Origin of the sequence: Micromonospora sp. A3M-1-15, assembly GCF_024213425.1 — a bacterium.
GTDB classification, from domain to species: domain Bacteria; phylum Actinomycetota; class Actinomycetes; order Mycobacteriales; family Micromonosporaceae; genus Micromonospora; species Micromonospora chersina.
Window position 1 is genome coordinate 1 of record NZ_JANAVK010000008.1, and the last position, 111,687, is coordinate 111,687.

The 111,687-nt window shown below is 74.1% G+C and carries 105 protein-coding genes, 3 tRNA genes and 1 pseudogene (1 of these 109 only partly in view); 52 read left to right on the forward strand and 57 right to left on the reverse strand.

Annotation, left to right across the window (positions count from 1 at the left end; genetic code table 11):
- Positions 1 to 683: 683 nt before the first annotated feature.
- Positions 684 to 938, reverse strand: coding sequence for an SCO4848 family membrane protein (locus NLX85_RS30235; RefSeq protein WP_091316760.1), 255 nt, complete (start codon positions 936 to 938; stop codon positions 684 to 686).
- 356 nt (positions 939 to 1,294) lie between these two features.
- Positions 1,295 to 1,723 carry a hypothetical protein gene (locus tag NLX85_RS30240; RefSeq protein WP_254340939.1) on the reverse strand — a complete coding sequence of 143 codons (429 nt, stop codon included), beginning with the start codon at positions 1,721 to 1,723 and terminating at the stop codon, positions 1,295 to 1,297.
- A gap of 325 nt (positions 1,724 to 2,048) precedes the next feature.
- On the opposite strand from NLX85_RS30240, the gene NLX85_RS30245 reads away from it, so the two are divergent.
- The 4 genes from NLX85_RS30245 (at position 2,049) to argS (ending at position 5,898) form a co-directional block, all read left to right on the forward strand.
- Positions 2,049 to 2,495 carry a PRC-barrel domain-containing protein gene (locus tag NLX85_RS30245; protein ID WP_254340941.1) on the forward strand — a complete coding sequence of 149 codons (447 nt, stop codon included), beginning with the start codon at positions 2,049 to 2,051 and terminating at the stop codon, positions 2,493 to 2,495.
- 86 nt (positions 2,496 to 2,581) lie between these two features.
- A complete protein-coding gene (locus NLX85_RS30250; RefSeq protein ID WP_254340943.1) occupies positions 2,582 to 2,749 on the forward strand; it encodes a hypothetical protein in 168 nt (55 codons plus the stop codon).
- A gap of 89 nt (positions 2,750 to 2,838) precedes the next feature.
- Positions 2,839 to 3,897, forward strand: coding sequence for a tryptophan--tRNA ligase (gene trpS, locus NLX85_RS30255; RefSeq protein WP_254340945.1), 1,059 nt, complete (start codon positions 2,839 to 2,841; stop codon positions 3,895 to 3,897).
- A 282-nt stretch (positions 3,898 to 4,179) separates the two neighbouring features.
- The gene (gene argS / locus NLX85_RS30260) at positions 4,180 to 5,898 is read left to right on the forward strand and encodes an arginine--tRNA ligase (protein ID WP_254340947.1); all 1,719 of its coding nucleotides are present in this window, start codon (positions 4,180 to 4,182) and stop codon (positions 5,896 to 5,898) included.
- Between the two features lie 73 nt (positions 5,899 to 5,971).
- On the opposite strand, the gene NLX85_RS30265 is transcribed toward argS, so the two are convergent.
- The 4 genes from NLX85_RS30265 to NLX85_RS30280 are packed head-to-tail and all read right to left on the reverse strand — an operon-like array spanning position 5,972 to position 9,124.
- A complete protein-coding gene (locus tag NLX85_RS30265) occupies positions 5,972 to 6,337 on the reverse strand; it encodes a VOC family protein (protein ID WP_254340949.1) in 366 nt (121 codons plus the stop codon).
- Positions 6,334 to 6,663: an XdhC family protein gene (locus tag NLX85_RS30270; RefSeq protein WP_256567784.1), complete on the reverse strand. Its 330-nt coding sequence runs from the start codon at positions 6,661 to 6,663 to the stop codon at positions 6,334 to 6,336. Before NLX85_RS30270 ends, NLX85_RS30265 begins: the two co-directional genes overlap by 4 nt.
- Positions 6,656 to 7,252, reverse strand: a complete 597-nt coding sequence (locus NLX85_RS30275) for an NTP transferase domain-containing protein (RefSeq protein ID WP_254340951.1) — start codon at positions 7,250 to 7,252, stop codon at positions 6,656 to 6,658. The genes NLX85_RS30270 and NLX85_RS30275 overlap by 8 nt, the downstream gene beginning before the upstream one ends.
- Positions 7,253 to 9,124 carry a BTAD domain-containing putative transcriptional regulator gene (locus NLX85_RS30280; protein WP_254340954.1) on the reverse strand — a complete coding sequence of 624 codons (1,872 nt, stop codon included), beginning with the start codon at positions 9,122 to 9,124 and terminating at the stop codon, positions 7,253 to 7,255.
- Positions 9,125 to 9,325: 201 nt separating this feature from the next.
- Here NLX85_RS30280 and NLX85_RS30285 point away from each other — a divergent pair, with 201 nt between their 5' ends.
- Genes NLX85_RS30285 through NLX85_RS30310 form a run of 6 tightly spaced genes read left to right on the forward strand, consistent with a single transcriptional unit; the run spans position 9,326 to position 20,140 of the window.
- Positions 9,326 to 10,312 (forward strand): DUF1702 family protein, encoded by a 987-nt coding sequence (locus NLX85_RS30285; RefSeq protein ID WP_254340956.1) that lies wholly within the window; start codon positions 9,326 to 9,328, stop codon positions 10,310 to 10,312.
- Between the two features lie 55 nt (positions 10,313 to 10,367).
- Complete coding sequence (locus NLX85_RS30290) at positions 10,368 to 12,266, forward strand: CRTAC1 family protein (protein WP_254340958.1); 1,899 nt, start codon at positions 10,368 to 10,370, stop codon at positions 12,264 to 12,266.
- A 29-nt stretch (positions 12,267 to 12,295) separates the two neighbouring features.
- Complete coding sequence (locus tag NLX85_RS30295) at positions 12,296 to 13,285, forward strand: enediyne biosynthesis protein UnbU (RefSeq protein WP_254340960.1); 990 nt, start codon at positions 12,296 to 12,298, stop codon at positions 13,283 to 13,285.
- 33 nt (positions 13,286 to 13,318) lie between these two features.
- Positions 13,319 to 19,045, forward strand: coding sequence for a type I polyketide synthase (locus tag NLX85_RS30300; RefSeq protein ID WP_254340973.1), 5,727 nt, complete (start codon positions 13,319 to 13,321; stop codon positions 19,043 to 19,045).
- Between the two features lie 4 nt (positions 19,046 to 19,049).
- Positions 19,050 to 19,484, forward strand: coding sequence for a thioesterase family protein (locus NLX85_RS30305; RefSeq protein WP_254340976.1), 435 nt, complete (start codon positions 19,050 to 19,052; stop codon positions 19,482 to 19,484).
- On the forward strand, positions 19,481 to 20,140 hold the full coding sequence (locus NLX85_RS30310; RefSeq protein ID WP_254340978.1) for an NADPH-dependent F420 reductase: 660 nt from the start codon (positions 19,481 to 19,483) through the stop codon (positions 20,138 to 20,140). Before NLX85_RS30305 ends, NLX85_RS30310 begins: the two co-directional genes overlap by 4 nt.
- A gap of 5 nt (positions 20,141 to 20,145) precedes the next feature.
- Here the strand turns inward: NLX85_RS30310 and NLX85_RS30315 are convergent, their stop codons facing one another.
- On the reverse strand, positions 20,146 to 20,820 hold the full coding sequence (locus NLX85_RS30315) for a winged helix-turn-helix transcriptional regulator (RefSeq protein ID WP_254340980.1): 675 nt from the start codon (positions 20,818 to 20,820) through the stop codon (positions 20,146 to 20,148).
- 69 nt (positions 20,821 to 20,889) lie between these two features.
- On the opposite strand from NLX85_RS30315, the gene NLX85_RS30320 reads away from it, so the two are divergent.
- A complete protein-coding gene (locus NLX85_RS30320) occupies positions 20,890 to 21,813 on the forward strand; it encodes a hypothetical protein (RefSeq protein WP_254340982.1) in 924 nt (307 codons plus the stop codon).
- On the opposite strand, the gene NLX85_RS30325 is transcribed toward NLX85_RS30320, so the two are convergent.
- Positions 21,777 to 23,666 (reverse strand): BTAD domain-containing putative transcriptional regulator, encoded by a 1,890-nt coding sequence (locus NLX85_RS30325; protein ID WP_254340990.1) that lies wholly within the window; start codon positions 23,664 to 23,666, stop codon positions 21,777 to 21,779. The two genes, NLX85_RS30320 and NLX85_RS30325, sit on opposite strands and share 37 nt — an antisense overlap.
- A 110-nt stretch (positions 23,667 to 23,776) precedes the next feature.
- Here NLX85_RS30325 and NLX85_RS30330 point away from each other — a divergent pair, with 110 nt between their 5' ends.
- Genes NLX85_RS30330 through NLX85_RS30340 form a run of 3 tightly spaced genes read left to right on the forward strand, consistent with a single transcriptional unit; the run spans position 23,777 to position 26,298 of the window.
- The gene (locus tag NLX85_RS30330) at positions 23,777 to 25,138 is read left to right on the forward strand and encodes an AarF/ABC1/UbiB kinase family protein (protein WP_254340992.1); all 1,362 of its coding nucleotides are present in this window, start codon (positions 23,777 to 23,779) and stop codon (positions 25,136 to 25,138) included.
- Positions 25,139 to 25,159: 21 nt separating this feature from the next.
- A complete protein-coding gene (locus NLX85_RS30335; RefSeq protein ID WP_308210868.1) occupies positions 25,160 to 25,726 on the forward strand; it encodes a hypothetical protein in 567 nt (188 codons plus the stop codon).
- Entirely contained in the window at positions 25,723 to 26,298 is a 576-nt protein-coding gene (locus NLX85_RS30340) for a copper resistance CopC family protein (protein WP_254340994.1), read from the forward strand. Before NLX85_RS30335 ends, NLX85_RS30340 begins: the two co-directional genes overlap by 4 nt.
- 29 nt (positions 26,299 to 26,327) lie before the next feature.
- On the opposite strand, the gene NLX85_RS30345 is transcribed toward NLX85_RS30340, so the two are convergent.
- From NLX85_RS30345 to NLX85_RS30355, 3 genes are all read right to left on the reverse strand, one after another.
- Positions 26,328 to 27,440, reverse strand: a complete 1,113-nt coding sequence (locus NLX85_RS30345) for an SRPBCC domain-containing protein (protein WP_254340996.1) — start codon at positions 27,438 to 27,440, stop codon at positions 26,328 to 26,330.
- 117 nt (positions 27,441 to 27,557) lie between these two features.
- Positions 27,558 to 28,190: a DUF6073 family protein gene (locus tag NLX85_RS30350; RefSeq protein WP_091316714.1), complete on the reverse strand. Its 633-nt coding sequence runs from the start codon at positions 28,188 to 28,190 to the stop codon at positions 27,558 to 27,560.
- A gap of 21 nt (positions 28,191 to 28,211) precedes the next feature.
- Complete coding sequence (locus NLX85_RS30355) at positions 28,212 to 29,537, reverse strand: HEAT repeat domain-containing protein (RefSeq protein WP_254340997.1); 1,326 nt, start codon at positions 29,535 to 29,537, stop codon at positions 28,212 to 28,214.
- 146 nt (positions 29,538 to 29,683) lie between these two features.
- Between NLX85_RS30355 and NLX85_RS30360 the strand changes: the two genes are divergently transcribed.
- Genes NLX85_RS30360 through NLX85_RS30370 form a run of 3 tightly spaced genes read left to right on the forward strand, consistent with a single transcriptional unit; the run spans position 29,684 to position 32,924 of the window.
- Complete coding sequence (locus NLX85_RS30360) at positions 29,684 to 31,177, forward strand: KR domain-containing protein (RefSeq protein ID WP_254340999.1); 1,494 nt, start codon at positions 29,684 to 29,686, stop codon at positions 31,175 to 31,177.
- A gap of 38 nt (positions 31,178 to 31,215) precedes the next feature.
- Positions 31,216 to 32,067 (forward strand): SRPBCC domain-containing protein, encoded by an 852-nt coding sequence (locus NLX85_RS30365; protein WP_254341001.1) that lies wholly within the window; start codon positions 31,216 to 31,218, stop codon positions 32,065 to 32,067.
- Between the two features lie 5 nt (positions 32,068 to 32,072).
- Positions 32,073 to 32,924 (forward strand): AraC family transcriptional regulator, encoded by an 852-nt coding sequence (locus NLX85_RS30370; protein ID WP_254341395.1) that lies wholly within the window; start codon positions 32,073 to 32,075, stop codon positions 32,922 to 32,924.
- Positions 32,925 to 32,981: 57 nt separating this feature from the next.
- Here the strand turns inward: NLX85_RS30370 and NLX85_RS30375 are convergent, their stop codons facing one another.
- Positions 32,982 to 34,238: an AarF/ABC1/UbiB kinase family protein gene (locus NLX85_RS30375; RefSeq protein ID WP_254341003.1), complete on the reverse strand. Its 1,257-nt coding sequence runs from the start codon at positions 34,236 to 34,238 to the stop codon at positions 32,982 to 32,984.
- Positions 34,239 to 34,248: 10 nt separating this feature from the next.
- On the reverse strand, positions 34,249 to 35,385 hold the full coding sequence (locus NLX85_RS30380; protein WP_254341005.1) for an FAD-dependent monooxygenase: 1,137 nt from the start codon (positions 35,383 to 35,385) through the stop codon (positions 34,249 to 34,251).
- A gap of 214 nt (positions 35,386 to 35,599) precedes the next feature.
- On the opposite strand from NLX85_RS30380, the gene NLX85_RS30385 reads away from it, so the two are divergent.
- On the forward strand, positions 35,600 to 36,028 hold the full coding sequence (locus NLX85_RS30385) for an ester cyclase (RefSeq protein WP_254341007.1): 429 nt from the start codon (positions 35,600 to 35,602) through the stop codon (positions 36,026 to 36,028).
- Between the two features lie 39 nt (positions 36,029 to 36,067).
- Positions 36,068 to 36,571, forward strand: coding sequence for an ester cyclase (locus tag NLX85_RS30390; RefSeq protein ID WP_254341009.1), 504 nt, complete (start codon positions 36,068 to 36,070; stop codon positions 36,569 to 36,571).
- A 131-nt stretch (positions 36,572 to 36,702) separates the two neighbouring features.
- Here the strand turns inward: NLX85_RS30390 and NLX85_RS30395 are convergent, their stop codons facing one another.
- The 18 genes from NLX85_RS30395 to NLX85_RS30480 all read right to left on the reverse strand — a co-directional run bounded on the left by NLX85_RS30395 (position 36,703) and on the right by NLX85_RS30480 (position 54,525).
- Positions 36,703 to 37,599 (reverse strand): SDR family oxidoreductase, encoded by an 897-nt coding sequence (locus NLX85_RS30395; RefSeq protein WP_254341011.1) that lies wholly within the window; start codon positions 37,597 to 37,599, stop codon positions 36,703 to 36,705.
- Entirely contained in the window at positions 37,596 to 39,044 is a 1,449-nt protein-coding gene (locus NLX85_RS30400) for an alpha/beta fold hydrolase (RefSeq protein ID WP_254341013.1), read from the reverse strand. The genes NLX85_RS30395 and NLX85_RS30400 overlap by 4 nt, the downstream gene beginning before the upstream one ends.
- A gap of 33 nt (positions 39,045 to 39,077) precedes the next feature.
- On the reverse strand, positions 39,078 to 40,190 hold the full coding sequence (locus tag NLX85_RS30405; RefSeq protein WP_254341015.1) for a methyltransferase: 1,113 nt from the start codon (positions 40,188 to 40,190) through the stop codon (positions 39,078 to 39,080).
- Positions 40,191 to 40,244: 54 nt separating this feature from the next.
- Complete coding sequence (locus tag NLX85_RS30410; protein WP_254341023.1) at positions 40,245 to 41,456, reverse strand: cytochrome P450; 1,212 nt, start codon at positions 41,454 to 41,456, stop codon at positions 40,245 to 40,247.
- A gap of 42 nt (positions 41,457 to 41,498) precedes the next feature.
- Positions 41,499 to 42,701, reverse strand: coding sequence for a cytochrome P450 (locus tag NLX85_RS30415; RefSeq protein WP_254341031.1), 1,203 nt, complete (start codon positions 42,699 to 42,701; stop codon positions 41,499 to 41,501).
- A gap of 135 nt (positions 42,702 to 42,836) precedes the next feature.
- Positions 42,837 to 43,277, reverse strand: coding sequence for an SRPBCC domain-containing protein (locus NLX85_RS30420; RefSeq protein WP_091316681.1), 441 nt, complete (start codon positions 43,275 to 43,277; stop codon positions 42,837 to 42,839).
- The gene (locus tag NLX85_RS30425; RefSeq protein WP_254341033.1) at positions 43,274 to 43,618 is read right to left on the reverse strand and encodes a helix-turn-helix transcriptional regulator; all 345 of its coding nucleotides are present in this window, start codon (positions 43,616 to 43,618) and stop codon (positions 43,274 to 43,276) included. Before NLX85_RS30425 ends, NLX85_RS30420 begins: the two co-directional genes overlap by 4 nt.
- Before the next feature lie 3 nt (positions 43,619 to 43,621).
- A complete protein-coding gene (locus tag NLX85_RS30430; protein WP_091316676.1) occupies positions 43,622 to 43,993 on the reverse strand; it encodes a VOC family protein in 372 nt (123 codons plus the stop codon).
- A gap of 142 nt (positions 43,994 to 44,135) precedes the next feature.
- Entirely contained in the window at positions 44,136 to 44,945 is an 810-nt protein-coding gene (locus NLX85_RS30435) for an ABC transporter permease (protein WP_254341035.1), read from the reverse strand.
- On the reverse strand, positions 44,942 to 45,964 hold the full coding sequence (locus NLX85_RS30440) for an ATP-binding cassette domain-containing protein (RefSeq protein ID WP_254341037.1): 1,023 nt from the start codon (positions 45,962 to 45,964) through the stop codon (positions 44,942 to 44,944). The genes NLX85_RS30435 and NLX85_RS30440 overlap by 4 nt, the downstream gene beginning before the upstream one ends.
- A gap of 101 nt (positions 45,965 to 46,065) precedes the next feature.
- Entirely contained in the window at positions 46,066 to 46,437 is a 372-nt protein-coding gene (locus NLX85_RS30445) for a VOC family protein (RefSeq protein ID WP_254341038.1), read from the reverse strand.
- Between the two features lie 26 nt (positions 46,438 to 46,463).
- Positions 46,464 to 48,824 (reverse strand): xanthine dehydrogenase family protein molybdopterin-binding subunit, encoded by a 2,361-nt coding sequence (locus NLX85_RS30450; RefSeq protein ID WP_254341040.1) that lies wholly within the window; start codon positions 48,822 to 48,824, stop codon positions 46,464 to 46,466.
- Positions 48,821 to 49,315: a (2Fe-2S)-binding protein gene (locus tag NLX85_RS30455; protein ID WP_254341042.1), complete on the reverse strand. Its 495-nt coding sequence runs from the start codon at positions 49,313 to 49,315 to the stop codon at positions 48,821 to 48,823. The genes NLX85_RS30450 and NLX85_RS30455 overlap by 4 nt, the downstream gene beginning before the upstream one ends.
- Before the next feature lie 15 nt (positions 49,316 to 49,330).
- On the reverse strand, positions 49,331 to 50,209 hold the full coding sequence (locus NLX85_RS33590) for a xanthine dehydrogenase family protein subunit M (RefSeq protein WP_254341044.1): 879 nt from the start codon (positions 50,207 to 50,209) through the stop codon (positions 49,331 to 49,333).
- A gap of 25 nt (positions 50,210 to 50,234) precedes the next feature.
- The gene (locus tag NLX85_RS30465; protein ID WP_091316658.1) at positions 50,235 to 51,284 is read right to left on the reverse strand and encodes a methyltransferase; all 1,050 of its coding nucleotides are present in this window, start codon (positions 51,282 to 51,284) and stop codon (positions 50,235 to 50,237) included.
- 139 nt (positions 51,285 to 51,423) lie between these two features.
- Positions 51,424 to 52,443, reverse strand: a complete 1,020-nt coding sequence (locus NLX85_RS30470) for an ABC transporter permease subunit (protein WP_254341046.1) — start codon at positions 52,441 to 52,443, stop codon at positions 51,424 to 51,426.
- Complete coding sequence (locus tag NLX85_RS30475; protein WP_254341048.1) at positions 52,440 to 53,357, reverse strand: ABC transporter ATP-binding protein; 918 nt, start codon at positions 53,355 to 53,357, stop codon at positions 52,440 to 52,442. The genes NLX85_RS30470 and NLX85_RS30475 overlap by 4 nt, the downstream gene beginning before the upstream one ends.
- A 172-nt stretch (positions 53,358 to 53,529) precedes the next feature.
- Complete coding sequence (locus tag NLX85_RS30480; protein WP_254341050.1) at positions 53,530 to 54,525, reverse strand: ABC transporter permease subunit; 996 nt, start codon at positions 54,523 to 54,525, stop codon at positions 53,530 to 53,532.
- Between the two features lie 164 nt (positions 54,526 to 54,689).
- Between NLX85_RS30480 and NLX85_RS30485 the strand changes: the two genes are divergently transcribed.
- Positions 54,690 to 55,250: a hypothetical protein gene (locus NLX85_RS30485; RefSeq protein ID WP_254341052.1), complete on the forward strand. Its 561-nt coding sequence runs from the start codon at positions 54,690 to 54,692 to the stop codon at positions 55,248 to 55,250.
- Between the two features lie 73 nt (positions 55,251 to 55,323).
- On the opposite strand, the pseudogene NLX85_RS30490 reads toward NLX85_RS30485, so the two are convergent.
- A pseudogene (locus tag NLX85_RS30490) lies at positions 55,324 to 55,443 on the reverse strand (GNAT family N-acetyltransferase); the annotation flags it as partial.
- Positions 55,444 to 55,605: 162 nt separating this feature from the next.
- Between NLX85_RS30490 and NLX85_RS30495 the strand changes: the two are divergent.
- A complete protein-coding gene (locus NLX85_RS30495) occupies positions 55,606 to 56,169 on the forward strand; it encodes a dihydrofolate reductase family protein (RefSeq protein ID WP_374628660.1) in 564 nt (187 codons plus the stop codon).
- 121 nt (positions 56,170 to 56,290) lie between these two features.
- Here NLX85_RS30495 and NLX85_RS30500 read toward each other — a convergent pair.
- Positions 56,291 to 56,363: transfer RNA gene (locus NLX85_RS30500), tRNA-Arg, on the reverse strand.
- Between the two features lie 35 nt (positions 56,364 to 56,398).
- Positions 56,399 to 56,489 (reverse strand) — tRNA-Ser (locus NLX85_RS30505).
- A gap of 133 nt (positions 56,490 to 56,622) precedes the next feature.
- Between NLX85_RS30505 and NLX85_RS33325 the strand changes: the two genes are divergently transcribed.
- On the forward strand, positions 56,623 to 58,062 hold the full coding sequence (locus tag NLX85_RS33325) for a hypothetical protein (RefSeq protein ID WP_305885075.1): 1,440 nt from the start codon (positions 56,623 to 56,625) through the stop codon (positions 58,060 to 58,062).
- Here NLX85_RS33325 and NLX85_RS30515 read toward each other — a convergent pair.
- Positions 58,023 to 58,796 carry a CPBP family intramembrane glutamic endopeptidase gene (locus NLX85_RS30515; RefSeq protein WP_254341056.1) on the reverse strand — a complete coding sequence of 258 codons (774 nt, stop codon included), beginning with the start codon at positions 58,794 to 58,796 and terminating at the stop codon, positions 58,023 to 58,025. The two genes, NLX85_RS33325 and NLX85_RS30515, sit on opposite strands and share 40 nt — an antisense overlap.
- 145 nt (positions 58,797 to 58,941) lie before the next feature.
- Here NLX85_RS30515 and NLX85_RS30520 point away from each other — a divergent pair, with 145 nt between their 5' ends.
- A complete protein-coding gene (locus tag NLX85_RS30520) occupies positions 58,942 to 60,063 on the forward strand; it encodes a globin domain-containing protein (RefSeq protein ID WP_254341397.1) in 1,122 nt (373 codons plus the stop codon).
- A 118-nt stretch (positions 60,064 to 60,181) separates the two neighbouring features.
- Here the strand turns inward: NLX85_RS30520 and NLX85_RS30525 are convergent, their stop codons facing one another.
- Positions 60,182 to 61,711, reverse strand: a complete 1,530-nt coding sequence (locus NLX85_RS30525) for a peptide deformylase (protein ID WP_254341057.1) — start codon at positions 61,709 to 61,711, stop codon at positions 60,182 to 60,184.
- Between the two features lie 322 nt (positions 61,712 to 62,033).
- Between NLX85_RS30525 and NLX85_RS30530 the strand changes: the two genes are divergently transcribed.
- Positions 62,034 to 62,816 (forward strand): hypothetical protein, encoded by a 783-nt coding sequence (locus NLX85_RS30530; protein ID WP_254341400.1) that lies wholly within the window; start codon positions 62,034 to 62,036, stop codon positions 62,814 to 62,816.
- A 13-nt stretch (positions 62,817 to 62,829) separates the two neighbouring features.
- Here NLX85_RS30530 and NLX85_RS30535 read toward each other — a convergent pair whose 3' ends face one another.
- Complete coding sequence (locus tag NLX85_RS30535) at positions 62,830 to 64,641, reverse strand: hypothetical protein (protein ID WP_254341058.1); 1,812 nt, start codon at positions 64,639 to 64,641, stop codon at positions 62,830 to 62,832.
- Between the two features lie 210 nt (positions 64,642 to 64,851).
- Between NLX85_RS30535 and NLX85_RS30540 the strand changes: the two genes are divergently transcribed.
- Entirely contained in the window at positions 64,852 to 65,562 is a 711-nt protein-coding gene (locus NLX85_RS30540) for a bifunctional 2-polyprenyl-6-hydroxyphenol methylase/3-demethylubiquinol 3-O-methyltransferase UbiG (RefSeq protein WP_254341059.1), read from the forward strand.
- A 39-nt stretch (positions 65,563 to 65,601) separates the two neighbouring features.
- Here NLX85_RS30540 and NLX85_RS30545 read toward each other — a convergent pair whose 3' ends face one another.
- A complete protein-coding gene (locus tag NLX85_RS30545; protein ID WP_254341060.1) occupies positions 65,602 to 66,135 on the reverse strand; it encodes a YbhB/YbcL family Raf kinase inhibitor-like protein in 534 nt (177 codons plus the stop codon).
- Positions 66,136 to 66,261: 126 nt separating this feature from the next.
- On the opposite strand from NLX85_RS30545, the gene NLX85_RS30550 reads away from it, so the two are divergent.
- Both NLX85_RS30550 and NLX85_RS30555 read left to right on the forward strand, forming a co-directional pair.
- The gene (locus tag NLX85_RS30550; RefSeq protein ID WP_254341061.1) at positions 66,262 to 66,711 is read left to right on the forward strand and encodes a hypothetical protein; all 450 of its coding nucleotides are present in this window, start codon (positions 66,262 to 66,264) and stop codon (positions 66,709 to 66,711) included.
- On the forward strand, positions 66,708 to 66,866 hold the full coding sequence (locus NLX85_RS30555; protein WP_254341062.1) for a hypothetical protein: 159 nt from the start codon (positions 66,708 to 66,710) through the stop codon (positions 66,864 to 66,866). The genes NLX85_RS30550 and NLX85_RS30555 overlap by 4 nt, the downstream gene beginning before the upstream one ends.
- Positions 66,867 to 66,885: 19 nt before the next feature.
- Here the strand turns inward: NLX85_RS30555 and NLX85_RS30560 are convergent.
- A tRNA-Ser gene (locus NLX85_RS30560) sits at positions 66,886 to 66,972 on the reverse strand.
- A gap of 96 nt (positions 66,973 to 67,068) precedes the next feature.
- Here NLX85_RS30560 and NLX85_RS30565 point away from each other — a divergent pair.
- Together NLX85_RS30565 and NLX85_RS30570 are read left to right on the forward strand one after the other, a co-directional pair.
- A complete protein-coding gene (locus tag NLX85_RS30565) occupies positions 67,069 to 67,608 on the forward strand; it encodes an AAA family ATPase (protein ID WP_254341063.1) in 540 nt (179 codons plus the stop codon).
- A gap of 9 nt (positions 67,609 to 67,617) precedes the next feature.
- Positions 67,618 to 68,592 (forward strand): NAD(P)H-quinone oxidoreductase, encoded by a 975-nt coding sequence (locus tag NLX85_RS30570; RefSeq protein ID WP_254341065.1) that lies wholly within the window; start codon positions 67,618 to 67,620, stop codon positions 68,590 to 68,592.
- 4 nt (positions 68,593 to 68,596) lie between these two features.
- Here the strand turns inward: NLX85_RS30570 and soxR are convergent, their stop codons facing one another.
- Positions 68,597 to 69,055, reverse strand: a complete 459-nt coding sequence (soxR, locus tag NLX85_RS30575; protein WP_254341066.1) for a redox-sensitive transcriptional activator SoxR — start codon at positions 69,053 to 69,055, stop codon at positions 68,597 to 68,599.
- 46 nt (positions 69,056 to 69,101) lie between these two features.
- Here soxR and NLX85_RS30580 point away from each other — a divergent pair, with 46 nt between their 5' ends.
- Positions 69,102 to 69,794, forward strand: coding sequence for a transketolase (locus NLX85_RS30580; protein ID WP_254341068.1), 693 nt, complete (start codon positions 69,102 to 69,104; stop codon positions 69,792 to 69,794).
- A gap of 8 nt (positions 69,795 to 69,802) precedes the next feature.
- On the forward strand, positions 69,803 to 70,696 hold the full coding sequence (locus NLX85_RS30585; RefSeq protein WP_254341402.1) for a transketolase family protein: 894 nt from the start codon (positions 69,803 to 69,805) through the stop codon (positions 70,694 to 70,696).
- Positions 70,697 to 70,765: 69 nt separating this feature from the next.
- On the opposite strand, the gene NLX85_RS30590 is transcribed toward NLX85_RS30585, so the two are convergent.
- Positions 70,766 to 71,473: a glycosyltransferase family 2 protein gene (locus NLX85_RS30590; protein ID WP_091316602.1), complete on the reverse strand. Its 708-nt coding sequence runs from the start codon at positions 71,471 to 71,473 to the stop codon at positions 70,766 to 70,768.
- Between the two features lie 240 nt (positions 71,474 to 71,713).
- Here NLX85_RS30590 and NLX85_RS30595 point away from each other — a divergent pair, with 240 nt between their 5' ends.
- Positions 71,714 to 73,312: a ricin-type beta-trefoil lectin domain protein gene (locus NLX85_RS30595; RefSeq protein WP_254341070.1), complete on the forward strand. Its 1,599-nt coding sequence runs from the start codon at positions 71,714 to 71,716 to the stop codon at positions 73,310 to 73,312.
- A 49-nt stretch (positions 73,313 to 73,361) separates the two neighbouring features.
- On the opposite strand, the gene NLX85_RS30600 is transcribed toward NLX85_RS30595, so the two are convergent.
- The 6 genes from NLX85_RS30600 to NLX85_RS30625 form a co-directional block, all read right to left on the reverse strand.
- Positions 73,362 to 73,970, reverse strand: a complete 609-nt coding sequence (locus NLX85_RS30600) for a hypothetical protein (protein ID WP_254341072.1) — start codon at positions 73,968 to 73,970, stop codon at positions 73,362 to 73,364.
- Between the two features lie 56 nt (positions 73,971 to 74,026).
- Positions 74,027 to 75,472 carry a sensor histidine kinase KdpD gene (locus NLX85_RS30605; protein ID WP_254341073.1) on the reverse strand — a complete coding sequence of 482 codons (1,446 nt, stop codon included), beginning with the start codon at positions 75,470 to 75,472 and terminating at the stop codon, positions 74,027 to 74,029.
- On the reverse strand, positions 75,465 to 76,157 hold the full coding sequence (locus tag NLX85_RS30610; RefSeq protein WP_254341074.1) for a response regulator transcription factor: 693 nt from the start codon (positions 76,155 to 76,157) through the stop codon (positions 75,465 to 75,467). The genes NLX85_RS30605 and NLX85_RS30610 overlap by 8 nt, the downstream gene beginning before the upstream one ends.
- Positions 76,158 to 76,226: 69 nt before the next feature.
- A complete protein-coding gene (locus tag NLX85_RS30615) occupies positions 76,227 to 76,739 on the reverse strand; it encodes a hypothetical protein (protein WP_254341075.1) in 513 nt (170 codons plus the stop codon).
- Between the two features lie 114 nt (positions 76,740 to 76,853).
- Positions 76,854 to 77,831, reverse strand: a complete 978-nt coding sequence (locus NLX85_RS30620; RefSeq protein WP_254341076.1) for a phosphotransferase — start codon at positions 77,829 to 77,831, stop codon at positions 76,854 to 76,856.
- Positions 77,832 to 77,873: 42 nt separating this feature from the next.
- Positions 77,874 to 79,046 carry an acetyl-CoA C-acyltransferase gene (locus tag NLX85_RS30625; RefSeq protein WP_254341077.1) on the reverse strand — a complete coding sequence of 391 codons (1,173 nt, stop codon included), beginning with the start codon at positions 79,044 to 79,046 and terminating at the stop codon, positions 77,874 to 77,876.
- A gap of 98 nt (positions 79,047 to 79,144) precedes the next feature.
- On the opposite strand from NLX85_RS30625, the gene NLX85_RS30630 reads away from it, so the two are divergent.
- Positions 79,145 to 79,579: a PH domain-containing protein gene (locus NLX85_RS30630; protein ID WP_254341078.1), complete on the forward strand. Its 435-nt coding sequence runs from the start codon at positions 79,145 to 79,147 to the stop codon at positions 79,577 to 79,579.
- 6 nt (positions 79,580 to 79,585) lie between these two features.
- On the opposite strand, the gene NLX85_RS30635 is transcribed toward NLX85_RS30630, so the two are convergent.
- Together NLX85_RS30635 and NLX85_RS30640 are read right to left on the reverse strand one after the other, a co-directional pair.
- On the reverse strand, positions 79,586 to 80,530 hold the full coding sequence (locus NLX85_RS30635) for a rhomboid family intramembrane serine protease (RefSeq protein ID WP_254341080.1): 945 nt from the start codon (positions 80,528 to 80,530) through the stop codon (positions 79,586 to 79,588).
- A 25-nt stretch (positions 80,531 to 80,555) separates the two neighbouring features.
- Entirely contained in the window at positions 80,556 to 81,086 is a 531-nt protein-coding gene (locus NLX85_RS30640) for a peptidylprolyl isomerase (protein WP_107075444.1), read from the reverse strand.
- An 84-nt stretch (positions 81,087 to 81,170) separates the two neighbouring features.
- On the opposite strand from NLX85_RS30640, the gene NLX85_RS30645 reads away from it, so the two are divergent.
- Positions 81,171 to 82,007 (forward strand): hypothetical protein, encoded by an 837-nt coding sequence (locus tag NLX85_RS30645; protein WP_254341081.1) that lies wholly within the window; start codon positions 81,171 to 81,173, stop codon positions 82,005 to 82,007.
- A gap of 70 nt (positions 82,008 to 82,077) precedes the next feature.
- Here NLX85_RS30645 and corA read toward each other — a convergent pair whose 3' ends face one another.
- A complete protein-coding gene (gene corA / locus NLX85_RS30650; protein WP_254341083.1) occupies positions 82,078 to 83,226 on the reverse strand; it encodes a magnesium/cobalt transporter CorA in 1,149 nt (382 codons plus the stop codon).
- 370 nt (positions 83,227 to 83,596) lie between these two features.
- Positions 83,597 to 84,691, reverse strand: coding sequence for a PLP-dependent aminotransferase family protein (locus NLX85_RS30655; RefSeq protein WP_254341084.1), 1,095 nt, complete (start codon positions 84,689 to 84,691; stop codon positions 83,597 to 83,599).
- Between the two features lie 199 nt (positions 84,692 to 84,890).
- On the opposite strand from NLX85_RS30655, the gene NLX85_RS30660 reads away from it, so the two are divergent.
- Entirely contained in the window at positions 84,891 to 85,769 is an 879-nt protein-coding gene (locus NLX85_RS30660; RefSeq protein WP_254341086.1) for a 3'(2'),5'-bisphosphate nucleotidase CysQ, read from the forward strand.
- A gap of 103 nt (positions 85,770 to 85,872) precedes the next feature.
- Positions 85,873 to 87,495, forward strand: a complete 1,623-nt coding sequence (locus NLX85_RS30665; RefSeq protein WP_254341088.1) for a hypothetical protein — start codon at positions 85,873 to 85,875, stop codon at positions 87,493 to 87,495.
- A gap of 58 nt (positions 87,496 to 87,553) precedes the next feature.
- Here the strand turns inward: NLX85_RS30665 and NLX85_RS30670 are convergent, their stop codons facing one another.
- From NLX85_RS30670 to NLX85_RS30685, 4 genes are read right to left on the reverse strand one after another with little or no spacing between them, the layout of a single operon-like run.
- Complete coding sequence (locus tag NLX85_RS30670; protein WP_254341090.1) at positions 87,554 to 88,468, reverse strand: glycosyltransferase family 2 protein; 915 nt, start codon at positions 88,466 to 88,468, stop codon at positions 87,554 to 87,556.
- On the reverse strand, positions 88,465 to 89,442 hold the full coding sequence (locus NLX85_RS30675; protein ID WP_254341092.1) for a sulfotransferase: 978 nt from the start codon (positions 89,440 to 89,442) through the stop codon (positions 88,465 to 88,467). The genes NLX85_RS30670 and NLX85_RS30675 overlap by 4 nt, the downstream gene beginning before the upstream one ends.
- A complete protein-coding gene (locus NLX85_RS30680; RefSeq protein ID WP_254341093.1) occupies positions 89,439 to 90,020 on the reverse strand; it encodes a glycosyltransferase in 582 nt (193 codons plus the stop codon). The genes NLX85_RS30675 and NLX85_RS30680 overlap by 4 nt, the downstream gene beginning before the upstream one ends.
- The gene (locus tag NLX85_RS30685; RefSeq protein ID WP_254341095.1) at positions 90,017 to 90,493 is read right to left on the reverse strand and encodes a UDP-N-acetylglucosamine transferase subunit ALG14; all 477 of its coding nucleotides are present in this window, start codon (positions 90,491 to 90,493) and stop codon (positions 90,017 to 90,019) included. The genes NLX85_RS30680 and NLX85_RS30685 overlap by 4 nt, the downstream gene beginning before the upstream one ends.
- Positions 90,494 to 90,990: 497 nt before the next feature.
- On the opposite strand from NLX85_RS30685, the gene NLX85_RS30690 reads away from it, so the two are divergent.
- From NLX85_RS30690 to NLX85_RS30730, 9 genes are all read left to right on the forward strand, one after another.
- A complete protein-coding gene (locus NLX85_RS30690; protein ID WP_254341097.1) occupies positions 90,991 to 92,802 on the forward strand; it encodes a Wzz/FepE/Etk N-terminal domain-containing protein in 1,812 nt (603 codons plus the stop codon).
- Positions 92,799 to 93,800 carry a DUF3048 domain-containing protein gene (locus NLX85_RS30695; protein ID WP_254341098.1) on the forward strand — a complete coding sequence of 334 codons (1,002 nt, stop codon included), beginning with the start codon at positions 92,799 to 92,801 and terminating at the stop codon, positions 93,798 to 93,800. The genes NLX85_RS30690 and NLX85_RS30695 overlap by 4 nt, the downstream gene beginning before the upstream one ends.
- The gene (locus tag NLX85_RS30700; RefSeq protein ID WP_254341100.1) at positions 93,797 to 95,281 is read left to right on the forward strand and encodes an O-antigen ligase; all 1,485 of its coding nucleotides are present in this window, start codon (positions 93,797 to 93,799) and stop codon (positions 95,279 to 95,281) included. Before NLX85_RS30695 ends, NLX85_RS30700 begins: the two co-directional genes overlap by 4 nt.
- Entirely contained in the window at positions 95,281 to 96,486 is a 1,206-nt protein-coding gene (locus NLX85_RS30705) for a hypothetical protein (RefSeq protein WP_254341104.1), read from the forward strand. Before NLX85_RS30700 ends, NLX85_RS30705 begins: the two co-directional genes overlap by 1 nt.
- A 17-nt stretch (positions 96,487 to 96,503) precedes the next feature.
- Positions 96,504 to 97,367, forward strand: coding sequence for a sulfotransferase (locus tag NLX85_RS30710; protein WP_254341105.1), 864 nt, complete (start codon positions 96,504 to 96,506; stop codon positions 97,365 to 97,367).
- Positions 97,337 to 98,947, forward strand: coding sequence for a lipopolysaccharide biosynthesis protein (locus NLX85_RS30715; RefSeq protein ID WP_254341106.1), 1,611 nt, complete (start codon positions 97,337 to 97,339; stop codon positions 98,945 to 98,947). The genes NLX85_RS30710 and NLX85_RS30715 overlap by 31 nt, the downstream gene beginning before the upstream one ends.
- A 28-nt stretch (positions 98,948 to 98,975) precedes the next feature.
- Entirely contained in the window at positions 98,976 to 99,908 is a 933-nt protein-coding gene (locus tag NLX85_RS30720) for a sulfotransferase (RefSeq protein WP_254341107.1), read from the forward strand.
- A gap of 158 nt (positions 99,909 to 100,066) precedes the next feature.
- Positions 100,067 to 101,113 (forward strand): glycoside hydrolase family 26 protein, encoded by a 1,047-nt coding sequence (locus NLX85_RS30725; RefSeq protein WP_254341108.1) that lies wholly within the window; start codon positions 100,067 to 100,069, stop codon positions 101,111 to 101,113.
- A 187-nt stretch (positions 101,114 to 101,300) separates the two neighbouring features.
- The gene (locus tag NLX85_RS30730; protein WP_254341109.1) at positions 101,301 to 104,375 is read left to right on the forward strand and encodes a malectin domain-containing carbohydrate-binding protein; all 3,075 of its coding nucleotides are present in this window, start codon (positions 101,301 to 101,303) and stop codon (positions 104,373 to 104,375) included.
- A 70-nt stretch (positions 104,376 to 104,445) separates the two neighbouring features.
- On the opposite strand, the gene NLX85_RS30735 is transcribed toward NLX85_RS30730, so the two are convergent.
- A complete protein-coding gene (locus tag NLX85_RS30735; protein WP_148429006.1) occupies positions 104,446 to 104,838 on the reverse strand; it encodes a cyclic nucleotide-binding/CBS domain-containing protein in 393 nt (130 codons plus the stop codon).
- A 112-nt stretch (positions 104,839 to 104,950) separates the two neighbouring features.
- Here NLX85_RS30735 and NLX85_RS30740 point away from each other — a divergent pair, with 112 nt between their 5' ends.
- The 5 genes from NLX85_RS30740 (at position 104,951) to NLX85_RS30760 (ending at position 108,760) form a co-directional block, all read left to right on the forward strand.
- Entirely contained in the window at positions 104,951 to 105,400 is a 450-nt protein-coding gene (locus tag NLX85_RS30740) for an NUDIX hydrolase (RefSeq protein WP_254341110.1), read from the forward strand.
- Complete coding sequence (locus tag NLX85_RS30745) at positions 105,397 to 106,203, forward strand: hypothetical protein (RefSeq protein WP_254341111.1); 807 nt, start codon at positions 105,397 to 105,399, stop codon at positions 106,201 to 106,203. Before NLX85_RS30740 ends, NLX85_RS30745 begins: the two co-directional genes overlap by 4 nt.
- Positions 106,204 to 106,273: 70 nt before the next feature.
- Positions 106,274 to 107,005 (forward strand): sugar phosphate nucleotidyltransferase, encoded by a 732-nt coding sequence (locus NLX85_RS30750; protein WP_254341112.1) that lies wholly within the window; start codon positions 106,274 to 106,276, stop codon positions 107,003 to 107,005.
- Positions 106,993 to 108,060, forward strand: a complete 1,068-nt coding sequence (locus tag NLX85_RS30755) for an iron-containing alcohol dehydrogenase family protein (protein ID WP_254341113.1) — start codon at positions 106,993 to 106,995, stop codon at positions 108,058 to 108,060. The genes NLX85_RS30750 and NLX85_RS30755 overlap by 13 nt, the downstream gene beginning before the upstream one ends.
- Entirely contained in the window at positions 108,035 to 108,760 is a 726-nt protein-coding gene (locus NLX85_RS30760; RefSeq protein ID WP_254341114.1) for a CDP-alcohol phosphatidyltransferase family protein, read from the forward strand. Before NLX85_RS30755 ends, NLX85_RS30760 begins: the two co-directional genes overlap by 26 nt.
- Before the next feature lie 54 nt (positions 108,761 to 108,814).
- Here the strand turns inward: NLX85_RS30760 and NLX85_RS30765 are convergent, their stop codons facing one another.
- Positions 108,815 to 110,077, reverse strand: coding sequence for a glycosyltransferase family 4 protein (locus NLX85_RS30765; RefSeq protein ID WP_254341115.1), 1,263 nt, complete (start codon positions 110,075 to 110,077; stop codon positions 108,815 to 108,817).
- A gap of 24 nt (positions 110,078 to 110,101) precedes the next feature.
- Here NLX85_RS30765 and NLX85_RS30770 point away from each other — a divergent pair, with 24 nt between their 5' ends.
- Positions 110,102 to 110,962, forward strand: coding sequence for an Fpg/Nei family DNA glycosylase (locus NLX85_RS30770; RefSeq protein ID WP_254341116.1), 861 nt, complete (start codon positions 110,102 to 110,104; stop codon positions 110,960 to 110,962).
- Between the two features lie 325 nt (positions 110,963 to 111,287).
- A protein-coding gene (locus NLX85_RS30775; RefSeq protein WP_254341404.1) for a sugar transferase crosses the window boundary here: on the forward strand, positions 111,288 to 111,687 show its 5' end (the start). The gene runs 1,109 nt beyond the window's last position; 400 of the gene's 1,509 nt are visible here — the first part of the coding sequence; its start codon is at positions 111,288 to 111,290; its stop codon lies off the right edge, out of view.

Consider the following 111,687-nt stretch of genomic DNA (forward strand, 5'->3'; position numbering starts at 1 on the left):
TCAAAGAACAACCACACACCATCCGGAAACCCCACACCGTGGAGCCCCCGTCCGGGGCATTTCGTTCATCCCGCACCCGCCGCTCTCGCGCCGGGCACTTTTACTACGTTACCTCACCGTCTCCGCCGTGTCAAACCGTGTGTCCCGGTCTGTCACGCTTCGTACGGGTTGGCGCCCGCGACCTCGCGCAGCGGCGAACCGCTGTGCCTGGTCGTCGGATTTGGCAGGCCGGCCGCTGCGGTCTCCCGCTAGCTCGCCCGGTGCCCTGCCGGTCGTCAACCTTACCCGGTCGGTTCCGCTCCACCAAATCCGCCCTGCGGCGTTTCGGCGAGCCCCGCCCGGCCCGGCTCCGTCGAGGTGCAACCTCGGTGGTTCCGGTGCCGTGCCCGGTCCGTGGCCCCCGGGATCTTCGTCCCGTTTGCCCCGTTCCGCGCTGGCAGAGAGAAAGTTACGCGGATTCGGGTTTGATCGTCAAATCCAGGGGTAGCGTCCCGCGTCACACCATCATCGCAGAGCTATCTTCCCTGTTCAGCGGCTATCCGGCGGCGGAATCCCCACTCGACGGCCCGAAAGTCGCCCGCACGGGAGCGGCACAGCGCTTCGGGTAGTCCCCCCGCATTCCCGGCCAGACCGAGCTCACGGTCCGGACCGCGCCCTCCGCTCCGCGCGGCGGGCGCGGGCGTTCAGGCGGTCGGCCGGCGGCGGGACGCGAGCCAGCCCCGGACACCGAGCACCCCGACCGTCGTGCCGATGGCCAGGGAGGCCGCGATGAGCAGCGCGTGCACCCAGAGGAAGCTGGTGGGACTGCCCTCGCCGACCGTGCCGGCCGACCACGCCCGCGGGTCGTTCCAGATGGCGACCGCGAACCTCGGCCAGATCACCCAGGTCCAGACCCCGACCCCGACCAGGAACAGCGACCAGCCACGCGACAGCACCATGGCTGGCCAGTATGCCAGCGGCCCGTCGGCCCAGGTCAGGAGCGCGTGGGCCGGAGCATGCGGAAGGCCGGCGAGTAGCGCAGCGCCGGGACCCGGCGGGATGCCCGTGCGCCACGCCGACCGGATCTGGGGACCTCGTCGGGGTGGTGTCCACGACCGAAGACCCGGTCGACGCCCGCGCCCGTGAGCACGTACCCGGAGCGGGGCGCCGGCACCAGCTCGTACGCTTGGCGGTTCTCCCCGGTGCCGCGCTGGAGGCACGACAGGCACGCGGAGCCCAGCGAGAGACCGACGACGGCCGTCCCGAAGGCGGACCGGCCCGCGCGCCGCGCGAAACCGGACCGCCGCCCGGCGGGTCAGAAGCAGGTGACCGCCCCGCCGATGGCCGGGTTCGCGCGGTCGTGCTGGTGGACGGTGCCGGCGGGATCGGTCATCGACCCGCCCCAGATCGCGCAACCCGCGCCGAGGTAGCGGTGGACCGGGCCGGCCGCGTAGCGCCGGCTGCCCTCGTCGATGCCGAAGGTGGTCCACTCCGGGTCCAGGTAGACGCGGGTCCCGGTGAGCGTGCCGACGTACGCGGACTTGAGGGTGACCGTGCAGCCGTACCCGGTGAGGGGGTTGCGCAGCAGGTGGACGGTGCCGAGCCGCGCGCCGGTGCCGGTGTCGTGGATCGGGTCCTGGTCGACGGCGACGAAGCCGAGGCCGCAGAGCGCCTCCGGGGTGTACGGGTTGACCACCGCCGCCTGCGCGCCGGTGCCCGCCGCCCCGACGAGGACGGCCCCCACGGCCGCTACGATCCCGAGTCGTCGAATGAGCCGCTGCATCTGCATTCCCTTTCCCTGGTGCCGACGGATGCGGGATCAGAATGGTGTCCGCGCCGGGGCGGACGAATGTGGACGGTGGCCACTCCGGCCCGTTTCCGGGTGTGCCGGACGGCCGGGACACGGCCCGCCACCTGGGCAGAAGCACCGCGACTGATCGGCAAGAACCGATTATGAGGTATCTCGCATAAACGCACCCCGATGAATTCGGAATTGCCTTCGTGTTTCCCGCATTCGACGTTCGGGCACTGTTCGGGTGGCGACACGACGACACCCGGAGGTGGCCACCATGCAGCCGTTCAATCCGTGGACCTGGCGGGACCCGTCCGCCCTCGCCGGCGGCTACGAGCAGACCCGCCCGGACGACGTGCCGCGGCAGCGGTCGGAGAGCGGCGCCGACGACGGCCCCGACGCGCCCGGCCCGGGCACCCCGATCGACCTCACCGGCTACCGGGTGGAGGCGACCGACGGCCGGATCGGCGCCATCGACGGGGCGAGCGACGACGCCGGCGCCGGCTACCTGGTGGTGGACACCGGGCCGTGGATCTTCGGCCGGAAGGTGCTGCTGCCGGTCGGCACGGTGGCCCGGGTCGACCACCTGGAGCGCGTCGTGCACGTGGACCGGACGCGGGAACAGGTCAAGGAGTCACCGGCGTTCGACCCGGACGACTTCGGTCGCACCGAGTACCGCGAGCAGGTCGGCAACTACTACACCGAGAGCTACCGGCGGGGCTGACCAGGGCGGGAGACGCGCGGCGGCCGGTCGGGCCGTCGCGCGTTCCGGTCTGCGCGGGAAGCGGTGGACCGGCTACCGTGTCAGGCATGGTCCGGCCGAGCACCTGCGCCCCGGAGACCCTCGACGGTCTCCCGGCGGCTGCCGCTCCGGTTCTCCCGGTCCGTGTCGACGACGGTCGGGAGCAGATCCTCGACGTCCTCCGTGCCGGTGGGCTGCGGTTCCGCGCCGGCGGGCGATGGCGGCGCTCGCACTGACGAGCCACCTCCACTGATCCGGGCACACCCCGGCTCTCCTCCGCGCGCCCGCGCGTCCTCCACCGACCAGCAATGAGAGGCGTACGACCATGTCCGCAGCACGGATGCTCACCGGTGACCGCCCGACCGGGCGGCTGCACCTCGGCCACTACGTCGGCAGCATCGCCAACCGCGTGAAGCTGCACCAGGGCTACGAGAGCTTCTTCATCATCGCCGACCTGCACATGCTCACCACGCGCAACAGCCGCGAAGACATCGAACAGGTCTCCCACAACGCCCGCGAGATGGTCACCGACATCCTCGCCGCCGGTGTCGAGCCGGACCGGGCCACCTTCTACCTCCAGTCGGCGATCCCCGAGGTCGGCGACCTGAACACCCTGTTCCAGAACCTGGTCACCGTGCCCCGGCTGGAACGGGTCCCGTCGCTCAAGGAGATGAGCCGGGACGCCGGCAAGGAGGAGATGCCGTACGGGCTGCTCGGCTATCCCGTCCTCCAGGCCGCCGACATCCTCTGCGTGAAGGGGCAGGTCGTCCCGGTGGGGAAGGACAACGCCGCGCACGTGGAGGTGACCCGGGAGATCGCCCGGCGCTTCAACCACCTCTACGGCGAGGTCTTCCCCGTGCCGGAAATGATCATGTCGGAGACGCCCACCCTGGTGGGCACCGACGGCGCGGGGAAGATGAGCAAGAGCAAGGGGAACGCCATCGCGCTCTCCGACGACCCGGCCACCGTGCGGCGCAAGGTGCTGGGGATGTACACCGACCCGAACCGGGTCCGGGCCGACGTGCCGGGCACGGTCGAGGGGAACCCGGTCTTCGCGTACCTCGACGTGTTCCATCCCGACCGGGCGACGGTCGAGGAGCTGAAGGCGCGCTACCGGGCCGGGCGGGTCGGCGACGTCGAGGTCAAGGAGGAACTGGCGGGCGCGCTCAACCGGTTCCTCGACCCGGTCCGGGAACGGCGGGCCCGGTTCGAGGGGCAGCGCGGCCTGGTCGACGAGCTCATCGTCGAGGGCACCGAGCGGACCCGGGCCGAGGTGCGCCGCACCCTGGTCGAGGTGCGCCGGGCGATGGGCCTGACCAGCGCGTACACCCAGGTGCGGCGGCGGGCCGAGCGCTACCGCAAGGCCGTCGCCACGCCGGCCTGAGCTGTCGGGTACGCCGGCCGGCCGGCCCGGGTACGGACTTGCGCCGCCCCCGGGCCGGCCGGTTAGGCTGCTCGCATGACCAGCTCGCACGCGTACCCGACGACGTCCCCCGACGTCCTGGTCGGCGCGCTGCGACGCCGGCGGTCCCGCGACCGCCTGCGCTGAGCATTCCTCACTGCGACCGGCGGATCGAGCCGCCGGTCATCGCCGATCGTCCTCGGTCCGCCCGCATCCCCATCCGGTGATCCGCGAGCGGCGGATCCGAGCGAGATCGGCGTACCCATGGATCTGGAGAAACTGCTGACCGACCGGCTGGCGCCGGCGTTCGCCACCGTGGCCGGCGGGCCGGTGGACCCGGTCGTGCGGCGCTCCCAGCGCGCGGACTTCCAGTCCGACGCGGCGCTGGCGCTGGCGCGGCGGCTCGGCCGGCCGCCGCGCGCCATCGCCGGCGAGGTGCTGGAGCGTGCGGAACTGGCCGACCTGTGCAGCGCCACGGAGGTCTCCGGACCGGGCTTCCTCAACCTGACCGTGGCCGACGACGCCCTGGCCGGGCTGGTCTCCGCGCTGGCCGCCGACCCGCGGCTCGGGGTGCCGGAGGCCGTCGCGCCGGAGACCGTGGTGGTCGACTACTCGGCGCCGAACGTGGCGAAGGAGATGCACGTCGGGCACCTGCGGTCGACGGTGATCGGCGACGCGGCGGCCCGGCTGCTGGAGTGGCTGGGGCACCGGGTGCTGCGCGCCAACCACCTGGGCGACTGGGGCACGCCGTTCGGCATGCTGATCGAGCACCTGGTCGACCTGGGCGAGGCCGAGGCGGCGCAGGAGCTGTCCATGGGCGACCTGGACTCGTTCTACAAGGCGGCGCGGGCCAAGTTCGACGCCGACGAGGCGTTCCGCGAGCGGGCCCGGCAGCGGGTGGTGGCGTTGCAGGGCGGCGACGCGACCACGCTGCGCCTCTGGCGGCTGCTGGTGGAGCAGTCCGAGCGCTACTTCCTGACCGTCTACGACCTGCTCGACGTGACCCTCACCGAGCGGGACTTCCACGGCGAGAGCAGCTACAACGACCTGCTCGGCCCGGTCGTCGAGGAGCTGGACCGGCTCGGGCTGCTGCGGTCCAGCGACGGTGCGGCGTGCGTGTTCCCGCCCGGCTCGGTGGGCCGGGACGGTGAGCCGCTGCCGCTGATCGTGCGCAAGTCCGACGGTGGATACGGCTATCCGGCGACCGACCTGGCCGCGATCCGGCACCGGACCGGCACGCTGGGCGCGACCCGGCTGCTCTACGTGGTCGGGCTGCCGCAGCGGCGGCACTTCGAGATGGTCTACGCCGCCGCCGCGCAGGCCGGTTGGCTGGCCCCGCCGGCGCGGGCCGAGCACGTCGGGTTCGGCTCGATCCTCGGGCCCGACGGGCGGATGCTGCGCAGCCGTGCCGGCGGGTCGGTGAAGCTGGTCGGGCTGCTGGAGGAGGCGGTGGCCCGGGCCACCGCACTGGCCCGGGAGCGGAACCCGGAACTGGGCGAGGCCGAGGTGGCCGAGGTGGGCCGCGCGGTCGGCATCGGCGCGGTCAAGTACGCCGACCTCTCCAGCGACCGGCACAAGGACTACGTGCTCGACTGGGAGCGGATGCTGTCGCTGGACGGCAACAGCGCGCCCTACCTCCAGTACGCGCACTCCCGGATCCGGTCGATCTTCCGGCGGGCCGGGGTGGCGGCCCGACCCGAGGCGGGGATCTCGCTGGCCGACCCGGCCGAGCGGGCGCTCGCCTTCGAGCTGGTCGGCTTCGGGGCGGTGGTCGGGGCGGTGGCGGAGAACCTGGAGTTCCACCACCTGACCGGTTACCTGTCCCGGCTCGCCGCCGCGTTCAGCGCGTTCTACGAGCGGTGCCCCGTGCTGCGGGCCGACGAGCCGGTCCGGGAGAGCCGGCTGGTGCTCTGCGACCTGACCGCGCGGGTGCTCCGGCAGGGCCTCCACCTGCTCGGCATCCGCGCCCCGGAGCGGTTGTGATCCGGGGCGGCAACGGCACCCGAGGCCCGGCGGCCGACCGGACGGACGGCGCCGGGCAGCGGGGCCGGGTCGCTCAGCGCGAGACCCAGGTCTGCACCTCGACCAGGTTGCCCTCCGGATCGCGCAGGTAGGCCGAGCGGACGCCCCAGCCGGGACGGTCGGCCGGCGCGGCGACGACCGTGCCGGCGGGGAGGGCCGCGACGGTGGCGTCGACGTCCGGCACCGGGACCACCACGAGCACGCCCCCGTCCCCCCGGCCCACCGGCAGCACCGTCTCGGCCGCCCGGCGGCCCAGCACGGCGAGCACGGTCTCGCCGCCGGAGTCGAAGCTGGCGTACTCGAACTCGGCGACCACCTTCTCCGGCTCGCCGAGCAGGTCGGCGTAGAAGCGGAGGGTGGCCGGGAAGTCGTCGGCGACGATGCGGGGATGCACGCTCATGATCCGGACCCTAGCCGGGCGCGTCCGCGTGGATGCGGCCCGACCGGCGGGACAGCGGGGCGCCGCCACCGCCGCGGGTCACCGCCACGATCTCGGCGACGATGCTGACCGCGGTCTCCTCCGGGGTCTGCCCGCCCAGGCAGCTCGTAGACCGCCGCCTCCACGCAGCCGCCGGAGACACTGCCGACCGCGCTGCCGTCCGGGCCGACCAGCAGCGTGGCGCCCGGCCGGCGCGGGGCGCTGTGCCAGGTGCGGGCCACCGTGGCCATGCCGACCGGCACGCCGGCGCGCCACCAGCGCAGCAGGTCGGGCAGGACCTCACGCATCCGTCGGCCCCGCCGGCACGTCCAGGTCGGCGTCGTCGGCCACGTCGGCACAGTCGACCACCCGAACCTCGTCGCGGTGCGCCCGCAGGTAGCCCCGGGCACCCGTGTCGCCCACCGCCACCGCCGCCACACCGGGCCAGTGCCGGCGGCCCAGCAGCACGGGATGGCCCCGGCGGCCGGCCGGGTAGCCGGCCGTGACCAGGCTGTCGGCGGTGGCGTGCCGGGCCACCCGGCGGACCGCCGCCGCGGTGACGCCGGGCATGTCGACGAGGAGCACCACCGCCGCCGGCGCGTCGGTGCGCGCCAGCGCGGCCAGCCCGGCGCGCAGCGAGGAGCCCATCCCGCCGGCCCACTCCGGGTTGTCCACGAGCACCGCGCCGGACAGGTCGGCGCGCGCCCGCACCTCGGCCGCGGCCGCGCCCAGCACCACCACCGTGGGCGCGCAGCCGCCACCGGCCAGCACCCCGGCCGCCCGTTCCACCAGCAGCCGGCCGTCGGCGTGCCGCACCAGCGCCTTCGGGCCGCCGTACCGGCGGCCGGCGCCGGCCGCGAGCAGCACGCCGGCCGGGCGGGCGGGGGGCGGCGACATTCAGCCCACCCGGGCGGACAGGGCCGGCGCGCTGCCGTACTGGCCCAGCTCGCCGGCGAGCAGCCGGGCGGCGAACTGGTGCACGGTGCGCAGCATCGCGTACGTGGGGCGGCCGGCGTGGTGGCGGACCGTCACCAGGGACTTCGCCACCAGGCCGTCGAGGACCACGCTGGTCCGCAGCCGCCACCAGGGCGCGGCGCCGCAGACCCGGTCCACCTCGTCGAGGCCGAAGAGCCGGGGCAGCGCACCGAGCCGCACGAAGCACCAGCGCTCGGCCGGGGTGAGGCAGTCGAGGCTGCGCTGGAGGGCGGCGGAGAGCGAGGTCTGGTGGGCCGGCCGGCCCCGCCGGTCGGGCCGGCGCAGCGCGGTCAGCGGGTCGTCGAGCCGGCGCAACAGCTCGTCGAGGCTCTCGTCGGCCATCCGGTCGGCGGCCATCTCGACGGCGAGCGGCAGCCGGTCGAGCAGCCCGCAGATCACCGCCACCGTGCCGACCTCCTTCGCGCCCACCTCGAAGCCGGGACGCGCCTGGGCCGCCCGGCGGGCGAAGAGCTGGACGGCCGGCATCCCCCGGACGCCGTCCGGGCCGGTGGTGAGCGCGGGCAGCGGCGGCAGCCGCCACACCGACTCGTACGCCAGGCCGAGCGGCTCCCGCGAGGTGACCAGAGCCGACACCCGGCGGCCCACCTGCACGACGTCGTCGACCAGTCCGGCGCAGCTGTCGGTGAGGTGGTCCACGTTGTCCAGCACCAGCAGCAGGTGGCGGTCGGCCAGCAGCCGGGGCAGGCCGCCGCGCTCCGGCAGGCGGAGCAGCCGGCGGATCTCCCGGGTGACGTCGTCCGGCGTCCGGGCCGCGGCGAGGTCGACGGAGAGGACGCCGTCGGCGTACCCGGTGTGGACCCGGCGGGCGGCGGCCAGGGCCAGCGCGGACTTGCCGCAGCCCGCCGGCCCGGCCACGGTGACCACCCGGTGGTCGGCCAGCAGCCCGGTCAGCCGGGCCAGGTCGGTCTCCCGGCCGATCAGCTCGGTCGCGCCGGGGCGGGGGCCCCGCCAGGGCGGCCGGGGCCGGCTGGCCACGCAGCCGGTCGGCGGGACCGCCGGCCGGGCGGCGGTGGGACCGTCCCGCAGCTCGCGGTGGGCGGCGGTCAGCTCCGGGCCCGGCTCGATGCCCAGCTCGACGGCGAGCCGGGCGCGGATCCCGGCGAACCGGTCCAGGGCCGCCGCCCGCCGGCCCGTGCGGGCCAGCACGGTGAGGTGCCGCGCCTGCACCGCCTCGTGCAGCGGCTCGGCGGCGGCGAGGTGCTCCGCGGTGGCCAGCACCTCGGCCGGCCGGTCCAGTTCGAGGCCGAGGGTGACCAGGTCGAGGCACGCGGTGACCCACTCGCGGCGCAGCGCGGCGACCGCCTCCTCCCCGGGCAGCAGGGCCCGCAGGTCGGTGAGGTCGGGGTCGGTCCACATGGCGACCGCCGCCACCAGCAGCTCGAACGCGGCGAACCGCCGGTCGCGGCGGACCAGCTCCCGGGCGGCCTCGGCGAGCCGGCGGAACCGGGTCAGGTCGACCTGGTCGGCGTAGAGCTGCAACCGGTACGCCCGGGGCGACGACGCGATGACGTTGGTGCGGGCGTGCCGGGGCGAGCCCGGTTCCAGCGCGCGCCGCAGCCGCGCCACGTAGGTGTGCAGGAGGTGGCCGCCGCTCGGCGGGGGGTTGTCGCCCCACAGCGCCAGGGCGAGCGTGCCGACGGGGATGTTCTCGCCCACCTGGAGGGCCAGCAGGGCGAGCAGGGCGCGCTGCTTCGACGGGCCGAGATCCACCGGGGCGGTGCCGTCGTGGACCTGGACCGTGCCGAGCACGGTGACCGACAGCTGACGTTTCACGGGACCGGTGATCCTTCCAGTCGCCTGTCTCCCCCGCAGCGTAGGCACTGCGGCGATCACTTTCCAGACATGGATCGTTGCGGGGCGTGAGCGTCCCACTATATGCGCTTCAAGAATGCTGCATACCGCTCGTGTCAGGCTGCTTCATGTTTGCCGCCCCCGGCGTGGAACTTGCGCCGGGCGCAGACCAAAGGGGAGCACATGACATCGACGCTCACGCGGGACGGGGTGCACCGACCCGGCGGCTGGCGGAGCCGGCTGGCCCTGAGTCCGGACCTGGTGGACTTCGCCAACCGCGGCTTCCGGACCGACCGCCCCGAGACGAGAGCCGTCCTGGAACGCGCCGCCACCGCCTTCCTCGACGGCTACAACCGTGGCCTGGACACGCCGTACGGGCAGCCGACCACACTGGACGGTATCCCTGCTGAGCTGCGCGGATTCGCCGCCGAGGGGTCTGCCATGTCGGCCGTGCTGCTGGACCGGCTGTCCCCACGGCGGCACGGCCGCTTCGCCGCCCAGTTGCGCGGGCACCCGCGCCACGACTACCTGCTGCACGTCGGCGCGGGCTGGGCGCTGGCCAAGCTGGACGCCGTCTCGGTCGGTGCGCTCGGGCGGCTCGGCCGCCTCGGGTCGGAGAATGGCCTGCTCCGCTGGCTGGCGTACGACGGCTATGGCTTTTTCAAGGTCTTTTTCGTCAAGGATCCGACGCTCGCCGGCTGGCGCCGGCACCGGAAGCCCTGCGACCCGACCTGCGCCATCCGCTACCAGGGGCTGGGCCGCTGCCTCTGGTTCCGCGACTGCGGCGACCCGGCCGCCCTGGCCGAGCGGATCAGCGGCCTGCCGGCCTCGCACCGCGGCGACGTGTGGAGCGGCGTCGGCCTCGCCGCCACGTACGCCAACGGGGTTCCCCCGGACGACCACACGCTGCTGCTCGGGCTCGCCGGCAACCACCGGCCGGCCCTCGCCCAGGGCGCCGCGTTCGCGGCGGAGGCCCGCCGGGCGGACGGCACGGCCGGTCCGGCGGTCGACGCCGCCGCCCGGATCCTGACCGGGGTGTCCGCCGACACCGCCGCCGAGTGGACCTGGCAGGCCCGGCAGGGCCTGGACCGGGCCGGTGCCACCCCGGCCGACTACGGCGAGTGGCGCGCCCGCGTGCAGCGGCTCGCCGCCCGGCACGTCGCCGGCTGAGCGGGCGTCCCCCGCCGATCCCGACCCACCGCTGAACCTGCGACAAGGAGCCTCCATGCCCAGTCCCCACCGCGCCCGCAGGATCATCGCCCCGCTGCTGGCCGTCCTCATCGCCACGACACTCGGGCTGGCCTCCCGGCTGCCGGACGCGAGCGCCGCCGACCGGCGGGCGCTCGCCGGGCGGTTCGCCTTCGACGTCGGCGACCTGAACGCCGACCCGGCCGGCGCCCGCACCCAGCGGACCGTGGAAGCCGCCCTGGAACACCTGCGGGCGTGGATCTCCTCCGTGGGCGCCGGGGCGGCGCTGGCCGACCTCGACGGGGACGGCCTGCCCAACGACACCTGCCTCGTCGACCCCCGGGACGACTCGGTGAGCGTCACCCCGACCCCGGACCGGGCCACCCGCTACGCCGCCTTCCCCCTGCGCCCCGCCGGGGTGCCCTACGACGCGCGGATCACCGCGCCGATGGGCTGCGCGACCGCCGACCTCAACGAGGACGGCCGCCTCGACGTGCTGGTCTACTACTGGGGTCGGGCGCCGCTGGCCTGGCTGCAACACGCCGACGTGCCGTTCGGGCCGGCCGCGTTCACCGCCGTCGACGTCACCGACCACCCCACCGAGCTGTGGAACAGCACCACCGCCAACGTGCTCGACCTGGACGGCGACGGCCACCTGGACATCGTGGTCGGCAACTACTTCCCCGACGGGGCGCGGGTGCTCGACGCGGCCGCGAAGGACGACCCGCGGATGCGGATGCAGGACTCCATGTCCTGGGCCCGCAACGGCGGGCGCAACCGGATCCTGCGCTTCACCGGCCTGACCCCCGTCGCCGGCGGCCCGGCCCGCCCCGCGTACGCGGACGCCTCCGCGGCGCTCACCGGCGAGCAGGCCCGCTCCTGGACCCTGGCCATCGGCGGGCAGGACCTGGACGGCGACAACCTGCCCGAGGTGTACGTGGCCAACGACTTCGGCCGCGACTACCTGCTGCACAACGTCTCCCGGCCGGGCCGCATCCGGTTCGCCGAGCTGCCCGGGCGGCGCGACGCCGACATGCCGAAGTCCAAGGTGCTCGGCAACGACTCGTTCAAGAGCATGGGCGTCACCTTCACCGACCTCAACGCCGACCAGCGGCCGGACATCCTGGTCAGCAACATCACCACCCCGTACGCGCTCCAGGAGAGCAACTTCGCGTTCGTCAGCACCGACGCCGCCCCGCTCACCGACCACGCCCCCTACCGGGACGAGAGCCAGCGGCTGGGCCTGGCCCGCACCGGCTGGGCCTGGGACATCAAGGTGGCCGACTTCGACGGCGACGGCACCGACGAGATCGTCCAGGCGCTCGGCTTCCTGCGCGGCACGGTGAACCGCTGGGCCGAGCTCCAGGAGCTGGCCATGGGCAACGACGTGTTCCTCCAGTACCCGTACGCCTGGCCGAACTTCCGCGACGGCGACGACATCGCCGGGCACCAGCGCAACCCGTTCTTCGTCCGGGGTGAGGACGGCCGGTACGTGGACGTCTCCGACCGGCTCGCCTTCCGGCAGCACGCCACCACCCGCGGCCTGGCCGTCGGCGACGTCGACCACGACGGGCGGCCGGACCTGGTGGTGGCCAACCAGTGGGCCCGGTCGCAGTTCCTGCACAACACCGGCCCGGCGCGGGCCCACCTCGGGTTGCAACTGCTGCTCCCGGCGGCCGGCCCCGGCGGGAAGCCCCGGCCCGCGGTCGGCGCGACGGTCCAGGTGCGCAGGGCCGACGGCACCGCGCTGACCGCCCAGCTCTACCCCGCCAACGGTCACACCGGCGGCAACTCCCCGGACCTGCTCTTCGGGCTCGGCGACTCGTCCGGACCGGTCACCGCCACGGTGACCTGGCGCGACGCCGCCGGCCAGCACGCCATGACCAGGTCCCTGAACCCCGGGTGGCACAGCCTCGTGCTCACCCCGACCGCGTAGCCGACCCGTCGAGCCACAGGAGGTCGACCGTGTCCGAACAGGCCACTCCCCGTACGGCGAACCGACCGGACCCACGGATCAAGGCGCTGCGCCGGTTCGCGCTGTCCATCACCGTCTTCAACATCGTCGGGCACCTGCTGCTCGGCTTCGAGCAGGCGTACGTCACGCCGGTCGTGGCGGTGCTCACCGCGTACGCGGTGGACCTGCTGCTGGAGACCGTCGAGGCGCGCGCCACCGGGCGCCCCGAGCGCTACCGGGGCGGACCGGTGGCGCTGCTGAACTTCCTGCTGCCCGCGCACATCGCCGGCCTGGCCTGCGCCATGCTGCTCTACGGCAACCAGAGCCTGGCGCCCACCATGTTCGCCGCCGCGGTCGCGGTGAGCAGCAAGTACGTCATCCGGCTGCGGGTCCGCGGCAGCCTGCGGCACGTGCTCAACCCGAGCAACTTCGGCATCAGCGTCACGCTGATCCTGTTCAGCTGGGTCAGCATCGCCCCGCCGTACCACTTCAGCGAGGACGTGGACGGGCCGGTCGACGTGGTGATCCCGCTGGCCATCCTGGCCGCCGGCACCATGCTCAACGGCAAGCTGACCCGGCGGCTGCCGCTGATCCTGGGCTGGGCCGGCGGCTTCGTCCTCCAGGCCGTGCTGCGTTCGGTGTTCTTCGACGCGCACCTGGCCGCCGCGCTGCTGCCGATGACCGGGATCGCGTTCATCCTCTTCACCAACTACATGATCACCGACCCGGGCACGACGCCGGCCGCCCCGCGTCGGCAGGTGGTGTTCGGCCTGGCCACGGCGGCCGTCTACGGGCTGCTGGTCCTCGCCCACATCACCTTCGGCCTGTTCTTCGCGCTGGTCATCGTCTGCGGGCTGCGCGCCCTGGTGATCCTCGGCGCCAACCTGCGCGACCGGACGAACGGGGTACCCGCGCCGGACGCCGGCCGGCCCGCCGGGACGCCGCCGGCCGACGCCGCCCCCGTCGACGTGGGCCAGGTGCCGGTGCCCGCCGCCCGCTGACCGCGCCCCTTCCGTACGAGCAAGGAGACCGTGATGGTCGACGACGACGTGGTGATCGTGGGCCTGGCCTGCCGCTACCCGGCTGCGGACAACCTGGCCCAGCTGTGGGAGAACGTCCTCAACCGGCGGCAGGCGTTCCGGCCGCTGCCGGCCGGCCGGCTGCCGCTGGCCGAGTACGGCGGCGACGGCCCCGACCGGACCACGGTCCGCCGGGCCGCGGTGCTGGACGGGTGGCGCTTCGACCGGGCCCGCTTCCGGATCCCGGGCAGCACCTTCCGGGCCGTGGACCTGTCCCACTGGCTGGCGCTGGAGACCGCCGCGGACGCCCTGGTCGACGCCGGCCTGCCGGAGGGGGCCGGCACCGACCGGTCCCGGGTCGGCGTGGTCATCGGCAACTCGTTGACCGGCGAGTTCTCCCGGGCCGCCGCCATGCGGATCCGCTGGCCGTACGTGCGCCGGGCGGTCGCCGCCGGCCTGGTCGACGGAGGGCTGGCGACCGACGACGTCGCGGCGCTGCTGGACCGGGTCGAGGAGCGGTTCAAAGCGCCGTTCCCGGTACCCGGCGACGAGACCCTGGCCGGCGCTCTGGCCAACACCATCGCGGGCCGGATCTGCAACCAGTTCGACTTCCACGGCACCGGCTACACGGTGGACGGGGCCTGCGCCTCGTCCCTGCTCGCGGTGATCACCGCGGCGGAGGCGGTGGCCGCCGGCCAGCTGGACGTGGCGCTGGCCGGCGGGGTGGACCTCAGCCTCGACCCGCTGGAGCTGGTCGGCTTCTCCCGGGTCGGCGCGCTGGCCGGGGACGAGATGCGGGTGTACGACGCCCGCCCCACCGGCTTCCTGCCCGGCGAGGGCTGCGGCGTGGTGGTGCTGGCCCGGGCCGGGTACGCGCGGGAGCGGGGGCTGCGCCCGTACGGGCGGCTGCTCGGCTGGGCGTCCTCGTCGGACGGCAGCGGCGGCCTGACCCGGCCGGAGGAGAGCGGGCAGCGGCTGGCACTGCGCCGGGCGTACGACCGGGCCGGCATCGAGCCCGGCGCGGTCCGGCTCGTGGAGGGGCACGGCACCGGCACGGCCGTCGGCGACGAGGCGGAACTGCGGGCGCTGCTCGGCGTACGCGGGCCGGCCGCGTCCCCGGCGGTGCTGGGCAGCATCAAGGCGAACATCGGGCACACCAAGGCGGCGGCCGGGGTGGCCGGGCTGATCAAGGCGGTGCTGGCCGTGCACCGGGAGGTGCTGCCGCCGACCACCGGCTGCCACCGGCCGCACCCCCTGCTCGCCGAGGGTGGCGCCCTGCGGGTCACCGCCGAGGCCCGGCCCTGGCCGGACGGCGAGCGGTACGCGTCGGTCAGCGCGATGGGCTTCGGCGGGATCAACACCCACGTGGTGCTCGGCGGGACGGCTCCGTCGGCGCCCCGGCCGCTCAGCGCGCACGTACGGCGGCTGAGCCGGCCGCACCCCGACCACGAGCTGGTGGTCTGCGGGGCCCCGGACGCGGCGGCGCTCACCGGGCTGCTCACCCGGCTCCGGGCGGCGGCCACCGCGCTGTCCCGCCCCGAGCTGACCGACCTGGCCGCCGGTCTCGCCGCCGACCACCGCGGGGACGCCCCGGCCCGGTTCGCGGCCGCCGTCCGCGACGCCGACGAGCTGGTCGGCGCCCTCGACCGGGCGCTCCGGCACCTGGCCGAGGGCGGCCGGCGCCTGCTCGACCCGGGTCGCGGGCTGTTCCTGGTGGTCGGCGGGGCGCTGCGGGTGGGGCTGCTCTTCCCGGGCCAGGCCGCCCCGGTGCACGCCGACCGGGGCGCGCTGGGCCACCTGCTCGACGACGCGGACGCGGGGACCGGCCGTCATGCGGCGCCGGACGGCGCTCCGGACCGGACGACGGCGGCGGAGCCGGTCGACACGGCGGTGGCCCAGCCGGCCATCATCGCCGACAGCCTGGCCGGGATCCGCTGGCTGGACCGGCTCGGCGCCCGGCCGGTCGGCGCGCTCGGCCACAGCCTCGGCGAGCTGGCCGCGCTGAGCTGGGCCGGCGCGCTGGACGCCGAGCACGCCCTGGCCCTGGCCCGGGCGCGCGGGGAGGCCATGTCCGCCGCGACCGAGGCGCCCTCCGGGATGCTGTCGCTCCGGGCCGGCCTGGCCGCCGCGCGGGAACTGGCCGCCGGGACGGGCGCGGTGGTGGCCGTGGACAACGGCGAGCGGCACGTGGTGGTGGCCGGCGCCCGGCCGGAACTGGACCGGGTCGCCGCGGCCGCGCGGCGCGCCGGGATCGAGGCGACGCCGCTGGCCGTCTCGCACGCCTTCCACTCCCCGCTGATGGCCCCGGTCGCCGACGCGCTGCGCCGGGCCGCCGGGCGGCTCCCGTGGCGGCGGCCGGAGCGGCCGGTGGCGTCCACGGTCACCGGGGCGTGGTGGGCCGACGAGGACCCGGTCGAGGTGCTGGTCCGGCAGCTCACCGGGCCGGTGCGGTTCCGCGAGGCGCTCGGCCTGCTCGACGCCGACCTGCTGGTCGAGGTGGGCCCCGGGCGGATGCTCAGCGCGCTGGCCGAGGCGGCCGGGCGTACCGCGGTCAGCCTGGACGCCGGCGCGGCGAGCGCGGCGGGCGTGGCCGCCGGGTCCGCGGCGCTCTTCGCCGCGGGCGCGGTCGACGACGTGACGCCCTTCTTCGCCGCGCGCTTCACCCGCCCGTTCGACCCGGACCGGGAGCGGGAGTTCCTGGTCAACCCGTGCGAGCGGGAGGTGCCGGCGGTGGCCCTGCCGGCGCCCCGGGCCGCGACGCCGGCCCCGCGCACCGCGGCGGCCGTGCGGGCGAGCGCCGGACTGGTCGCGGCCCGCCCGGCCGCCGGCCGGGGCACCGCCGAGCTGGTGGCCGCCCGGGTGGCCGACCTGGCCGAACTGCCGGCCGCCGAGGTGGGCCCGGGCACCCGCCTCCTCGCCGACCTGCACCTGAACTCGATCCGGGTCGGCCAGCTCGCCGCGGAGATCGCCGGGGAGCTGGGCCGGGCGCTGCCCGCCACGCCGCTGTCCCTGGCCGACGCCACGGTGGGCGAGTTCGCCGCCGCGATCGAGGGGTTGCCCACCGCCGACGAACCCGCCGCCGAGCTGCCCGCCGCCGGCGTGGGCCCCTGGGTCCGGGTGTTCCGCCACCACCTGGTGCCCCGGCCCGCCGGCGCCGCCCCCGCCGGTGAGCCGCCCGGCTGGGAGGTGGTCGGCCCGCTGGCCGGGCACCCGCACGCCGAGGCGGTGCGGACCGCGTTCCGGGTGGACGCCGGGCCGACGGCCGGCCGGCTGCTCGCCCTGCCGCCGGGGCTGGCCGACATCCCGACCGCCGACGTGGTCGCCGCGCTGCGCGCCGCGGCGGCGGACCGGCGGCCGCTGGTGGTGCTGCACCACGGCGGGGTCGGCGCGGCCGTCGGCCGCAGCCTGGCCGTGGAGACCGGGGCGCCGGTGCTGGTGGTGGAGACCCCGCCGGGCCCGGCCGGCGTCCGGCTGGCCGCCGTCGAGGCGTCCCGGCCGTGGTCCGGCTACCAGGAGGTGGTGTACGGCGCGGACGGCGTACGCACCGTGCCGGTGACCCGGCTGCTGGACGGGCAGCCCCGCACCGACCGGCGGATCCCGCTCGGCCCCGGCGAGGTCTGCCTGGTCACCGGGGGCGCGAAGGGGATCGGGGCGGCCTGCGCGGCGGCCCTCGGCGAGGCCACCGGCGCGCGGCTCGTGCTCTTCGGCCGCAGCCCCGCCGACGACCCGGAGGTGGTCGAGGCGGTCGGCCGCACCGGCGCGGTCTACCGGGCGGTCGACCTGGCCGACCCGGCGGCGGTGGCCGCGGCGGTCGCCGCCGTCCGCTCCGAGCACGGTCCGGTGCGCGGGCTGCTGCACGCGGCCGGGCGTAACGAGCCCGCGCCGGTGACCGACCTGACCGCCGAGGAGCTGGACCGCACCCTCGCCCCGAAGGCGTACGGCTTCGAGCACGTGGTGGCCGCGCTGGACCCCGACGAGCTGCGGTTCGCCGTGGCGTTCGGCTCGGTGATCGGCCGCGCCGGGCTCCCCGGCGAGGCGGCGTACGCCACCGCCAACGAGTACCTCTCCCGGCGCTGCGCGGAGCTGGCCGCCGCCGTGCCCCAGGTGCGCTGGCTGAGCATCGAGTGGTCGGTCTGGTCCGGGACCGGGATGGGCGTCCGGCTCGGCGTGCTCGACGGGCTGCTCCGGCGCGGGGTCAGCCCCATCCCGCCGGACGAGGGCACCCGCCTGCTGCTGGAACTGCTCGCCACGCCCGCGCTGCCGCCGGTGGTGCTGGTGGCCGGGCGGCTGCCGGTGAGCGACACCCTGGAGTGGGACGAGTGCGCCGAGGAGCACGGGCGCTTCCTGGAGTCGCGGCTGGTCGGCACGCCCTGCGTCGAGCTGGTCAGCGCGGCCCGGCTCTCCCTCGGCGCCGACCCCTACCTGGACGACCACCGGATCGACGGCGCGGCCGTGCTCCCGGCCGTGCTCGGGCTGGAGGCGATGGCCCAGGCCGCCGCCGCGCTCGGCGCGAAGCAGGTGCCCACGGTGATCCGGGACGTGGCGCTGACCCGTCCGGTGACGGTCGGCGACCGGGAGCCCCGGCCGGTCCGGGTGGCCGCGCTGACCGGCGCCGACGGCACCGTCCGGGCGGCGGTGCGCAGCGCGGAGACCGGCTTCGCCGTGGACCACCTCACCGGCACGTACGGCGGGGCGGTGACCTCGGGCGAGCCGGTGCCGCCGCCCTCCACCGGGCTGCTGGTGCCCGGCGGGCCGCTCTACGGCCCGGCCTTCTTCCACGGCCCCCGGTTCCGGCGGGTGGCCGGCTACCACGGGCTGAGCGCGTACCGGTGCGTGGCCGAGGTGCACGCCGAGGCGGGGACCTGGTTCGGCGGGTTCCACGACCAGCGGCTGCAACTCGGCGACCCGGGAGTGCGGGACGCCTTCCTGCACCTGCTCCAGGCGTGCGTGCCGGACCGGCGGGTGCTGCCCGTCGGGGTGGACCGGATCGACATCCACGCCCGCCCGGAGGGCACCCTGACCGTCCACGCCCGACAGGTCGCCGAGACGGGCGACGAGTTCCGCTTCGACGTCACCGTCATCGACGCGGACGGCTCTCCGGTGGAGCGCTGGACCGGGCTGCGGCTGCGGGCGGTCGGCCCGGTGGAGAACGCCGTGTGGCCGGCCGAGCTGGTCGGGCCGCTGGTGACCCGGCGGCTGCGCCGCTGGCGGCCGGAGCTGCGGGTGGACCTGGCCGCCGCGCCGGCCGGGCGGGGCGACCGGGAACGCAGCCGTGCGCTGGCCGGCTGGCTGCTCGGTGGCGAGGTACGCGCCGACGCCACCGGCCGGCTCCGGCCCGGCGTACCGGCCACGCCGCTGGGGTGGCGCGGGATCAGCGTCAGCCACCTCGACGGGCACCTGCTGACCGCCACGGCGGACCGCCCGGTCGGGGTGGACTGGGAGGTCGTCACCCCCGCCCCGCCGTTGCCCGACGCGGCGGCCCGGGTCGCCGAGGCGCTGGCCCGGCTCACCGGCGAGGACGCGGGCACCGCCGGCACCCGGGTGTGGACCGCGCTGGAGGCGCTGGTGAAGGCGGGCGCCGCGGTCGACGTACCGCTGGTGCTGCGCGACGAGACCGGACCGGACGGCTGGGTGGCGCTGCGCGCCGGCCGGCACGCGGTCTACGGCACGGTCGTGCCGGCGACGCCCGGGCCGGTCGCGGTGAGCCTGGCCGTCGCCGCGGACGCCGACGGGGAGGGGTGAGGAGATGCCCGACAGCTACGTCCACCGGCACGTGGTGACCTTCGACGAGACGAACCTCGTGGGAAACGTCTACTTCGCCCACTACCTGCACTGGCAGGGGCACTGCCGGGAGCACTTCCTGGCCGACCACGCGCCGGGCGTCATGGCCGCGCTGGCCGACGGGCTGGCCCTGGTGACCGTGGACTGCCACGCCGACTTCTACGCCGAGGGCAGCGCCTTCGACGAGGTGGAGGTGCGGATGATGCTGGACCGGCTGGACGGCCACCGCATCGCGATGTCCTTCGACTACGTCCGGGTGGCGCCCGGCCCGCCGACGCTGCTGGCGCAGGGCCGGCAGACGGTGGCCTGCATGCGCCGGGGCGGGCACGGCCTGGAACCGGTCGAGGTGCCGGCCGAGCTGCGCCGGGCGCTGAGCCGGTACGCGGTGGTGGCCCGATGACCGTCGGCATCGTGGGTCGCGGCCGGATGGGCCGGGGGCTGGCCGAGGCGGTCCGGCAGGCCGGGCTCCACCCCCTCCTGGTGCCGGGCCGGGCCGACCCGCGCCGGGTGGCCGACCTGCTCGACCGGGCCGCGCTGGTGGTGCTCGCGGTGCCGTTCCCCGCCGCGGTGGAGTTCCTGCAGGGCCCGGCCGGGCGGCGCGGCCGGGGTCGCACCCTGGTCGACCCCACGAACCCGGTGTTCTGCGAGCCGCCGATGGTGCCGCCCGGCCGCTCCGGCGGCGAACTGCTGGCCGAACTGGCCGCCGACCGGGCGGCCGGTCCGGACCACCCGGGCGAGGGCTGGCGGGTGGCGAAGGCGTTCAACACGGTGCCGGCCGGGGTGCTGGCCCGGTGCCGGGTCAACGGCCTGCCGGTGTCGCTGCCGGTCGCCGCCGACCATCCGGCGGCGCTGCGGGACGTCTTCGCGCTGGCGCGGGCGCTGGGCTTCGCACCGCTGGACGCCGGCGGCATCCGCACGGCCCGGCACCTGGAGGCGCTGACCGGACTGTTGATGGCGGTCAGCGACCGGCAGGGCCTGCACGGCCAGGTGTCCATCCACATCGGAGTGCCGAGCGTCGACCGGACCGTGCGGGAGCCGGCGTGCCGGGCCGGCTGACCGGCTCAGCCGAGCGGGTTGCCGGCCAGGCCGAGCAGCCGCAGGCAGCGCGACATGGCGGCCGGCGGCCCGGAGACCTGCACCGAGCCGGCGAGCACCGCCTCCAGCGGGTCCAGCCGCCGCACCCCGAGCTGGAAGAAGGTCTTCGCGTCGGTCTTCACGTGCAGGGTCGCGTCGGGCGCGGCGGTGGGGTGCAGGACCGCCCGGCCGCCCTCCACCACGACGTGGAACTGCTCGCCGTCGACGTCGAAGCCGTAGACCTCGTCGATCCCGGGGGCGCGGGCGTCGTCGAGCATCGCGTCGGTGGCCAGGATCGCCCAGGCCGGCCGGGTCACCGAGGCGGCCGGCGGCGGCTGGTGGGCGGCGTAGGTCAGGCCGAACCGGGCCAGGCTCAGCACCGGCTCCCGCATCCGCTCACCCAGCTCGGTCAGCGCGTAGCCCGCGGTCCGCCGCTGCGGATCGAGCGGCCGGACCAGCCCCGCTTCGACGAGGAAGCCGAGCCGGTCGGCCAGAAGGTTGGTGCCGATTCCTTGCAAAGCATCGAGGAGTTCGCCGTAGCGACGGGGCCGGATCAGTAGCTCCCGGACGATCAGCAGCGTCCAGCGTTCGCCGAGAACGTCCAGCGCATAGGCCAGTCCGCACTGTTGGTCGTAGGTGCGTCGGTCCTTCAGCAGCCCCATCGCTCGCTCCCTTTCGGGCATCCCATCCCTTCACTATTCCATGGTTCCGGCCCCGGAGAGGACCGCCACATGACCGCCCTCGCCAGCTCCACTCGTACCGAAATCCCCGCCACCCGGCGCCGCCCGGTCGCCGCCGTCGCCGGCATGCTCGGCGGCCTGGTGCTCGCCGTGCTCTGGTCGTTCGAGTTCGTCGACCACGTGATCGGCGACAACGTCGCCAACTCGGTGCTCGGCACCGACGCCAAGCAGACCGCCATCGCCGGCTCCGCCGCCGGGGTGGTCTTCGCCTTCGTCTCCGGGTTCGCCGGAACGTTCACCGCCTGCAACATCGCCGTGTTCGGCGCGCTGCCGGACGTCGCCGAGTGCTCGGCCGCGCCCCGCCGCGGCCGGCTGGCCGCCGCGCTCGCCCCGCTGGGCTGGCTGGCCCTCGGGCTGGTGTCGGTGGCGGCCGTGTACGGCTTCCTGGCCGTCCTGGTCGGCTCCCGGCTGCCGCAGCTCTCCACGGACACGGTCGGCGACGGCCTCCCGGTCCGGCTGGTCCAGGCGTCCGTGGTGTTCGGCGTGATCGGGCTGGCCTTCGCCTGGCTCGGGCTGGCCGCGCTGGGCCTGCTGCCCGACCCGTTCGCCGGCCGGCCGGTGGCCCGGCTCGTGACGCTGGGCGCGCTGGTCGGCGGCTTCCTGGTGGGCCGCCCCTACCCGCTGTTCCACAAGCTGCTGGAGCAGGCCGTGGACAGCCACAACCCGTTCTACGGCGCGCTCGTGCTGGTGCTCCAGTCGCTCGGCAACGTGCTCATCATGGCGGTGCTGGCCCTGCTGCTGGTGCTCGGCACCCGGGGCGCTTTCCAGCGCTGGCTGTCCCGCCCCGGCCGGGCCGCCCTGCTCGTCGGGGTCAGCCTGCTGGCGCTCGGCGCGTTCCTGGTCTTCTACTGGGACGTCCGGCTGCCGGCCATGTTCGGCTACGGCTGGTTCCCGACCATGCCGTGGAACGCCTGATGCTCCCCGGTCCCGCTCTCCGGCACGGTGGCCGCCGCCAGCGCCACCGTGCGGAGCAGCCGGTAGCGCGGGCCGGCCGACCCGGCCCGGGCGTCCAGCAGGGACTCGTCGACGAGCCGGTCGAGCACGGCTCCGAGCTGGGCCGGCGGGACCAGGCCGGCGCAGCGGGCGGCCGCCTCGTCGCGCGAGAAGCACCGGTCGCCGCCGGCCAGCCGGGCCAGGCAGGCCCGGTCGACCGGGCCGAGCGCGGCCAGGCTGCGGTGCAACGCGGCGCGCAGCGACCGGTGGTGCTGCGGATGGCCGCGCCGCTGCGGCCGCAACTCGTCCAGCGGGTCGTCGACCCGGCGCAGCACCCCGTCGAGGCTGTCGGTGTAGAGGCAGGCGGCGGCCAGCTCGACGGCCAGCGGCAGGCCGTCCAGCCCGCGGCAGATCCGCGCCACGGTCACCGCGTCCGCCGGGGAGAGGCGGAAGCCCGGCCGGACCAGCCCGGCCCGGTGGACGAAGAGGCGCACGGCCGGGTTGTCCGGCAGCGCGTCCGGGGCGTCGATCCCGGGCAGCGGCAGGGGCGCCAGCCGGAACACCGCCTCGTGGGCGAGCCCCAGCCGGCGGCGGGAGGTGACCAGCATGGCCGTACGCGGGCAGCGGTGCAGGGCGTGCTCCACCATCTCGCCGGCCCGCGCGCCGAGGTGCTCGACGTCGTTGAGCACCAGCAGCATCCGCTGGTCGGCGACGGCGCGCAGCGGGTCGACGTTCGGCCCCGGCAGCTCCAGCGTCTCGGCCAGCAGCCGCAGCACCTCGCCGCAGTCCCGGGCCTCGGCCGCGTCGACCGTGGCCACGCCGTCGGGGAACGCGGCGGCGACCCGTTCGGCGACCGCCAGCCCGGTGGCCGACTTGCCGCAGCCGGCCGGCCCCACGATGGTGACGGCCCGGTGCGCGACCAGCAGCGTGGCGCAGCGGGCGACGTCGTCCTCCCGGCCGATCAGCGGGCCGATCGCCGGGCCGGGGCCGCGCCAGCCAGGCCGCCGGTCGGGTTCGTCCGCCCCGGCCCGGGACGGCGGTTCGACGCCCGGCCCCGGCTCGTCGCCGGCGTGCAGCAGGGCGGCGTACATCCGGCGCAGCTCCGGGCCGGGCTCGACACCGAGTTCGGCACGGAGCCGGGCCCGGACGCTCAGGTAGTGGTGCACGGCGGCGGCCCGCTGCCCGCTGCGGGTCAGCGCCTCCAGGTAGCGGGCCTGCACCGCCTCCTGGAGCGGCTCGACGGCCGCGAGCTGCTCGGCCACCGGGAGCACCACCGACGCCTGCCCGAGGCGCAACCCCACGGCGACGTGGCGCAGGCCGGCGTCGACCCAGTCGGCGCGCAGCGCGGTGAGGTGCCGGGGGCTGGCCAGCAGGCCACCGAGGTCGGCCAGGGTCGGGTCCTGCCAGAGCCCGAGCGCCGCGCCGAGCAGCTCGAAGGCCTCGTGCGGGGCGCCGGCCGCCTGCCGGCCCCGGGCCCGGGCGAGCAACTGCTGGAAGTGCGACGCGTCGACGCGGTCCGGCGGCACGTCGAGCCGGTAGCCGCCGGGCACCGAGGCGATGACGTTGGTCCGGGCGCGCGGCGCGGTGTCGGGCTCCAGCACCTGGCGCAGCCGCGCCACGTACGTCCGGACGAGCTGGTCGCCGCTGGCCGGGGCGTCGTCGCCCCAGACCGCCTCGGTGAGCGCGCCGAGCGGCACCGGCTGCCCGGGGTGCAGGGCGAGGTAGCCGAGGACCGCGCGCTGCCGGGACGGCCCCAGGGGGATCTCGGTGGTGTCACGGAACGCGGCGACCGGGCCCAGAACCTTTATCCGCACAGTGTCCACGGCAGCGCCCATTGTCGCCTCCCCCCATCAAGAGGCTAGGGGATCCATAGAACGCTGTCCATGACGGTGCGCCACCTTCGGATCACTTAACGCACACCCCATCCCCCCGCAAGGAGGCGTTGATGCTCCCGGAGAACCCCCTCGCCGGCGACCGCCCCGCCGGACTCTCCCGCACCATCCCCCGCCAGTCCCGCCTGGCCCTGGCCACCCGTGGCGCGTTCGTGGCGGCCAGCAGCGCCGCGTACCTGCTGCCCGCGGCGGCCGGCGCGGCGGTGCTGCGACCCCTGCGCGGCCGCACCGCGGCGGCCCGCTTCTTCTACCGCCGGCTGGTCCGGCACCTGCAACGGCTCGGCCCCGCGCCGGTCAAGTTCGGCCAGATCATGGGCACCCGGCGGGACCTCCTGCCGCCCCTGCTCTGCGACGAGCTGGGCCGGCTGCACGACCGGGTCCGGCCGATGTCCGGCCGGCAGGTGCGCCGCGCGCTGCGCGAGGCGTACGGGCCGGACCTGAGCCGGCACTTCACCGAGGTCGAGGCGACGGCGCGGGCCAGCGGCAGCATCGCCGGCGTCTACCGGGCCGTCCGGCCGGACGGCCGGGAGGTGGCGCTGAAGCTGCAACGCCCCGGCATCCGCCGCCGGATGGCGCTCGACCTGGCCCTCATCCACGGCGCGGCTGCGCTGGCGGAGAAGCTGCCGCCGGGCCGCGGGGTGCCGCTGGCCGAGCTGACCGGCTTCGTCTGCGCGGCCGTGCTCGGGCAGCTCGACTTCGCCGGCGAACGGGCCAACCTGGCCGAGCTGCGGCGCAACTTCGCCGAGTCCGACAACGTCTGGATCCCGGCGACCCTCCCGGAGCTGTGCCGGCCGAACTGCCTGGCCATGGAGTTCATCCCGGACCTGGTGGCGCGCCCGGTCGCCGAGATCGACCCGGCCCGCCGGCCCCGGCTGGCGGCCCGCACCGTGAGCGCGGTCTACCAGATGCTCTTCCTGGACGGCTTCGTCCACTGTGACCTGCACCCCGGGAACGTCTACTTCAAGGGACCCCGGGTGGTCGTGCTGGACGCCGGGTTCAGCATCCGGCTCGACCCGACCGTACGCCGGCAGTTCGCCGACTTCTTCCTCGGCCTGGCGCTGGGGCGGGGTCGGCAGTGCGGCGAGGTGGTGGTGGACAGCGCGGTCCGGGTGGCGCCGGACGCGGACGTCGAGGGCTTCATCGGCCGGGTCGCCGAGCTGGTCAAGCGGAACACCGGGGTGCCGGCCAAGGAGTTCCAGCTCACCCGCTTCGGCACCGAACTGTTCACCCTGCAGCGGGACTTCGGAATGTACGCCGCGTCCGAGTTCGTCTTCCCGCTGCTGTCGCTGCTGGTGATCGAGGGGACCGTCCGCGACCTCGACCCCGACATCGACTTCCAGGCGGCGGCCCGCCCCATGCTGCTGCGCGCCGCCGCCGAGACCGCCCACCTGGCCCCGCAGCGCCGGGCGGGCTGACCGCCCCACGAGGAGGAAACCGTGACCGACCGACCGCAAACCGACCGCAACGGGCTGCTGGCCAACCTCAACGGCCGTCACCACCGGACCGCCGTGATGCTGTTCATGCTGGTGGTCCTCGGGCACTGGGCCGAGCACATCGCCCAGGCCGTGCAGATCTGGGGCCTCGGCTGGCCCGTGCCGAAGGCCCGCGGCGTGCTGGGCATGCCGTTCCCGTGGCTGATCAGCTCGGAGTGGCTGCACTACGGCTACGCGCTCGTCATGCTCGTCGGCCTCTGGGCGCTGCGCCCCGGCTTCACCGGCCGGGCCCGCACCTGGTGGACGGTGGCGCTGGCCATCCAGTTCTGGCACCACATCGAGCACCTGCTGCTGCTGATCCAGGCCCAGACCGGCGCGCACCTGGCCGGCCGGCCGGTGCCGACCAGCGTGCTCCAGTTCTGGTTCCCCCGCGTCCAGCTGCACCTGTTCTACAACGCGGTGGTCTTCCTGCCGATGGTCGTGGCCATGTACCACTACCTGCGGGACTCCGGCCGCGGGTCCGCCACCACCGCGCCGGACCGGGCCGCACCGCACCGGGTGTCGGCATGACCTCAGCGGATCCCCGCCGGGGCGTGGCGCTGCGCCGCGTCCCGGCGGCGCTGGTGCTGCTCATCGGCGTGGTGGTGCTGCTGCGGCCGCTGTTCCGGGCGCCGGAGGACCCGGTGGTGACCGCCACGCCGGCCCGCGGGGCGGTGCTCACCGCCGCCCCGCCCGCCGTGGAGCTGGCCTTCGGCAGCCGCCCCCGCCGGGGCGACGCGCACGTCACGGTCACCGCCGCCGCGGGGCAGCGGGTCGACCGCGGCGTGACCACCGTCCAGGGAAAGGGGGTACGCGAGACGCTGCCCCCGCTCGGCGAGGGCTGGTACGTGGTGGCGTACCACGTGACCCTCGCCGACGGGTCGGAGCCCAGCGGCGCGTACGCCTTCGCGGTCGGCCGCCCGGTGGGCCCGCCGCCGCCGGTGGACGCCGGGGCGGCGGCGCCCGCGGAAGCCGAGGGCCACGCCGGGCACGCCGGGCCACCCGATCCGCTGACCCTGGCGGTGCTGGCCGCCAACGCCGTGGTGCTGGTGGTGCTGGGCGCCCGGCTGGCCTGGTGGCGGCGCCGCCGGAGGCCCCGATGACCGCCCTCCGCCGGCGCCGCCACCGGGGCCTACCGGCTCCAGCCGTGCGGGCCGGCGTCGACCCGCTGGCCGTTCCCGGTGCCGTTCAGGTCGGCCGGGATGTCCAGGTCGCGGCCGGGCGGCGCCGCCGGGAACGAGTCACCGAAGGCCCGCTGGCAGAGCAGCGCGGCCCGGCCGAACGCGCCCACCCAGTAGCCGGTGAGGATCTTGCGTTCGTCCAGCGGCGGGGCGATCGTGCTCAGCGCCTCCCAGTTCGAGTGGAAGACCTGGATGATGCTCCCGCCCAGCCCGGCCGGCTCGATCCAGAGGTGCCCCTCCAGCTCACCCGGCCAGCCCGGCCGCCCGAGGCGGAACTCCAGCCGCGGCAGGTACGACGGGAACTGCTGGTACGCCTCGACGTGCCGGGTGACCGTCATGGTGGCCACCCCGCTGGCGTCGCCGAGGATCAGGCCGACCTCGCTGCCGGCGTCCAGGCTGCCGCTGGTGCGGCTGAGCCAGAACTGGGTGGCCGGGGTCGAGGTGAGCAGCCCCCAGACCTCGAAGGTGGTGCCCGGCAGCTCGGTCTGCACGTAGGGGCCCATCCGCCGCCAGGGCCACCGCCAGGGCACACCGGTGCGGATGAAGTCGGCGAGCTGGTCGAGGATGCCGGGCCAGCCCATGCCGTTCCAGGACCGCCAGTCCGAGGGCGGGTTGAACGCCTCCTCGACGACGGTGACCTGGGTGCCGTGCGGGGTCGCGGTGAGCTGCCAGGTCACCTCGGTGGCCGGGCCCACCCCCACCCAGCGCCAGAGGTACGACAGCCGGCCCTCGCCGCCGGACGCCGGCTCCCGCACGTCCCGGATCCGGCAGAAGAAGAACTCCCCGTCCTCGAAGTCGAGGATCGCCTCGCCGTCGGCGGTGGCCCACCCGCCCCGGCAGACCGCGAGCCACTGCGCGACCTGCTCCGGATCGGTGAGCGCCGACCAGACCCGGTCGGCGGGCGCGGGGATGTGGACCTGGCTGACCAGCCGCTCCCAGCGGTCCTGGGCCAGCGGGTAGCCGCCGTTGCGGTGCAGCAGCGGGAAGTCATCGGGTTCGACCCCGGTGAAGCCCGGTCGGGGCTCCAGCCGGGGAGCGGGTGCGCTCCGGTCGTCCACGGGCATGCCAACCTCCGACTGTCGTCGCTCCTTCGGGTTGCCGCGCCCCGGCCCTGGTGGTCGGCGGGGCGGTCGTGCCGGTGCGGGAGACCGGCCGGAGCCGGCCTCCCGCACCGCGGGGAATCACATCTGGTCGGGCTTCAGGTAGCCGCCCATGTTGAACCGGAGGCTGGTCAGGTACGCGACCGGCTGGCCGTCCGGGTCGTTGACGTCGAGCAGCGGCATCATCCGGTAAATCTGCCCCTTGCCCGGGGCGCCCGCCGGCGGGATGCTGCGCACGTCGTCGATGGTCAGGATGATCGGCTCGCGGTTCATCAGCTTCAGCCCGAGCTTCGGCATGTCGAAGATCGCGCCGACCGCCATCCGGCAGGCCTTGGCCGACGGCCCCTCACCCGCGTACGGGTCGAACGGGGTGCGGATCTGGCCGGCCGAGAGGCAGTCCGGGTTGAGCGTGACGGTGATCTTGCCGAGCTCCTCGCACTCACCGACCATCTTCATCTCGATGAGGTTGGTGTAGACCTCGGCGTCGGCCCACTCGCCCGAGGTGGACGGCGACCGGACCACCCGCACCCAGCCGTCGAAGGCGACCGTGTACTCGCCCACGCCCGGCACCGCGAAGGTGTCGATCGAGTTGATGCCCAGGTTGTCGATGCCCGGCTCCGGCGGGGTCCACGGGACGACCGGGGCGCCGGCGTAGACGTTCGGCACGCCCTCGGTCTGGACCGGGCGACCGAAAAGAACGCTCTTGGTGCTCATCTCTGGTGTCCTCTTCCTTCGTTACGGCAGCAGGGTGGTGTGGTCGCAGCAGGTCAGGCCGGGCTGGTCCGCCACGCCGTCCTGGTTCATGTCGATCTCGCCGTCGACGGTCGAGTAGACGTCGCGGGAGTTCATGTCGATGACCCCGTCGCCGTCCCAGTCGTTCAGCTTCCCCTTGAAGGTGCCGAGGATGAACGCGTTGGTCATGTGGCCGATCTCCGGGTCGTGCAGCGTGGAGAGCACGCCGTTGCCCGGCTGGAGGATCTCCTCCATGGAGCGGCCGGCGATCCGGGCCAGGTTGATGTAGCCCCAGCCCTGGAAGCGACCACGGACGTAGCGGATGGCCGCCTCGTCGTGGATCTGGAACTTCGGGTCGAGGTGCCAGGTGCCGTACCGGGCGAAGCCGATGTTGGCCTGGCGGGTGCCCTCGCTCGGGTCGTCGGCGTGGCCGGACTTGAAGAACGTCCGGGGCACCAGCGACTCGAAGAAGAAGTTCCCCCGGTCCCGGCGGGTGCGGTCGGTGAACCCGCGGAACAGGTAGTTGTCGCAGTGCGGCGAGCCGTCGGCGTGCAGCCCGTCGATGGTCTTGGCGATCACGAGCTGCCGCTCGCGGGTCGCCACGTTCGGGCAGGCGTGCGCCTGGCCGTAGATCCGGGCCAGGCCCTGCGGGGCCAGCGAGATCTTGCCCCAGTGCTGGTTGGAGTCGTCCAGCCGCACGTACAGGTCGCAGTGGATCAGCAGGTAGATGGTCTCGTCGAAGGTGCGGCCCGGGGTGAACCTGCCGGCCCGGCCGTCGAACGCCGGGTCACCCGTCTGCAGCTCGCTGCGGAACAGGTGCGACCACTCGGCGATCTCCGGGTCCGCGTCCTTGGCGAACTTGCTGAGGCTGGCCACCGCGTGGGCGCCGCCCAGCTTCTCGATGGCCCACAGCGCGTCCCAGCGGACCTCGCGGTTGGGGTCGTGCAGCACGGCCTGGCCGAGCAGCTCGATCGCGTCCGGCAGGTCGCGGTCGGCGTACTCGAACAGGGCCTGCTCGCGCATGGCCGCGTCGGGGTGGTTCAGCGCGGCGTCGCGCAGTTCCTGGTTGGTGCGGTTGTCCAGCCGGACCGCGACCTTGTTGAGCGCGTACCCGAAGTCGCTCGCCCAGGCCGCCGGGTCACCGGCGACGAAGCGCGGGTCCATCGCCGGCAGCGTGGTCCGGTAGGAGAAGTTGAGCGCGTCGCGCTGGTCCGCGGTGAGGGCGTCCAGGTTGACCGGTGCGGCCTCGGCCGGGACCGCCTCCTCCCACGCACCCTGGGCGCCCTCCGCGAGAGCACCCGGCGACTTGTTACAGAGATCGATTGCCATTGCTGCCTCCTTCGGCGCTTTCTGGCCTGTGCCTCGACGCTAGGGGCTCCGCGTTCCCTATATTTCTTTCAAGTTGCTCAGCCTTGTGATTGCTTCAAGACCACGATCGATATATCTTTATGAAGTTGCTGAGTGGAAGGTGCCCCATGTCACCTGAGCCCCTCTCGCTCCCCTCCCGGATCGCCCTGCGCGCCCTGCGGCCCGCGCCGGCGCCCGTCCGGCCCACCCCCCGCGCCGCCCGCTGGCGGGTGACCGGCCCCGCCGACCACCCCCTCGTCCGGCACCTGCGCCGGCAGCCCTATCCCGCCGCCGGACCCGAGGCGGACGTACTGGTCCTCGGTGGACGGTGGCCGGCCGGCGGCGCCGGGGTGCTGCTCGACGCGTACCAGCGGGCCGCCGGACGGCACCTCACACTGGTCCACGGCGGAGCCGGTGGCGGCAGCCTGCTGCGCGGGCTCGCCGCCGGAGACGGCCGGCCGGTCGGCACCGTCGCACTGGGGGAGCCCACCCCGGCGGCGCTGCGCCGGGCCGCCCACCTGCTCGCCGCGCCGTCCGCCGCCGACGAGCTCACGGTGGCCGCCGACGGCACCGTGCACACCCTCGGCTGGCGGGCCGCCCCCCTGCCCGGCCGGGCGCCGCGCTTCGCCGGGGCCACCGTCCTGGTCACCGGCGGACTGGGCGGGCTCGGCAGCCGCCTCGCCGTCGCGCTGGCCGCCGCCGGCGCCGTCCCGGTCCTGGTCGACGTGCGTACGCCGGACGACGCCCCGCCCGACGTCCGCCGGATGCTCACCCTGCTGCGCCGGCGCTGGCCCCGGGCCCGGCTGCTCACCCTCGACCTCACCGACCCGGCGGCCGCCCGCGCAGCCCTGGCCGGGCTGCGGCCCACCGCGATCGTGCACTGCGCCGGCCGGATCGCCGGCGGCACCGGGGTACGCCTCGGCCCCGCCGAGGTCGACGCGCTGGTCGCCGCGAAGGTCGCCACCCTGGAGACGGTGCTCGCCACGGTCCGCGCGAAGCGGCTGCGGGCGGTGCTCACCTTCGGCTCGCTCACCGCGCACGGCGCGCACCCGGGGCTCGCCGGCTACGCCCTCGCCAACGAACTGCTGCACCGGGCCACCGCCCGGTACGCCGCCACCCACCCCCGGGTCCGCTGCTGCACCGCCGAGTGGTCGCTCTGGTCCGGCGCCGGGATGGCCCGGCAGGTGGCCCGGGTCGCGGCCCGGCAACTCGGCATGGTGCCGGTGCCGGTGGCCACCGGGGTCGCCGCGGCCACCCGGCTGCTCGCCGCGCTGGTCGACGCCCCGCCCGACGACGACCTGCCCGACACGTTGCTCGTCTGCGGCGAACGCCCCGGCACGCAGGGCGCCTGGTCCGGGCGGCCGGAGGGCGTACCCGGAGTGGACGCCGCCCTGGTCGTGCCGGCCGGCGGCGACCTCGACACGGCGATGCGCGCGGTGGCCGAGGCGGCGGCCGGCGGCGCCGCGTTGATCCCCGACGGCACGGCCGGTCCCGGCGATCCGCTGCTGGTCCGGGCCACCGTCACCGGCGACGGGGTGGACTGCGTGGTCCGCTCCGGCGCCGACCCGGACGGGCCGGCGCTGCGCAGCTCCCGCTATCGCCTGCTGCCCGCCGGCACCTGAGACACCCGGTCCGCCCGCTCCTGAGAGAGGTGAGCACGATGCCCGACGGATACCTGAAACTGCCCGACGACTGGGTGCGCGTGATGGTCAGCGTGCCGGCCCCCGTGGACGAGGTGTGGGAGGCGGTCACCGACCCGCGGCGGGTCGCCCAGTGGTTCGGCCACCTGTCCGCGCCCATGACGACCGGGGCGAGCACCCGGGTCGACTTCGGCGACGGCGACTTCTTCGACATCGAGGTCGACCACGTCGAGCCGTGCGACCGCCTGCTGTTCCGGTGGAGCTTCCTCGGCGTCGGCCCGGAGTGCCAGGTCGGCTGGACGCTGACCGGCGGGGCGGAGGCCACCACCCTGACCGTGGACGACAGCTGCCCCGGCCGCCCCGGGTCGGAGGTGGCCCAGCTCAAGGCCGGGTGGCTGGACTTCGTCGGCCGGCTAGCCCGCTACCTGGAGACCGGCCGCCCCTCCCGGTACGACTGGCGGCAGGAGATCGACGGCAGCGTGGTGCTGCCGAACGGCTCCTGGCACCCGCTGCGCGAGGAGACGGTGGTCGACTGGCTCCCCATCGCCACCAACGGCGCCGGCCCCGGCTGGTTCTTCGTGGTTGACGAGGAGGGCCCGCGCCGGTTCACCCTGCGCGACTGGCAGCTCGACCGCGAGCAGGCGCTCACCTTCACGGTCGAGATCCCCGGAGCGCGCACGGTCACCGCCTGCCAGGTCCGGACCGACCCCGGCGAGCGGGGCCGTACGCTCTCCGTCTCGCACCAGGGCTGGCACCGGCTCGGCCTCAGCGACCTCCAGGAACGGACGCTGCGGCACCGGTTCGCCGCCACCTGGACGGCCGCGCTCGCGCTGGCCGAGGAGTGCGCCCGCACCCGGCAGGAGCTGCCGTGACCGCGATGGCCCACGACCGCGCCGCCGTCCGGGGCGACCGCACCGAGCCGGCGCACCGGCGCGGCCGGTCGACCGTCCTCCAGCAGCACCGGGACGCGGTCTCCCGGGTCGTCCGGGCCATGCGGGAGCGGCTCGACGAGCCGTGGACGCTGTCGCGGCTGGCCCAGGTGGCGTATCTCAGCCCGTTCCACTTCAGCCGGGTGTTCCGGCTGGTCACCGGCACCCCGCCGGGGCGGTTCCTGTCCGCGCTGCGGATGGCCGAGGCGCGCCGGCTGGTGGTCTCCAGCCGGATGAACGTCACCGACATCTGCACCACGGTCGGCTACAGCAGCCTGGGCACCTTCACCACCCAGTTCACCGAGCAGGTCGGGGTCGGGCCGGGCCGGCTGCGCCGGCTGGACGCCGCGCACGGCGACCGGCCGCTGGAGCACGTGGTCGCCGTCGGGACCGGGCCGGCGGAGGAGGACGAGCCGCCCGGGGGCGTGGTAACGGGCACCGTGCACACCCCGTCCGGGGATGCCCGGCTGGTGCTGCTCGGCCTGTTCCCCACCCCGCTGGCCCAGGGGCTCCCCGTCGCCTGCACCAGCGTCACCGGCGACGGCCCGTTCGCCGTCACCGGCGCGCCCGAGGGCACCTGGCACCTGCTGGCCTGCGCGCACCCCGAGGCGGTCACCGTCGGCGAGGTGCTGGCCGGCGTGCGCGACCCGGACGTCTGGGTCGGGGTGGCCGACGCGCCGGTGGTGGTCCGCCCGGGCCGCACCACCGGCCCGCTGGCCGTGCGGCTCGCCCCGGCCCGCCCCATCGACCCGCCGATCCTCACCGGCCTGCCGGTGCTGCCCCTCGCCGCCCGGCCGTGAACCCGTGCGCGGTGACCTCCCCTGAGCGGGGAGGTCACCGCCGCGGTGCCGGTCGTGTCAGGCGTGCGGGGTGGGCGCGGGCCCACCGACCCGCTGGAAGTCGACGTCGGGGCTGATCCCGCGCACCGTGCCCTCGACCACGAGCAGGGACATGAGCGGGAAGGTGAAGTCGGAGGCGGCGTAGATGCCGTACCGCTGCTGGAGGTCGTACACGCCGTTGCCGAAGACCGACATGTCGAACTCGTTGTCCGGGCCGGCGGTCCGGGCCACCAGCTCCGCCACGTCCCGGACGAAGCCGTCCCGGTCCAGGCCGGCGCCGGCGTTCACCGCGCTGGCCAGCACGATCTCCCCGCACCGCCGGCCGTCCCCCGCCCCCAGCCGGGCGAAGAACTCGCCGATCGCCGCCCGTACGCCGTCCGGCAGCTGGGCGCAGTAGCCCGCGTCGAGGACCACCACGCGCTCGTCCCGGGTCAGGTAGAGGTTGCCCGGGTGCAGGTCGCAGTGGACGAAGCCGGCGCCGAAGAAGAGCCGGTGCACGGCGGCCAGCACCACCTCGGCGAGGTGCGCCCGGACCCGCGGGTCGAGCCGCTCGACGGTCCGCCCGTCCAGATCCGGCAGGTACTCGAAGACCAGGCAGTTCGACGCCGACCGGTCCCGGTGCAGCCGGGGCACCTTGACCTCCGGCAGCTCGGCCAGCTCGGCGCGGAGCCGCTCGCTGTTCGCCGCCTCGCGGTGGAAGTCGAGCTGGCCGAGGATCGCCGCGCTGAGATAGCCGACCAGGTCGGCGATGGGCATGCCGCGCATCTTCGGCGCCCGCGCCGCCAGTCGCGCCATCAGCTCGACGAGCCGCAGGTCCGCCCGCATCCGGTCGTCGATGCCGGGCCGCTTGAGCTTCAGCGCCACCACGGTCCCGTCGTCCAGCACGGCCCGGTAGACCGAGGCGATGCTGCCGCTGGCCAGCGGCTCGGGGTCCACCGAGCGCAGCACCAGCCGGGGCTGTTCCGCCCGGGCCCGGCGCAGCGCCTCGCCGGCCGCCGCGGCGGACATCGGCGGCACCTCGTCGAAGAGGGTGCCGAGCCGCGCGCAGAGCGCGGGCGGCAGGGCGTCCCGGCGGGTGCCGGCGATCTGCCCGAACTTCACGAAGGTCGGGCCCAGCCGTTGCAGCGCCCGCACCATCCCCCGGTAGCGGCGGTCGGCCGCCGCCTCCGGCCCCCTGGTCACCCGCAGCACGAGGGCCGCCGGAAGGGTCCGCAGCGCCTCCCCGGACGCCACGGCGACGATGGCCAGCACCCGCAGGAACATCCGCAGCGACATCGGTCACTCCTCACTCGAAGGCGAACATCTCCGCCATCTGCCGCAGCCGGGGGCCGGCCGGGGCGCGGCGGATCATCTGCTCCCGGATCCAGCAGGCCACCGGGTTGCTCCACTGCCCGAGCCGGCCGAGCATCCGGGCCTGGCGGGTGAGGCCGTCCGCCCGGCGGCGGCGCGCCGCCTCGTACCGGGGCAGGGCCCCGGCCACGTCGTCGTCGCGCAGGCAGCGGCCCAGCACCACGGCGTCCTCCAGCGCCTGGCAGGTGCCCTGGCCCAGGTTCGGGGTGCTGGGGTGCGCGGCATCGCCGACCAGGACCACCCGCCCGGCGCTCCACCGGGGCACGGGCGCGCGGTCGTAGATGTCGGTGACCAGGATGTCCTCGTCCGGGGTGGCGGCCAGCACCTGCGGGATGGGCGCGTGCCAGCCGTCGAAGCGGGCCGACCAGACCCGGCGGGGCAACTGCTCACCCCAGCCCCGGCGCAACGGCATGGTGGCGAACCAGTACGCCCGCCCCTCCGGAAGCGGGAACAGCCCGAACTGGGCGGCCCGGCCCATGGTGAGCAGGCCCGGCGCGGCACCGAGTTCGTACCGGGCGATGCCGCGCCAGACCGGATAGCCGGCGTAGCGCAGCGGGTCCGCGCCGCCGCCGAGCAGCTGCCGGCGGATCGTCGAGCGCAGCCCGTCCGCGCCGACGAGCAGGTCGCCCTCCTCGGTGCCGCCGTCGGCGAGGGTGGCGCGCACCCGGCCGCCGGACTCGGTCCAGCCGACGCAGCGGGCGCCGGTGCGCAGCATCCCGGGGGAGAGCTGGGCGCGCAGCGCCTCGACCAGGTCGGCGCGGAGCAGCGCCAGGCCCCGGCCGCCGAAGCGCTCCGCCATCAACGGCCCCGGCACGTCGTCGAGGATCCGCCCGTCGGCGGCGCGGATCTGGTTGCCGTCGGCCGGGCAGCCGGCCGCCCGGACCGGCTTGTCGGCGCCGACGGCGGCGAGCGCGGACAGGGCGTTCGGCCAGAGGGTGAGCGCGACGCCGGAGGGCCCCACGTCCGCGCTGCGTTCGAGGACCAGCGCGTCCCAGCCCGCGTCCCGCAGGGCCAGTGCGGTCGCCAGCCCGGCCGGCCCGCCGCCGACGACGAGCGCCCGTCGAGTCGTCATGTCGCCGCCTTTCCGCCGCATCTGCGGAAACGGTAGAGCGACGTGCCGGTGGGCCGGTTCTCGCCGATTGCTGTTCCGTTTCAGCGGCCGGAAAGACAGCAACACCGGATAAGGGGAAACGCCCGCCCGCGGGCGAGGATCGATGGGTATCCCGGGTGCCGCGACGGCCCGGTACGACGAGCGCGCGGCCCGACCCATCAATTCGGAGGTTGCGGTGTCAGCACCTGACAACAAGGCGGTCGTGCGGCAGCTCATCGACGCCTGGAACAACGGCGACATCAACGCCCTGATGACCTTCTGGTCCCCGACGATGGTGCACCACGGCCGGGCCGGCACGATCAGCGCCGAGGACACCGCGGCCGAGATGCGGCGGTTCCTCGACGCCTTCCCCGACCTGCGCATGGAGCTGCACAGCATCGTCTCCGAGGGCGAACTGGTGGCCACCCGGATGACCGTGCACGCCACGCACACCGGCGCGTACATGGGCATCCCACCGACCGGCCGCCCGGTGAGCTGCGCCCTCATGGGGCAGTTGCGGATCGTCGACGGCGTCGTGGTCGACCACTGGGGGGTGGCCGACGCGCTGGGCATCCTCGTGCAGATCGGAATGCTGCCGTCCGAACTGTCCACCGCCTTTTCCTGAACAGCAACCGCGCAATTTCGAGGAAACGGAGAGACCGACATGACCGGACACCACCCGGATCTGGCGCAGCGCAAACGCGAGTTCGAGGAGACCGTGCGGAATTTCCGCAAGGCGGTGCTGTTCGACTACGACCTCACGGCCGTGCAGCAGGTCCTCGCACCGGGCTTCGTCGACCATTTCGCCCCGCCGTGGGACCCGCCGAGCCGCGACGGCGTGGCGCACCGGTTCGACCACGCGAACCAGGTGCTCACCACCCGCAAGGTCGAGGTGCTGGTGTCGGTGTGCGAGGGCGACATCCTGGCCCAGGCCATCCTGCTGCACTTCGAGCACACCGGCCCGTTCATGGGCATCCCGGCGACCGGCCGCCGGTTCGAGATCGGCGGCTCCAACACCTTCCGGTTCTCCGACGGCAGGATCGCCGAGCACTGGGGCGTCTTCGACGTCGCGAAGATCCCCGACCTGCTGGCCGGCGAGCCGGGCGCGGCCGGCGGCTGGTCGTCCATGTGGGACCGCGAGGAGATCGGCACCGCCGGCAAGGGCTGACGACCCGCCACCCCGATGGGCCCCGCCGGCGATCCGGCGGGGCCCACGTCACGGGTACGTACGGCTCGGCGCGGCGACAAGGCGACCCGGGCGGATGTCACGCCCGGGTCGCCTCGTCGGTCCCCTCGTGGTCAGCCGGCCCGCCACCCGCCCGGCGGTGGTGCGGCCGCCCGCTGGAAGACGGCCGCGAACTCCCGGGCGAAGTCGCCCAGCGACCGGGGCTCGGCGCCGGTCAGCCGCCGCACGGTGTCGGTGACCGCCTGGACCCGACCGGCGGCGATCAGGTCGTTGAACACCGCCACGTCCTCGGCGTACCACTCCTCGGCGCCGAACTGGCGCAGCATGGCGGCCACCTGCTCGCGCGGCACCGGCAGGTGGCGCACCGGCACACCGGTGGCCTCGGCCAGCACCTTCGCCGTGTCGTCGAAGGAGAGCGCCTCCGGCCCCGACAACACCAGGGTCCGGTTGCGCGCCCATTCGGGGCAGTCGGTGAGCACCGCCGCGGCGGCCGCCGCCACGTCCCGCGCGTCGACCATCGCCACCCGACCGTCACCGGCCGAGCTGCGGATCGCGCCCCCGGCCACCATCCCGAACAGGTTCTGCATGAAGAACGCCAGTTGCAGCACGGTGTGGTCGACCGCGGAGTTGACCAGCAGCGCGTTCGCGTCGCCCTGCCAGACCCCGTGCCGCAGCGGCGACTCCCGGCCGGCGTCCAGCACCGACAGCTTCACCACGTGCCGCACGCCGGCGCGTACCGCCGCGTCGATCGCGTTGCGCTCCTGGGTGAGCTGCCCCCGGCTGGTCGCCGTGAGGACGAACAGCCGCTCCACCCCGGCCAGCGCGGCGTCCAGGTCCGCCGGCCGGTTCAGGTCACCGGCGACCAGGTCGGCGGCGTCCCCGAGCTTCTCCCGGGCCCGCTCGACGTCGCGGACCAGGGCCCGGGGCCGGACGCCGGCCGCGGCGAGCAGCCGGACCAGCTCCGACCCGACCCGGCCGGTGGCGCCGGTGACCAGGACCGTGCCGCTCATGCCGACTCCTGGTGATTCTCGACGGTGACGTCCTTCTCCGGCAGCTCGCCGGTGAGCAGGTACCGGGTGGTCAGGTCGTTGACCACCGGGTGCCCGCCGAACGGGAAGAGCTTGTGGCACGCCGTGTCGGCGGCGAGCACGAGCCGGCTGTTCTCCGGCAGCAGCTCACGCAGCCGCCACGCCCCGACCGCCCGGGTGAAGATGTCCGCCTCGGACTGCACGAGCAGGATCGACCGGGCGGTGTTCCCCGGCCCGATCTCGGTCAACGGCTCCACGGGCGAGGTCGGCCAGAACGCGCCGGCCTTCACCGAGGCCAGGGTCCGCCCGATGAACGGCAGCTCCGCGCCCACGCTCGCCATCTCGGCCTCGTACCGGTCGAGATCGCGCGGCCAGCTCGACTCCCCGCAGAGGATGGCGAGCTGCCCGGCCGGGGTGCTGTCCTGGCGCTGGTTGACCAGCCCCATCAGCTCGCCGACCGCCGGGCCGGGCACCGGGTCGCCGTGCACCGCGGCCCGCAGCACCGCGCCGAGCAGCGGGTACGTGCGGTCGGCGGTCAGCATCACCACGGTGAAGAACTCCAGCGCGAACCGGTCCAGCGGCATCGGCAGCCCGGGCACGGCAAGCGGCTCCCGCCCGGCCCGCTCCAGCAGCTCGTCGTAGCGGGAGCGGACGGCCGCCGCGCTGTCACCCAGGCGCAGCTCGCCGTCGCGCGCCGCGGCCCAGCCGCACCAGCGGTTCACCGCCGCCTCGGTGCTGGCCGCGACGTTGAGGAAGAGCCCGCGCCAGGGCCAGTCCGGACTGAGCACGCTGTCCAGCACCACCCGGTCGGCCCGCTCGCCGAACAGCTGGGTGTAGACCGCGCCCAGGTACGTCCCGTACGACCAGCCGAGGTAGGAGATCCGCTCCTCGCCGAGGGCGGCCCGGACGACGTCCATGTCCCGGGCCACGTTGCGGGTGCTGGCGTACGGCAGCAGGTCCAGCGCGACGTCGGCGACCTTGGCGGCCACCTTGGACTGGAACCGGATCTCCTCGGTGATGCTCTGCGGCCGGTGGAAGACCCAGAGCCGCTCCTCGGGCGTCCAGTCGACCTCGATGGGGTGGCTGTCGCCGCTGAACCGGTGGTCGAACGCCACCAGGTCGAACCGGTCCAGCACCTCGGCGGGGAGCGCCCCGACGAGCTGCCCGATCAGCGGGATGCCCCGGTTGCCCGGGTCGTCGGGCGCGATCATCAGCACCCCGATCCGCCGCCCGGGATCGCCGGCGGGCCGGCGGGCCACGGCGATCTCGATGGTGCGCCCGGCGGGGTCGCGGTAGTCGAGCGGGGCGGTGACCCGGGTGGTCTCCGTACCCGCCTCGCCCTCGGCCGGCTGCCAGGTCAGGCGCTGCTGATGGAAGCGGGCCAAGTCGCCCCGGGTGGTCCTGGTGCTCTGAACATCGGCGGACATGTGACGTTCTCCCTTCGTCGCCGCGCTGGCCGGTCAGGCCCGGAGCTCGTAGAGGGTGTTGAACGGGCTGGGCTCCATCAGCTTCTCGACGCTCGTGAAGCCGGCCTCCTCGCACAGCCGGCGCAGCAGCGCCGGCGGCAGCCCCATCAGTCCGGCCGGGTCCGCGGCGCCCGCCGCGAGGCCCTGCGGCACGTGCTGGAGGGTGCTGATCGCGTAGAGCATGCTGCTCACCGGCCCGGCGCCGGCCAGCGGCACGTCCTCGCCGTTGGTGGCCAGCAGCAGGAACACCCCGTGCGACTGGAGGGAGTCGTGGATGCGGCGCAGCAGCGCGGCCGGATCGGGCGCCTCGTGCAGCACGTCGATCGCCAGCACCAGCGCCAGCCCGCCGTCGAGATCCTCGGCCGGGTCTGCGGTGCTGAACCGGATCCGGTCCGCCACGCCGGCCGCCGCCGCCTCGGCGCGGGCCCGGCGGACGTTGATCTCGACCGGGTCGTACCCGACGAGTTGCAGCTTCGGGAAGGCCTGGGCGAGCAGGATCAGCGCCCGGCCGTCGCCGCAGTGCACCTGCGTCACCCGCCCGCCGACGGTGAGCTGCTCGGTGAGCCCGTCCACCGCGACCACCCACTGCGGGACGAGCACCTTGCCGAGCCGGTTGGCGTCCTTGTGCCAGACGGTCTCGAACAGCTCCGCCGGGTATTCCTCGGGGTGCAGCCCGGAGCCGGTGCGGAAGCCCTCGATCACACCGTCCAGCACCGCCGACAGCGCCGGCACGAGCCGGGCCATGTCCCCCATGTAGAACGGCCCGTTCTCGTCACCGAGCGCGGCGGCCGGGCCGGGGGGCAGGGCGTACCGGCCCTCGGCGTGCCGGGTCAGGTAGCCGGCGCTGGCCAGGGCCAGCGCCCACTCGCGGACGTACCGCTCGTGGTTGCCGGTGCGGCGGGCGAGTTCCGCGGCGGTGGCCGGCCCCGAGCGGGCCAGGTCGGCGAAGAGGCCGAGCCGGCTGCCGAGGGCGCACATGACGACCACGCCGGCCGCCGACACGTCGCCGACGAAACGCTGCATGAAGGCCATCAGCGCGGACATGTCCAACTGCCCCGGCGGGCCGGGCGGCTGCTGGGCTTCGGAGGTCAGGGTGGGCTGGTTCACGGTGATCACCTCGGAGGGGACGGGGCTCGTGGCCGGTCGGTCGGGGCGGGCGGGTCACCAGTGGACGGGGATCGCGCCCGGGGTCCGGAACGCGGGCACCGGCAGCCACTGGAGCTGGTCCTCGGGCACCGCCAGCCGCAGGCTCGGGAAGTCCCGGGCCAGGCCGCCGAGCAGGGCGGTCAACTCCATCCGGCCGACCGGGGCGCCGAGGCAGTGGTGGATGCCCTGGGCGAAGGTCAGGTGCGGGTTGCGCCGCCGCGCCAGGTCGATCCGGTCCGCGTCGGGGAAGACCGACTCGTCGAAGTTGGCGGCGTTGAACGAGGGGATCACCGGGTCGCCGGCCGGGATGGTCACGCCGGACAGCTCCACGTCGGCCACGGCGATCCGCACCGAGCCGAGGCCGCCACCGGCGGACTGGGAGTGCCGGAGCAGCTCCTCGACGGCGCTCGGCACCAGCTCCGGCTCGGCGTGCAGGGCCGGCAGCCGGGCGGGGTCGCGCAGCAGGTTGAGCACCAGGTGCACGATCTCCGCGGTGACGGGCTGGTCGCCCGCCCCGATCAGGTCGAAGACCAGCGCCACCAGTTCGTGGTCGGCGAGCTGGTCGTCGCCGGTCGGGGCCACCAGGTCGCTCAGCGCGTCCTCGGCCGGTTCCTTGCGCCGGCTGCCGATGAGCGCGGCCAGGTACTGCTGGAGGCCGCCCATGGCCGCCATCTGCTCGTCGGGCGGGACGGCGCCGAAGCTGAAGGCGGTGCGGATCCAGCCGGCGAACGGCTCGTACTCGTCGTCCGGCACGCCGAGCACCGTGGCGACCACCGCGAGCGGCAGCGGCCGGGCCACGGTGGCGAGCAGGTCGGCCGGCTGGTCCGCCGCCGCCAGCCGGTCCAGGTGGGCGGCGACGACCCGGTCGACCCGGGGCCGCAGCCGGGCCAGCCGGGTCGGGTCGAAGGCCCGGGCGGCCAGCCGGCGGACCCGGGTGTGGTCCGGCGGGTCCAGGTAGAACAGCGACGGCAGCGGCGGGACGGGGGCGAGCTTGGGCGCGTCCGGGCCGGTCAGCGCGCGGCGGCTGAACCGCTCGTCGCCGAGCACGGTGAGCACGTCGGCGTGCCGGGTGACCAGCCAGGCCCGGTCACCGGTGGGCAGGACGACCTGGGTGACCGGCTCGTCGGCCCGGAGCCGGGCGTACTGCGGCGGCGGCAGGCAGGGGTCGTCCTGGGGGAACGGGAAGGTGGCGTGGCGCGTGCCGGTCGCGTCGGACTGGGTGCTCATGCTGCGGCCCTCCATGGTCGGATCGGTTTCTGGCCCGCCGGATCACCAGGTGACCGGCAGCGCCCGCAGACCTCGGACGAATCCCTCCGTGCTCCAGGCCAGCTCCGCCTCGGGTACGGCAAGCGCCAGCTCCGGGAACCGGTCGAGCAGCCGCCGGACCAGCTCCTGGAGTTCCAGCCGGGCGAGCTGCGAGCCGAGACAGGCGTGGATGCCGTGGCCGAAGGCGAGGTGCAGGTTCGACTCCCGGTCGAGATCCAGCTCGTCCGGGTGGTCGAAGGCCCGGGGGTCGTGGTTGGCGACCGAGGAGAACGGGAAGACCGTCTCCCCGGCCCGGATCAGCACGTCACCGAGCTGCACGTCCTCGGTGGCGACCCGGGGGAAGACGCCGTGCGCCGTCTGCACCGGGATGTAGCGGAGCAGCTCCTCCACCGCGGCGGGCACCGCGTCCGGGCGCTTGCGCAGCTCGGCCAGCTCGTCGGGGTGGGTCAGCAGCGTGTAGACCAGGTTGCCGACCTGCTTCTCCGCGGTCTCGTGCCCCACCACCAGCAGGGTCACCCCGAGGAAGACCAGCTCGTCCTCGCTGAGCCGGTCGGTGCCGTCCCGGGCCGCCACCAGCTCGCTGAGCAGGTCGTCGGTGGGGCGTACCCGGCGCTGCGCGACCAGCCCGGCGATGTAGCGGGAGAGGTGGCCGAGCGCCTCGGCGGTCTCCTCCCGCGTCCGGGTGAAGATCGACATCGCGGTCTCGGACCAGGCGTCGAACTGCGCCCGGTCCTCCTCGGGGACGCCCAGGATCAGGCAGATCACCCGCAGCGGCAGCCGGGCGGCCACCAGCGACATCAGGTCCGCCGGGGCGCCGGCCCGCTCGACGTCGTCGAGCAGCAGGTCGACGTGCCGGCCGATCTCCGGCCGCAGCTGCTCGACCCGGCGCTGGGAGAACGGCTTCGCCACCAGGCGGCGGATCCGGGTGTGGTCGGGCGGGTCCATGCTGAGCAGGGACACCTGGGTCATCGGCTGCGGGAACATCCGCGGCAGGTCGGCGCCGAGGATCTTCGCCCGGCTGAACCGGCGGTCGGCCAGCACGGTCCGGTTCGCCGCGTGGTCCAGCACCAGCCAGGCCTCGCCGCCGTACGGGAGGGTCACCCGGGAGACCGGCCGCTCGTGCAGGAGCTGCCGGTACCGCTGGTCGATGGTCAGGCCGACGTCCCGGGTGAACGGGTACGCGGGGGCCGGATCGTCACTGCTCACGAGGCCACCTGCCGTTCCGGCGCGATACGGGCGGGGACACCGCTTCCGAGATCAGCGGCGTACGGCCACGCTATGCGTCGGCGACGGGGGGAGGCTTCCTCCACCTTGCTCCGGCGGGCGGGGCCCGCCGGAGGGTCAGGACTCCTGCTCCAGCACGGTGAGCATGGAGCGCACCACGGAGGAGCGCCAACCGCTGCCCATGGTGCGGTGGGCGACGGCCTGGAACGGGCTGTCGAGGTCGAAGCCGGAGTGCTCCATCAGCATCCGGGTGCCCCGGCCCTCGGGCTCCAGCCGCCAGGTGACCACCGAGTCGAGGCCGCTGCCGCTGCGGTCCGCCCAGGTGATCTGGAGCAGCCGCTCCGGCTCGACGGCGAGGACCTCGCAGTGGATGGTGCCGGCGAAGTGCAGCGCCGGCATGGGCTTGGCCTGGAAGGTGAACTGGTGACCGACCACCGGCTTGAAGTCGTTGGGCATCAGCCAGCGGGCCATCAGATCGGGATCGACAAGGATCCGCCACACCTGTGCCGGCGGGTACGGCAGGAACTGGTCGACTTCGATCTTGTCGGGCTCGGTCACACCGGCTTCCCCTCGGTCGCGGACTCCTCGGCGACCAGCGCGGCGAAGTCGCTCATCCGCTCACGCCAGAACCGCTCGTAGGGGGTGAGCCAGTCGCGCAGGTCCATGAGCGGCTCCGGCTCCAGCCGGTAGAGCCGCTTCCGGCCGCTGCGGCGCTCGGTCACCAGGCCGGCGTCGCGGAGCACCTTGAGGTGCTCGGAGACGCTGGGCCGGCGCATGTCGAACGAGGCGGCCAGATCCTGCACCGACTGCGGGCCGCCGTCGCGCAGCAGCCGGATGAGGTCGCGCCGCACCGGGCTGGCCAGCGCCGCGAAGACGTCCACTCCCGTGGCGGAGGACATGGCTCAGCCGCCGGATTCGCGCGTGACGAGGACGAAGCCGTTGCCGTCGGGGTCGACGAAGGTGGCGTCGCGGCCCCACGGCCGGTCGTGCGGGCCGTCGACCGCCACGCCCGCGGCGCGCAGGCGCGCGCAGTCGGCGTCGAGGTCGTTGGTCTCCAACTGGACTCCCTGGAGGTCACCTGGCCCGAAACCGGTGCGACCCGGCACCAGAACGATACCAGTGGCGCCCTTTTCCGGACCCACCTGCAACCAGCGCATCGGCCCCATGGTCAGGTCCTGCACGACCGTCAACCCCAGCACGTCGGCGTAGAACGCCTTCGCCCGGTCCTGGTCCGACACGGAGACCGTGATGAGCCTGATCTGGGTGATGGTCATGGACAGGACGATAGGTAGGAAATTTCCTACCTGTCAACCGGGTGACGAGACTATGGCAGCGGATGAGAAACACGACGGCGGTCCGTGCCGAGCCACCCCGGGACGGGCGACACGGCACGGACCATCGCGCGGGAGCGGCCGGTCAGCGGCTCCGGTAGCGGGCGATGGCCAGGCCCGCGAAGACCACGATCAGAGCGATGATCCAGATCAGCGCCCGGGTGACGTAGTAGCCGGTGCTGTGGCCGAGCAGCGCCTCCGCGGGGGCGCCCTGGGTGAGGGTGCGGACCGCGTTGACCACCACCGTCACGGGCTGGTGCTCGGTGAACGCCTGGAGCCAGCCCGGCATGCTGGACGTGGGCACGAAGGCGCTGGACGCGAAGCTGATCGGCATCACGATGAACGAGATGCCCTGCGCCGCCTGGACGCTGCCGGCCAGCAGCCCGACCGCCACGAAGATCCAGACGAAGGCGAACCCGAAGAGCACCAGGAGGCCCAGCGCGCCGAGCGCGGAGCCCCAGTCGGTGTGCACCCGCATCCCCACCGCGAAGGCGATGGCGATGGTCGGGATGAGCACCGCGACGGTCATGGCGAGGTCGGCGAGGACCCGGCCGGTGAGCACGGCGCTGCGCGGCATGGGCAGCGACCGCAGCCGGTCGAAGAGGCCGCCGACGTGGTCCTCGGCCACGCCGAGCGCGGTGCCGATGGTGGCGAACATGATGCCCACGGTGAGCAGGCCGGGCGCCATGAAGTCGACGTAGCGCATCGTGCCGGTGCCGATCGCGCCGCCGAACACGTACCGGAAGATCAGCAGGAACGCCACCGACTGCACGATGCGCAGGATCAACAGCTGGGGCGTACGCCGGTAGATGCGCAGGGCACGACCGGTGAGCACGCCGACGCTGGGCAGCAGGCGGGCGTTGTTGGCCGGGTGCGGCGCGGCCACGGCGGTCATCGGGAACTCCTCGACACGGTCTCGGGCTCGATGCCCGCGGGGGACTCGGGCGACCGCGGCTCGGCGCCACGGGGCTCGCCCGCCGGGGTCGACCCGGTCAGCGACAGGAACACCTCGTCGAGCGTCGGCCGGCGCAGGGCCACGTCCTCGACGTGCACACCCAGCTCGCTGACCTCCTGCAACGCCTCGCGGAGCCGCTCCGGGCCGGAGTCGACCGCCACCGAGGCCATCAGCGAGCCGTGGTCGACGACCGGCGTCTCGGCGCCGATCCGGGTCAGCGCCCGCACGGCCGGGTCGAGATCCTCCCGGTCGCGGACGTGGATCTCCACGATGTCGCGGCCGGCCCGGCTCTTCAGCTCCTTGGCCGTGCCGGAGGCGATGACCTGCCCGTGGTCGATGATCAGGATGGTGTTGGCGAGCCGGTCCGCCTCCTCCAGGTACTGCGTGGTGAGCAGCACGTCGGTGCCCTCGGTGGTGAGCGCCCGGATGGTGTCCCACAGCTCGATCCGGCTCTGCGGGTCGAGCCCGGTGGTGGGCTCGTCGAGCAGCAGCACCTGCGGGCGGCCGACCAGGCTGGCACCCAGGTCGAGCCGGCGCCGCATGCCGCCGGAGTAGGTGCGGACCAGCCGGTCGCCGGCCTCGCCGAGGCGCAGCCGCTCCAGCGTCTCCTCGGCGCTGGCCCGGGCGGTACGCCGGTCCTGGCCGAACAGCCGGGCGATCATCTGGAGGTTCTCCCGCCCGGTCAGCGCGGGCTCGACCGTGGCGTGCTGCCCGGCGAGGCCGATGAGCTGGCGGACCCGGGCCGGTTCGGCGGTCACGTCGATGCCGCAGACCCGCAGCGTGCCGCCGTCCGGGCGGGTGAGCGTGGAGATCATGCGCAGGAAGGTGGTCTTACCGGCCCCGTTGGGGCCGAGGATCGCGGCGACCTGGCCGGACTCCAGGCGCACGTCGAGCCCGTTGAGGGCGACGACCTTCCCGAAGGACTTGCTGAGGCCCACGGCCTCGATCATCAATGACATGGCACTCTCTCAACTGAGGACCGGGAGTCCGTCGGGCCGTGCCGGCTCGGGCCCCGACCCCGGGGGGAGAGGTCGGGGCGGCCGAGCCGGGGCGCGTCGACCTACTGGCCGCCGTGCGCCGACATGAGGACGAAGCCGTTGCCGTCCTGGTCGGAGAAGTTCGCGTCACGACCCCACGGGCGGGCGTTCGGCCCGTCCACCTTGACGCCGGCGGCGCGCAGGCTCTCGCAGTCGCCGTCGAGGTCGTCGGTGTAGAGCTGGACGCCCTTGAGGCCGCCCACGGGCACACCCAGCACGCTCGGCAGCAGCGCGAAGCTGACCGGCGATCCCTTGGGCGCCACCTCGAGCCAGCGCATGGGCCCCATCTGGGAGTCCTGCGACACCTCGAAGCCGAGCTGCTCGACGTAGAACTGCTTGGCGGCGTCCTGGTCGGACACGGGCACGGTGATCAACTTGATTCCCTTGATGCTCATGCCGACGACGATAGGTAGGGAACTTCCTACCTGTCAAGCAGGTCCGCGGGTGTCGCGCCGGCCTTGCGCAGCGCCGCGAGCACGAACGACGGGGTCACCGACTGCTGGGTGATCTCGATGCCCAACGCGTCGGAGAGCGCGTTGGTGATGGCCGGCGGCGCGCAGATGGCGCCTCCCTCACCGACCCCCCGGTGGTCCGGCGGACCGGCCCCGGGCTCCGGGCCGAGGTGCACGATCTCGATCGGCGGCACGTCCGCCGCGGTGGGCAGCAGGTAGTCCCGCAGGGTCCCGGTCAGCGGCCGCGCCGCCTCGTCGTAGTGCAGCCGCTCGTGGAGCACCCCGCCCAGTCCCTGGGCCGTGCCGCCGCGGATCTGCCCCTCGACCACGGCCGGATTGATCATCGAGCCGCAGTCCTCGACCACGAGGTACCGGCTGATCTCGATCTGGCCGGTGCCCGGGTCCACCCGTAGCCAGCAGCAGTGGGTGGCCTGGGCGAACCCGCCGTCCGCCCCGTCGTGGGTGGCGGTGGCCGCCAGCTCGGTCGGCGTGTCCGGGGGCAGGTAGGCCGGGGCCAGGGAGACCATGCCGGCGAGCTGCACCATGGTCAGCCCGGTCGCCGGCCGCTCCCGCACGAAGACCCGGCCGCCGCCCAGCTCCAGCTCCTCCGGCGGGGCGCCCAGCATCCCGCTGGCCAGGCGGAGCACCTGATCGCGTACGGCCCGGGCGGCCCGGGCCGCCGCGCCGCTGCCGAAGGTGGCGGACCGGCTCCCGCCGGTGCCCACCATGCTGAACGGGGTGGCGTCGGTGTCCCCGTGCACCACCCGCACGGCGGTGTACGGCAGCCCGAACTCGGCCGCCACCACCTGCGCGAGCGTGGTCTCGTGCCCCTGCCCGTGCGGGACCTGCGAGGTGAAGAGGGAGACCTCGCCGGTCGGTTCGACGCGGACCCGGGCGGTCTCCTTGCCGCCGCCGGACATGGCGAGGAACTCGGGCCCGCCCGGCGACGGCTCGATGAAGGTGGCCAGCCCGAAGCCGAGCACCTCGCCGCGCTCCCGGGCGCGCCGCTGCTCGGCGCGGAACCGGGGCAGGTCGGCCAGCTCCAGCGCCCGGTCCAGGGTGGCCGGCGCCCGCGTACCGTCCAGCCGCCACCCGGCCGCCGTCCGGTACGGCTGCTCGGCCGGCGTGACGAGGTTGCGCCGCCGGATCTCCTCCGGGGCCAGCCCCAGCTCACCGGCGATGATGTCGAGCAGCACCTCCCGGGCCCAGGTCTCCACCGCCCAGGGCCCCCGGTACGCCACGTACGGCCCCTTGTTCGTGCAGACCGTGCTGACCTCGAAGTCGTACGCGGGGACCCGGTAGGGGCCGGGGATCAGCAGCCGCAGCGCCAGAGTGAAGAACGCCGGGTTCATGGGGATGACCGAGTACGCCCCGATGTCCATGACCAGCCTCGCCCGCAGCCCGAGCAGGGTGCCGTCCGCCCGTACCGCCGCCTCCAGGTGCAGCGACTCGTCCCGGGCGTGCCCGCCGACCAGCAGGTTCTCCCGGCGGTCCTCGATCCACCGCACCGGCCGGCCCGTCCGCACGGCCGCCGCGCACACCAGCAGGTCCTCCCGGGTGATGCCCCACTTCGACCCGAACGAGCCACCGATGTCGGGCACCACCACCCGGACCCGGTGCGGCGGCAGCCGCAGGTGCGCGGCGAGCACCATCCGCATGAGGTGCGGCGCGTGGGCGCTGGCGTGGTACGTCAGCTCGCCGCCGGCCGGCTCGTACGCGGCCAGCCCGCCCCGGGTCTCCAGCGGGGCGGCCATGTACCGGTGCTGCCGCAGGGTCCGGCCGATCACCCGGTCCGCCCGGCGGAAGGCGCCGTCGACGTCGCCGTACCGTGCGCTGTCGTGGTACGGCACGTTGCCGGGCGCCACGTCGTACAGGGCCGGGGCGGCCGGATCGAGGGCGGTCGCCACGTCCGGCACCGGGGGCAGCTCGTCGTACCGGACCTCGATCAGCTCCAGCGCGTCCTCGGCCAGGTAGCGGCTCTCCGCCACCACCATGGCCACCGGGTCGCCGACCAGCCGGACCCGGTCGTCGGCGAGCGCGGTGTGCACGAGCTGGGTCATCCCGGGGATCGAGGCGTCGAAGCTGACCGGGCCGAGCGTCCCGGCGAGGTCCGCCGCCGTGAACACGGCGACCACCCCGGGGGCGGTCCGGGCCGCCGAGGCGTCCACGGTGATCCGGGCGTGCGGGACGGTGCTGCGGAGGAACGCCGCGTGGGCCAGGTGCGGGGCGGTCAGGTCGGCCACGTACCGGCCCCGGCCGGTGAGCAGGCGCGGGTCCTCGATCCGCCGGGCCGGGCTGCCGATCCGGCCCTCCTCGGGTCCGCCGCTCATCGGGCCGCTCCGTCCGACGCGGCCGACCGGCGCCGCTCCGCCGCGGCGAGCCGGACCGCGTCCACGATGCTCTGGTAGCCGGTGCAGCGGCAGATGTTGCCGGCGAGCGCGGACCGGATGCCCGCGTCGTCCGGGTGCGGGTCGTCGGCGAGCAGCCCGTGCGCGGCCAGCAGCATGCCCGGGGTGCAGAAGCCGCACTGCAGGGCGTGGCACCGGCGGAAGGCGTCCTGCACCGGATCCAGCTCGCCCGGGGCGGCCAGCCCCTCGACCGTGGTGATCTCGTGGCCCCGGGCCTGCACGGCGAAGAGCAGGCAGGCGTAGACCGGCTCGCCGTCGAGCAGCACCGTGCACGCGCCGCAGGCGCCCTGCTCGCAGCCGACGTGCGTACCGGTCAGCCCGAGATCCTCGCGGAGGAAGTCGGCAAGCGTCCGGCGCGGCTCGACCCGCCCCTCCCGGCGTACCCCGTTCACCAGCAGCTCGACGGACTCCATGCGTCGCTCCCCAGGTCAGTGTGTCGGTCGGGCCCGGCGCGCCGCCTCGGACAGCGCCCGCCGGACCAGGGTCACCAGCACCTCGCGGCGGTACCCGGCGTCGGCCTGGACGTCGCCGGCCGGCTCGACCTCGGCGGCGACGCCGGCCGCAGCCTCCGTGATCGCCTCGGCGTCGAGGGGCCCGCCGCGCAGCGCCCGCTCCACGCCGGGCAGGCGGCGCGGCGCCGGGCCGCCGCCCAGCACCGCCACCCGGGCGTACGCGCACCCGCCGTCACCGCCCCGGCCGAGCACCACGGCGGCGCCGGCCAGCGCGAAGTCCCGCGCACGGCGGCCCAGCTCGTGGAAGCCGTGGCCGGCGCCGGCCGGCGGCACGGGAAACCGGACCCGGGTCAGCACCTCGGCCGCCCGCAGCACCGTGCCGCCCGTCGCGGTGTGGAAGTCCCCGGCCGCGACCTCGCGCTCCACGCCCCCGATGCCGGCGAGGACCAGGGTGGCGTCCAGGGCGAGCGCGGCGGCGGGCAGTTCGGCGGCCGGATGCCCGAGCGCCAGGCTGCCGCCCACGGTGCCGCGGTTGCGCACCTGCGGGTGACCGATCCGGCCGACCGCCTCGGCGAGCAGCGGCAGCCGGGCCGCGATCACCGGGGACCGCTCGACGGCCCGCTGCCGGGTGAGCGCGCCGACGGTCACCGAGCCGGGCTCGTCGCGGATCCCGGCCAGCCCGGCCACCCCGTTGAGGTCGACCAGCACCCGGGGCCGGGCCAGCCGCAGCGCCATGAGCGGCACGAGGCTCTGCCCGCCGGCGATCAGCGTGGCGTCCGGGCCGTGCCGGGCGAGGAGGTCGTGCGCCTCGGCGAGGCTGGTCGGGGCGTGGTGGTCGAAGGGTGCCGCCTTCACGCGCCACCTCCCTCGGCTCGGCCGGTCAGTCCTCGGCGCGGCGGGTCTCCAGGATGCTGTGCGTGGAGGCGGTGGGCAGGATCCGGACCAGCTCCAGGCCGGCCCGGTCGAACACGTCGCGGAACTCCTGCTCGGTCCGCTCGTAGCCGCCCGGCGTGTTGAGCCGCACCCACATGCCGGCCATCAGGTACTTCAGCGGGCGGCGCGGCGGCGCGGGCACCAGGTGCGCGGCCACCAGGATCCGGCCCGACGGCGGCAGCACCTCGCGGACCTTGCGCAGGATCTCCACCGACTCGTCGTCGCTCCAGTCGTGCAGCACCTGCTTGAGCACGTACGCGTCGGCGCCCGGCGGCACCCGGTCGAAGAAGCTGCCGCCGACGCAGGTGTAGCGGTCGGCGACGGCGCTGCCGGCGACCCGCGCCCGGGCCCGCTCCACCACGGGCGGCAGGTCGAACAGGACGCCCTCGATCCCCGGGTGCTTGAGCAGGATCTTCTCCAGGAAGGTACCCTCACCGCCGCCGAGGTCGACGATGGTCTTGACGCCCTCGAAGTCGTACGCGTCGACGATCGCGTCGTCCTTCGGCCCGGAGAAGATGGTCTGGGCCCGGCTGAACACCGCGTACTGGTCGCGGTTGGCCGTCATGTAGTCCCAGATGTCCCGGCCGAAGACGTGCTCGAAGGCGGGCTGGCCGGTGCGGATGGTGTGCAGCACCTCGGCCGGCTCCCACACCTTCCACGCCCACTCGGCCCCGAGCATCTCGGCGATGCCGTGCAGCGAGTTCGGCGCGTCGCTGATCAGGCAGCGGGACTCCTCGGTGTGCGCGAACACCCCCGGCTCGACCTCCTGGAAGATCGACTCACTGGTCAGCGCCCGCATGAAGAGCAGCAGCACGTCCCGGTCCCCGCCCACCTCGGCGGCCAGCTCGTCGATCGACTTCGGACCGTTCCGGAGCCGGTCCGGCAGGTCGAGGCCGGCCGTGGCGACCTGGATGCAGACCGAGGTCAGCCGGCCGAGCAGCTTCTCCAGCACGGTCACCGACACGGGAGGTGCGAACTGCTGCGGTGGGTTTTCCATGGCTCGGCCTCCCGTTGCCCGTCGGCTGCGTCGCACTCAAGCTATCCAGGCGGGACGTACCGGATCTTCTTCTCCGTTGCTGGAAAAGCGTCCGGCCGGCGGTCACCGGGACCGCCGGCCGGACGACACGCGCCGGGGCTCAGCTCGGTCGGCGCTGGAGCCGCCAGAACCCGAAGCCGGCCAGCAGCCCGGCCAGCACCAGGTAGAACGCCGACTCCAGCCACTGGAACGACCAGTACCGGCTGGTCGGCTGGTACGCGATCTCCACGTGCACGTCGTGCTTCGCCAGGCAGACGGCGGTGTCCCCGTACGGGCCCTCGGCCGTGCCGGTCTCCGGGGCGTTGGTGAAGCACTCGTTGAAGATCCCCTCGTCCAGCGGCTCGCCCGTCTTCGTGAGCAGCTCGCTGACGTCGGTGACCCAGGCGTCCGGCACGGTCAGGCCCTTGACCACCGGCGCGCCCGTGATGCTGCCCAGGCTGCGGGCCTGGTTGATGGCCTGGACGGTCATCGGCATGGTGAGGTGCTCCGCCGGCAGGAAGTGCGGCCGGATCACGTTGGGCACCAGGAACTGGAAGACCACGAAGGCCAGGATGGTCAGCGCCATGGCCGGCACGGTCCGGCGCACCAGCAGCCCGATGAGCGTCCCGAGCACGAAGGCGAACGCCGCGTACGCGATCGGCGCGATGTTCCGGGCGCCGAACAGGATCGTGCTGAACCGGTTGTCGGCCACCTGGTCCACCGGGCTGGCCGCCCAGGTCAGCAACAGGCTGGCCGCACCCGCCACCACCATGCTGGCCAGCCCCACCAGGGCCAGCTTGACCGCCAGCCAGTGCCGGCGGGTCACGCTCTGGCTCCAGACCAGCCGCTGGGTGCCGGCCTCCAGCTCCCGGGCCACCAGGGGCGCGCCCCAGAACATGCCGAGCAGACCCGGGATGAGCCCGAGCAGCGCGGCCAGGTAGAGCAGGGTGTTCTCGTAGTCGGCGCTGAACTGGCTCAGCTGCGGGCCGCAGTCGGCCAGGCTGGCGCACTGCGCCCGGTAGTTGTCGTAGGACTCCCGGATGTCGAACCCGAGATAGAGGAAGTACGCGGCGATCAGGGCCAGGCCGATGACGCCGACCAGGGCCTGCCCGCGGAACTGCCGCCAGGTCGTCCAGATCACCGTACGGCCTCCCCCGCCATGGCGTCCGCCAGGCCGGCGGAGACGCCCGCCGCCCGCGTCATGTAGCTGAGGACCATCTCCTCCAGCGAGACCGGCTCGACGCTCCACGGCGTGCGCGGCAGCGCGCCGGCCACCCGCACCACCGCGCGGCTGTACTGGTCGGTGTGCTGCATGCGGATGACCTCGACCTCAGCCGGCAGCCGGTCCAGCTCGCCGCGTGGGGCGACCAGCCGGTGGTGCTGGGCCAGCAGGTCCTTCACCTCGCCGGCGACCTGCACCCGGGAGGCGCAGAGCACGATGAGGTAGTCGCAGACGCGCTCCACGTCGCTGAGCAGGTGCGAGGAGAGGATCGCGCTGGCGCCCAGCTCGGCGACGAACTCCATCAGGTTCTGCATGAACCCGTCCCGGGCCAGCGGGTCCAGCGCGGCGGCCGGCTCGTCGAAGATCAGCAGCTCCGGGCGCTTCGCGGCGGCGATGGTCAGCGCCAGCTGGGCGCGCTGGCCGCCGGAGAGCCGGCCCGCCTTCTGCTTGAGGTTGAGCCCGACCTGGGCGATCCGCCGGTCGGCCAGGGACTGGTCCCAGGACGGGTTTAGCTTCGCGCCCATCCGCAGGTGGTCAGCCACGGTGAACGTGCCGTAGACCGGGGTGTCCTGCGCGACGAACCCGACCTTGGCCAGGTGCGCCGCGTTCGCCGCCGGAGGCGAACCGAGCACCCGCAGGGTCCCCGCCGTCGGCGTGATCAGGCCGCAGGCGAGGTTCAGCAGCGTGGACTTCCCGGCGCCGTTCGGCCCGACCAGGCCGACCACCCGTCCGCGGGGGACGTTGAGGTTGCAGTCGGCCAGCGCCAGCCGCTTGCCGTATTGCTTCGTCAGACCCTCGGCCTGGAGTGCGGGATAGGAATTCTCCTGTGGCATAGCGTCAATCCTGCGGATCGCCGTCTGCCGCAGCATCGGTCCAAAGTAGGGTCGGCGCTCCTGGCTACCGTACTTTTGACTGGTTTCCCTCCGCCTGCCCGCGACGGCGCAGAAGCACGCGCGGCGGCGCCGGGGAAACGGGTTCCCCGGCGCCGCCGTGACGAACGGGCGGTCAGCTGACGTGGCGCTGGATCCGCCACAGGCCGAAGCCGGCCAGCAGCCCGGCGAGCGCGAGATAGAGCGCCGACTCGATCCACTGGAACGACCAGTAGCGGCTGTTGGGCTGGTAGTCGACCGTGACGTGCAGGTTCCGTTCGCCGAGGCAGGCCGCGGTGTCGGCGGCGCCCCCCGACTGCGGCCTGGTCAGACAGGTGTCGATGGTCCGGGCGTCGACCGGCTGCCCGCCGGCGGTGAGCAGCTTGCTGGTGCCGGTCACCCAGGCGTTCGGGATGCTCAGGCCCTTCACCGTGGCGTCGGTGCCCACTCCCCGCAGCTCGCGGAGCGCATCGACGGTCATCGCCTTCGTCACCGTGACCGGCGCCATGAGGTGCGGCCGGACCATGTTCGGCATCAGGAACTGAAGCAGCGTGAAGGCGAGGATGGTCAACGCCATGGCCGGCACCGTCTTGCGCATCAGCAGCCCGATGACCGTGCCCAGCACGAAGGCCAGCGCCGCGTACGCGATCGGTGTCAGGTTGCGGGCGCCGAACGCCAGCGCCGCGAACCGCTCCCCGGACACCTTGTCGTAGGGGCTCGCCGCCCAGGTCAGCAACAGGCTGGCCAGGGCCGCGACCGCCATGCTGGCCAGGCCGACGAACAGCAGCTTGACCGCCAGCCAGCGGCGCCGGGTGACGCTCTGGTTCCAGACCAGCCGCTGCGTGCCCGACTCCAACTCCCGGGCGATCAGCGGCGCACCCCAGAACACGCCCAGCACCGCCGGGATGATCGCCAGCAGCAGGGCGAGGAAGAGCAGCCGGGTGCGGTAGTCGTCCTGGAACTGGCTCATCGCGTCCAGGCACCGGTCGGCGACCGCGCACCGGTCCTGGTAGCGGTCGTACGACTGCCGGATGTCCAGACCGGTGAACAGGAGGTAGGCCGCCAGCGGCGCCAGCGCGACGACGCCGACGAGGGCCTGGGTGCGGAACTGCCGCCAACTCATCCAGATCATCGCGGCACCTCGACCCGCGGCAACGGACACGACTCATCAATAGGCATGACCACATCCTGGAGAGGCGGCCGCCGCCCAACATCGGCCCAAAGCACGGTTCACCGCGCCCCGGACCGTACTTTTGACCGGTTCGGTCGACTCGGCGAATACCTAGCGTGGGTCGCATGGACACTTCGGACCGGTCGGCCCGCGGGGCCGGAATCGCCTTCGACATCGCCTTCGCCCTGGCGGCCCTGCTGGGCATGGCCTTCACCGCCTACATGATCAGCGACAGCTGGGGCGGCAGCTACGCGGTCTTCGACACCGCCGTGGCCGCGGTGGTGTCCCTGCTCGCGCTGGGTCGCCGGATCAACCGCACCTGGACGGCCGTCGCCGGCCTGGTCGTGGTCGCCGTGGCGATCCTCGTCTCGCAGGTCGCCGACCTGCCGCAGGAGCCCAGCCCCATCGCCTCGCTGGCGCTGGCCGTGCTGGTCGCCTCGGCGCTCCGGCACCTGCCCACCCAGTGGGGCTGGGGCATCGCCGCCGGCGGCCTCGCCGTCATCCTCGCCTGCTGGATCACCGGCGGCTTCCGGGCCGTCGCCGTGATGGGCACCCTGGCCTGGCTCGGCGCCGTCGCGGTCGGCGCGTCGATGCGCGGGGCGGACGCGAGCAAGCGGGCCGCCGTCGAGCGCCGCCGGGCGGCCGAGGAGGCCAACCGGCAGTGGGACCCGACCCGCACCTTCTGACCCTGCCAACCCGAGGGCCGGTCTCCCGAACAGGAGGCCGGCCCTCGGCCTGCCCGTCCGGCCGCCCTCCCCGTTACAGGCGTTTGGCCATCTGCTGGGTCGTGACCTCGTAGCCGCTCGTCCGGTACAGCGAGATCGCGGACGCGTTGTCGCCGAACACGTTGAGCCCGAGCCGAAGCGCCCCCGCTTCCCGGATGGCACGCCAATGGCACGAACCAATGTGTACGGGACGAGCGGCTTGGAAGTCTTGGGCGAGGGTCAGGAGCCGGTCCGTTGAACAGATTGCGCACCGATCAGTTTCCTCCGCTCGACTGGTCTAGTCTTCCGAGACCGACCGACGGGAAGGCATGGCGCTATGCGGAAATTGACCTACGGCATGAACCTGAGCCTGGACGGCTACATTTCCGCGTCCGGCGACGACCTCGGCTGGAGCGAGCCGAGCGATGAGCTGTTCCAGTGGTGGCTCGATCAGGAGCGGGTGATCAGCCTGTTTCTGTACGGGCGCCGGCTGTGGGAGACCATGAGCGCCTACTGGCCGACCGGCGACCAGCAGCCGGGCGCCACCGCGGCGCAGATCGAGTTCGCGCGGAACTGGCGGGACACGCCGAAGGTGGTGTTCTCCTCAACGATCGACAAGGTCGACTGGAACGCTCGCCTGGTCACCGGCGACGCGATCGCCGAGATCACCCGGCTCAGGGCCGAGGACGGCGGGCCGATGAGGGTCGGCGGCGCAACGCTCGCCGGGGCGGCCATGCGGGCCGGGCTGATCGACGAGTACGAGATCGTCACCCATCCGGTCCTCGTGGGCGGCGGCACGCCGTTCTTCAGTGCGCTCGACGGCTGGGTGAACCTGAACCTGGTGGAGACGCGGACGCTTCCCGGCGGCGTGATCCTGACCAGGTACCAGACGAAGCGCTGAGCGCGATTCCGGCACGAGGAGCTCGGGTTCCGCTTCGACGCGTAGGCGTCGGGGTCAGCCGTGGGGTCAACACGATCAAGGGCCGGTCTCCCGTGACAGGAAACCGGCCCTTGACCTGCTGTGCGCCCGAAGGGACTCGAACCCCTAACCTTCTGATCCGTAGTCAGATGCTCTATCCATTGAGCTACGGGCGCTTGCTGCTCGGCCAGTCTACACACCGGCTTTCGCGCGGAGACTCCGGGATTCGAACCCGGGAGGGGCTTTAAGACCCCAACCGCATTAGCAGTGCGGCGCCATAGACCAGACTAGGCGAAGTCTCCCTGGTGGCCCGGAGACCACCGCGCCCGAGGATACAGGTCCGTACCCACCCGGGGCAAAGCGACTACCGGGAAGGGTCCGCCCCCTGCGTTTTCGTCGTGTGCCACGTCACGCTCGGGTCTACGCTCCATCGATATGCAGGAGCCGCCGAGCGATCCGCCCCGTCGCGAGCCCGCCGCCCAGACCCGGCGGAGCCGCTCCACCAAGCCGACCTTCACCCCGCCGCCAGCGCCCGAGCCCGAACCCCCCCGCGCGGAGGTGACGGGCGACACACCGCCGCGCCCCCGGCGGGCCAAGGCCGGGCCGACCGTCCTCTTCCAGCCACCCGACCCCACGCAGGCCACGTCGCCCGCCGCCGACGTGCCGGCGGCCCCACGCCCGCGCCCGTCCGCCGAGGTCACGGCCGCCGGCACCGATCCGGGTACGCCGGCCGGCCCGCCCCCACCGGCCATCCCCACCGCCGACGAGCCGGTGATGGAGGAGCCGGTGTTCGAGGAGGCCCCGAAGCGACCGCGCCGGGCGCCGGCCGCGAGGAAGGCCACACCGACGAAGACGGCCACCTCGGCAGCACGGAAGTCCACGACCGCGCCCGAGGCGCCGGCGCTGCCCGAGATAGCAGCGCCCGAGATCACAGCTCCCGCGGAGAACGAGGCGGCCAGGACAGCAGCAGCCGCCCCCCAAGCCCCGTCCACGGAACCGGCCAGCGCAGTGGCGGAAGCCGACACGCCGACCGGACGGGCGCGCAAGAGCACCCGGGCCCCGGCAAAGAAGGCCGCACCGACGAAGCGGACACCCGCTCGCCGGCCATCCGCCGCGCGGACCCTGCCGGAGCCCACTGCCGCAGGGCTTCCGGCAGGACCGACCGCCGCAGAGGCCCCGACCGAGCCCGAGGCGGCGGGCCGTGGCGCCGAGCCGGGCTGGCGGGCGGCCGCCGTGCGCGTACTCGATCATCCGGGCTTCGCGCCGGAGCTGCTGGCTCTCGCCGCGGTGGACGCCCTCGGCCCGCGCGCCGCCGACTGGGTGCAGCGGACCCGCGACGCCTATCCGGACGCGGACGCCGACGGGCTGGCCCGGTTGGTGACGCGGCGGTTCGTCCGGCTGGCCGGTACGGGCGGCGCGCTCGCGGCGGGCGCCGGGCTGTTCGCGCCGGTGGCGGAGCTTTCGGCGGTGCTCTGGACCCAGGCCAACCTGGTGTTGCACCTGGCCGCCGTCTACGGCCGGGATCCGGCGCACCCGGACCGGGTGGCCGAGCTGCTGGTGCTGACCCAGGTGCACCCGGACGGGGGCACGGCCCGGGCCGCGCTGGACGCGGCCCGTTCGGCCGGGGCTCCGGCGGAGGGGTCCTGGTCGCGGGCGGCCGAGGCGGCCTGGCGGCTGGCCACCCCGCTGGCGGCGCAGGCCGTCGGCTGGTTGGGCCTGCGGCTGGCGGCGCGGCTGCTTCCCGGGGCGGCGGCGCTGGCCGCGGCGACCGGCGACACGGCCTCCGCCCAGCGCCTGGCCGCCCGCGCGATCACCCTCTACCGCCCGACGCGGGGTCAGAGCCAGCCGAACCAGGACTTCGGCAGGAGGGCGTAGCCGACGAACGCGACCACGTCGAGCAGGGTGTGCGCGACGATGAGCGGTCCCACCCGCCGGGTGCGCAGGTAGAACAGCCCGAAGATCACGCCCATCACGGCGTTGCCGAGGAAGGCGCCGAAGCCCTGGTAGAGGTGGTAGGAGCCGCGCAGCAGGGCGCTCGCCGCGAGCACCGCGCCGACCCGCCATTGGAGTTGCCGCAGCCGGGTGAACAGGTAGCCGACCACGATCACCTCCTCGAGCACGGCGTTCTGGACGGCGGCCAGGATCAGCACCGGCACCGCCCACCAGAGGTGCGGCAGGGCGGCCGGGACCAGGGTGGCGTTGATGCCGAGCTGGGCCGCGGCCCAGAACAGGGCCAGCCCGGGCAGGCCGATGAGCGCCGCCAGGCCCGCGCCCCGGGCCAGGTCCGACCCGGGCCGGGTGAGGTCGGCGCCGAGCGTCCGCGCCGGGTCGCCGGGGTCGCGCGCCAGCAGGTGTACGGCGAGCAGCACCGGCAGCAGCGCGAAGAGGATCCCGAGCAGCTGGTACGTGAGGTCGAGGTAGGGCCGGGCCGACACGGAGTTGTTCAGCGAGGCCGTCTGCTTGGACAACCCGCCCGTGGCGGTCAGCTTGGCGACCAGCGAGACCAGGGCGTACACGGCCGACTGGCCGAGGGAGAGGCCGAGCACGAGCAGCGTCTCGGTGCCCAGGGTCCGGCGGGAGACCGGGCGGGTCAGCTCGTCAACCGTCACCGGACCACTGTGCCGCACTCCGGGGCCGGTCGGCACGTCCCGGCGGCCAGGTGAGCCGATCGCACATTGTGTGCGACCGCTGTGCACGCTCCGTGGAGATTCTATGGGGGCCGATCCGCCCGTCAGGAGAAGGAGCGTGCCCCTCGTGGAGAACTTCGCGCGGCTGCTGAAGGAGAGCTGGACCCTGGTCGAGGAGGACCGGGAGCGGCTCAGCGGTCACTTCTACGCACGGCTGTTCCTCCTCGACCCGGCGCTGCGCGGCCTCTTCCCGGTGCAGATGACCGGGCAGGGCGACCGGATCCTGGAGGCGATCGTCACCGCCACCCAGACGGTGGACGACCCGGAGAGCTTCGACGAGTACCTGCGTGCGCTGGGCCGGGACCACCGGAAGTTCCACGTCGAGGCGAGCCACTACGAGACCATGGGCGTCGCTCTGCTGGACGCGCTGCGCAGCACCGCCGGGGACGGCTGGAACCTGGAGTACGACCAGGCGTGGCGGGAGGCGTACGCCAGCATCAGCGCGCGGATGCTGGCCGGCGCGGCGGCGGACGACAACCCGCCGTTCTGGCACGCCGAGGTGCTCACCCACGAGCGGCACGGCCCGGACACCGCCGTGCTGACCGTGCGCGCCCTCCAGCATCCGATGACCTGGCAGGCGGGCCAGTACGTGAGCGTCGAGGCGCCCCGGCACCACCCGCGGGTGTGGCGGACGTACTCGGTGGCGAACGCCCCGAACGAGGAGAACGTGCTGGAGTTCCACGTGCGGACGCCGGCCGGGGCGGCGGGCTGGGTGTCCGGGGCGCTGGTCCGCCGGACCGGGCCGGGCGACCTGCTGCGGGTGGCCGCGCCCATGGGCTCGATGACCCTGGACCGCGCCTCCACCCGCGACATCCTCTGCGTGGCGGGCGGGGTGGGGCTGGCCCCGATCAAGGCGCTGGTGGAGGAGTTGACCCGGGTCAACCGGACCCGCTGGGTGCACGTCTTCTACGGTGCCCGCCGGCCGGAGGAGCTCTACGGGCTGCCCGGCCTGGAGAAGCTGGTGGCCGCCCACCCGTGGCTGTCGGTGACGCCGGCGTGCAGCGAGGACCCGGACTTCGACGGCGAACTCGGCGACATCTCCGAGGTGGTCACCCGGTACGGCCCGTGGACCACGCACGACTGCTACGTCTCCGGTTCGGCGGCGATGGTCCGGGCGACGCTGCGCGCGCTGGCCGCCGACGACGTGCCGCCGGACAACATCCGCTACGACACCTTCGGCAACCTGTAGACCTTGCTCCCCCCGAGCCGGGTCGCGTGCCCCTGCCCCCTGGGGCACGCGACCCGGCCCCCCGTTCGCCGGTGCGCGGGCCGGGCCGGCAACCGGCCCGCGTACCGGAGTTCCGGCGTCAGTAGCGCCAGGGGGTGCCGGTCTCCCGGTACTCCTCGACGGGCACCAGCGGCACGCCGGGGGCCATCCGGTCGACGTAGAGGCGGCCCTCCAGGTGGTCGATCTCGTGGGCGACCAGCCGCGCCATCGCGTACTCGAAGGACGTGATGACCCGGCTGCCGTCCCACAGGGCGTGTTCGACGTCGATCCGCAGCGGCCGGGGCACCAGCCCGCGGTGGTCGAAGAAGGAGAGGCAGCCCTCGTACTGCTCGTCGGTGTCGGAGGCGCTGTCGACCACCCGCGGGTTGAGCAGGACGACGGGTTCGGCCACCCGGTCGGCGGGGCGGACCAGGGCGGCGGCCCAGCCGAGCCCGAGTTGCGGCGCGGCGATGCCGACGCCCTTGCTGAACGGGTGCAGTTCGTCGAGGCGGACCAGCAGGCCGGCGAGCCGGTCGACCACGTCCCGGGCGAGTTGTTCCTCGCGTGGCAGGTCGAACTGGCGGGCGGGCTGCCGGAGCAGGTCGTCGCCGCGCTGGAGGATGCCGACCGCGCGCATCCGGTCGCTGGCCCGGACCCGGGCGCCGGGGGCGGGCCCTTCGGGTTCGACGTCCGGGGGCTGGCTGCGGAAGCGCCACTGCATTCGGTAGCGGGCGTTCAGCGGGGGGTCGTCGGTCGCCCAGTCGAAGATCGCCCGGCCGCCGTCGTCGCTGCGTTGGATCGGGGTACGCAGCGGCCCCTCCTCCGCGGAGAGGGAGGTCTCCGCGCCCCACACCTTGGGGTCCAGGTCGGCGGGGAGGTCGAGCCGGACGGCGAGGTGCCGGGTGGGCAGGCGTACGGCGCGCTGGAACCAGGGGCCCCACTTGTCCCGCCCGACGCGGTAGGCGTACTCGATGGTGGCCCGGTCGCCGGGGTAGAGCGGGAACCGCCCCTCGTCGTTCTCGAAGAGCAGCCAGATCTCCTTGAACGCGTCGCGGTCGTGCTTGGCCCGCCAGTGCATCGGCTCCCGCGAGCCCCCGTCGTCCCGGTAGGCCGCCAGTTGCAGCTCGGCGAAGGTGAGCGGGTGCTCGCGGTGGTGCCGGTTGGAGCGGCCGGGGTCGTTGGGGTAGCGGTCGACGGCGACCCGGACCAGGTAGCGGGTGACCGGCTCGGTGCCGGCGTTGTACAGCTCGCGCCGGATCGCGCAGTGGTAGTCGTCGTCGATGTGGGTGAGGGTGGCCGTCTCGCGTTCGACGACCAGCCCGGTGCCGGGCGGCAGCCACTGGCCGGGCACGGGCGGGTCCCGGTGCGTCCCGCCGGAGCGGCCGTGCCGCAGTTCGTCGTACTCCCGGAAGCGCTGCCAGATCGCGCCGCTGGCCTCCAGCACGGCCTCGGCGCGGCGGGCGAAGTCCTCGGTGGGCCGGTGCCGGCGCCCCTCGACGTGGCTGACGTACGACGGGTCGAAGCCCATCAGGGTGGCCAACTGCTTCTTGGACAGCCCCCGGCCGGTGCGGTGCCGGGCGAGTTCGGCCGCGAACGAGTCGGCGGCACGCTCGATGGGTGAGGTCGTCATCGGCTTCCTCGTACGCGGGAAGACCATTTTCACGTTCCGTGGCCGAACGTGTACGGAAACTGCCTCGCATTCGACACTCACCTTGACAATTCAACGGCGTCCGTCGATGCTTGCGCGGTCCGCCGCCCCGCTGGGCGGCGTTTTCCGCAGACGTCGCCGGGTAGTACGCGACGGGCGACGGAGTGACCGGGACCTCTCCCCGGAGCCCTCGGGACGACTTCCCCTCGAAGGGAAGCTGTGGTTAGGCTAGCCTTAGTCCAGGCCGACGACAGCCGGCGGCCGGTGGGGCGACCAGACAGGGGACGGCCAGGTGACTGCGGTGATGCCGGGGCGCGACGTCGCCACCCCGTTCGCCCCCGTCACCGCGACCCTGCGGGCCATGTTCGGCACCGACGACCTGCCCGGGCTCGCGCCCGGCCTGCTGGTCACCGACGGCGCGCCGCACTGGGCCCCGGCCACCCGGCTGGTCGACGGCACCCTGCTCCCCGAGTTCCTGCGGGCGGCGGGCCGGCGCTGGGGCGGCACCCCGCACGCCTGCGCCGCGCTGGCCTGGAAGTCCTACAGCTACTGGACGGCGTTGCCGGCGGTGCTCGGCTGGGCCTCGGCCCGGCGGGTGCCGCTGCTCGACCCGGCCGACGTGCTGGTCCACTTCGAGGACCACCACCAGCTCCTCACCCTCGGCCTGCGCAGCTCGACCACGGTCGCGGTGCTGCCCGGCGACCCGCTGGCGCTGGCCGGCGTGCCGGGGGTCCGGGTGGTCGCCGACGAGGCGGCGCTGCTCGGCGCGCTGCGCGCCTCCCTGCTCGACGCCCACTTCGCCCCGCTGATCGCGGCCATTCAGGGCGAGGTGCGGATCGGCACCCGTACGCTGCTCGGCTCGGTCGCCTCCGGCATCGCGCACGGCATCCTGCGGGCCTCGGACGCGCTTCCCGGCTCCTCGACCGCGACCATCGGCACGCTGCTCGACGCGCTCGACGTGAGCGACCTGGTCGAACTGGTGCCGGGCCCGGCCAACGAGCCGACCGTGCAGCGGCGCACCTGCTGCCTGGCCTTCACCCTGCCCCGGCCGAAGATCTGCCAGGGCTGCTGCGTCCGCCAGCCCTGACCCGGCCGCTGGTTCAGTCCACCAAGGGACGCACGTCCCAGAGCCAGACCCCGCCGGTGAAGGTCGGCCTGATCCCGGTCAGCTCGGTCATCCCCCGGTGCAGTGATCCGGCCTGCCGCAGTCGCGGGTCGAGGATCACCGCGCCCGCCCGCCAGTACCGCAGGTCGTCGACGGCGGCCACCCGGTCCTGCGGGGTGATCGGCGGAACGGCGTCGGTCTGCCGGATGGTGGTGAAGAAGGTGCTGGTGGGGCGGGGCGGGGCGGTGAAGAGGGCGACCCGTCCGGCGCCGGGCCTGGTGTCCGGATAGAGGAAGTAGCCCCGGGCCAGCGGCATGTCCAGCCGCGTCTCGGCGGACCAGCGCAGCGGGACGGCGTACGTGGTGTCGGGCAGCGGGAGAGTGACGATGCTGTGCCCGCCGGCCACGTACGGGCGCCAGGCGCCGGACGTGACGAAGGCCGGGCTCGGGTCGAGGCGCACCGAGGGCAGCGGGGTGGGCAGGAGCGGCAGCAGCGCCATAGTGAGCACGGTGGCGGTGACGAACCGGATCCGCCCGCGGGCGGCCGGGTGCCGCCGGGCCAGCCGCCGGACGTGTTCGGCGCCGAGCGCGAGCAGGATCCCGACGATCGGGGTGAGCGCCAGGGACCACCGGGTGGGCACCACCGAGTGCAGGATCGGCAGGTGCTCCAGCGCGGCCCAGGGGCCGGGAATTCCGGTGTCCCGCCCGTCGAAGCGGATCTCCCGGCCGAGCGAGAACAGCACGAACACCGCGCCCACGGCGGCCAGACCAAGCACCACCGCGTTGCGGCGCAGCCACCAGACCAGCGCGACCACGAGCACGGCGAGCGGCCAGCCGAAGAAGGCGTTCTCCTCGGTGGCGTTCTTGGCCAGCCAGACGCTGCCGCGCGCGTCGCCGGCCAGGGACTCCCGGGACCAGGCGACGTAGGAGGCGAGGTCGGTGCGGTAGCCCCGGATCAGCGTGGAGAGCCCCTGGTAGGCCCCGGGCCCGAAGAACTGCACGGAGAGCGGGTACGCCAGCAGCGCGCCGGAGAGCACGGCGGCCACCCCGAGCCCCGCGGCGAAGGGCCGGGCGGCCGGACGCAGTTCCGGCCGGCCGAGGGCGAGCGCCAGCACCACCACGCCGAGGCCGATCGCGGTCATCAGCAGGATCTCCAGGTTGAGGAAGGCCTGCCAGACGATGAGCAGCCCGAGCAGCACGCCGTTGCGCAGCCAGCGGCCCGGCTCGGCCAGGCGCAGCGTCCGCCAGACGAGCAGCGGCACCACGAACTGGCTGACGATGTTGGGGTGGGCGTTGGCGTGGGACACCATGGCCGGCGCGAACGCGCAGAATCCGGCACCCAGCCAGGCCGGCCCGCGGGACCTGATCAGCACACGCGAAAGGACGAAATACCAGGCCACGCCCGTGGCGGCCATTCCGAGGGTGAGAAAGAGCAGGAATGACCAGCGGGGCCCGAACAGGACGGTGACGGGCGTCATTGGCAGCGAAATGGATAATACGGACGTATTTGCCATCAAATTGACGCCGTCGGGCACGTTCATCCGGTCCGAAGTGAACGGATAGGCAAAATCGGTCACCACCCGCGCGCCATGCGCCATCATCCACTCGAACTGCGCCTGATCGGTGCGGTTGTCCCGGACGCCGTTGGCCGGGTCCACCCAGATCCGGGCCGTCACCCAGAAGGCGAGCAGCAGGAAACTGAGCACGGCGAGCGCGTCGACCCGCCTGTCCTGCCCCGGTCGTCCGCCCTCGTCGGGCCCGTCATCGGCGGCACCACCCGGAGCGGCGTCCGATTCAGGAGTAGTCATGGCAATTCAGAGCGTAGTCAGGGTATGGCAGGGACGTGACATGTTTCTGGGTACTGGCGTACTATGTGCCGGGTTCGCCGACCGCCGATCACGTGCCCACCCCCGACCGCATTTCGGCCACCCCCGGTGCCCCGATTCCCCCGCCGTCCCTCCGGATGGTTGACTCTGTCGGTCCAGGCGCGGGTCAGTCATATCGTGAGGAATCGACGCATGGCAGATATCACTGGGGATCAGCGCGTCCAGTCGGAGGTGCTCGAGGGACTCGCCACGGCGGTCAACCACCGCCGGTGGTTCGTCGAGCTCGCCGTGCCCCACCTCGGTGACAACCCCATCGAGATCGGCAGCGGCCTGGGCGACTACGCCCTGGAGTGGTCCGAGCGCCTGCCCCGGATCACCGCCACCGAGGCGGACCCGGACCGCCTGGTCCGGCTCAAGGAGCGGCTGGCCGAGCACCCCGGCATCGAGGTCCGGCAGATGCTGCTGCCGCACTCCGAGCGCGGCGACTACAGCGCGGCCGTGTCGTACAACGTGCTGGAGCACATCGAGGACCACGTGAGCGCGCTGCGCAGCATGCGCGACCTGGTCCGCCCCGGCGGGGCCGTGATCATCATCGTGCCCGCGTTCCAGTTCGCGATGAGCCCGGCGGACGTCGCCACCGGCCACGTCCGGCGCTACACGAAGAAGACCCTGGCCGCGGCCATGACCGAGGCCGGCCTCACCGTCGAGACGATCCACTACGCGAACGCGCTCGGCCTGATCGGCTACTTCATGGCCACCAAGGTCTTCCGGCTGATGCCGAAGGAGGGCCCCATGGTGAAGGTCTACGACACCCTGGTCCTCCCGGCCACCAAGGCCGCCGAGCAGCGGGTCCGGCCGCCGTTCGGCCAGTCCGTCTTCGCGGTCGCCCGCGTCCCGGGCTGACCGGAACGGGGCCTCCGCGGACGCGGAGGCCCCGTCGCCTCACTCCTTGACCTGGTAGGTCGGGCGGATCACCGCCCGGGCCAGGGTGTGGAAGGCCAGGTTGAAGCCGACGTACGCCGGGCTGGCCCCCTTGCCCACGTCGAGCCGCTCCACGTCCACGGCGTGCACCGCGAAGACGTACCGGTGCGGCCGGTCGCCGGGCGGCGGGGCGGCACCGCCGTAGCCGGTGTCGCCGTAGTCGTTGCGGATGCTGAAGGCGGCCCCGAGGTCGCTCTCCTTGACGCCCGTGGGCAGCTCGGTAACCGAGGCGGGCACGTCCACCAGCACCCAGTGCCAGAATCCGCTGCCGGTCGGCGCGTCCGGGTCGAAGCAGGTGACCACGAAGCTCTTGGTCTCGTCCGGGAAGCCCGACCAGGCCAGGTGCGGTGAGACGTTCTCGCCGCCGGTGCTGCCGTGCGCGTACCGGGCGTCCATCGGCTCGCCGTTGTGCACGTCGTCACTGGTCAGGTGAAACGACGGCACCGTCGGCAGCAGCTCGTACGGGTCCGGGGCGATCGGTCGTTCCAGGCTCATCGAAACGGTCCTTCCGGGTGCACACGAATGTCCTGCGCCCTTCATACCCCCTCCGCGGCCCGGATCGAACCGGGAAGCGCCCGTGTCCGAGCCACCGGCACGGTTGCGGGCGACTACACCGTAGTCATGGGTAGTCCGCGATCCGTCCGCTTCGACGAGGGCGTCCTCGCCCGCCTGGACCGCTACGTGCGCGAGCACCCCGGCTCCTCCTCCTCGTCGGTGGCGAACATGTTCGTCGACGAGTCACTCCGCACGTACGAGCACCCCGGGGTGGTCTTCCGAGCGGGGCCGGCCGGGCGTCGCGCCGCCCTGAACGGCGGTCCGGACGTCTGGGAGGTGATCGGCGCCCTCCACGCGGCACGCGCCGAGTCGCCCGACCTGGAGGGCGAGGAGCTGGCCGCGGAGCTGATGGAGGTCACCGGCCTGGGCCGCGAGCAGATCGCGACCGCGCTCCGCTACTACGCCACCTACTCGGCGGAAATCGACCTGCTCATCAGAGCGAACCACGAAGCCGCCGAGCGGGAGGAACATCTCTGGCAGACGGAGCAGGGCCTGCTCGGGCGCCGCCCGGCATGACCGGTCTGCTACTCGACGAGATGTACCCACCGGCGCTCGCCCGGCGTTTGCGGGAACGGGACCACGACGTGCTCGCCGCGCTGGACCTGGAGGTCGGCCTGGCTGCGAAGCGCCTGCCCGGGCCGGACGGCGTGACCTGGCTCGCCGAGGGGTGAGCAGCCTGCCGGTGAGAGGCGGAGGGTGTGGGATTCGAACCCACGAAGACATCGCTGCCTTACCGGTTTTCAAGACCAGCGCCATCGGCCACTAGGCGAACCCTCCCTGCCACGTCCCCGAGGGGCGCGTGGCCGTGCCTAGTCTGCCACGGACGGCGGAACGGGCGAGCCGCTGTCCCACCCCTGGTGGCAGGATGCTCCCGTGTGGGACACCCCGGCGGTGGTGCTGATCAGCGGAATCATGGCGGCCGGCAAGTCCACTGTGGCCGAGCTGCTGGCCCGGCGACTGTCCCGTGCCGTGCACCTGCGCGGTGACGTGTTCCGCCGCATGATCGTCACCGGGCGGGCCGAGATGACCGCGGAGCTCGGCGACGAGGCGTGGCGGCAGCTCCGGCTCCGCTACGACCTCGCCGCGTCGGCCGCGGACCGTTACGCCGCCGCCGGCTTCACCGTGGTGTTCCAGGACGTGGTCCTCGGCCCGGAGCTGCCGGCCGTGGTCGACCGGATCCGGCACCGGCCGCTCGCCGTCGTGGTGCTCGCGCCCCGCGCCGACGTGGTCGCCGCCCGCGAGCGGGACCGGCCCAAGCAGGGGTACGGCGACTGGCCGGTCGCCGACCTGGACGCCGAGTTCCGGGCCGGCACGCCCCGGATCGGGCTCTGGCTGGACACCTCGGCGCAGACGCCCGAGGAGACGGTGGACGAGATCCTGGCCCGGGCGTGGACGGCCGGTCGGATCGGGTAAGACTGGGTCATGCACGCGATCACGATCCCGAAACCCGGTGGACCCGAGGCGCTCGTCTGGGCGGCGGTGCCCGATCCGGAGCCCGGCCCGGGCGAGGTGGTGGTCGAGGTGCGGGCCAGCGCCGTGAACCGGGCCGACCTGCTGCAGCGGCAGGGGCAGTACCCGCCGCCGCCGGGCGCGCCCGCGTACCCGGGACTGGAGTGTGCCGGGGTGGTGGCCGCGCTCGGTCCGGAGGTGACCGGCTGGGCGGTCGGCGACGAGGTCTGCGCGCTGCTGGCCGGCGGCGGGTACGCGGAGCGGGTCGCCGTGCCGGCCGGCCAGCTGCTGCCGGTGCCGGCGGGGGTGGACCTGGTCGACGCGGCGGCGCTGCCCGAGGTGGCCTGCACGGTCTTCTCGAACGTGGTGCAGCTGGCCCGCCTGGGCGAGGGAGAGACGCTGCTGGTGCACGGCGGCGGCAGCGGGATCGGCACGTTCGCCATCCAGCTCGGGGTGGCGCTCGGCGCGACCGTCGTGGTGACCGCGAGGGCGGCGAAGCACGAGCGGCTGCGCGAGCTGGGCGCCGCGCACGCGATCGACTACCGGGAGCAGGACTTCGTCGAGGAGGTTCGGCGGGTCACCGACGGCCGGGGCGCGGACGTGATCCTGGACATCATGGGTGCCGCGTACCTGCCGCGGAACGTGGCGGCGCTGGCCACCGGCGGCCGGCTCGTGGTGATCGGCATGCAGGGCGGCCGCAAGGGCGAGCTGGACCTGGGGATGCTGCTGGCGAAGCGGGCCTCGGTGCACGCGACGGCGCTGCGTTCCCGCCCGGTCGCCGAGAAGGCGGAGATCGTCCGGGGTGTCCGCGAGCACGTGTGGCCGCTTGTCGAGTCGGGGAAGATCCGGCCGGTGGTGCACGCGCGGGCGAAGATGGCCGACGCCGCCGACGCGCACCGCCTGGTGGAGACCAGCGACCACCTGGGCAAGGTGCTGCTGGTCCGCTGACCGCTCAGGTCGCGCCGGAGCCCTCGCGGGGAAGCATGAGCCGGGCGCCGGGGCCCTCGGCGGCGAGCGCGTCGCCGGGGTTGTAGAGGGTGCAGCGCTGCAACGAGAGGCAGCCGCAGCCGATGCAGCCGTCCAGGTCGTCGCGGAGCTTGCCGAGCAGCCGGATCCTCTCGTCCAGCCGGTCCCGCCAGCTCTTCGACAGGGCGGCCCAGTCGTCCGGCGTGGGTGTACGCGCCGACGGGAGGGAGTCGAGCGCCTCCCGGATCTCCTCCAGGGAGACGCCGACCTGCTGGGAGATCCGGATGAAGGCCACCCGGCGCAGTTCGGTGCGGGCGTACCGGCGCTGGTTGCCGCCGGTCCGCTCGGCGCGGATCAGCCCGAGCCGCTCGTAGTAGCGCAACGCGGAGGGGGCGACCCCGCTGCGCTCGGAGAGCTGCCCGATGGTCAATGTTGCTTCGTGCATCACAGAGCCTTGAGTTGAAGTGTGCTTCAACTCCGAGGCTATCCGCATGACGACGACGACCGCCACCGACCCCGCGGTGCTCGGGGCGCTGCTCGACCGGGTACGCGCCGGCCGCGAGTTCGGCGCCAACGTGTACTCGACGCTGGACGTGCTCCAGGTGCTCTACGACCGGGTGCTCCGGATCACCCCGGCGACCGTGGACGACCCCGACCGGGACCGCTTCCTGCTCTCCAAGGGGCACGCGGTCGCCGGCTACTACGCGCTGCTGGCCGCGAAGGGCTTCATCCCGGTGACCTGGCTGGACGACCAGGGCGGCCCGGACAGCCGGCTCGGCGACCACCCGGACCGGGTGCTGGTTCCCGGGGTGGAGATCGGTTCCGGGTCGCTCGGCCACGGTCTCGGCCTGGGGGTGGGCACCGCGCTGGGGTTGCGCGCCCAGGGCCGCACCGACCCCCGGGTGTACGTGCTGCTCGGCGACGCCGAGCTGGACGAGGGCTCGAACCACGAGGCGATCGCGTACGCGGGCGCCACGGGGCTCGGCAACCTGACCGCGATCGTGTTGGACAACGGCTCGGCGAGCCACGGCTGGCCGGGCGGCGCGGCCAGCCGGTTCACCGTGAACGGGTGGACCGCCGCGACTGTCGACGGCCGGGACCACGACGCCCTGCACACCGCCCTGACCGGGCACGACCACCACCGGCCGCACGTCGTCGTCGCGGTCGTCACCGACGGGGAGTGACCATGGCCATGCGTGAAACCTTCGTGACCGCCGCCGAGGAGGTCCTCGCGGATCCCCGCACCACGGTCGTGCTGGCCGACATCTCGGCCGCCGCGTTCGCCCCGGCCGCCGCGCGGTATCCGGGCCGGGTGGTCAACGTCGGCATCCGGGAGCAGTTGATGGTGGGCGTGGCCGGCGGGCTGGCGCTGACCGGGCTGCGGCCCATCGTGCACAGCTACGCGCCGTTCCTCGTCGAGCGGGCGTACGAGCAGATCAAGCTGGACCTCGACCACCAGGGGGTCGGGGCGGTGCTGGTCAGCGTCGGCGCGTCGTACGACCGGGCGGCGGCGGGCCGGACCCACCTCGCGCCGGCCGACGTGGCGCTTATCGACACCCTGCGCGACTGGACCGTGCACGTGCCGGGCCACCCGGACGAGGTGCCCGGGCTGCTGCGCGACCTGGTGTGCGGGCGGGACTCGGCGTACCTGCGGCTGTCCACGCAGGCCAACGCGCGGGCGTACCCCGAGGCGGGTGAGCTGCGGGTGGTGCGGGACGCCGGGCCGGGCGCGCCGCTGCTGGTGGCCGTCGGGCCGCTGCTGGACGCGGCCCTCGCGGCGGTGGCCGACCGGCCGGTCACGGTGGCCTACACCCACCGGCCGCGCCCGTTCGACACGGCCGGGCTGCGGGCGCTCGCCGGCACCGAGGTGATCCTGGTCGAGCCGTACCTGGCGGGCACCTCGGCCCGGGTGGTGGGCGCGGCGCTGGCGGACCGGCCGCACCGGCTGCTCGCGCTCGGGGTGGGCCGGTCGGACCTGCGCCGCTACGGCTCGCCCGAGGACCACGACCGCTGGCACGGCCTGGACGCGGCCGGCCTCCGCCGGTCGGTCGACGCGTTCCTCACCCCGGCCCGGGCCGCCGCCTGAGGGACGAGACGACGGGACCCCGCGACACCGGCCTGGGCCGGGGTGCGGGGTCCGTGTCGTGGTGGGGCGTCAGCGGGCGGCGGGGCCGACCGGGCGGCGCCGGGCGCGCTCGCGGGCCAGGATCCAGATCGCCTCGACGCCGTCCTTCCAGGTGATCTTCTTGCCCTCTTCGCGGCCCCGGGCGCGGTAGCTGATCGGGACCTCGTAGGGGCGGATGCGCTGGCGGAGCAGCTTGCCGGTGACCTCGGCCTCCATGCCGAAGCCGCGCGAGCGGACCTGGAGCGAGCGGTAGAGCTCCAGCGGCATCAGCTTGAAGCAGGTCTCCAGGTCGCCGATGTAGGAGTTGTAGAGCACGTTGGCGGCGAGCGTCACGCCCTTGTTGCCCATCACGTACCAGAAGCTGTAGGAGCTGTGGCTGCCGAAGGTCCGGTTGCCGTAGACCACGGTGGCCCGCCCGTCGAGCACCGGCTCGAGCAGCCGCGGGATGTCCTGCGGGTCGTATTCCAGGTCGGCGTCGAGGATGACCATGTACTCACCCTCGGCGTTGTCGACGGCGGTCTTGATGGCCGCGCCCTTGCCGGCGTTGCGCTGGTGGGTGATCACCCGCAGCCGGGCGTCGTCCACCCGGCCCAGCACCTCGCCGGTGCCGTCGCGGCTGCCGTCGTCCACGACGACGAGTTCGATCTCGCAGGGGTAGTCCACCGCCAGGGCCTGCTTGAGGGCGTCCGCAATGCGTTCTTCCTCGTTGTAGACCGGCATGAGGATCGAGAGCTTCACGGGTTCTCCACGGTGGCGACGGCAAGTCGGGGCCTAGCGTAACCCGGCTGGTCGCCGAGGTCACCACAGCCTGCCCCCGACCGGGCCGGACATCCACCACCGGCCCGTCCGATCTGCCGGAGAAGTGCCCTTCCGCACCCGGCCGCAACGTTTCCGAGACGCATTCACATCCCGCCACCGGACGGCTACCGTCTGGTAACTCAATCGACGTCCCACGATTGAGGCGAAAGGAGTGCGTCGATGTCTGGTATCCGCACCAGGCGCGCACGGACGACCCGACGCCGCACCCTGGCCGCCGTGTCCGCCGCCGCCCTCGCCCTGCCCCTGCTGCTCGGCCCGGTCGCCCCCGCGGCCGCCGTCGACCGGCCCGCCGTCCAGCCGCTCCCCGCCGCGCTGGAGACCGTCCGCGCCGCCGAGGCCACCGCCCTCTACGGCTCCCCCGACATCCGGCCGCTGGAACAGCGGCGTACCGCCCTGGTCACCATGGGTGACAGCGAGATCTCCGGAGAGGGCGTCGGCAACTACGTGCCCGGCACCCACCAGCCCGGCAACTGGTGCGACCGCTCGTACGACCAGGCCGTCTTCCGCACCGGCATCCCCGCCGACCAGAAGTACAACCTGGCCTGCTCGGGGGCGACCCCGTGGAACCTGATCGCCGGCGGGCCGACCCAGCACAACGAGCTGAACCAGGGCGACCAGTTGGCGATCAAGGCGCGGAACACGCACGTCAAGCTGATCTGGGTGGTGGTCGGCGCGAACGGCGACGGCACCATCCAGTTCGGGCCGGTGGCCACCGACTGCGCGGTACGCCGGGTCTTCTTCCAGGGCGCGTGCTGGCCCACCTACACCGACCAGTGGACGATCCGCACCGACGGCAGCCGGCAGGCGGTCGAGGACGCGCTGAACTCGATCCGGCAGACCATGACCGCCGCCGGTTACCTGCGCTCCGACTACGAGCTGGTGCTCATGTCGTACCCGAGCCCGGGCAGCCCGGACGTCGAGGACAACCCGAACTTCCCCGGCTGGTACTCCGGCGGCTGCCTGCTCTACCTGGCCGACATGGCGTTCGCCCGGAACAAGGCGGTGCCGATGTTCGAGTCGGCGCTGCGGGCCGCCGCCACCGACACCGGCACCCGCTACCTGGACGCCAGCCGGCTCTTCCACGGCCACGAGGTGTGCACCGACAACACCTCGGTCCGCGGCCTCTTCATCGAGGTCGGGATCTGGGACGAGAACGCCGCCCGGCAGTCGTTCCACCCCAACTACCGCGGGCACGGCATGTTCGCCCAGTGCGTCACCCAGTTCTGGAACTCGGGCGCCCAGCGGGCCACCTGCGTCGACCCGGCCAGCACCGGGCAGGGCGTGCTTGTCGACGGGCTGCTGGAGTTCCGGCAGCTGCGCAACGCGGCCACCGGGACCTGTGTGGACGGCAAGGGGTACGACTCCCGCAACGGCACGGTGCAGCAGTCGTACGCCTGCCACGGCGGCCGCAACCAGGGCTTCTGGTACGACCCCGCCCGGCAGTCGCTGCACTCCGAGCTGTCCCACGACCGCTGCCTCGACGTGAGCGGCGGCAGCCTGACCGCCAACACCACGGTCAACATCTACGACTGCCACGGCGGGGCCAACCAGAAGTTCGTCTTCGCCGGCAACCAGCTCAAGCCGGCCGGCGCGACGAACCTCTGCGTCGCCTTCGACAACCCCTGGCTGGGCACCCCGCGGCTGCGGCTGGCGACCTGCTCGTCGAGCGCCCGTCAGCAGTGGTCCTTCGAGTCCCGGTCGTACGCCGACCCGGTCGGCTACGGCCACGACGACTTCATCGGGTCCCGCGTCTACTGAGGAACGGCACCGGGGCCGGCGCGAGCGCGCCGGCCCCGGTGCTTCCGGCTCACTTCTGCGTGAACGGGACCACGATCAGCCGGGCCACCCCGTTGTCGCCGTCCTTGGCGCCGGCCACGCCGACCGTCGTGCCGACCTTGATGTCGCTCGACTGCACGGTGGTGCGCCGCTCGACCACCCGGAGCTTCTCGTCGAAGGTCCAGGTCATGGTGAAGCCGTCGGTGGACTTCACGGTCATCGACTTCGCGTCGATCGCGGTCACCTGGCCGCGCTGTACGGCGACGGTCTTCGTCCCGCCGTCCTTGGTCTGCACCACGACCTCGCCGTGCAGGGTGTTCTTGCGCAGCAGCACCCGGGCGCGGTGCCGCTTGCGCCACTCCTGCGCCCGCTCGCCCCGCTTGTCCTGCGGGCCGGCCTTCTCACCGGGCGCGCCGGAGGCCGAGGGCGCCGGGGCGGCGACCGGGTCGACGTCCAGGTCGCCGGCGTCGACGCCGAGCGCGGCCAGCGCCTGGCCGTCCGCGCCCAGGGCGGCGGCCACCTCGACGGCGGTCTCCTTCGCGGAGTCCTGGGCGACCTGGGCCGGGCCGCAGCCGGCGAGGCCGAGCGCGGCCGCCGCGAGCAGCGCGGTGACGCCGGTGACGATTCCCTGACGTGCCATCAGTGTTCCTCTCGTCCGTGGTGCCCTCAGCCTTCCCCGCCGGCGCGAGCGGATCGTCAGGCCGATGTTCGGGTCAGGTAAGGATCTCCGGGCAGCCGGACGGTGAGGGCCGCGCCGCCCTCCGGGGCGTGCCCGGCCGTGATCTCGCCGCCGAGCCGGCGGACCAGCCCGGCGGCGAGCGCCAGCCCCAGGCCGCTGCCCACCTTGCGCACCCCCCGGTACCGCTGGTGCAGCGCCCCGCGCTCGAAGGCCACCGCGAGGTCGTCGTCGGTGAAGCCGGGTCCGCCGTCGCGGACCTCGACGAGGCCGCCCGCCGCCGGGTCCGCGCCGGTCGGCCGGACCGCGAGCACCACGGGCGCACCCGGGGGTACGACCCGCAGCGCGTTCTCCAGCAGCCCGTCCACCACCTGCCGGATCCGCCCCGGATCGGTGTACGCGGGCACCGGCGCGGCCGGCGCCTCCACCCGGAACGGCACGCCGACCGCCGCGCACCGGTCGGTCCAGGTGCGGGCCGCGTCGGCGGCGAGCCGGGTCAGGTCGACCGGCCCGGGTTCCAGCGGGAAGTCGGCGGCCTCCAGCCGGGCCAGCGCCAGCAGGTCGCTGACCAGCCGGTCCAGGTGCTCGGACTCGGCGAGCACGGTCCGGCCGGTGGCCGGCACGGCGTCGGCCTCGATCACCCCGTCGGCCAGCGCCTCGGCGTAGCCGCGGATGGCGGTGAGCGGGGTGCGCAGCTCGTGCGAGACCGAGAGCAGGAACTCGCGCTGCCGCCCCTCGCTGGTGGCCAGCGCGGCGGCCAGCCCGTTCAGCGCGTACGCCAGGTCGGCCACCTCGTCGGGCGGTTCGACCGGCACCCGGACCGCCCGGTCCCCGGCGCGCAGCCGGGCGGCGGCGGTGGCCGCGGTACGGATCGGCCGGGCCAGCCGGCGCGCGAGGAACAGGCCGGCGGCCGCCCCGGCGGCGAGCCCGGCGAGCAGCGGCAACCAGAGACTGAGCAGCACCTGGCGCCAGGGTCCGTTCCGGGTCGACCGGGTCAGCACCACGCCGTCCCCGCCGGGCAGCGCCCGGCCCTCGACCAGGGCCCGTTCGCCGCCGACCAGCCGCCGGCCGGAGACGTCCCGGCCGGCCGCCACCCGGCTCACCACCTGCCGGGGCAGCCCGGCGCGGTCGGCCTGGCCCGCCCGGATCAGGTACACCTCGATCTGCTGCTGGCGGAGTTGGCGGATGAGCCGGTCCCCGGCGGTGTCGCGCTGGCGTACCGCCCGGACGCGGAGCACGTCGGCGGCGAGCCGGGCCTGGGCGGCCAGCGCGACCTGGTCGCGCCGCTCCGCGCCGCGGACCGCCAGGGGGACCGCGACCAGCGCGGTGACCAGCACCGACACCAGGGCCACGGCGCAGGTGACAAGCACCGCGCGGGCGGTCAGGGTGTGCGCGAACCGTCGCCGGGGCGGGGCCGGCGGGCCGGGCCCGATGACCGGGAGCGCGACGGTGGGCTGCTCAGGCATCGGCCGCGTACCCGACGCCGCGGTGGGTGCGGATCACGCTGGCCGGGCCGAGCTTGGCCCGGACCTGCGCCACGTGCACGTCGACGGTCCGGGTGCCGGCGTGTGCCGCGTACCCCCAGACGCCGGCCAGCAGTTCCTCCCGGGTGAAGACCCGGCCGGGCCGGGCCATCAGGTGCGCGAGCAGGTCGAACTCGGTGGAGGTGAGCTGCACCGGGGCGCCGGCGGCGGTGACCGTGCGCCGGGCCGGGTCGAGGGTGACCGGGCCGACCACCCGGGGCCGCTCGGTCACGGCGGGCGCGCCGGCGGTGCGGCGCAGCACCGCCCGCACCCGCGCCACCAGCTCGCGCGGGCTGAACGGCTTGGTCACGTAGTCGTCCGCGCCCAGTTCCAGGCCGACGACGCGGTCCACCTCGTCGTCCCGGGCGGTGAGGAAGATGACCGGCGTCCAGTCGCCGGCCTCGCGCAGCCGCCGGCAGATCTCGGTGCCGGCCAGGCCGGGCAGCGCGATGTCGAGCACGCAGGCCACCGGGCGCAGCCGCCGCGCGGCGGCCAGCCCGGCCGTCCCGTCCCGTTCCAGGTGTACGCCGAAGCCGTCCCGGGTCAGGTAGAGCCGGACCAGGTCGGCGATGGCCGGCTCGTCCTCCACCACGAGGACGAGTCCGCGCGGTGCGTCGTCGGCGGTCACCGGCCCATGATTACCGACCGGGGGCCGCCCGGAAGGTCAGGGGAATGTTCGGGTTCGGTAAGGAGCCGGTCAGCTGACCGGCGCGGGGCGGAACACGGCCGGGCGGGCGCCGGACGGCGGCTCGCCGATGGTGGCGACCAGCCGCTCCGCGGGCGTCCGGAGCCGGGTCCGGAAGGCGTGGTTGAGCAGGGCGTCGAGCTGCCACACCTGCTTCGGGTGGTGGGTCCGGATGAGGAACCGCTCCCGGATCCCGTCGATCGCCGTGGCCGCCAGCTCCAGGCTGTGCGACCGGGGGTCGGGGCTCCAGGTGACGTTGCTCAGCTCGCGCAGTTCGGTGTTGAGGTGCAGGCGCAGCCGGTGCAGCACCCGGGTCTGCCGGGTGACCACCAGGCGGCGGTGGGTGAGCAGCATCAGGTAGTCGCCGCCGATCGGGTGGTCCGGGCGGCTGCACCGGGTGACCAGGATGGTGGCGTCGCCGGAGCCGACGCACCGGCGGAAGACCGGCATGTGCCGGCTGACGGTCTGGGTCGCCAGGCCGGTGTCGGCGGCGGCCGGAAGGAACGTTCGCGAGAACACGTCCATGCAAGATGCAACGAGCAGGTGAGCGGGGGTGATATGGGTCACTCCCGATTTCTGGAACTTCCACCCGTGCAAATCGCACCGCCGGTGCGACATCGCGCCCGGCGGGGCGGCCGGTCAGGCCGGCGGGTCGGCGAACACCTCGCCGAGCCAGCCGGGGACGGCGGCGGCGTACTCGGCACGGGCCGGGTCGGGGGTGTCCAGGGCGCGCCGCCAGGACAGCGACCGGCTCACCGTGGCGACCGTCATGGCCAGGCCGGCGGCCTCCCGCAGGGCGGCCCGGTCGTGGCGGTCGGTCCACGCCTCCAGGTAGGCGTCCCGCAGCCGGCCCAGCACCGGGTCGCCCGGCGCCAGCCCGGCGCCGTGCGCCACGGAGTTGAGCGTCACCAGCAGGGTGCCGAACGGGTGGGCGACCGAGGCGTCCCCCCAGTCGAAAAAGCGGTAGCCGGCGCCGGTGACGAAGACGTTGCCGTCGTGCAGATCGTCGTGCTGCACGCTGGCCGGCACGCCGAACTCCGCCAGCCGGCGGCAGGTCGCCGCGAACTCCGGCCGGTACGCCCGCAGCCGCGCGTGCAGTTCCGGGGCCAACCCGTCCGCCTCGCCGAGCAGCAGGGCGTCGGAGTCGTCGAGCAGCCGGTCGAGGAGTTCCGGCATCAGCTCGGGGCGGTGGTCGGGCACCCCGGCGGCCAGCAGCCGGTCGACCCGGGGCGCGACCGCGACCTGCAGCGCCGCGTACGCAGGCAGCACCCGTTCCCAGTGCGTCAGGTCCCCGGCGAGCACGTCGCGCAGGCTCGGGCCGCCGTCGGGCAGCAGCGACCAGCCGCGCGTGGCGTCGACGGCGAGCGGGTCGAGCACCGTCCCCGGGGCGAGCCGGGCCAGTTCGGCCAGGAGGCCCGCCTCGTAGCGGGTGCCCGGGTTGTTGGCCTTGAACCAGACCGGACCGGCTTCGGTGGGCACCCGCCAGACCAGCGACCAGGGGCGCACCCGGGGCTCGACCGGGCCGGTCACCCGCCGGCCGTGCCGGCCCAGCGCGTCACCGATCCAGGCCAACGCGGCGTCCCGCCACTGCGGACCGGACCACTCGGGTGTCGTCACGGTCCGCACGCTAGGCGCCGGCCCTGACGTCAGCCAGCGAATTCAGAGCAGCTCGACGATGGTGGCGTTGGCCATGCCGCCGCCCTCGCACATGGTCTGGAGGCCGTAGCGGATCCCGTTGTCCCGCATGTGCTGGAGCATGGTGGTCATGATCCGTGCGCCGGACCCGCCGAGCGGGTGGCCGAGCGCGATCGCACCGCCGCGCGGGTTCAGCCGCTCCGGGTCCGCCTCGGTCTCCGCCAGCCAGGCCAGCGGCACCGGGGCGAACGCCTCGTTCACCTCGTACACACCGATCTCCTCGATGCCCAGCCCCGCGCGGCGCAGCGCCTTCGCGGTGGCCGGGATGGGGGCGGTGAGCATGGTGACCGGGTCGTCGGCGGCGACCACGGCGGTGTGCACCCGGGCCAGCGGGCGCAGGCCGTGCCGGCTGGCCCACTCGCTTGTGGTGACCGCGAGCGCCGCCGCGCCGTCGGAGATCTGCGAGGCCGAGCCGGCGGTGACCACGCCGTCGGCCTTGAACGGGGTGGCCAGCTCGCCGAGCTTGGCCAGCGAGGTCTCCCGCCGGATGCCCTCGTCGGCGGTGAACTTGCCGCCGTCGGCCAGCGCCACCGGGGCCAGTTCCGGGTCGAACGCCCCGGCGTCCTGCGCGGCGGCCGCCTTCTCGTGGCTGGCCAGCGCGAACTCGTCGAGCTGCGTACGCGAGAAGCGCCACCGCTGCGCGATCAGCTCGGCGCCGACGCCCTGGTTGAACGGGAGCGGGCTGTCCTCGGCGACGCCCTCGACGCCGCGGTAGCGCTCCAGGATCGCCGGGCTGAACGGCATCCCGCCGGCCACGCTGGAGCCCATCGGCACCCGGGTCATCGACTCGACGCCGCCGGCGACCACCAGGTCGGCCTGACCGGAGAGCACGGTGGCGGCGGCGAAGTGCAGCGCCTGCTGGCTGGACCCGCACTGCCGGTCGAGCGTGGTGCCGGGGACCGACTCGGGCCAGCCGGCGGCGAGGACGGCGTTGCGCGCCACGTTCCACGACTGCTCGCCGACCTGCGACACGCAGCCCCACACCACGTCGTCGACGTCGACGGGGTCGATGCCGGTCCGCTCGGCGAGGGCGCGCAGCACGTGCGCCGAGAGGTCGACCGGGTGCACGCCGGCAAGGCTGCCCTTGCGCCGCCCGACCGGGGTCCGTACCGCACCGACGATGACCGCGTCACTCATGTCTACTCCCCGGTAACCTGGCTTGCTCCGATACTACGTGCTGATCCGACCGGTCGTCCTCCCCCGGTTCCGCACCACCCGGCTGGCATGCTGGGGCGGTGACTCCAGAGTCGTCCCCCGCGCGGCAGTGGCGGGTGCCGCCGGCGCTGCCGGCGGTCAAGGCGCTCGGCGCGCTCGTCCTCGTCGCGCTCGGCCTGCTCTTCGCGGGCGAGGACCGGGTCCAGCTGGTGCTCGCCGGGCTTGCCGCCGCCGGCCTGCTCGCCTGGGCGCTCCGCGACCTGGTCGCGCCGGTCCGGCTGGCCGCCGACCCGGAGGGGATCACCGTGATCCAGGGCTTCGCCCGCCGCCGGCGGCTGCCCTGGGCGGCCGTGGAGTCGATCCGGGTGGAGCGGCGCACCCGGCGCGGGATCACCGCCGAGACGTTGGAGATCGACGCGGGCGAGTCACTGCACCTGTTCGGCCGCTACGACCTGGACGCGCCGCCCGAGGAGGTCGCCGCCGCCCTGGAGACCGCCCGCACCGCCGCCCGCTGAGACCGGTCAGCCGGTCAGCGCGGCGGTGCGGACGAGGACCAGCCCGAGCAGCGCCACCAGCAGGATCGCCCCGCCGGCGGCCTGGAAGGCGGTCCGCCGCGTCCGCGGGGCGTACGCCAGGACCAGGGCCATCAGCGCGCCGACCACCAGCCCGCCGAGGTGCCCGGCCACCGAGATGCCCGGCACGGTGAACGTGAAGATCAGGTTGATCACCAGGATCGGCACGATGGCCGACGTGTCCCGGCCCAGCCGGCGCATGATCACGAAGATCGCGGCGAAGAGGCCGAAGATGGCCGTCGACGCCCCGACCGCGGGCGAGTTGGGGGCGCTGAACAGGTAGACCGCGACGTTGCCGCCCAGCCCGGCGATCAGGTAGAGCGCCAGGAACCGCAGCGGGCCGAGCACCGCCTCCAGGGTCCGGCCCAGCACCCAGAGCGCCCACATGTTGAGCAGCAGGTGCACCACGCCGTAGTGCAGGAACATCGCGGTGACCAGCCGGTACCACTCGCCCTCGGCCACCCCGCCGATGGTGCCGTCGCTGAAGCGCGCCAGACCCAGCACCGCGCCCCAGTCGGTCAGCGGCGTCGAGCCGCCCATCAGGCCGCCGAAGCCGGACCCGCCGGCGGCCGCGTCCCCGCCCCGGTCGGAGGCGATGGACAGGATCATGACCAGGACGTTCAGCGCGATCAGGGTCTTCGTGACGTAGCCCTGGCGGCCGGCGGCACCGCCCCCGAAGGCGGTACGCGCCGGCCGCACGCTACGGCGTCCCTCGCTGACGCACTCCGGGCACTGGTGGCCGACGGACGCGTCCCGCATGCACTCCGGGCAGATCGGCCGGTCACACCGGGTGCACCGGATGTAGGTCTCCCGATCGGGGTGCCGGTAGCAGACCGGAGTGGTCGGCGCCGGCCCGCCTGTGGCGTCACCTGCCTGCCCGGAGCGCTCAGTCATGCGAGCAAAGGTACCCGCGTGACGCTCAGGCCGGCTTGCGCTCGATCTCGACGCGCTCGATGACCACGTCCTGGAGCGGCCGGTCGCTCGGGCCGGTCGGGGTGTTGGCGATCGAGTCCACGACCTTCGCCGACTGCTCGTCCGCGACCTGGCCGAAGATGGTGTGCCGGTTGTTCAGGTGCGGGGTCGGGCCCACCGTGATGAAGAACTGCGAGCCGTTGGTGCCCGGCCCGGCGTTCGCCATGGCGAGCAGGTACGGCCGGTCGAAGCGCAGCTCCGGGTGGAACTCGTCGGCGAACTTGTAGCCCGGGCCACCGCGACCGGTGCCGGTCGGGTCGCCCATCTGGACCATGAAGCCGCTGATCACGCGGTGCGAGATGGTGCCGTCGTAGTACGGCCCGCTGCCCGGCTGGCCGGTACGCGGATCGATGTACTCGCGGGTGCCCTCGGCCAGCTCGACGAAGTTGCGGACGGTCTTCGGCGCGTGGTTCGGGAAGAGCTCCAGCCGGATCGGGCCAGCGTTGGTGTGCAAGGTGGCGTAGACAGCCTCGGCCACGGGTACTCCTCACTCGTTGGTCAGTTCCATGCGGATCCTCCCATGTGCCCGATCTGGCCATGCGGAGGCATCCGAAGGTGGAGGATGACGAAGGAACAACTCCCAGGAGGTGGGACCGTGTTTGGAATCGGGCGGCGTAGGACCCAGGGCCAGCTCGCGAAGGCGGAGCTGAACCAGGGCATCGGTCACCTGAGGCAGGCCGCCGCACACGCGGCGAAGGGTGCCGGCGCCACGGTCGGCCCGCGCGTCCAGGCAGCCCGGGGCGCCGTCGCGCCCACCGCGATCGTCGTCCGGGACCGGGCGTCGAGCGGTGTCGCATCGACGGCCGCCGCACTCGCGCCGCTGCTCATGGCGATGCGCAACGCGCAGGCCGAGGCCGCCGGCAAGGCCCTTACCGGCCGGAAGGCCGCCACCGCCAAGCAGGCCGCCATGAGCAAGAAGGTGAAGGCGAAGAACATGAAGGCCGCGAAGAAGAAGCAGAAGAAGTCGCGCGGCATGACGACCGGCCTGCTGCTCGCCGGCACGGTCGCCGGGCTGGCCGGCGCGATGGCCATGCGGCGCCGCCGCGAGCAGCAGGAGTGGGCCGAGTACGACCCGACCGGCAAGCTGGAGCCGATGCGCGAGGACGTGGACACCATCGTGGTGGAGACCCCCGACGCGACCGCGAAGGTGACCGATGCGTCCACCATGTCCAGCAGCTCGGGCGTGGCCGGCGGCCCCACCGGCGCCGGCAGCTCGGCGGTGGCCGGGGGCGACAGCGCCTCGACCACCACCCCGGGCACCCAGCCCAAGATCCACCCGAACGACAAGGTCCCCTCGGTCGCCGAGGGCGCCCGGGACGTCTCCGGCCGCCCGGCCGACGACGTCACCAAGGCGATGCAGAACGGGAAGAACACCGCCAAGGCCAGCGGCCGCCGCTGACCCGCACGGTCACGGAAAGCGCCGGCGCGCGCGGGTACGCCCCGCGCGGCCGGCGCTTCCGTCTGCCCGGTTACAGCCAGCCGTTACGGCGGAACAGCCGGTAGAGCGTGAACGACGAGAGCAGCATCAGGGCCCACACGCCCGGGTAGCCGTACGTCCAGCTCAGCTCCGGCATGTACTTGAAGTTCATGCCGTAGATGCCCGCGATGGCGGTCCACACCGCGCCGATCGCCGCCCAGGCCGCGATCTTGCGCATGTCGTTGTTCTGGTCGACGGTGACCTGGGCCAGCCGCGCCTGGAGGATCGAGTTGAGCAGGTCGTCGTAGGAGTTCACCTGCTCGACGGTGCGGCTGAGGTGGTCCTGCACGTCCCGGAAGTAGCGCCGCACCTCCTGCGGCACCTCCCGGTTGACCTGCGAGGTGAGGGTGAGCAGCGGGCGCTGCAACGGCACCACGGCCCGCTTGAACTCCACCAGCTCCCGCTTCATCTGGTAGATCCGCTGGATCCGCCCGCTGCTCTGCCGGTCGAAGACGTCCGCCTCCAGCACGTCGAGGTCGTCCTCCAGCCGGTCGGCGACCTCCAGGTAGAGGTCCACCACCCGGTCGGTGACCGCGTACGCGACGGCCCACGGGCCGTGCTCCAGCAGGTCCCGCTTCGCCTCCAGGTCGGCGCGGACCGGCGACAGCCGGCAGGCGTCCCCGTGGCGGACGCTGATGAGGAAGTGCGGCCCGATGAAGAGCATCACCTGGCCGGTCTCCACCACCTCGGAGTTCTCGGTCAGCTCGGTGTGCTCGCAGTAGCGGGCCGTGCGCAGCACGAGGAAGACCACCTCGCCGAAGCGCTCCAGCTTGGGCCGCTGCTCGGCCTTGACCGCGTCCTCCACGGCCAGCTCGTGCAGGCCGAAGGTGGCCGCGATCGCGGTCATCTCGTCCAGCTCCGGCTCGTGCAGGCCGACCCAGACGAAGCCGTTCCGCTCCTGGCGGGCGGCGGCCAGGGCGTCGGCGTAGTGCCACTCGCCCGGCTGGCGCTCGCCGTCGACGTAGAGGCCGCAGTCGACGATCCCGCTGCGGTCGGGGTCGGCCGGCCGGGGCGTACGGGGGGAGCCGTCGGCGTTGAGGATGCGCGACATGGCGCGTACCGGCGCCGCCCAGGCCCGTGGTCTGGGCGCCCGGTCACCGTTCTGCCCGGCGCTGCGGTCGCGTGCCACCCGGTCCGTCATCTCGCCCCCTCTCCACGAAGCTGCGGCTTGCAGGTTACGCCGGTCAGGGCGGGGCGCAGCGCGGGCGAGCGCGGGACGGGCGACCGGGCTGCGACCCGCGTCACGCCGGGCAGGAGGCGGTGACGGCGCCGGGCGGGCCGGCCGCGTCAGGGGGGTGAGGGGCGACACGGCCCACCCGGCACCCATTGGGGGCGGGAGTTCTGCTGCGAGCGCCGACGGTCCGGACCGGGGGCGGCCCGGGCGGCTGCCGGTCGGCGGACCGGTCACCGGCAAAGATGAGCGGCGCTCGCAGCATTGTGGGCCGCCGGCCGGCCCAGCGGGAGACCCGGGCCGGCCGGTATCGCCGTTCTGTCAGAAACCCGACAGAAAATCAGCCGCGGACGGCCGCCATGGCCTCGGCCAGCCGCCGGACGCCCTCGTCGATCCGGTCCGCGGTCACCGCGGAGAAGGCCAGGCGCAGCGCGTGCCGGCCGCCCTCGATCATGAAGTCGCTGCCCTTGACCACCGCCACGCCGCGCTCGGCCGCGGCCGGGGCGAGCCGGTCGACCTCCACGTCCTCGGGCAGCTCCACCCAGAGGAAATAGCCGCCGTCCGGCTCCACGAACCGGGCCTCGGGGATGTGCCGGCGCAGCGACTCGGCGAGCACCACGGCACGCTCGCCGAGCGCCGTCCGCACGGTGTGGATCGACCGCTCGATCTCCCCGGAGACGCAGAACTGGTGCACGATCGCCTCGGAGACCATGCCCGGCGAGATGTAGAGGTTGGTGGCCCGCTTGGCGATCGTCGCGATCACGTCGGCCGGGCCCACCAGGTAGCCGACCCGGACGCCCGGGCAGACCGTCTTGGTGAAGCTGGAGGCGTGCACCACGACGCCCCGGGTGTCCATCGACAGCATCGAGGGCAGCGGCTCGCCCCGGAACCGGATGTCCGCGTACGGGTCGTCCTCGAAGATCGTGAAGCCGTACTCCCCGGCCAGGTCGAGCAGCTCGCGACGCTTCTCCAGGGAGAGGGTCACGCCGGCCGGGTTCTGGTAGTTCGGGATGACGTGGGCCAGCCGCGGCCGGACCCCGGACTCCAGCAGCTTGCGCAGCTCGGCGGTGTCCAGGCCGTCCGGCTGGATCGTCACGCCGTGGATCTCGCCGCCCATCTGCTGCAGGTTGAGCAGCGTCCGGTCGTACGTCGGGCGCTCGACCACCACGGCGTCGCCCCGGCGGACCAGGTGGTCGAAGAGGAACGCGTCGGCCTGGAGCGAACCGTTGGTGATCAGCACCTGGTCGGCCTCGACGCCGTGCTTCTCCGCGATCCACTTCCGCAGGGGCGGGTAACCGACGGAGGTGCCGTACGCCGTGATCCCGGCGGGGTCGGCGTCGAAGGCGCGGACGGCGGCGGCCTTGAGCCCCTCGACATCGACGATGTCCAGCGAGGGAGCGCCACGGGCGAAGGAGATCAGCTGCTCGGCGGTCATGCGCACGAGCCTAGGGCCTGGCCCGGCGGGTCCGACCGCCATACACGCGAAGTTCAACATGCGGGCGGCGGCTCCGTCCACCAGGGCCGACGGAGATCCGAACCGGTTTCACGGCTGTCTACCATCCGACCGGAAGCTGGCGCCGGGACCACCGGCCGCCGAAGGATTGCGGGTCGCGGCAGACCCGGGGAGACAGGTGGTGAGGCTCGTGACCGAGGACGAGGCCGGACGGCTCGACGACCAGCAGTTCGCACAGTGGCTGGCCGGGCGGGCGGGCGAGGCGCTCACCGCGCTGCGGGACCGGCAGGGCTTCGCGGACCCGAAGGCGCTCAAGGACGCCGGCGACCGCGCGTCGCACGAGCTGATGACCGCGGCGCTGGCCCGCTGGCGGCCCGCGGACGCGGTGCTCTCCGAGGAGGAGGCCGACTCCCGCCGGGCCTGGGCGGACGGCGAGCGGGCGCCCCGGCACGACGCCGACCGGGTCTGGATCATCGACCCGCTGGACGGCACCCGGGAGTTCTCCGAGGCCGGCCGGGACGACTGGGCGGTGCACGTGGCGCTCTGGCAGCGCTCCGCCGCCCCGGACGGCGCCCTGATCGCCGGAGCCGTCGGCATGCCGGCCCGCACCACGGTGGACGGTGACCAGCTCATCCTCGGCACCGGCTGCCCGACCCCGAAGGCGGTCGAGGGGCCGATCCGGATCGCGGTGAGCCGCAGCCGCCCGCCGGCCTTCGTCGGTGAGCTGGTCGAGGCGCTCGGCGCACAGGCCGTCCCCATGGGCTCCGCCGGTGTCAAGGTGTGCGCCGTGGTGACCGGTGAGGTCGACGCGTACGTGCACGCGGGCGGCCAGTACGAATGGGACAGCGCCGCCCCGGTGGCGGTGGCCCTGGGCGCCGGGATGCACGCGTCCCGGATCGACGGGTCGCCGCTGCGCTACAACCGGGCCGACCCGCGCCTGCCCGATCTGCTGGTCTGCCGCCCCGAGCTGGCCGACCGACTGCTCGACGCGATCGCCCGCACCGGGGTCGAGATGCCCGCTTCGACCGTCACCGACACCCCGGGTGGGGCGTTCGGCTGAGTGTTGCGGTACGCACGGCCCAGGTGAACGGAGGCTATCGTCGGTCGGAATGCACGTCCGACCTGAGCCCCGAGAGACGGGCCGCCGCCAGCCAGGGAGGGTCATGCCGGCCGAGCGAGACCAGCACAACGCCTTCGAACAGCCGACCGGTCTCTGGCCGGGGCAGGACGTACCGCGCCAGCAGGGCGCGCCGGCCCTGCCCTGGCCCGAGGCCGCGCCGCCGGTGCCGCCGGCCGAGTCGCGGTCCGGCCTGCCCTGGCCGGAGACCGGGCCGGCCGACGGTCACGCCGATCCCCGGTGGGCCGGCGCCGACCGGGGACACGCCTGGCCGGCGCGGCAGGCCGGTCCGGGCGGGCACCCCGACGCCGACTGGACGCCACAGGGCGGCCCGGCGGGCCTGCCGCCGCAGGCCGGGGATGCCGGCTGGGCGCCGCACGGCGCGGACACCGACTGGACGCCGCAGGGCGGTCCCGGGGGGCACGACGGCTGGGGGCCGCCGGCCGGTCCCGGCCCGGAGGCCGGTTGGGCCGACGGCGCGCCCACCGCCACCGCCACCCTGCCCGGGCCGTCCCCGGAGGACATCTGGGCCGAGCCGCGTACCGGAACCGGAGGCCCCGGCCAGCCGCCGCCTCCGCCCGTCGCGCCGACCCCGACGCCGCCCGGGGGTTCCCGGCGCCGCTGGCGGGTCGCCATCGCCGCGGCCCTCGTGCTCGCCGTCGCCGGCGGCGGGGTCGCCGTGGCGACCCTGCGTCCCGACGAGACCCGGCAGGCGGGCGAAACGCCGGGCACCGTCGCCCCGGCGCAGTCGGCCGGCCCGAGCGGCGCGGCCACGCCGGGCGCTCCGACCCCGAGCGCCGAACAGGGCCTCGGCGGCAAGCCGGCCGTGTCGCCGTCGACCTCCGCGGACTCGGCCCCGGGCTTCGCCGGCACCCGCCTGACCCTCCCCGGCGCGTCGATCGGCGTGCAGAACGGGGAGACCTTCGGGCAGGCGCTGAGCCGCTCCGACCGGACCTTCGGCAAGCTGCGCATGGCCCGGGTCTTCTTCCCCGGGCTGCCTCCGGCCTGGAACGGCAGCCGGGCCGACGTGGTGGACCGGACCGTGGTGGTCTCCTTCAAGGCCTCCCCGCAGGAGATCAACTCCGGCAAGTACGACTCCCGGCTCGCCTCCTGGTTCGCCTCGATCCCCCGCGAGCACAACGTGTACTGGTCGTACTTCCACGAGCCGGAGGACGACGTCGAGCGGGGCGCGTTCACCACGGCGGCGTACCGGACGGCCTGGAAGCGGGTCGCCGGTCTGGCCAACCGGGCGAACAACCCGAAGCTGATCAACACGCTGATCCTGATGTGCTGGACGCTCGACCCGAAGTCCGGGCGCAGCTTCGACGCCTTCTACCCCGGCGGCGACGTCATCGAGACGCTCGGCTGGGACTGCTACAACTGGGGCGCCAAGTGGAAGCGGTACGCCTCGCCGCAGGAGATCTACGGCGAGATGATCAGCAAGTCCAAGGCGCTGGGCAAGCCGTGGGGCGTCGCCGAGACCGGCAGTGACCTGGTGCCGGGCGACTCGGGCAGCGGCCGGGCGACCTGGATCCGCTCGATGAGCGGCTTCCTCAACGGCCAGCGGCCGGAGTTCGTGGCCTACTACAACCAGGTGGTCAGCCAGGGCGACTTCCGGCTGCTCGACCAGCCGAGCATCCAGGCGTGGAAGTCCTTCTGCGTGGCCTGACCCCACGCACGGGAACGGGCGGGCGACCGGCTGGTCGCCCGCCCGTTCTGCGTACGGCTCAGATGCCCCGGCCGCGCTTGTGCAGGGTGCGCAGGACCCGGTCGGCCTGCACGGCGCGGCTCGCCACCGCCAGCGCCAGGTAGGCGCGGGGCTCCCGCGGGTTGCGGGCCAGGGTGCGCCGGGCCCAGCGCACGGCGTCCCGCCGGTTGCCCATGGCCGCCTGCGCGAAGGCGATCTGGCCGGCCACCCGCGCCTCGCCGTGCGGCACCGTGGCGAACTCCGGGTAGCGGCGCAGCAGCCACTGCAACGCGGTCGAGATGGTCTCCCAGCGCTGCGCGAAGTACGACCGCTTGTGCCAGCGGACCAGCACGTACGGGCTGTCCACGTTGACCAGCGGGGCGTACCGGGCGGCGCGGAGCAGGAACTCGTAGTCCTCCGCGTAACTGCCCGGGATCTGCTCGTCGACCAGCCCGATCGCGTCGAGCAGGGCGGCCCGGCGGATCAGGAAGGTGGACGGGTGCAGCTCGGTGAGCCGGTCACGGAGCAGCGCCTCCAGCGACACCCGGGACCGGTCCAGCGACCGGTCCACCGTGCGGTCGTCGTAGCTGACCCGGATGCCGCAGCTGACCAGCGCGCCGTCCGGGTGCACGTCGAGCGCGCCGAGCTGGGCGGCGAGCTTGCCCGGCAGCCACTCGTCGTCGTCGTCGCAGAACGCCACCAGGTCGCCGGTGGCCGCCTCGATGCCGGTGTTGCGCGCCCCGGCCAACCCCGGGCTGCGGGTGTTGGTGATGACCCGGACCCGCCGGTCGCCCCGGTCCAGCTCCAGCGACCGGTCCGGCTCGGACTGGTCGTAGACCACGATGGCCTCGATCAGGCCGGGGTGGGCCTGGCTGAGGATCGCGTCGAGCGCCGCGCGCAGCAGCTCCGGACGGTCCCGCGTCGGTACGACGACCGAGATGCTGGGCCCACTCATGTTTTCTCCACGGACTCGTCGGATCCCCGCTGGCCCAGGTAGCCGTAGCGGACTCGGAAGGGGAGCGTGGCCAGGCTGACCACGGCCCGGCTTCGGCGCGGCAGGCGGCTCCGCCACGCCTCGTCCCGCCGCACGGTCAACGGACCGCCACTGAACCGCAGCGGGTTGCCGGCGATGCTGTGCGCCCGGAACGGCGCCGCGGGCGGGTCCGTGAGGACGCGCAGCGCCTCGGGGTCGTCCGGCAGGCCGGCGAACTCACGCAGCCGGCGGACGGTGCCGGCCGGGTCGGCGGTGAAGTCCTCGTAGCGCAGCCGGAGCACCTGCGCCCGGGCGGCGAGCAGGTGGAACGCCGCGTTCTGCGCGGTCCACAGCTTGCTCACCTCGAACGGCGAGAAGGTCGGCATGAAGTCCTCGCCGTCGACCACCTCGGGCCGGCGCACCTGCTTGCCCCACGAGTACGCCACCGCCCGGCTGTCCCGGACCAGGTGCAGCACGCGCAGGTCGAGCCCCTCGGCCCAGCTCAACGCGAAGGCGAGCGAGGCGTGCTTGCTGGAGTCGACCACCACCCGGGCGCCGGTCGCCGCGAGGGCGGCCCGGTAGATGCGGGTGTAGAGGTCGGCGTAGCGGCGGACGTCGGCGAGCTGCTCCGCGGAGAGCGAGTTCTTCGCCAGCCGGGGGATGTGCCGGGTCCGGTCGACCCGGTCCTTGAGCGCCAGCACGTCGTCCCGGTCGACGGCGGACCAGCCGCCGAAGGCCTGCTCGCCCACCTGCCGCCAGAACGGGCAGGAGGTGAAGCGCTCGCCGCAGCCGCACCGCTCGTCGGCGCCGAGCGCCCGCTCCCAGAGGTGCACCACCTCACCGACCGCGCACACGTCGGCACTCTGCGCCAGCAGCAGTTCCAGCAGGGTGGAGCCGCTGCGACCGAGACCACCGACGAAGAGGACGCGGGGCTGACCCGTCTCCGCGGTGCTCACCCGCGCCGCCCGCCGGCGCGCTGGCGTACCCGGCGGGCCACCAGGTCGTCGATCACCGCGCCGACCCGGGCCACCGCCTCGGCTCGCGGATCGGGCCGGTCCGGGTCGGCGGCCAGGACGAACCGGGCCGGGTCGGCCATGCCCTCGTCGAGGGCGGCGACCAGGTCGGACTCGGTCTCGCAGAGCCGGACCATGCCGGCCGCGCCCAGGCGCCGGGAGAAGAGCTGCTGGTGGTTGTCGACGTGCTCGTCGTGGGTGGGGTCGCGGGGCACCACGATCGGCAGGTGGCCGGTGCGCCGCGCCTCCGTGATGGTGGCCGGGCCGCCGTGGCTCACCACGAGCGTCGCCTCGGCCATGGCCCGCTGGAGTTCCTCGTGGCCGAGGAACGGGGTGGCCTCGGGCAGCGCCGGGGTGCGGCTGTGGCCGTACTGGAGGACGAGCCGCACGCCGGGCCGCTCGGCGTGCCACCGCTCCAGCCAGCCCACGAGGCGGTCGAACCGGTGCACGTCGGTGCCGACGACGACCAGCACGTACGGCGCGGAGCGCCCATCGCGCTGCCGCGGCAGATGAGCGCTCACAGGAGATTCCCCACGACGGTCGCCTCCGGGTACATGCGGCGCTGCTCCTCCCACTGCACGAGCATCGCGGAGAGGAAGGGGCGGCAGAGCCGGGCGGTCAGCGTCGCGCTGTCGATCCGGTCGTAGACCTCGATGTAGACCGTCGGGATCCGGCGCAGCCGGGCCGCGACCACGAACGGCAGGGCGACGCCGGCGCCGGTGGTGACCACGGCGTCGACCCGGCGCCGGCGGATCACCTTCAGCGCGAGGAAGGCGTTGCGGACGAGGTTCCGGACGTTACGGGTGGTGGGGTGGTGGGCCCAGACCACATCCTCGCCGTCGAGCAGCGAGCGGGCGTCCGGGGTGTCGAAGGTGACCCACGCCCGTCGCCGCTCCCGGTACCAGGGCTCCAGCGCCAGGAGCTGGGCGAGATGCCCGCCGCTGGAGCCGACCAGCAGAACCTGCCCCGAGCCGTCGGTTGACCCGCTCACCAAAACGTTCCTCCCCGTAGGCCGCGACCGCGTCCGGATTTTCGCGAATGACCCTCGGACGCGTCATGACAACCTACTGGCGCGGGGGTGGCCAACTGAAGGGGCCATTGGACGGATCCCCACCCACCGGTCGGGTCACCCCGGGAATCCCGTCGCCGGGATCCGGGCGGGCGTGCGACCGCCGAGGTCAGCCGGTCGCGGCCGGCACGGCGGGCCGGGCCAACCACGCGGGCCGGGCATGTGTCAGGATTCCGTCACCGCTCCGCACAGGGCCGGCGGCGACGCTGGCCACGGGGGCAGGTCGGGCCCCATGCCGGGAAACCCGCCGAATGGCCAGCGCCGATCGGCCATATCTACGCGGGCTGCCTACACCTGGGCAGGCTTACCGGAACGTGAGCAGACTTTCCCTCATCGTTCGGATCGGGGACACTCAAGGTCACGGTCAGGTCCAGCTGCGCCGTGGACTGCCCGGCTCGGTCGAAAGGGAGCGACAGACTCTGATGCCCTCACCCCATTTGGCCGAGAGCGACTCCGACGGTCTTGCCCTCATGGCCTACCTGGGCTGGCTGCGCCGCCGTTGGTGGATCCTCGTGCTCGCCGCGGTCCTCGGCCTGGCCGGCGGCCTGGCGGTGAGCCAGCTCCAGCACGCGCGCTACACGTCGGGCACGTCGCTGCTGGTCCGCCCGCTCAGCGCCGGCGCGGAGAGCAACCCCAACGCCAAGGTGAACCTCGACACCGAGGCCCAGGTGGTCCGTTCGCTGGTCGTGGCCGAGCGCGCCAAGGGCCTCATGAAGGTCGACACCGGGGCCGACCAGCTCGTGAAGTCGGTGACGGTCACCGTCCCGCCGAACAGCCAGATCCTCCAGGTGGGCTACGAGGCCGACAGCCCCGCCCAGGCGCAGGCCGGGTCGCACGCCTTCGCGCAGGCCTACCTCGACCTGCGCAAGGCCACCGCGCAGAAGGCGCTGGAGAACGAGACCACCGCGCTCAAGCAGCAGATCACCGACGTGAACAAGCAGCTCAGCGCGGTCGCCGGGCGGATCGCCGCGGCGCCGGCCAACAGCCCGGAGCGGGAGCGCGCCGAGGCTGACCGGAACGTGCTTACCAACCAGCTCACCTCGCTGAACAACCGGCTCAGCCCGCTGCTGTCCGCCGACAGCGACCCGGGCGAGATCATCTCGGACGCCCGGCTGCCGGAGAGCCCCAGCTCGCCGAACCGGACCCTGAACCTGGCCAGCGGCATGGGCGCCGGCCTGCTGCTCGGCATCGTGCTGGCGCTGGTGCTGGACCGGCTCGACACCCGCATCCGCCGGGGGCGCGACATCTCCGACCGCGTCGGCCTGCCGCTGCTGCTGGAGCTGCCCACGCGCACCCCGTCGCTGACGGTCCTGCCGGCCACCCACAAGATCTCCCGCGAGCTGGGCCGGCTGCGCAACGTGCTGCTCTCCGCGGTGCCCGAGCCGGCGCAGGCCGGTCGGGGGCGTCAACTACTGCTGTGCGACGGCTCGGCCGGCACCGCCGCCGGGTTCGTGGCGGCCAACCTGGCCGCCGCGTACGCCCGCACCGGCCAGCAGGTCGCCCTGATCACCACCAAGCCGGACTCGGCGCTGAGCGGCATCACCGGCGTGGCCGAGGGGCGGCACAGCCTGGCCTCGGTGCTCCGCCGGGACGTGCCGGCGCTCAAGGCGCTGGCCCCGCTGCCCGGTCTCGGCCAGCTCCGGGTGCTCGTGCCGGGCGACCTGGACGCCGAGGTCGAGCTGCCGGTCTCCGGCCTGCTGGAGATCCTGCGCGAGCTGTCCGCGCGCTTCGACCACGTGATCATCGAGACCGCCCAGCCGACCCTCGCCGTGGAGGCCCAGGCGCTGGGCCGGCATGTCGACGCCGTGATCGTGGTCGCCGAGAGCGGGCGGACCCGCAGCGGTGAGATCACCGCCGCGCTCCAGCAGTTCGAGCAGGTCAACGCCCCGGTGATCGGCGCCGTGCTGGCTCCGCGCCTGCCCGCGCCGGCGCCCGCCGCCACCCGCCCGGCGGCCCCGGCCAACCGGCCCAAGCCCCGGCCGGGCCCCGGCCCGTCCGCCGAGTCCACCATGGTGCTGCCCCGGATGCACCCGTCCGCATCGGGCGCCTCCGCCGGGTCGGGCACGACCGCCGGGTCGGCGAAGCCGTCCGCACCGGGCAAGGCGTCGGCCCCCGTCAAGCCGCCGGCGCCGGGCAAGCCGCTGCCGGTCAACGGCAGCGGCGGCACATACCGGTCCCGTGGTGACGGCGACGGCCGCAGCTATGCGCTGGACTCCGGCGAGGACCTGGGGTGAACCGCCGGCAGATGCTCCGCGCCGCCCTCGCACCGGCCCTCGTGGTCGGCCTCGGCACGGCCTGCAGCGAGCCCCAGCCCGAGGCGGGCAGCGTCGACGTGGTCGACCCGGGCAGCGCCCCGGCGACGCCCGCGCCGAGCCCGACCCCGAGCCTGCCGGCCGGCCCGCTGACCGGCGCGCCGGTGAGCGCGGCGCCGCTGGCCGGCCGCCAGGCGGTCGCCGTGCCGCTGCGGGTGAGCCCCTCGACCACGCCGGCCGGGCTGGACGCGGCCGACCTGGTCTACGCCGAGTTCGCCGAGTCGGACACGCTGCACCTGACCGCGGTGTTCCAGTCCCGGGACGCCGCGAAGATCGGTCCGGTCGCCGAGATCCGTCCGGTCGACATCCGGTCGGTCGGCGTGCTGCACCCGGTCGTCGGCTACGCCGGCGGCCCCACCGGCTTCCTCAGCCAGTTCGAGAAGTCCGGGCTGGCCGGGGTCACGCCGGACGACGGCGACGCCATCGACGACGGCTACACCTCGACGGCCGCGCTGCTCAAGGCCGCGCCGAAGGGCGGCCAGCCGCCCACGCCGCCCCTCGACCACGCCACCGACGGCGCCGCCCTGGCCGCGCGGGACCTCGTCCCGGCCACCGAACTGTCGGTCGCCGTCTCCGGCGGCCCGCCCATGGTCTGGCGGTACGACCAGCAGAAGTCGCTCTGGGTGGGCAAGGTCGGCACCGCCACGGTGACCGCCGCCTCGGTGATCGTGCTGACGATGGAATACCGGACGCTCGACGTGCGGAACCCGTCGCCGCGATCGCTCCCGTCGGCGAACGTCTTCGGCGAGGGCGCGGTGGTCGCGGTCTCCGGGCCGTCCAGCGCGAAGGGCCGGTGGCGCAAGCCGGGCCAGGGCATGGTCTGCACCCTCGCCGACAACGGCGGCGACCTCCTGCACCCGCAGCCGGGCAACGCCTGGGTGATCTACGCGCCGACCACCGCCAAGGTCACCGTGAAATGAGCACGGTCACCCCGTCCCGCCCGGCGCGCGGGTCGGCCCCGGTCGGCGCGGCACCGCCGCCCGCCGGGACCCGGCTCCCGCCGGCCACGGTGCGGCCGAAGGGCTGGTCGCTGCGGTTGCCCACGGCGTGGCCGCTGATCGCGCTCTTCGTGCTCTACCCGCTGTGGTGGGCGCTCGGGGTGTCCAGCTTCGTCTTCGTCGTCTTCGCGGTGCCGATGCTGGTGCAGATGGTCCGCCGGGGCCCGCTCCGGGTGCCGCCCGGCTTCGGGATCTGGCTGCTCCTGCTGCTCTGGCTGGTCCTCTCCGCCGCGATGCTCGGCCTCACCGCGCCGAACACGCTGCCGCCGGGCGGCGGTGGCCGGTACATCGGCTGGGCCATCCGGCTGGCCAACTTCGTCGGCATGACCGTGGTCATGCTCTACGTCTACAACCTCAGCGAGCGGGAACTGTCCCGGCGCCGGGTCGTCCGGCTCTTCGGGTTCATGGGCGTGGTCGTGGTGATCGGCGGCTGGCTCGGCTCGCTCTTCCCGACCCTCGGCTTCATCGCTCCGCTGCGGTTCATCCTGCCGCACTCGATCGCCAGCCAACCCTTCGTCGCCTCGCTCATGGACGTGAAGTTCGCCCAGGTCCAGCAGGTGATCGAGGGCGAGGCCAGCTCGCCCCGGCCGTCCGCGCCGTTCACCTACACGAACTCGTGGGGTGAGAACACGGCGATCCTGCTCATCTGGCTGATCGTCGGCTGGGTGGTGCTGGGCAGGCCGCTGCGCCGGGTGGCCGGCGTGGCGATCGTGCTGGCCGCGATCTTCCCGATCATCTACTCGCTCAACCGCGGCCTCTGGATCGGCCTCGGCATCTCCGCGGTCTACGTGGCCTTCCGGCTCGCCCTGCGCGGGCGGATGGTGGTGCTCGGCGGGCTCGCCCTGGCGGTCGGGCTCATCGGGGTGCTGATCGTCGCCACACCACTGGGCCGCACCTTCGACGAGCGACTGCAGAACGGGCACAGCGACGACATCCGCACCACCCTCTCCGAGGGCGCGGTCACCGCGGCCAACCACTCACCGATCCTCGGCTACGGCGGCAACCGGGCGCTGATCGGCAGCAACCGGTCGATCGCCATCGGCAAGTCCGACGACTGCAAGCAGTGCGGCAACCGGGAACTGGGCAGCAACGGCCAACTGTGGGCGCTGCTGGTCGGCCAGGGCTACGTGGGCGCGATCTGCTACAACGGCTTCTTCCTCTACTGCCTCTGGCGCTACCGCCGCGACCACAGCGCGATCGGCATCGCCGGCAGTCTCGTGCTCATCCTCATGCTCTTCTTCCAGTTCACCTACGGGGCCCTGGAAGCCACCCTCGCCTACGGCCTGATCTCGGTCGCCCTGCTCGCCCGCAACGACCGGCTCCGCCGGGCGCTCGCGCCGGCGCCGCCCCAGGGCACCGTGGCCGGGCTGCGGGCCCGACTGGAAGCAGCCGGTGACCACTGATGGTGTTCCGCGTACCCCCGGACGGCGACGGCCGCTCCGCCTACCTCGGTGAGCTGGCCGGGCTGATCTGGCCCGAGCCGGCCGAACCCGCGCTGGGCAAGGGAGGCGCCGGCTGGGTGGTGGTGCCCTCGGCGTCCCGCCCCCGGCTGCTGGTGCCCACCGGCTCCGGCCGGGCCGCGGCGAGCGCGGTCCGGCACTCCACCGAGGCGGTCGGCCGCAAGGCCAGGCTGGTCCGGCAGGGGCTGGCCACCGCGTTCCGGCTCGGGCTGGGGCCGCTGGTGTTCCGCGACCGGCTGGTGGTGACCGGCGGTGGGCTGGACGCGTACCTGGCCGAGGTGCTGGGCGAGCGGGCGCTGGTCAGCCTGCACATCGGGCCGGCCCGGGCGAACCGCAAGCCGGTGCTGCAACTGCTCGCCCCGGACGGCCGGGCCCTCGGCTACGCGAAGCTCGGCGTCGACCCGCTGACCCGTGCCCTGGTCGACGCGGAGGCCGCCGCGCTGCGCCGGCTGGCCGACCTGCCGCTCGGCCCGGTCACCGTGGCCGGGGTACGCCACCACGGCGACTGGCACGGGCACGCGCTGCTGGTGCAGGAGGCGCTGCCGGTGCGGCTGCCGCGGGCCACCCCGGCCGCCGCCGAGGCGGCCGAGCGGGCGGCCATGGTGGCGGTCGCCGGCTGTCTCGGCGTACGCCGGCGGTCGTGGGCGGGGAGCGACCACGCGGCCCGGCTGGCCGACGCGGTGGACGCGCTCGGCGCGCGGCCGGAGGCCGGGCGGCTGCGTGCGGCGCTCAAGACGGTCGCGGACCTGGACCCGACGGTGGCCTTCGGCGCCTGGCACGGGGACTGGAACAGCGGCAACAGCGCCGTGCTGGCCGACGGCCGGGTGCTGGTCTGGGACTGGGAGCGGTTCGAGGCGGACGTGCCGGTCGGCTACGACGAGCTGCACCGGGCGGTGCAGACCGCGATCGGCAACGACGGGGTCGAGCCGGTCGAGGCGGCGCGGGCGCTGATCGCCGGGGCGGACCGGGCGCTCGCGCCGTTCGACCCCGATGGGCGGGGCGCCGACCTGGTCGCCGTGCTCTACCTGGTTGAGCTGGCGGCCCGCTATCTGCGGGACCGGCAGGCGGAGGCGGGTGCGCGACTGGGGCACGTCGACACCTGGTTGCTGCCCGCCGTGGAGGAGCACCTGGCCCGTCGGGCCCGGTGAGAGTGAGGAGTGGGGACGTGACGCTGGCCAAGGAGCAGGCGCTCCGTGCGGTGAAGTCGGTGAGCCGGACGGTCGGTCGGCTGACCGCCGGGTCGCGGATGGTGCCGGGATTCCTGATCGTGGGGGCGCAGCGCTGCGGCACCACCTCGCTGTTCAAGACGCTCTCCCAGCACCCGGGGGTGCTGCCGCCCGCCTACCACAAGGGCGTGCACTACTTCGACGTGGACTACCGCCGGGGGATGAACTGGTACCTCGGGCACTTCCCCACGACCGCGAAGGCGGAGGCGGTGAAGGAGCAGGTCGGCGTACGCGGGGTCACCGGTGAGTCGAGCCCGTACTACATGTTCCACCCGCTGGCGGCGCAGCGGATCGCCAAGGACCTGCCCTCGGTGAAGCTGCTCGTGCTGCTCCGCGACCCGGTGGAGCGGGCCTACTCGGCGCACTCCCACGAGCTGGCCCGGGGCTACGAGACCGAGCCGGACTTCGAGCGGGCGCTGGCGCTGGAGGAGGAGCGGACGGCGGGCGAGCGGGAGCGGATGACCGCCGACCCGACGTACGCGAGCCACCACCTCCAGCACAACGCGTACCTGGCCCGGGGGCGCTACATCGAGCAGGTGGAGCGGCTGGAGGCGCTGGTCGGCCGGGAGCGGTTGCACGTGATCGACAGCGACGACTTCTTCGCCGATCCGCGGCCCTCCTTCGACGCGGTCTGCGACTTCCTCGACCTGCCCCGGTGGGCGGACATCGCCTTCGGCAAGCACAATTCGCGGTCCCGCTCGCCCATGTCGGCCGAGCTGCGGGCGCGGCTGGAGCACCACTTCGCCCCGTACGACGAGCGGCTGGCCACCTGGTGGGGACGCGTGCCGTCGTGGCGGCGGTGACCCGGCTGGACGCCGGCGGCACCCCGACGCTCACCGCACCGGCCGGCGGTCCCGGCGCGGGCCTGGGCGGCGCGGCCCGGCAGGGCTTCGCCAACCTGGTCGGGGTGGGCCTGGCGGCGGTGGCCGGCTTCGGGCTGAACATCGTCATCGCCCGCGGCTGGTCGGTCCGCGAGGCCGGCATGTTCTTCGCGGCCACCAGCGCCTTCATGATCGCGGCGTCGGCGGCGCGGCTCGGCACCGACGTGGGGACCGTCTACTTCGTCAGCCGGCACCGGACGCTCGACCAGCGGGACCGGATCCGCGGCACGATCCTGGCCGGGCTGCTGCCGGTGCTGGCGGTCGGCGCGCTGCTCGGCCTGGCCGGCTGGCTGGCCGCCCCGGCCCTGGCCGAGGCCACCATGCCGGAGGCCGGCCCCGGCGGGGTGACCGCGCTGCGCATCCTGCTGGCGTTCGTGCCGCTGGCCGCGCTGAACGACTACGCGCTGGCCGCCTGCCGCGGCTTCGGCCAGATGCGGCCGCTGCTCACCGTGGAACGGCTGGGCCGCACCCTGGTGCAGTTCCTGGCCGTGGCGGTGGCCGCCTGGCTCGGGCTCTCCGCCACCGTGGCGCTGCCGCTGGCCTGGGTGGTGCCCTACCTGCTCGCCGCGGCGGTCGCGCTGGCCTGGCTGGGCCGGCTGGTCCGCCGGGCCGGTCGGCAGGTGACCCGGCCGGTGCCGACGGGCGAGCTGGTCGGGCCGTTCTGGCGGTTCACCGGGCCGCGTGCGGTCAGCAGCCTGGCCGCGATCGTGGTGCAGCGACTGGACATCGTGCTGCTCAGCGCCCTGCGCGGGCCGGCCGACGCGGCTATCTACACGGCGGCGACCCGGTTCCTGGCGCTCGGTCAGCTTTCCAGCGTCGCGCTCTCCAGCTCGGTGCAGCACCGGCTGGCGGCCGCCTTCGCCCGCGACGACCGGGCCGAGGCGCGGCAGCTCTACCAGGCCGCGACCGGGTGGCTGGTGCTGCTCTCCTGGCCGGCCTACCTGCTCTTCGCGGCGTTCGCCACGCCGATGCTGGCGCTGTTCGGCTCCGGCTACGGCGACGGTCACCGGGTGGTGCTGCTGCTCGCGCTGACCATGCTGGTGGCCACCGGCTGCGGCATGGTCGACATGGTGCTGAACATGGCCGGTCGGACCGCCTGGACCTTCTACAACGCGATGGCCGGCACGGTGCTCAACGTGGTCGCCAACCTCCTGCTCATCCCGCGGTACGGCATCCTCGGCGCGGCCCTGGCCTGGACCGTCTCCATCCTGGTCACCAACCTGGTGCCGCTGGGCCAGCTCTGGTGGTCGATGCGGCTGCACCCGTTCGGCGCCGGCACCCGGGCCGCCATGGCGCTGGCCCTCGCCGCGTTCGGCGTGCCGCTCGGGGTGGCCAGCCTGCTCGACGCCCCGGTGCCGGTGCTCGCCCTGGTGGCGGCCGGCGGCGCGGCGGCGTACCTGGCCGGCGCCTGGCGGTGGCGGACCACCCTGCACCTCGACGCACTGCGCGCGCTGCGGCGGGGCCGGAACCGCACCGGCGCGAACCCGGCCGCCCAATCCTGACCCGTTCCCGCCTACCGATGGGACCCCGATGACCAGCAGCACGCCCCTCGCCCCGCACTCCGGCCTGTCGACCGTGAAGGCCGCGAAGCTCGCCGCCGTCGGCCTGCTGGCGGACCGGAAGGAACGCCGGGAGCTGGAGCGGCCGGTGGAGGCCGCCAGCCGCAAGCTCACCCTGAAGGTCGAGCGGCCGATCTTCATCCTCGGCGCGCCCCGCTCCGGCACCACGTTCCTGGGCAGCTGCGTGGGCGCGCTGCCGGACGTGTCGTACCACTTCGAGCCCCGGCTGACCAAGGCGGTGGCCCGCTGCGTGTACGAGGGGACCTGGACCCCTCAGCGGGCGGCCCGCTATTTCCGCGGCTACTACGGGGCGCTGCTCGCCGCCTCCGGGCACGGCGGGCTGCGGTTCGCCGAGAAGGACCCGGAGAACTGCTTCATCGTGCCCTTCCTGGCCGAGGTGTTCCCGGACGCGGTCTTCCTGCACGTCTACCGGGACGGCCGGGACGTCGCGGTGTCGCACGCCGAGCAGCCGTGGCTGAACGCCGCCTCGACGGGCACCGGGAAGAGCGGCCGCGGCGGCACGCCGTGGGGGGCCGCGCCCCGGTTCTGGGTGGAACCGGAGCGGCGCGAGGAGTTCAGCCAGGTCTCCGACCTGCGCCGCTCGGCCTGGATGTGGCGCCGTTTCACCAGCAGCGCGCTGGCCCAGCTCGCCGGCCTGCCGGCGGACCGGGTCCGGCACCTCCGCTACGAGGACATCGTCAGCCGGCCCGCCGAGGCGGCCGAGGTGGTCGCCGACTTCCTGGCGGTCGGCGACCCGGCGGGCCGGGAGGCGCTGCACGCCCGGTTCGCCAAGGCCCGGCCGAACTCGGTCGGTCGCTGGCGTCAGCGACTGACCGAACCGGACCTCGCCGACGTGCTCGCCGAGGCGGGGCCGCTGCTCAGGGAACTCGGCTACACCGCGTAAGGGCCGTCGCGCCCGGCGGTCGCGACGGTAGAGTGCCAGGGGTCGCCCGCCCGTCCCGGCGCGCCGCTCCGCTGACGCGGGGCCGCCGGGGCCGAGGACCGTGGGGCCGGCGACCATCCTGGGGAGAGGTTGCGGTGGTACGACGGTTACGACGGACGATGGCGGCCGTGTTCGCCCTGGCCTGCCTCGTTCCGGTGGTGGCGGCCTGTGACTTCGGCTCGGCCGACCGGCCGGACGGTGGCACGACGGCGGCGGCGCCCCCGCCCACGGTGACGCCCCGGACCAGCCCGGTCCGGACCACCGGGCGCGGGCCGGAACTGCCGGAGAAGGGCGCCTGGGTGGGCGCCTGGGTGAAGCCGCAGTTCCACAACGCCACCGGGCGGGCGGCCGCGTTCGACGACTTCAACCGCGCGGCTGGCGGCGAGCTGACCATCGCGCACATGTTCCACGAGTGGAACGAGGCCTTCCCGGGCGCCACCGAGCGGGCCTTCCAGTCCCAGGGGAAGCTCCAGATGATCTCCTGGCAGGGCACCGACACCCGGTCGACGGTCAGCGGCGTCTACGACTCGCTCATCCGGCAGCGGGCCGCGGACGTCAAGGAGTTCGGGGTGCCGGTGCTGCTGCGCTACCGGTGGGAGATGGACCGGCCGAACCTGGCCGCCAGCATGCATTCCCCGGAGGACTACGTCGCCGCCTGGAAGCACGTCCGGGCCATCTTCACCGAGGCCGGCGTCACCAACGCGGCCTGGGTGTGGTGCCCGCACGCGGACGGCTTCGCCGAGCCCGACCGGGACGCCGCCGCCTACTACCCGGGTGACGACCAGGTCGACTGGCTCTGCGCCGACGTCTACCCCGGCCCGGAGTGGAACAGCTTCACCGACCGGATGGACCACTTCATGGCCTTCGCGCAGAAGCACCCGCGGCCGGTGGTCATCGGCGAGTTCGGGCTCACCCAGGAGGGCCGGCCCGGCCAGCGGGCCAACTGGATGCGCGAGGTCGGCCCGTACCTGAAGAAGCACCCGCAGATCAAGGCCGCCGTCTACTTCGCCGCCCGGCAGACCACGAAACCCTTGTACGACAGCACGTTCGGCAACGACCCGGAGAGCGCGGCGGTGTTCCGCGAGATGGCCACCGATCCGTACTTCAACCCCCCGCCGCCGGATCTCAGCGTGTCCTCCGCGCCACCCTCCGTACCAAGTCGATGATCTTCCCTCGTCTTTTCGTGTGAGCTGGGGCGTTTCCTCGGTCAAAAAGGCCGATCCCGGGTGGACGGGCGACGGGCGGATGCGAGAAGGTGTTGCTCTCACGTCTGCGGTCGGCCGTGCGGTGCCCCACCTCGCACCAACACCGGCCATGACCGCAGCGCCTCCGACGTTTCCCCCGGAGTAGCCTGTGGCTTCCTCGATCCTGAGACACCGCTCGGTGTCCGCCCTCGGCGTCGCCGTACTCGGCATCGCCACTTTGTTCACCCCCGTGCCCGCGCTCGCCGCGCCCGCGCCGGACCACACCACGATGGTCAGCGAGGTGCCGACGGACAAGACGCCGAACGTCAACGACGGCAACGTCGTGGCCATCTACGACGCCGGCACCAAGGTGATCGTGGGTGGCTCGTTCACCAAGGCGCAGAACCGCGGCGCGTCGACCACCGAGGTCACCCGGAAGGGCGTGCTGGCCTTCGACAAGGCGACCGGCAAGCTCGACGAGGCCTTCGCCCCGGTGCTCGACGGCGAGGTCACGGCGATCATCGCCGGCCCGACGCCGGGCACCGTCTACCTGGCCGGCACCTTCAACCAGGTCAACGGCACCAACTTCCGGAAGCTCGCCCTGCTCAACGTCGCCGACGGCACGCCGGTCGCCGGCTTCAAGGGCCCGGCGTTCAACGGCACGGTGAGCGACATCGCCCTGGTCGACGGGCGGCTCCTGGTCGGCGGCATCTTCTCCACGGTGACCACGACGACCACCCGTAACGGGCTGGCGTCGCTGAACCCCACCACGGGCGCGGTGACCGACTACCTCACCGTGGCGCTGACCGAGAACCACAACTGGACCAGCACCAACGGCGGCGCCAAGGCCGGCGTCGGCGTGGAGAAGCTGACCGTCTCGCCGGACGGCAAGCACCTCGTGGTCATCGGCAACTTCAAGAAGGCCAACGGCGCCGTCCACGACCAGATCGTCCGGATCGACCTGGGCGACACCGCGGCCACCATCGCCGACTGGAACACCGACCGCTACTCGGCGGCCTGCCGGTACATCTCGTTCGACTCGTACGTGCGGGACGTGCAGTTCTCCCCGGACGGCAAGTACTTCGTCGTGGTGACCACCGGCGCGTCGTACCCGGGGACGCTCTGCGACTCGGCGGCCCGCTGGGAGACCGCCGCCAGCGGCGCCGGCCAGCAGCCGACCTGGGTCAACTACAGCGGCGGCGACACCTTCCTCTCCACGGGCATCAGCGAGAAGGCCATCTACGTCGGCGGCCACTTCCGCTGGTCGAACAACCCCCTGGGCCGGGACCAGGCGGGCCCCGGCGCGGTGCCGCGGGCCAGCATCGCGGCCCTCGACCCGGCCAGCGGCCTGCCGCTGTCGTGGAACCCGGGCCGCCACCCGCGCGGCTACGGGGTCACCGAGATGCTGGTGACCCCGGAGGGCCTCTGGCTGGGCAGCGACCAGGAGTACATCGGCAACTTCGACTACCAGCGGAAGCGGCTCGCCTTCTTCCCGCTGGACGGCGGCAACGCCCCGCACTCCACCAGCACCAAGGGCCTGCCGGGCGACGTCTACCAGGCCGGCCGCGCGGCGCAGACCGAGGTCCTCTACCGGGTCAACGCCGGCGGTCCCGCCATCCCGGCGACCGACGGCGGCCCGGACTGGGCCGGCGACACGGCCACCGAGCCCAGCCCGTACCACAACAGCGGCAGCAACGTGCAGCCGTACTCCACCAACGCGACGTTCGACGCGACGGTGCCGGCGAGCACCCCGGCGACGCTGTTCAACAGCGAGCGGTGGGACCAGGCGACCGCGCCGGACATGCAGTGGGACATCCCCGTCGCCGCGGGCACCCGGGTCGACGTGCGGCTCTACCTGGCCAACCGCTACCCCAAGACCGGCGTGGTCGGCGCGCGCAAGTTCGACGTCAGCGTCGACGGCGTGCTCAAGCTGAACGACTTCGACCCGGTGGCCGCCGCCGGCGGCACGGACCGCGGCACCATGCGGTCCTTCTCCGTGGTCAGCGACGGCGTGGTCGACATCGACTTCGGCCGGGTCGTGGAGAACCCGCTCGTCCAGGGCATCGAGATCGTCAAGACCGCGCCGACGCCGGACGCGGCGGACGTCCTCTACCGGGTCAACGCCGGTGGCGACCAGCTGGCCGCCCCGAGCGGGCCGGCCTGGGCCGGTGACACCGTGGCGGCCCCGAGCCCCTACCACAACACCGGCAGCAACGTTCAGCCGTACACCACCAACGCCAAGCTCGACGCCACCGTGCCGGCCGGCACCCCGGTCGCGCTGTACAACAGCGAGCGCTGGGACCTGGCGACCGCCCCGGACATGCAGTGGGACTTCCCGGTCCCGGCGGGCACCCCGGTCCAGGTGCGGCTCTACCTGGCCAACCGCTACGCCAAGACCGGCGTGGTCGGCGCGCGCAAGTTCGACGTCAGCATCGACGGCGTGCTCAAGCTGAACGACTTCGACCCGGTGGCCGCCGCCGGCGGCACGGACCGCGGCACCATGCGGGCCTTCGCGGTCACCAGCGACGGCAACATCGACATCGACTTCGGTCGGGTCGTGGAGAACCCGCTGGTCCAGGGCATCGAGATCGTCAAGCTCCCGCCGGTGCCGCCGGCCACCACGCTGGACACCGTCACCAAGCGGTCGTACGACGGGGCGAGCGCGGTGGGCGACGCGACCTCGGTGCCCAACCCGGACAACACCCGGTGGTCCACGGTCAAGGGCGCGTTCTGGGTCGGCGGTGACCTGTTCTACGGCGTCAACGGCGACCTCTACAAGCGCTCGTTCGACGGCACCACCTTCGGCACCCCGAAGAAGCTCGACCCGTACCACGACGCCAAGTGGGACCTCGTCGTCACCGGCTCCGCGCCGGAGGGCCAGACCTACGCGGGCATGACGGTCAACTTCTCCGCCGAACTGCCGAACGTGACCGCCATGTTCTACACCGGCGGCCGCATCTACTACACGCTGGCCGGCCAGAGCACCCTGTTCTGGCGCGGGTTCACGCCCGACACCGGTGTCGTCGGCGCCGAGCGGACCACGGTCACCGGCACCACGGCGTTCGCCGACGCGGGCGGCCTGTTCCTGGACGGCAGCACCCTCTACGTCGTCTCCCGGATCACCGGCAACCTCTCCTCGATGGCGTGGTCGGACGGCGCGCCGACCGGCTCCGCCACCGTGCGCAGCGGCCCGGGCGTCGACAACGTGGACTGGCGCGGCACGTCGGTCTTCGTCGGCCCCTGACCCGAAGACGGCACGACACGACGATGGCCCGGCCGGTATCGGCCGGGCCATCGCCCTTTCCGTCGTCGGTTCAGACGCGGGGCGCCGTGTGCTCCCGTGCCCAGACCCGCATCAGGTCGCGTACCGAGATGACCCCGGCCACCTCGCGTCCGTCGAGCACCACCAGGTGCCGGAAACCGCCCCGGGCCATCGCCGCGGCCGCCTCCTCCACCGTCCAGTCCGGGCCCGCGTAGACCACGTCCCAGGTCAGATGGGCTCCGGTGCGTTCGACGTCCGGGTCGAGCCCGGCCCCGATCGCGTTGAGCACGTCGCGTTCGGTCATGATCCCGACCCCCTCGGAGTCCGGGTCGATCACGACCGCCGACCCGACCCGCCGGGCCGACATCATCCGGGCCGCCTGGCGGAGCGTGTGCTCCGGGCCGACCACGAGAATTTCACTGGACATCGCTTCCCGTACCTGCATCACATCACCCCTGTGGGACGGCGGCCTCGGTACGGACATGGTGGGCCATCGATGCGGAACGGGACAAGCCCGGGCATCACCACGAACAGCGCGGGATCGCTACTGTCGTGGGGTGCCCACCGAGCCCCTCCGCTGTGCCGGCGCGCTGATCGTGGACGACGACGGCCGCATCTTCATCCAACGCCGGTCCCCCGAGCGGCGCCTCTTCCCCAACTGCTGGGACATCGTCGGCGGCCACCTCGAACCGGGCGAGGAGGTGGACGACGCGCTGCGCCGGGAGGTCACCGAGGAGACCGGCTGGACCGTCTCGCACGTGCTCGGCCAGGTCGGCGAGTACCGGTACACCGGCGACGACGGGCTGACCCGGGTGGAGACCGACTTCCTGGTCCGGGTGGACGGCGACCTGAGCCGGCCCCGGCTGGAGGCGGGCAAGCACACCGAGTTCCGCTGGCTGGCGGAGCAGGACGTCGACCTGCTCGACGAGCACCGCGACGTCAACGACGGGCTGATCCGGCGGATCGCCGAGAACGCCTTCGCCGCCCTGCGTTCGATCGGTCTGTGAGCGCGACGATCCCGGGTCGCGGCGCGCCGCGGTCTTCGACGCACCGGGTCGGAGCGGGCGACGGTGTGGAGCTGCCGCCGCACCGGTTCGCGGGGCTGGTCGCCCCGGCCGTCGACCGGGCCTTCGTCGCCGGCATGCTCGCCGGCCGTGACGGCGGCGCGGAGCTGAGTTCCCGGTACGGGGGTCCGGCCGCCACCGGCTTCCTCGTGGAGTTCCGCACCCGGCTGGCCGTACCGGGCGGCACGGTGGACGCCGCGGGCTTCGCGGCGGTGACCCGCTACCGGGACCCGGCCGCCTGCCAGCGGGCGCTGGACAAGCAGGTCGCGTACGGGATGATCCAGCGCTTCCCGGACGGCGGCTTCTGCGCCACCGAGCGCGGGCTCGCCTTCCTGGCCGAGCTGTTCGGCGTGCACGGCGAGGTGACCGAGGAGCTCTGGGCGGGGCACGACGAGCGGGTGGCGCGGCTGGTGCCGGCGCTGGGCCGGGTGCTGGCGTACGCGTTCGCGTCCGCGGAGCCCGGCGCCTTCGCGACCATGGCCCCGCCGCACGAGCCGGACGGCACCCCGCCCGGGGTGCTGCTGCTCAACCGGCTGGGCACGCTGCGCTACCACCGGGCGGACGCGCACGCGGCGGCGTGGACGGCGGCGGGGCACACGGCGGCGAGCGTCGTCGAGCTGCCCGACGGGCCGGAGCGGCTGGCGATCGAGCAGGAGACGGACCGCCGGGCGGCCGGCCCGTGGGCGGTGCTCGCCGCGGAGGAACGCCTGGGGCTGCTCGCCGACCTGGCCGCCCTGCCGGGCTGAACCACGGGCGACGGCGGCGCGACGATATCCTCCCCCGGTGGAGCGGAGTCGAGAAGAGGATGGTGCCGGCATGATCGGGATGGTGCTCGCGGCCGGTGCGGGGCGTCGACTGCGCCCGTACACCGACACCCTGCCCAAGGCCCTGGTGCCGGTCGACGGGGAGACCACCATCCTCGACATCGCGCTGCGCAACCTCGCCGAGGTGGGGCTGACCGAGGTCGTGATCGTGGTCGGCTACGCGGCGGACGCGGTCCGGGAGCGGCAGGCCGCGCTGGAGGAGAAGTACGGCGTCACGATCACCCTCGTGGACAACGACAAGGCCGAGGAGTGGAACAACGCGTACTCGCTCTGGCTGGCCCGGGAGCACTTCTCCCGCGGCGTGCTCCTGGTCAACGGCGACACCGTGCACCCGGTGAGCGTGGAGAAGACCCTGCTGGCCGAGCGCGGCCCCGGCATCCTGCTGGCCATCGACAACATCAAGGCGCTGGCCGAGGAGGAGATGAAGACGACCTTCGACGCGGCCGGCCAGCTCACCCGCATCACCAAGCTCATGGACCCGGGCGAGGCGTACGGGGAGTACATCGGCGCGACGCTCATCGAGCCGCAGGTGGCCGGCCCGCTCGCCGACGCCCTGGAGGCGACCTGGCGGCGCGACCCGAACCTCTACTACGAGGACGGCTACCAGGAGTTCGCGGATCGGGGCGGCGAGGTGCGGGCCGCCCCGATCGGCGACGTCTCGTGGGTCGAGGTCGACAACCACGCCGACCTGGCCCGGGCGCGGGAGATCGCGTGCCGCTACTAGCCCGGACGATCCTCACCCCGCTGCACATCGACGTGCGGCGCGGTGCGGTGGCCGACCTCGCCGCGATCCTGGTCGACGGGCGGATCTCCGCCGGCGGCGACGTGGCGGTGGTGGTCGGCCCCGGGCAGGGCGAGCAGATCGCCGAGCTGATCCGCCCCTCGCTGCGGTCGGCCGACCTGTTCACCGTGGCCGGCGGCACCCTGGACGCCGCCGACGATCTGGGCGCCAAGCTGCGCAACCGGTCGTACGACGCGGTGGTGGGCATCGGCGGCGGCAAGACCATCGACGTGGCGAAGTACGCGGCCACCCGGCGCGGCCTGCCCATGGTCACCGTGGCGACCGCGCTGGCCAACGACGGCATCGCCTCGCCGGTGGCCAGCCTCGTCACCGACGGGATCAAGGGCTCCTACGGCGTGCACATCCCGATCGCCGTGATCGTCGACCTGGACTTCGTCGAGGCGGGGCCGGAGCGGCACAACCGGGCCGGCATCGGCGACGTGGTGAGCAACATCAGCGCGCTGGCCGACTGGGAACTGGCCAGGCAGGTCCGCGGGGAACCGGTGGACGGCCTGGCCGCCTCGCTGGCCCGGATGGGCGCCGAGGCGGTGCTCGCGCACCGGGGCGACATGAGCGACGACGCCTTCGTCACCGTGCTGGCCGAGGCGTTGATCTCCACCGGCCTGGCCATGGCGGTCTGCGGCACCAGCCGCCCGGCCAGCGGCGGCTGCCACGAGATCATGCACGCAGTCGACGCGCTCTATCCGGGCACCGCCTCGCACGGGGAGCTGGCCGGGCTCGGCGCGCTGTTCTGCACCTTCCTCCGCGGCGACGAGCGCCGGTTCGCGGAGATGTCAGCCTGCCTGGCCCGGCACGGCCTGCCCCGGCTCCCCGCCGACGTGGGCCTGAGCGACGAGCGGTTCGTCGAGGCGGTGCAGTTCGCGCCGGCCACCCGGCCGGACCGCTACACCATCCTCGAACACCTGGCGATGTCGCCTACCGAGACGCGAGAGCGGCTGGCAGACTACGTCGGTGCACTCCGCGACCACCTTGACTGAGCCGTCCCGCCCCTCCGTCGCCGACTTCCACCGGGTCAACCGGGGCGGCGGCCTGTTCAGCGAGTCGATCAGCCAGTGGATCGGCGCGGTCTTCGCGCTGGTGGCCCAGCGCCTGGGCCTGCGCCCGACCGCGCTGACCGTCACCAACCTGGTGCTCGGCCTGGCCGCCTCGGTCACCGTGGTCGCGCTCGCCCCGAAGGTCGCCGCCGGCTCCGTCCCGGCCTGGGTCGTCGGGCTGGTCGCTCTGGTCGCCTGGCAGATCGCGTACGCGCTGGACTGCGCGGACGGTCAGCTCGCCCGGGTCACCAAGCAGAACAACCCGGCCGGCGCCCGGGTCGACGTGCTCTGCGACGTGGCCGCCCAGATCGCCCTGGTCACCGCGCTCGGGGCGACCGCCGTGGCGCAGCGCCCCTCGACGCCCACCTGGCTGATCGCGGTCTTCGCCGGCACCTGGATGGTCAACCTGGTCACCTCGGTGATGCAGGCCGGCCCGAACGCGGCCAGCATGGTCACCTCGACCTCGCTCCCGGTCCGCCTGGCGAAGCTGGTCCGCGACTACGGCGCCGTGATCTTCCTGGCCGGCCTGGTCCTGACCGTGGCACCGGCCCTGACCGTCTGGGTGATCGTCGCCTTCACGATTGTCAACGGCGGCTTCCTCCTGGCCAGCATCGCCTTCTCCGCCCGCGCCTCGCTCCGCTGACCCCGAGGTTGGTCCGCGCGCCCCACCTCGTCGCCTGAAGGCGCAGGGCCGGGGTCAGCGGCGGGTGCGGGCGACGTCGGCGTAGATGTCGATGAGGCGCTTTGTCACCACGTCGGGGTGGAAGGTGCGCTCGTAGCGGGTGCGGGCCGCGGGGGCGAGTGTCGCCGCGCCGGCCCGGGCCACCGGGAGGGCCGCGGCCAGCGCCTCCGGGTCGGGCGCCACCACCCAGCCGGCCTCGCCGCGCTGAACCCCCCGCGGCAGGGAGACGTGCCCGTCGCCGGGCGCCGCGGTGGCTACCTCGGCCGGGCCGGTGCCGGCGGGCTCCCGGGGATCGTCGGCGCCGACCAGGTACGGGATGCCGCCCAGGGCGGTGCCGAGCACCGGCCGGCCGCTGGCCAGCGCCTCGATGATCACGGTGGGCAGCACGTCGTGCCAGGTGGAGGTCGCCAGCACCACGGCGCTGTCGGCCAGCGCGGCGCGCACGCCGGGCCGGTCGAGCTGGCCCAGGTAGACCACGTCGGGCCGCTCGGCGGCGGCCGCCTCGGCCAGCGGCCGCAGCTCGCCGTCACCGGCGATCCGCAGCGGGCCCAGCGAGCCCACCGGGTGCCGCCGCCACGCCGTCAGCAGCAGGTCGAGCCCCTTCTCCGGGCTCAGCCGGCCCATGAAGAGGAACCCGTCACCGGGCGGCGCCGGGGTCCCCGGGTCGGGCACCGCGTTGGGCTTGACCACGATCCGCTCGTCCGGGATGCCGTAGTCCCGCAGGTGGTCGGCGACCGCCGTGGTGAGCGCGATGTACCGGTCCACGGACTTCCAGGTCGGGCGGTGCACGGCGAGCGTGGTGGCCATCAGCGCGCTCTGCGCCCGGGAGCCCCGGTAGCAGCGGTGCACGATCGCCGGCACGCCCAGCGCCCGGCCCCGGCAGTCCTGGCAGATCATCCCGTCCCGGAAGTAGAGCCCGGAGGAACAGACCTGGCGGTAGTTGTGCACCGTCTGCACTACCGGCACCCCACGCTTGTGCGCGGTCCGCACCACCCACGGCGAGAGCAAAGGGTACGGGTTGTGCAGGTGCAGCACGTCCGGCCGGTGCTCGGCGAGCAGGCGGTCCAGGTCGTGCTGGGCCTTCGGGGCCCAGATCGGCGAGATCGGCAGCAGCGCCTTGGCCGGCTTCGACATCGCGGGGATCTCGTCGGAGCTGCGCAGGAACGGCAGCACCTCCACCCCGGCCGCGGTGAGCTGGGCGATCTCCGCGTCGACGATGGTGTTCTCGCCGGAGGGCTGGGCTTCCCGGTACCGGTTGTGCGCCACCACGATTCTCACGGGAAAGAAGGCTACCTTTGTACGGTGCCTGAACTACCGGAGGTGGAAGCGCTCGCCGGCTACCTGCGCGAGCGGGCGGTCGGCCGCCGCGTCGAGCGGGTCGAGGTGGCCGCGATCAGCGCGCTGAAGACGTACGACCCGCCGCCGAGCGCGGTCGCCGGCCGGACGGTCACCGGCGCGGGCCGGCACGGGAAGTTCCTCGACGTCCGGTTCGACGAGGGCCTGCACCTGGTGGTGCACCTGGCCCGGGCGGGCTGGCTGCACTACCGGGAGGCGTTCCCGTCGGCCGCCCCACTGCGCCCCGGCAAGGGTCCGATCGCCCTTCGGGTCCGCCTCGACGACGGCTCCGGCTTCGACCTGACCGAGGCGGGCACGCAGAAGAAGCTGGCCGCGTACCTGGTGACCGACCCGGCCATGGTGCCCGGGGTGGGGAAGCTGGGCCCGGACGCCCTGGAGGCCGACCTGGCCACCTTCGCCAGCCGGCTGCGCAGCCGCCGGGGGCAGGTCAAGGGGGTGCTGACCGACCAGTCGGTGCTGGCCGGGATCGGCAACGCCTACTCCGACGAGATCCTGCACGCGGCGAAGCTCTCCCCGTTCGCGATCACCGACCGGCTGACCGACGACCAGCTCGCCACGTTGCACGCGGCGACGCGCGCGGTGCTCGGCGACGCGGTCCGGCGCTCGATGGGGCAGCGGGCCGCGGAGCTCAAGGGTGAGAAGCGCTCCGGGCTCAAGGTGCACGCCCGGAAGGGGCTGCCGTGCCCGGTCTGTGGCGACCTGGTGCGGGAGGTGTCGTTCGCCGATTCGAGCCTCCAGTACTGCCCCACCTGTCAGACCGGCGGCAAGCCGCTGGCTGACCGACGGTTGTCCCGCCTCGTACGGTGAGTAACCGCACTCCGCGATTACGGAGAGGAATCGTCCCGGGATCGTGGAAGGTCCCACTCCGCACCTCTACCGGGGCCGCCATCCATCGGTATAGTGGCTCGGTCCCCGGCTTCACAACCGACTCGAAGCCGGCCAGATCCTCGCGAGCATCGTCGGACGGCTTCTCCCTCTGGGGGCGGTCCGGGCCGGGCCCGCGTGGGAGACTGGGACGGTGGGCGACCCGGGCCCTCACGGCGAGTGAGGGCGCGCGTCATGCGGGAGGACACTGGTTGAGGTGACGACAAGCCTCCAGCGCCCGGTAACCAACACAGGCCGGAGCAAGAGCGTGCGGCACGTCGACAGCTTCGAGATCCAGCCGCCGACTCCGCCGTCGCACAACGGCGTACCCCGGTTGGCGTGGGCCCGTGCCCGGCGCCGGGTGTCCCGCTGGCATCGCCCCTACATCGCCATCCTGCTGCTGCTCGACTTCGGCGCGGCGGCGCTGGCCAGCCTGCTGGCAATCCAGATCTTCGAGCAGGCCGACTCGGGCTTCCGGCACGCGCCCCAGTCGTGGTTCTACACGGTCGCGTTCGTGCTGCTGCCGCTCGGCTGGCTGCTCATCCTGTGGGGCAACCGGGCCTACGACCGGCGCTACCTCGGCCTCGGGCCGGACGAGTTCAAGCGGGTGACCCGGGCCGGCGTGGCGGTCGCCGCCACCGTCTCCTTCATCGCGTTCGCGACGAAGA

Bases quoted from the DNA above. Each gene is read 5' to 3' on its own strand.
- NLX85_RS30350 (WP_091316714.1), bottom strand. From the start codon at position 28,190: ATGAGCACCAAGAGCGTTCTTTTCGGTCGCCCGGTCCAGACCGAGGGC.
- NLX85_RS30450 (WP_254341040.1), bottom strand. From the start codon at position 48,824: ATGAGCGGCGGACCCGAGGAGGGCCGGATCGGCAGCCCGGCCCGGCGG.
- NLX85_RS30525 (WP_254341057.1), bottom strand. From the start codon at position 61,711: ATGACGACCTCACCCATCGAGCGTGCCGCCGACTCGTTCGCGGCCGAA.
- NLX85_RS30485 (WP_254341052.1), top strand. From the start codon at position 54,690: ATGGACACTTCGGACCGGTCGGCCCGCGGGGCCGGAATCGCCTTCGAC.
- NLX85_RS30540 (WP_254341059.1), top strand. From the start codon at position 64,852: ATGGCAGATATCACTGGGGATCAGCGCGTCCAGTCGGAGGTGCTCGAG.
- corA (WP_254341083.1), bottom strand. From the start codon at position 83,226: ATGACGGACCGGGTGGCACGCGACCGCAGCGCCGGGCAGAACGGTGAC.
- NLX85_RS30320 (WP_254340982.1), top strand. From the start codon at position 20,890: ATGACCGCCCTCGCCAGCTCCACTCGTACCGAAATCCCCGCCACCCGG.
- NLX85_RS30370 (WP_254341395.1), top strand. From the start codon at position 32,073: ATGGCCCACGACCGCGCCGCCGTCCGGGGCGACCGCACCGAGCCGGCG.
- NLX85_RS30275 (WP_254340951.1), bottom strand. From the start codon at position 7,252: ATGTCGCCGCCCCCCGCCCGCCCGGCCGGCGTGCTGCTCGCGGCCGGC.
- NLX85_RS30655 (WP_254341084.1), bottom strand. From the start codon at position 84,691: ATGACCGCCGAGCAGCTGATCTCCTTCGCCCGTGGCGCTCCCTCGCTG.
- NLX85_RS30455 (WP_254341042.1), bottom strand. From the start codon at position 49,315: ATGGAGTCCGTCGAGCTGCTGGTGAACGGGGTACGCCGGGAGGGGCGG.
- NLX85_RS33325 (WP_305885075.1), top strand. From the start codon at position 56,623: ATGCAGGAGCCGCCGAGCGATCCGCCCCGTCGCGAGCCCGCCGCCCAG.
- NLX85_RS30645 (WP_254341081.1), top strand. From the start codon at position 81,171: ATGACGAAGGAACAACTCCCAGGAGGTGGGACCGTGTTTGGAATCGGG.
- NLX85_RS30285 (WP_254340956.1), top strand. From the start codon at position 9,326: ATGACATCGACGCTCACGCGGGACGGGGTGCACCGACCCGGCGGCTGG.
- NLX85_RS30570 (WP_254341065.1), top strand. From the start codon at position 67,618: ATGCACGCGATCACGATCCCGAAACCCGGTGGACCCGAGGCGCTCGTC.
- NLX85_RS30305 (WP_254340976.1), top strand. From the start codon at position 19,050: ATGCCCGACAGCTACGTCCACCGGCACGTGGTGACCTTCGACGAGACG.
- NLX85_RS30330 (WP_254340992.1), top strand. From the start codon at position 23,777: ATGCTCCCGGAGAACCCCCTCGCCGGCGACCGCCCCGCCGGACTCTCC.
- NLX85_RS30595 (WP_254341070.1), top strand. From the start codon at position 71,714: ATGTCTGGTATCCGCACCAGGCGCGCACGGACGACCCGACGCCGCACC.
- NLX85_RS30400 (WP_254341013.1), bottom strand. From the start codon at position 39,044: ATGTCCGCCGATGTTCAGAGCACCAGGACCACCCGGGGCGACTTGGCC.
- NLX85_RS30480 (WP_254341050.1), bottom strand. From the start codon at position 54,525: ATGATCTGGATGAGTTGGCGGCAGTTCCGCACCCAGGCCCTCGTCGGC.
- NLX85_RS30700 (WP_254341100.1), top strand. From the start codon at position 93,797: ATGAGCACGGTCACCCCGTCCCGCCCGGCGCGCGGGTCGGCCCCGGTC.
- NLX85_RS30725 (WP_254341108.1), top strand. From the start codon at position 100,067: ATGGCGGCCGTGTTCGCCCTGGCCTGCCTCGTTCCGGTGGTGGCGGCC.
- NLX85_RS30245 (WP_254340941.1), top strand. From the start codon at position 2,049: ATGCAGCCGTTCAATCCGTGGACCTGGCGGGACCCGTCCGCCCTCGCC.
- NLX85_RS30380 (WP_254341005.1), bottom strand. From the start codon at position 35,385: ATGACGACTCGACGGGCGCTCGTCGTCGGCGGCGGGCCGGCCGGGCTG.
- NLX85_RS30750 (WP_254341112.1), top strand. From the start codon at position 106,274: ATGATCGGGATGGTGCTCGCGGCCGGTGCGGGGCGTCGACTGCGCCCG.
- NLX85_RS30545 (WP_254341060.1), bottom strand. From the start codon at position 66,135: ATGAGCCTGGAACGACCGATCGCCCCGGACCCGTACGAGCTGCTGCCG.
- NLX85_RS30375 (WP_254341003.1), bottom strand. From the start codon at position 34,238: ATGTCGCTGCGGATGTTCCTGCGGGTGCTGGCCATCGTCGCCGTGGCG.
- NLX85_RS30690 (WP_254341097.1), top strand. From the start codon at position 90,991: ATGCCCTCACCCCATTTGGCCGAGAGCGACTCCGACGGTCTTGCCCTC.
- NLX85_RS30300 (WP_254340973.1), top strand. From the start codon at position 13,319: ATGGTCGACGACGACGTGGTGATCGTGGGCCTGGCCTGCCGCTACCCG.
- NLX85_RS30635 (WP_254341080.1), bottom strand. From the start codon at position 80,530: ATGACTGAGCGCTCCGGGCAGGCAGGTGACGCCACAGGCGGGCCGGCG.
- NLX85_RS30665 (WP_254341088.1), top strand. From the start codon at position 85,873: ATGCCGGCCGAGCGAGACCAGCACAACGCCTTCGAACAGCCGACCGGT.
- argS (WP_254340947.1), top strand. From the start codon at position 4,180: ATGGATCTGGAGAAACTGCTGACCGACCGGCTGGCGCCGGCGTTCGCC.
- NLX85_RS30310 (WP_254340978.1), top strand. From the start codon at position 19,481: ATGACCGTCGGCATCGTGGGTCGCGGCCGGATGGGCCGGGGGCTGGCC.
- NLX85_RS30395 (WP_254341011.1), bottom strand. From the start codon at position 37,599: ATGAGCGGCACGGTCCTGGTCACCGGCGCCACCGGCCGGGTCGGGTCG.
- NLX85_RS30550 (WP_254341061.1), top strand. From the start codon at position 66,262: ATGGGTAGTCCGCGATCCGTCCGCTTCGACGAGGGCGTCCTCGCCCGC.
- NLX85_RS30435 (WP_254341035.1), bottom strand. From the start codon at position 44,945: ATGACCGCCGTGGCCGCGCCGCACCCGGCCAACAACGCCCGCCTGCTG.
- NLX85_RS30425 (WP_254341033.1), bottom strand. From the start codon at position 43,618: ATGTCCTCCGCCACGGGAGTGGACGTCTTCGCGGCGCTGGCCAGCCCG.
- NLX85_RS30250 (WP_254340943.1), top strand. From the start codon at position 2,582: ATGGTCCGGCCGAGCACCTGCGCCCCGGAGACCCTCGACGGTCTCCCG.
- NLX85_RS30705 (WP_254341104.1), top strand. From the start codon at position 95,281: ATGGTGTTCCGCGTACCCCCGGACGGCGACGGCCGCTCCGCCTACCTC.
- NLX85_RS30410 (WP_254341023.1), bottom strand. From the start codon at position 41,456: ATGAGCACCCAGTCCGACGCGACCGGCACGCGCCACGCCACCTTCCCG.
- NLX85_RS30475 (WP_254341048.1), bottom strand. From the start codon at position 53,357: ATGCCACAGGAGAATTCCTATCCCGCACTCCAGGCCGAGGGTCTGACG.
- NLX85_RS30390 (WP_254341009.1), top strand. From the start codon at position 36,068: ATGACCGGACACCACCCGGATCTGGCGCAGCGCAAACGCGAGTTCGAG.
- NLX85_RS30290 (WP_254340958.1), top strand. From the start codon at position 10,368: ATGCCCAGTCCCCACCGCGCCCGCAGGATCATCGCCCCGCTGCTGGCC.
- NLX85_RS30600 (WP_254341072.1), bottom strand. From the start codon at position 73,970: ATGGCACGTCAGGGAATCGTCACCGGCGTCACCGCGCTGCTCGCGGCG.
- NLX85_RS30345 (WP_254340996.1), bottom strand. From the start codon at position 27,440: ATGCCCGTGGACGACCGGAGCGCACCCGCTCCCCGGCTGGAGCCCCGA.
- NLX85_RS30585 (WP_254341402.1), top strand. From the start codon at position 69,803: ATGCGTGAAACCTTCGTGACCGCCGCCGAGGAGGTCCTCGCGGATCCC.
- NLX85_RS30465 (WP_091316658.1), bottom strand. From the start codon at position 51,284: ATGGAAAACCCACCGCAGCAGTTCGCACCTCCCGTGTCGGTGACCGTG.
- soxR (WP_254341066.1), bottom strand. From the start codon at position 69,055: ATGCACGAAGCAACATTGACCATCGGGCAGCTCTCCGAGCGCAGCGGG.
- NLX85_RS30445 (WP_254341038.1), bottom strand. From the start codon at position 46,437: ATGAGCATCAAGGGAATCAAGTTGATCACCGTGCCCGTGTCCGACCAG.
- NLX85_RS30605 (WP_254341073.1), bottom strand. From the start codon at position 75,472: ATGCCTGAGCAGCCCACCGTCGCGCTCCCGGTCATCGGGCCCGGCCCG.
- NLX85_RS30235 (WP_091316760.1), bottom strand. From the start codon at position 938: ATGGTGCTGTCGCGTGGCTGGTCGCTGTTCCTGGTCGGGGTCGGGGTC.
- NLX85_RS30430 (WP_091316676.1), bottom strand. From the start codon at position 43,993: ATGACCATCACCCAGATCAGGCTCATCACGGTCTCCGTGTCGGACCAG.
- NLX85_RS30440 (WP_254341037.1), bottom strand. From the start codon at position 45,964: ATGTCATTGATGATCGAGGCCGTGGGCCTCAGCAAGTCCTTCGGGAAG.
- NLX85_RS30355 (WP_254340997.1), bottom strand. From the start codon at position 29,537: ATGGCAATCGATCTCTGTAACAAGTCGCCGGGTGCTCTCGCGGAGGGC.
- NLX85_RS30270 (WP_256567784.1), bottom strand. From the start codon at position 6,663: ATGCGTGAGGTCCTGCCCGACCTGCTGCGCTGGTGGCGCGCCGGCGTG.
- NLX85_RS30360 (WP_254340999.1), top strand. From the start codon at position 29,684: ATGTCACCTGAGCCCCTCTCGCTCCCCTCCCGGATCGCCCTGCGCGCC.
- NLX85_RS30720 (WP_254341107.1), top strand. From the start codon at position 98,976: ATGACCAGCAGCACGCCCCTCGCCCCGCACTCCGGCCTGTCGACCGTG.
- NLX85_RS30555 (WP_254341062.1), top strand. From the start codon at position 66,708: ATGACCGGTCTGCTACTCGACGAGATGTACCCACCGGCGCTCGCCCGG.
- NLX85_RS30530 (WP_254341400.1), top strand. From the start codon at position 62,034: ATGCCGGGGCGCGACGTCGCCACCCCGTTCGCCCCCGTCACCGCGACC.
- NLX85_RS30615 (WP_254341075.1), bottom strand. From the start codon at position 76,739: ATGGACGTGTTCTCGCGAACGTTCCTTCCGGCCGCCGCCGACACCGGC.
- NLX85_RS30265 (WP_254340949.1), bottom strand. From the start codon at position 6,337: ATGAGCGTGCATCCCCGCATCGTCGCCGACGACTTCCCGGCCACCCTC.
- NLX85_RS30325 (WP_254340990.1), bottom strand. From the start codon at position 23,666: ATGGGCGCTGCCGTGGACACTGTGCGGATAAAGGTTCTGGGCCCGGTC.
- NLX85_RS30495 (WP_374628660.1), top strand. From the start codon at position 55,606: ATGCGGAAATTGACCTACGGCATGAACCTGAGCCTGGACGGCTACATT.
- trpS (WP_254340945.1), top strand. From the start codon at position 2,839: ATGTCCGCAGCACGGATGCTCACCGGTGACCGCCCGACCGGGCGGCTG.
- NLX85_RS30535 (WP_254341058.1), bottom strand. From the start codon at position 64,641: ATGACTACTCCTGAATCGGACGCCGCTCCGGGTGGTGCCGCCGATGAC.
- NLX85_RS30625 (WP_254341077.1), bottom strand. From the start codon at position 79,046: ATGAGTGACGCGGTCATCGTCGGTGCGGTACGGACCCCGGTCGGGCGG.
- NLX85_RS30580 (WP_254341068.1), top strand. From the start codon at position 69,102: ATGACGACGACGACCGCCACCGACCCCGCGGTGCTCGGGGCGCTGCTC.
- NLX85_RS30735 (WP_148429006.1), bottom strand. From the start codon at position 104,838: ATGCAGGTACGGGAAGCGATGTCCAGTGAAATTCTCGTGGTCGGCCCG.
- NLX85_RS30365 (WP_254341001.1), top strand. From the start codon at position 31,216: ATGCCCGACGGATACCTGAAACTGCCCGACGACTGGGTGCGCGTGATG.
- NLX85_RS30340 (WP_254340994.1), top strand. From the start codon at position 25,723: ATGACCTCAGCGGATCCCCGCCGGGGCGTGGCGCTGCGCCGCGTCCCG.
- NLX85_RS30315 (WP_254340980.1), bottom strand. From the start codon at position 20,820: ATGGGGCTGCTGAAGGACCGACGCACCTACGACCAACAGTGCGGACTG.
- NLX85_RS30670 (WP_254341090.1), bottom strand. From the start codon at position 88,468: ATGAGTGGGCCCAGCATCTCGGTCGTCGTACCGACGCGGGACCGTCCG.